At 56.5% G+C, this 115,025-nt stretch carries 111 protein-coding genes and 1 pseudogene (2 of these 112 running past the window's edge); 65 read left to right on the top strand and 47 right to left on the bottom strand.

The genetic code is table 11. The annotated features are described in order from the left end of the window. The 4 genes from recF to dnaA all read right to left on the bottom strand — a co-directional run. Positions 1-159: the 5' portion of a DNA replication/repair protein RecF gene (gene recF, locus ABD735_RS10545; RefSeq protein WP_344806094.1), read on the bottom strand. It extends 1,077 nt beyond the left edge of the window; only the first 159 of its 1,236 coding nucleotides appear in the window; it begins with the start codon at positions 157-159; its stop codon lies off the left edge, out of view. A 62-nt stretch (positions 160-221) separates the two neighbouring features. Beyond that, positions 222-1,508 (bottom strand): ABC1 kinase family protein, encoded by a 1,287-nt coding sequence (locus ABD735_RS10540; protein WP_344806092.1) that lies wholly within the window; start codon positions 1,506-1,508, stop codon positions 222-224. A 36-nt stretch (positions 1,509-1,544) separates the two neighbouring features. Then, complete coding sequence (gene dnaN, locus ABD735_RS10535; RefSeq protein ID WP_344806090.1) at positions 1,545-2,672, bottom strand: DNA polymerase III subunit beta; 1,128 nt, start codon at positions 2,670-2,672, stop codon at positions 1,545-1,547. An 87-nt stretch (positions 2,673-2,759) separates the two neighbouring features. Next, positions 2,760-4,271 carry a chromosomal replication initiator protein DnaA gene (gene dnaA, locus ABD735_RS10530; protein ID WP_344806088.1) on the bottom strand — a complete coding sequence of 504 codons (1,512 nt, stop codon included), beginning with the start codon at positions 4,269-4,271 and terminating at the stop codon, positions 2,760-2,762. Positions 4,272-5,033: 762 nt separating this feature from the next. Between dnaA and rpmH the strand changes: the two genes are divergently transcribed. From rpmH to mnmE, 5 genes are all read left to right on the top strand, one after another. Then, entirely contained in the window at positions 5,034-5,168 is a 135-nt protein-coding gene (gene rpmH / locus ABD735_RS10525) for a 50S ribosomal protein L34 (protein WP_344806085.1), read from the top strand. Positions 5,169-5,248: 80 nt separating this feature from the next. Beyond that, on the top strand, positions 5,249-5,656 hold the full coding sequence (gene rnpA, locus ABD735_RS10520; RefSeq protein WP_344806083.1) for a ribonuclease P protein component: 408 nt from the start codon (positions 5,249-5,251) through the stop codon (positions 5,654-5,656). Next, the gene (gene yidD, locus ABD735_RS10515) at positions 5,653-5,958 is read left to right on the top strand and encodes a membrane protein insertion efficiency factor YidD (protein WP_344806081.1); all 306 of its coding nucleotides are present in this window, start codon (positions 5,653-5,655) and stop codon (positions 5,956-5,958) included. The genes rnpA and yidD overlap by 4 nt, the downstream gene beginning before the upstream one ends. A 12-nt stretch (positions 5,959-5,970) precedes the next feature. Further along, positions 5,971-7,701, top strand: coding sequence for a membrane protein insertase YidC (gene yidC, locus ABD735_RS10510; RefSeq protein ID WP_344806079.1), 1,731 nt, complete (start codon positions 5,971-5,973; stop codon positions 7,699-7,701). A 13-nt stretch (positions 7,702-7,714) separates the two neighbouring features. After that, positions 7,715-9,133: a tRNA uridine-5-carboxymethylaminomethyl(34) synthesis GTPase MnmE gene (gene mnmE, locus ABD735_RS10505; protein WP_344806357.1), complete on the top strand. Its 1,419-nt coding sequence runs from the start codon at positions 7,715-7,717 to the stop codon at positions 9,131-9,133. 24 nt (positions 9,134-9,157) lie between these two features. Here the strand turns inward: mnmE and ABD735_RS10500 are convergent, their stop codons facing one another. Next, positions 9,158-10,291 carry a tRNA-queuosine alpha-mannosyltransferase domain-containing protein gene (locus ABD735_RS10500; RefSeq protein WP_344806077.1) on the bottom strand — a complete coding sequence of 378 codons (1,134 nt, stop codon included), beginning with the start codon at positions 10,289-10,291 and terminating at the stop codon, positions 9,158-9,160. A gap of 191 nt (positions 10,292-10,482) precedes the next feature. On the opposite strand from ABD735_RS10500, the gene ABD735_RS10495 reads away from it, so the two are divergent. The 21 genes from ABD735_RS10495 (at position 10,483) to ABD735_RS10395 (ending at position 31,085) form a co-directional block, all read left to right on the top strand. After that, a complete protein-coding gene (locus tag ABD735_RS10495; protein ID WP_344806075.1) occupies positions 10,483-11,766 on the top strand; it encodes a replication-associated recombination protein A in 1,284 nt (427 codons plus the stop codon). Positions 11,767-12,162: 396 nt separating this feature from the next. After that, positions 12,163-14,097: a tRNA uridine-5-carboxymethylaminomethyl(34) synthesis enzyme MnmG gene (gene mnmG / locus ABD735_RS10490; RefSeq protein WP_344806073.1), complete on the top strand. Its 1,935-nt coding sequence runs from the start codon at positions 12,163-12,165 to the stop codon at positions 14,095-14,097. After that, positions 14,097-14,756 (top strand): 16S rRNA (guanine(527)-N(7))-methyltransferase RsmG, encoded by a 660-nt coding sequence (gene rsmG / locus ABD735_RS10485; RefSeq protein ID WP_344806071.1) that lies wholly within the window; start codon positions 14,097-14,099, stop codon positions 14,754-14,756. Before mnmG ends, rsmG begins: the two co-directional genes overlap by 1 nt. Positions 14,757-14,827: 71 nt before the next feature. Then, the gene (locus ABD735_RS10480; protein WP_344806069.1) at positions 14,828-15,625 is read left to right on the top strand and encodes a ParA family protein; all 798 of its coding nucleotides are present in this window, start codon (positions 14,828-14,830) and stop codon (positions 15,623-15,625) included. A 47-nt stretch (positions 15,626-15,672) separates the two neighbouring features. Next, positions 15,673-16,581, top strand: coding sequence for a ParB/RepB/Spo0J family partition protein (locus tag ABD735_RS10475; protein WP_344806067.1), 909 nt, complete (start codon positions 15,673-15,675; stop codon positions 16,579-16,581). A 117-nt stretch (positions 16,582-16,698) separates the two neighbouring features. Further along, positions 16,699-17,076: an ATP synthase subunit I gene (locus tag ABD735_RS20180; RefSeq protein WP_425548603.1), complete on the top strand. Its 378-nt coding sequence runs from the start codon at positions 16,699-16,701 to the stop codon at positions 17,074-17,076. 54 nt (positions 17,077-17,130) lie between these two features. Beyond that, positions 17,131-17,970 carry a F0F1 ATP synthase subunit A gene (gene atpB / locus ABD735_RS10465; RefSeq protein WP_344806063.1) on the top strand — a complete coding sequence of 280 codons (840 nt, stop codon included), beginning with the start codon at positions 17,131-17,133 and terminating at the stop codon, positions 17,968-17,970. A gap of 74 nt (positions 17,971-18,044) precedes the next feature. Beyond that, positions 18,045-18,302: a F0F1 ATP synthase subunit C gene (atpE, locus tag ABD735_RS10460; RefSeq protein WP_344806061.1), complete on the top strand. Its 258-nt coding sequence runs from the start codon at positions 18,045-18,047 to the stop codon at positions 18,300-18,302. A 45-nt stretch (positions 18,303-18,347) separates the two neighbouring features. Beyond that, a complete protein-coding gene (locus ABD735_RS10455) occupies positions 18,348-18,821 on the top strand; it encodes a F0F1 ATP synthase subunit B (protein WP_344806059.1) in 474 nt (157 codons plus the stop codon). Between the two features lie 11 nt (positions 18,822-18,832). Then, positions 18,833-19,372: a F0F1 ATP synthase subunit delta gene (locus ABD735_RS10450; protein WP_344806057.1), complete on the top strand. Its 540-nt coding sequence runs from the start codon at positions 18,833-18,835 to the stop codon at positions 19,370-19,372. Between the two features lie 29 nt (positions 19,373-19,401). Further along, positions 19,402-20,946 (top strand): F0F1 ATP synthase subunit alpha, encoded by a 1,545-nt coding sequence (atpA, locus tag ABD735_RS10445; protein ID WP_344806055.1) that lies wholly within the window; start codon positions 19,402-19,404, stop codon positions 20,944-20,946. An 85-nt stretch (positions 20,947-21,031) separates the two neighbouring features. Continuing rightward, positions 21,032-21,895: a F0F1 ATP synthase subunit gamma gene (atpG, locus tag ABD735_RS10440; protein ID WP_344806053.1), complete on the top strand. Its 864-nt coding sequence runs from the start codon at positions 21,032-21,034 to the stop codon at positions 21,893-21,895. A 33-nt stretch (positions 21,896-21,928) separates the two neighbouring features. After that, positions 21,929-23,311 carry a F0F1 ATP synthase subunit beta gene (atpD, locus tag ABD735_RS10435; RefSeq protein WP_344806051.1) on the top strand — a complete coding sequence of 461 codons (1,383 nt, stop codon included), beginning with the start codon at positions 21,929-21,931 and terminating at the stop codon, positions 23,309-23,311. Between the two features lie 91 nt (positions 23,312-23,402). After that, the gene (locus tag ABD735_RS10430; RefSeq protein ID WP_344806049.1) at positions 23,403-23,828 is read left to right on the top strand and encodes a F0F1 ATP synthase subunit epsilon; all 426 of its coding nucleotides are present in this window, start codon (positions 23,403-23,405) and stop codon (positions 23,826-23,828) included. 131 nt (positions 23,829-23,959) lie between these two features. Continuing rightward, positions 23,960-25,354: a bifunctional UDP-N-acetylglucosamine diphosphorylase/glucosamine-1-phosphate N-acetyltransferase GlmU gene (gene glmU / locus ABD735_RS10425; protein WP_344806047.1), complete on the top strand. Its 1,395-nt coding sequence runs from the start codon at positions 23,960-23,962 to the stop codon at positions 25,352-25,354. 105 nt (positions 25,355-25,459) lie between these two features. Further along, positions 25,460-27,289, top strand: a complete 1,830-nt coding sequence (gene glmS, locus ABD735_RS10420; protein WP_344806045.1) for a glutamine--fructose-6-phosphate transaminase (isomerizing) — start codon at positions 25,460-25,462, stop codon at positions 27,287-27,289. A 403-nt stretch (positions 27,290-27,692) separates the two neighbouring features. Then, positions 27,693-28,067 carry a hypothetical protein gene (locus ABD735_RS10415; protein WP_344806044.1) on the top strand — a complete coding sequence of 125 codons (375 nt, stop codon included), beginning with the start codon at positions 27,693-27,695 and terminating at the stop codon, positions 28,065-28,067. 281 nt (positions 28,068-28,348) lie between these two features. Continuing rightward, positions 28,349-29,233, top strand: a complete 885-nt coding sequence (locus ABD735_RS10410; protein WP_344806042.1) for a MotA/TolQ/ExbB proton channel family protein — start codon at positions 28,349-28,351, stop codon at positions 29,231-29,233. Beyond that, positions 29,217-29,675, top strand: a complete 459-nt coding sequence (locus tag ABD735_RS10405) for an ExbD/TolR family protein (RefSeq protein ID WP_344806040.1) — start codon at positions 29,217-29,219, stop codon at positions 29,673-29,675. The genes ABD735_RS10410 and ABD735_RS10405 overlap by 17 nt, the downstream gene beginning before the upstream one ends. Beyond that, complete coding sequence (locus ABD735_RS10400; RefSeq protein WP_344806038.1) at positions 29,662-30,063, top strand: ExbD/TolR family protein; 402 nt, start codon at positions 29,662-29,664, stop codon at positions 30,061-30,063. Before ABD735_RS10405 ends, ABD735_RS10400 begins: the two co-directional genes overlap by 14 nt. Continuing rightward, positions 30,060-31,085 carry an energy transducer TonB gene (locus tag ABD735_RS10395; RefSeq protein WP_344806036.1) on the top strand — a complete coding sequence of 342 codons (1,026 nt, stop codon included), beginning with the start codon at positions 30,060-30,062 and terminating at the stop codon, positions 31,083-31,085. Before ABD735_RS10400 ends, ABD735_RS10395 begins: the two co-directional genes overlap by 4 nt. Here the strand turns inward: ABD735_RS10395 and ABD735_RS10390 are convergent. Next, positions 31,077-31,337 (bottom strand): YkoF family thiamine/hydroxymethylpyrimidine-binding protein, encoded by a 261-nt coding sequence (locus ABD735_RS10390; protein ID WP_344806034.1) that lies wholly within the window; start codon positions 31,335-31,337, stop codon positions 31,077-31,079. The genes ABD735_RS10395 and ABD735_RS10390 overlap by 9 nt on opposite strands. A gap of 194 nt (positions 31,338-31,531) precedes the next feature. On the opposite strand from ABD735_RS10390, the pseudogene chrA reads away from it, so the two are divergent. Beyond that, positions 31,532-32,729: pseudogene (gene chrA / locus ABD735_RS10385) on the top strand (chromate efflux transporter). Between the two features lie 99 nt (positions 32,730-32,828). On the opposite strand, the gene ABD735_RS10380 reads toward chrA, so the two are convergent. Continuing rightward, on the bottom strand, positions 32,829-33,443 hold the full coding sequence (locus ABD735_RS10380) for a hypothetical protein (RefSeq protein WP_344806033.1): 615 nt from the start codon (positions 33,441-33,443) through the stop codon (positions 32,829-32,831). Here ABD735_RS10380 and ABD735_RS10375 point away from each other — a divergent pair. Continuing rightward, entirely contained in the window at positions 33,383-35,233 is a 1,851-nt protein-coding gene (locus ABD735_RS10375) for an RICIN domain-containing protein (RefSeq protein ID WP_344806031.1), read from the top strand. The two genes, ABD735_RS10380 and ABD735_RS10375, sit on opposite strands and share 61 nt — an antisense overlap. A 6-nt stretch (positions 35,234-35,239) precedes the next feature. On the opposite strand, the gene ABD735_RS10370 is transcribed toward ABD735_RS10375, so the two are convergent. Genes ABD735_RS10370 through ABD735_RS10355 form a run of 4 tightly spaced genes read right to left on the bottom strand, consistent with a single transcriptional unit; the run spans position 35,240 to position 36,606 of the window. Beyond that, positions 35,240-35,785 (bottom strand): ZIP family metal transporter, encoded by a 546-nt coding sequence (locus tag ABD735_RS10370; RefSeq protein ID WP_344806029.1) that lies wholly within the window; start codon positions 35,783-35,785, stop codon positions 35,240-35,242. Then, complete coding sequence (locus ABD735_RS10365; protein ID WP_344806027.1) at positions 35,786-35,965, bottom strand: ZIP family metal transporter; 180 nt, start codon at positions 35,963-35,965, stop codon at positions 35,786-35,788. A 56-nt stretch (positions 35,966-36,021) separates the two neighbouring features. Then, on the bottom strand, positions 36,022-36,180 hold the full coding sequence (locus ABD735_RS10360; RefSeq protein WP_344806025.1) for a hypothetical protein: 159 nt from the start codon (positions 36,178-36,180) through the stop codon (positions 36,022-36,024). Further along, entirely contained in the window at positions 36,181-36,606 is a 426-nt protein-coding gene (locus ABD735_RS10355) for a Cd(II)/Pb(II)-responsive transcriptional regulator (RefSeq protein ID WP_344806023.1), read from the bottom strand. Positions 36,607-36,702: 96 nt separating this feature from the next. Between ABD735_RS10355 and ABD735_RS10350 the strand changes: the two genes are divergently transcribed. Then, positions 36,703-37,350: a cation efflux transmembrane domain-containing protein gene (locus ABD735_RS10350; protein ID WP_344806021.1), complete on the top strand. Its 648-nt coding sequence runs from the start codon at positions 36,703-36,705 to the stop codon at positions 37,348-37,350. A 40-nt stretch (positions 37,351-37,390) separates the two neighbouring features. Here ABD735_RS10350 and aguB read toward each other — a convergent pair whose 3' ends face one another. After that, the gene (aguB, locus tag ABD735_RS10345; protein WP_344806019.1) at positions 37,391-38,269 is read right to left on the bottom strand and encodes an N-carbamoylputrescine amidase; all 879 of its coding nucleotides are present in this window, start codon (positions 38,267-38,269) and stop codon (positions 37,391-37,393) included. Between the two features lie 129 nt (positions 38,270-38,398). Here aguB and ABD735_RS10340 point away from each other — a divergent pair, with 129 nt between their 5' ends. Further along, positions 38,399-38,941 (top strand): Mpo1 family 2-hydroxy fatty acid dioxygenase, encoded by a 543-nt coding sequence (locus tag ABD735_RS10340; RefSeq protein ID WP_344806017.1) that lies wholly within the window; start codon positions 38,399-38,401, stop codon positions 38,939-38,941. A gap of 29 nt (positions 38,942-38,970) precedes the next feature. Then, positions 38,971-39,678 carry a Crp/Fnr family transcriptional regulator gene (locus ABD735_RS10335; protein ID WP_344806015.1) on the top strand — a complete coding sequence of 236 codons (708 nt, stop codon included), beginning with the start codon at positions 38,971-38,973 and terminating at the stop codon, positions 39,676-39,678. On the opposite strand, the gene glpK is transcribed toward ABD735_RS10335, so the two are convergent. From glpK to ABD735_RS10320, 3 genes are all read right to left on the bottom strand, one after another. After that, positions 39,641-41,182, bottom strand: coding sequence for a glycerol kinase GlpK (glpK, locus tag ABD735_RS10330; RefSeq protein ID WP_344806013.1), 1,542 nt, complete (start codon positions 41,180-41,182; stop codon positions 39,641-39,643). The genes ABD735_RS10335 and glpK overlap by 38 nt on opposite strands. Further along, entirely contained in the window at positions 41,157-42,875 is a 1,719-nt protein-coding gene (gene glpD / locus ABD735_RS10325; RefSeq protein WP_344806011.1) for a glycerol-3-phosphate dehydrogenase, read from the bottom strand. Before glpD ends, glpK begins: the two co-directional genes overlap by 26 nt. A 132-nt stretch (positions 42,876-43,007) precedes the next feature. Then, complete coding sequence (locus ABD735_RS10320; protein ID WP_425548602.1) at positions 43,008-43,787, bottom strand: DeoR/GlpR family transcriptional regulator; 780 nt, start codon at positions 43,785-43,787, stop codon at positions 43,008-43,010. A 169-nt stretch (positions 43,788-43,956) separates the two neighbouring features. On the opposite strand from ABD735_RS10320, the gene ABD735_RS10315 reads away from it, so the two are divergent. After that, a complete protein-coding gene (locus ABD735_RS10315) occupies positions 43,957-45,303 on the top strand; it encodes a phosphohexomutase domain-containing protein (protein ID WP_344806009.1) in 1,347 nt (448 codons plus the stop codon). An 11-nt stretch (positions 45,304-45,314) separates the two neighbouring features. On the opposite strand, the gene ABD735_RS10310 is transcribed toward ABD735_RS10315, so the two are convergent. After that, positions 45,315-46,382, bottom strand: a complete 1,068-nt coding sequence (locus tag ABD735_RS10310) for a M48 family metallopeptidase (protein WP_344806007.1) — start codon at positions 46,380-46,382, stop codon at positions 45,315-45,317. Beyond that, on the bottom strand, positions 46,379-47,509 hold the full coding sequence (locus ABD735_RS10305; RefSeq protein ID WP_344806005.1) for a YjgN family protein: 1,131 nt from the start codon (positions 47,507-47,509) through the stop codon (positions 46,379-46,381). The genes ABD735_RS10310 and ABD735_RS10305 overlap by 4 nt, the downstream gene beginning before the upstream one ends. A 549-nt stretch (positions 47,510-48,058) precedes the next feature. Here ABD735_RS10305 and ABD735_RS10300 point away from each other — a divergent pair. From ABD735_RS10300 to ABD735_RS10285, 4 genes are all read left to right on the top strand, one after another. Then, the gene (locus ABD735_RS10300) at positions 48,059-48,271 is read left to right on the top strand and encodes a hypothetical protein (protein ID WP_344806003.1); all 213 of its coding nucleotides are present in this window, start codon (positions 48,059-48,061) and stop codon (positions 48,269-48,271) included. A 117-nt stretch (positions 48,272-48,388) separates the two neighbouring features. Further along, on the top strand, positions 48,389-48,697 hold the full coding sequence (locus tag ABD735_RS10295) for a glutathione S-transferase N-terminal domain-containing protein (RefSeq protein WP_344806001.1): 309 nt from the start codon (positions 48,389-48,391) through the stop codon (positions 48,695-48,697). 8 nt (positions 48,698-48,705) lie between these two features. After that, complete coding sequence (locus tag ABD735_RS10290; protein WP_344805999.1) at positions 48,706-48,999, top strand: glutathione binding-like protein; 294 nt, start codon at positions 48,706-48,708, stop codon at positions 48,997-48,999. Next, a complete protein-coding gene (locus ABD735_RS10285; RefSeq protein WP_344805997.1) occupies positions 48,996-49,655 on the top strand; it encodes a glutathione S-transferase family protein in 660 nt (219 codons plus the stop codon). The genes ABD735_RS10290 and ABD735_RS10285 overlap by 4 nt, the downstream gene beginning before the upstream one ends. Before the next feature lie 19 nt (positions 49,656-49,674). Here ABD735_RS10285 and ABD735_RS10280 read toward each other — a convergent pair whose 3' ends face one another. The 3 genes from ABD735_RS10280 to ABD735_RS10270 form a co-directional block, all read right to left on the bottom strand. Continuing rightward, positions 49,675-50,688: a WD40 repeat domain-containing protein gene (locus ABD735_RS10280; RefSeq protein WP_344805995.1), complete on the bottom strand. Its 1,014-nt coding sequence runs from the start codon at positions 50,686-50,688 to the stop codon at positions 49,675-49,677. Next, positions 50,669-51,142 carry a sigma D regulator gene (gene rsd / locus ABD735_RS10275; protein ID WP_344805993.1) on the bottom strand — a complete coding sequence of 158 codons (474 nt, stop codon included), beginning with the start codon at positions 51,140-51,142 and terminating at the stop codon, positions 50,669-50,671. Before rsd ends, ABD735_RS10280 begins: the two co-directional genes overlap by 20 nt. Positions 51,143-51,350: 208 nt before the next feature. Then, positions 51,351-52,010 (bottom strand): disulfide bond formation protein B, encoded by a 660-nt coding sequence (locus ABD735_RS10270; protein ID WP_344805991.1) that lies wholly within the window; start codon positions 52,008-52,010, stop codon positions 51,351-51,353. A gap of 148 nt (positions 52,011-52,158) precedes the next feature. Between ABD735_RS10270 and ABD735_RS10265 the strand changes: the two genes are divergently transcribed. Further along, complete coding sequence (locus tag ABD735_RS10265) at positions 52,159-52,539, top strand: flagellar basal body-associated FliL family protein (protein ID WP_344805989.1); 381 nt, start codon at positions 52,159-52,161, stop codon at positions 52,537-52,539. Between the two features lie 16 nt (positions 52,540-52,555). Here the strand turns inward: ABD735_RS10265 and rmf are convergent, their stop codons facing one another. From rmf to ABD735_RS10250, 3 genes are all read right to left on the bottom strand, one after another. Next, positions 52,556-52,768 carry a ribosome modulation factor gene (gene rmf / locus ABD735_RS20175; RefSeq protein ID WP_425548605.1) on the bottom strand — a complete coding sequence of 71 codons (213 nt, stop codon included), beginning with the start codon at positions 52,766-52,768 and terminating at the stop codon, positions 52,556-52,558. A gap of 107 nt (positions 52,769-52,875) precedes the next feature. Continuing rightward, positions 52,876-54,525, bottom strand: a complete 1,650-nt coding sequence (gshA, locus tag ABD735_RS10255) for a glutamate--cysteine ligase (protein ID WP_344805985.1) — start codon at positions 54,523-54,525, stop codon at positions 52,876-52,878. A 77-nt stretch (positions 54,526-54,602) separates the two neighbouring features. Further along, positions 54,603-56,453: a putative bifunctional diguanylate cyclase/phosphodiesterase gene (locus tag ABD735_RS10250; protein WP_344805983.1), complete on the bottom strand. Its 1,851-nt coding sequence runs from the start codon at positions 56,451-56,453 to the stop codon at positions 54,603-54,605. Between the two features lie 185 nt (positions 56,454-56,638). On the opposite strand from ABD735_RS10250, the gene ABD735_RS10245 reads away from it, so the two are divergent. Then, positions 56,639-58,723, top strand: coding sequence for a UvrD-helicase domain-containing protein (locus ABD735_RS10245; RefSeq protein ID WP_344805981.1), 2,085 nt, complete (start codon positions 56,639-56,641; stop codon positions 58,721-58,723). A 3-nt stretch (positions 58,724-58,726) separates the two neighbouring features. Here ABD735_RS10245 and ABD735_RS10240 read toward each other — a convergent pair whose 3' ends face one another. After that, entirely contained in the window at positions 58,727-59,317 is a 591-nt protein-coding gene (locus ABD735_RS10240) for a c-type cytochrome (RefSeq protein WP_344805979.1), read from the bottom strand. A 62-nt stretch (positions 59,318-59,379) separates the two neighbouring features. Between ABD735_RS10240 and ABD735_RS10235 the strand changes: the two genes are divergently transcribed. The 8 genes from ABD735_RS10235 (at position 59,380) to ABD735_RS10200 (ending at position 69,009) form a co-directional block, all read left to right on the top strand. Further along, positions 59,380-61,206 (top strand): EAL domain-containing protein, encoded by a 1,827-nt coding sequence (locus ABD735_RS10235; RefSeq protein ID WP_344805978.1) that lies wholly within the window; start codon positions 59,380-59,382, stop codon positions 61,204-61,206. Positions 61,207-61,452: 246 nt separating this feature from the next. Then, positions 61,453-63,879: a DUF1588 domain-containing protein gene (locus tag ABD735_RS10230; protein ID WP_344805976.1), complete on the top strand. Its 2,427-nt coding sequence runs from the start codon at positions 61,453-61,455 to the stop codon at positions 63,877-63,879. Between the two features lie 20 nt (positions 63,880-63,899). Then, positions 63,900-65,183 (top strand): DUF1501 domain-containing protein, encoded by a 1,284-nt coding sequence (locus ABD735_RS10225; RefSeq protein ID WP_344805974.1) that lies wholly within the window; start codon positions 63,900-63,902, stop codon positions 65,181-65,183. Positions 65,184-65,196: 13 nt separating this feature from the next. Continuing rightward, a complete protein-coding gene (locus ABD735_RS10220) occupies positions 65,197-65,778 on the top strand; it encodes a TlpA family protein disulfide reductase (protein WP_344805972.1) in 582 nt (193 codons plus the stop codon). Continuing rightward, positions 65,775-66,017, top strand: a complete 243-nt coding sequence (locus ABD735_RS10215) for a DUF4266 domain-containing protein (protein ID WP_344805971.1) — start codon at positions 65,775-65,777, stop codon at positions 66,015-66,017. The genes ABD735_RS10220 and ABD735_RS10215 overlap by 4 nt, the downstream gene beginning before the upstream one ends. A 56-nt stretch (positions 66,018-66,073) precedes the next feature. Then, positions 66,074-67,243 carry a DUF3570 domain-containing protein gene (locus ABD735_RS10210; RefSeq protein WP_344805969.1) on the top strand — a complete coding sequence of 390 codons (1,170 nt, stop codon included), beginning with the start codon at positions 66,074-66,076 and terminating at the stop codon, positions 67,241-67,243. Positions 67,244-67,276: 33 nt separating this feature from the next. Next, positions 67,277-68,257 carry an FAD:protein FMN transferase gene (locus ABD735_RS10205; RefSeq protein WP_344805967.1) on the top strand — a complete coding sequence of 327 codons (981 nt, stop codon included), beginning with the start codon at positions 67,277-67,279 and terminating at the stop codon, positions 68,255-68,257. Positions 68,258-68,280: 23 nt separating this feature from the next. Beyond that, positions 68,281-69,009 (top strand): glutathione S-transferase family protein, encoded by a 729-nt coding sequence (locus ABD735_RS10200; protein WP_344805965.1) that lies wholly within the window; start codon positions 68,281-68,283, stop codon positions 69,007-69,009. A gap of 35 nt (positions 69,010-69,044) precedes the next feature. Here the strand turns inward: ABD735_RS10200 and speA are convergent, their stop codons facing one another. Beyond that, positions 69,045-71,048, bottom strand: coding sequence for a biosynthetic arginine decarboxylase (gene speA / locus ABD735_RS10195; RefSeq protein ID WP_344805963.1), 2,004 nt, complete (start codon positions 71,046-71,048; stop codon positions 69,045-69,047). A gap of 199 nt (positions 71,049-71,247) precedes the next feature. On the opposite strand from speA, the gene speE reads away from it, so the two are divergent. The 4 genes from speE to ABD735_RS10175 all read left to right on the top strand — a co-directional run bounded on the left by speE (position 71,248) and on the right by ABD735_RS10175 (position 74,807). After that, a complete protein-coding gene (speE, locus tag ABD735_RS10190) occupies positions 71,248-72,105 on the top strand; it encodes a polyamine aminopropyltransferase (protein ID WP_344805961.1) in 858 nt (285 codons plus the stop codon). A gap of 240 nt (positions 72,106-72,345) precedes the next feature. Further along, the gene (gene fabA, locus ABD735_RS10185; RefSeq protein WP_344805959.1) at positions 72,346-72,870 is read left to right on the top strand and encodes a bifunctional 3-hydroxydecanoyl-ACP dehydratase/trans-2-decenoyl-ACP isomerase; all 525 of its coding nucleotides are present in this window, start codon (positions 72,346-72,348) and stop codon (positions 72,868-72,870) included. 70 nt (positions 72,871-72,940) lie between these two features. Continuing rightward, a complete protein-coding gene (gene fabB / locus ABD735_RS10180; protein WP_344806353.1) occupies positions 72,941-74,176 on the top strand; it encodes a beta-ketoacyl-ACP synthase I in 1,236 nt (411 codons plus the stop codon). 79 nt (positions 74,177-74,255) lie between these two features. After that, positions 74,256-74,807 carry a L,D-transpeptidase family protein gene (locus ABD735_RS10175; RefSeq protein WP_344806351.1) on the top strand — a complete coding sequence of 184 codons (552 nt, stop codon included), beginning with the start codon at positions 74,256-74,258 and terminating at the stop codon, positions 74,805-74,807. 4 nt (positions 74,808-74,811) lie between these two features. Here the strand turns inward: ABD735_RS10175 and ABD735_RS10170 are convergent, their stop codons facing one another. From ABD735_RS10170 to glnK, 3 genes are all read right to left on the bottom strand, one after another. Beyond that, positions 74,812-79,065 carry a response regulator gene (locus ABD735_RS10170; protein ID WP_344805957.1) on the bottom strand — a complete coding sequence of 1,418 codons (4,254 nt, stop codon included), beginning with the start codon at positions 79,063-79,065 and terminating at the stop codon, positions 74,812-74,814. A 716-nt stretch (positions 79,066-79,781) separates the two neighbouring features. Next, positions 79,782-81,053, bottom strand: coding sequence for an ammonium transporter (locus ABD735_RS10165; RefSeq protein ID WP_344805955.1), 1,272 nt, complete (start codon positions 81,051-81,053; stop codon positions 79,782-79,784). Between the two features lie 41 nt (positions 81,054-81,094). Then, positions 81,095-81,433 carry a P-II family nitrogen regulator gene (glnK, locus tag ABD735_RS10160; protein WP_344805953.1) on the bottom strand — a complete coding sequence of 113 codons (339 nt, stop codon included), beginning with the start codon at positions 81,431-81,433 and terminating at the stop codon, positions 81,095-81,097. A 486-nt stretch (positions 81,434-81,919) separates the two neighbouring features. Here glnK and ABD735_RS10155 point away from each other — a divergent pair, with 486 nt between their 5' ends. Next, complete coding sequence (locus tag ABD735_RS10155) at positions 81,920-82,174, top strand: accessory factor UbiK family protein (protein WP_344805951.1); 255 nt, start codon at positions 81,920-81,922, stop codon at positions 82,172-82,174. A gap of 133 nt (positions 82,175-82,307) precedes the next feature. After that, positions 82,308-83,870, top strand: coding sequence for a YifB family Mg chelatase-like AAA ATPase (locus ABD735_RS10150; protein WP_344805949.1), 1,563 nt, complete (start codon positions 82,308-82,310; stop codon positions 83,868-83,870). A 7-nt stretch (positions 83,871-83,877) separates the two neighbouring features. Here ABD735_RS10150 and ABD735_RS10145 read toward each other — a convergent pair whose 3' ends face one another. Beyond that, positions 83,878-84,894 (bottom strand): hypothetical protein, encoded by a 1,017-nt coding sequence (locus ABD735_RS10145; RefSeq protein ID WP_344805947.1) that lies wholly within the window; start codon positions 84,892-84,894, stop codon positions 83,878-83,880. A gap of 391 nt (positions 84,895-85,285) precedes the next feature. On the opposite strand from ABD735_RS10145, the gene trmB reads away from it, so the two are divergent. Next, a complete protein-coding gene (trmB, locus tag ABD735_RS10140) occupies positions 85,286-86,035 on the top strand; it encodes a tRNA (guanosine(46)-N7)-methyltransferase TrmB (RefSeq protein ID WP_344805945.1) in 750 nt (249 codons plus the stop codon). 3 nt (positions 86,036-86,038) lie between these two features. Here the strand turns inward: trmB and hemW are convergent, their stop codons facing one another. The 9 genes from hemW to ABD735_RS10095 all read right to left on the bottom strand — a co-directional run bounded on the left by hemW (position 86,039) and on the right by ABD735_RS10095 (position 94,601). Further along, the gene (hemW, locus tag ABD735_RS10135; protein ID WP_344805943.1) at positions 86,039-87,226 is read right to left on the bottom strand and encodes a radical SAM family heme chaperone HemW; all 1,188 of its coding nucleotides are present in this window, start codon (positions 87,224-87,226) and stop codon (positions 86,039-86,041) included. Positions 87,227-87,229: 3 nt separating this feature from the next. Continuing rightward, positions 87,230-87,877: an RdgB/HAM1 family non-canonical purine NTP pyrophosphatase gene (gene rdgB, locus ABD735_RS10130; protein WP_344805941.1), complete on the bottom strand. Its 648-nt coding sequence runs from the start codon at positions 87,875-87,877 to the stop codon at positions 87,230-87,232. 11 nt (positions 87,878-87,888) lie between these two features. After that, a complete protein-coding gene (locus ABD735_RS10125; RefSeq protein ID WP_344805939.1) occupies positions 87,889-88,350 on the bottom strand; it encodes a DUF4426 domain-containing protein in 462 nt (153 codons plus the stop codon). 3 nt (positions 88,351-88,353) lie between these two features. Then, positions 88,354-88,992 (bottom strand): methionine biosynthesis protein MetW, encoded by a 639-nt coding sequence (metW, locus tag ABD735_RS10120; RefSeq protein ID WP_344805938.1) that lies wholly within the window; start codon positions 88,990-88,992, stop codon positions 88,354-88,356. Beyond that, positions 88,989-90,143 carry a homoserine O-succinyltransferase MetX gene (gene metX, locus ABD735_RS10115; protein WP_344805936.1) on the bottom strand — a complete coding sequence of 385 codons (1,155 nt, stop codon included), beginning with the start codon at positions 90,141-90,143 and terminating at the stop codon, positions 88,989-88,991. The genes metW and metX overlap by 4 nt, the downstream gene beginning before the upstream one ends. A gap of 45 nt (positions 90,144-90,188) precedes the next feature. Then, positions 90,189-92,186, bottom strand: coding sequence for a dynamin family protein (locus ABD735_RS10110; protein WP_344805934.1), 1,998 nt, complete (start codon positions 92,184-92,186; stop codon positions 90,189-90,191). 143 nt (positions 92,187-92,329) lie between these two features. Next, the gene (locus tag ABD735_RS10105; protein ID WP_344805932.1) at positions 92,330-92,896 is read right to left on the bottom strand and encodes a YggT family protein; all 567 of its coding nucleotides are present in this window, start codon (positions 92,894-92,896) and stop codon (positions 92,330-92,332) included. Between the two features lie 81 nt (positions 92,897-92,977). Continuing rightward, positions 92,978-93,844, bottom strand: coding sequence for a pyrroline-5-carboxylate reductase (gene proC / locus ABD735_RS10100; RefSeq protein WP_344805930.1), 867 nt, complete (start codon positions 93,842-93,844; stop codon positions 92,978-92,980). Between the two features lie 10 nt (positions 93,845-93,854). Beyond that, positions 93,855-94,601, bottom strand: coding sequence for a YggS family pyridoxal phosphate-dependent enzyme (locus ABD735_RS10095; RefSeq protein ID WP_344805928.1), 747 nt, complete (start codon positions 94,599-94,601; stop codon positions 93,855-93,857). Positions 94,602-94,691: 90 nt separating this feature from the next. Between ABD735_RS10095 and ABD735_RS10090 the strand changes: the two genes are divergently transcribed. Beyond that, positions 94,692-95,726 (top strand): type IV pilus twitching motility protein PilT, encoded by a 1,035-nt coding sequence (locus ABD735_RS10090; protein WP_344805926.1) that lies wholly within the window; start codon positions 94,692-94,694, stop codon positions 95,724-95,726. Positions 95,727-95,765: 39 nt separating this feature from the next. After that, a complete protein-coding gene (locus tag ABD735_RS10085; protein ID WP_344805924.1) occupies positions 95,766-96,902 on the top strand; it encodes a PilT/PilU family type 4a pilus ATPase in 1,137 nt (378 codons plus the stop codon). 63 nt (positions 96,903-96,965) lie between these two features. Here the strand turns inward: ABD735_RS10085 and ABD735_RS10080 are convergent, their stop codons facing one another. Together ABD735_RS10080 and polA are read right to left on the bottom strand one after the other, a co-directional pair. After that, complete coding sequence (locus ABD735_RS10080) at positions 96,966-98,594, bottom strand: methyl-accepting chemotaxis protein (RefSeq protein ID WP_344805922.1); 1,629 nt, start codon at positions 98,592-98,594, stop codon at positions 96,966-96,968. Positions 98,595-98,693: 99 nt separating this feature from the next. After that, the gene (polA, locus tag ABD735_RS10075) at positions 98,694-101,495 is read right to left on the bottom strand and encodes a DNA polymerase I (RefSeq protein ID WP_344805921.1); all 2,802 of its coding nucleotides are present in this window, start codon (positions 101,493-101,495) and stop codon (positions 98,694-98,696) included. 106 nt (positions 101,496-101,601) lie between these two features. Between polA and ABD735_RS10070 the strand changes: the two genes are divergently transcribed. The 3 genes from ABD735_RS10070 to ABD735_RS10060 all read left to right on the top strand — a co-directional run bounded on the left by ABD735_RS10070 (position 101,602) and on the right by ABD735_RS10060 (position 103,760). Beyond that, positions 101,602-102,024, top strand: coding sequence for a DUF2782 domain-containing protein (locus ABD735_RS10070; protein ID WP_344805920.1), 423 nt, complete (start codon positions 101,602-101,604; stop codon positions 102,022-102,024). A gap of 29 nt (positions 102,025-102,053) precedes the next feature. Beyond that, positions 102,054-103,118 (top strand): homoserine kinase, encoded by a 1,065-nt coding sequence (locus ABD735_RS10065; RefSeq protein ID WP_344805918.1) that lies wholly within the window; start codon positions 102,054-102,056, stop codon positions 103,116-103,118. 264 nt (positions 103,119-103,382) lie between these two features. Further along, positions 103,383-103,760, top strand: a complete 378-nt coding sequence (locus ABD735_RS10060) for a hypothetical protein (RefSeq protein ID WP_344805916.1) — start codon at positions 103,383-103,385, stop codon at positions 103,758-103,760. An 84-nt stretch (positions 103,761-103,844) separates the two neighbouring features. Here the strand turns inward: ABD735_RS10060 and ABD735_RS10055 are convergent, their stop codons facing one another. Both ABD735_RS10055 and pyrE read right to left on the bottom strand, forming a co-directional pair. Next, entirely contained in the window at positions 103,845-104,504 is a 660-nt protein-coding gene (locus ABD735_RS10055; protein ID WP_344805914.1) for an ABC transporter ATPase, read from the bottom strand. A 103-nt stretch (positions 104,505-104,607) separates the two neighbouring features. Beyond that, the gene (gene pyrE / locus ABD735_RS10050; RefSeq protein WP_344805912.1) at positions 104,608-105,261 is read right to left on the bottom strand and encodes an orotate phosphoribosyltransferase; all 654 of its coding nucleotides are present in this window, start codon (positions 105,259-105,261) and stop codon (positions 104,608-104,610) included. A 90-nt stretch (positions 105,262-105,351) separates the two neighbouring features. On the opposite strand from pyrE, the gene ABD735_RS10045 reads away from it, so the two are divergent. After that, positions 105,352-106,125 (top strand): exodeoxyribonuclease III, encoded by a 774-nt coding sequence (locus ABD735_RS10045; protein WP_344805910.1) that lies wholly within the window; start codon positions 105,352-105,354, stop codon positions 106,123-106,125. Between the two features lie 8 nt (positions 106,126-106,133). Here ABD735_RS10045 and rph read toward each other — a convergent pair whose 3' ends face one another. Then, positions 106,134-106,850, bottom strand: a complete 717-nt coding sequence (rph, locus tag ABD735_RS10040) for a ribonuclease PH (protein ID WP_344805908.1) — start codon at positions 106,848-106,850, stop codon at positions 106,134-106,136. Positions 106,851-107,052: 202 nt separating this feature from the next. On the opposite strand from rph, the gene ABD735_RS10035 reads away from it, so the two are divergent. Continuing rightward, positions 107,053-107,919: a YicC/YloC family endoribonuclease gene (locus tag ABD735_RS10035; RefSeq protein WP_344805906.1), complete on the top strand. Its 867-nt coding sequence runs from the start codon at positions 107,053-107,055 to the stop codon at positions 107,917-107,919. A gap of 57 nt (positions 107,920-107,976) precedes the next feature. Here ABD735_RS10035 and ABD735_RS10030 read toward each other — a convergent pair whose 3' ends face one another. From ABD735_RS10030 to ABD735_RS10020, 3 genes are all read right to left on the bottom strand, one after another. Then, the gene (locus tag ABD735_RS10030) at positions 107,977-108,492 is read right to left on the bottom strand and encodes a hypothetical protein (RefSeq protein WP_344805904.1); all 516 of its coding nucleotides are present in this window, start codon (positions 108,490-108,492) and stop codon (positions 107,977-107,979) included. Between the two features lie 206 nt (positions 108,493-108,698). Then, entirely contained in the window at positions 108,699-109,490 is a 792-nt protein-coding gene (locus tag ABD735_RS10025; RefSeq protein ID WP_344805902.1) for an esterase/lipase family protein, read from the bottom strand. A 62-nt stretch (positions 109,491-109,552) separates the two neighbouring features. Next, positions 109,553-109,858 (bottom strand): SlyX family protein, encoded by a 306-nt coding sequence (locus ABD735_RS10020; protein ID WP_344805901.1) that lies wholly within the window; start codon positions 109,856-109,858, stop codon positions 109,553-109,555. A 163-nt stretch (positions 109,859-110,021) separates the two neighbouring features. On the opposite strand from ABD735_RS10020, the gene gmk reads away from it, so the two are divergent. From gmk to ABD735_RS10000, 4 genes are all read left to right on the top strand, one after another. Beyond that, positions 110,022-110,720, top strand: a complete 699-nt coding sequence (gene gmk, locus ABD735_RS10015) for a guanylate kinase (protein ID WP_344805899.1) — start codon at positions 110,022-110,024, stop codon at positions 110,718-110,720. Between the two features lie 60 nt (positions 110,721-110,780). Then, positions 110,781-110,990 (top strand): DNA-directed RNA polymerase subunit omega, encoded by a 210-nt coding sequence (gene rpoZ / locus ABD735_RS10010; RefSeq protein WP_344805898.1) that lies wholly within the window; start codon positions 110,781-110,783, stop codon positions 110,988-110,990. An 86-nt stretch (positions 110,991-111,076) separates the two neighbouring features. After that, on the top strand, positions 111,077-113,200 hold the full coding sequence (locus tag ABD735_RS10005; protein ID WP_344805896.1) for a RelA/SpoT family protein: 2,124 nt from the start codon (positions 111,077-111,079) through the stop codon (positions 113,198-113,200). A gap of 65 nt (positions 113,201-113,265) precedes the next feature. Then, entirely contained in the window at positions 113,266-113,649 is a 384-nt protein-coding gene (locus ABD735_RS10000) for a RidA family protein (RefSeq protein WP_344805894.1), read from the top strand. On the opposite strand, the gene ABD735_RS09995 is transcribed toward ABD735_RS10000, so the two are convergent. Beyond that, positions 113,646-114,668: a hypothetical protein gene (locus ABD735_RS09995; RefSeq protein WP_344805892.1), complete on the bottom strand. Its 1,023-nt coding sequence runs from the start codon at positions 114,666-114,668 to the stop codon at positions 113,646-113,648. The genes ABD735_RS10000 and ABD735_RS09995 overlap by 4 nt on opposite strands. A gap of 198 nt (positions 114,669-114,866) precedes the next feature. Between ABD735_RS09995 and ABD735_RS09990 the strand changes: the two genes are divergently transcribed. Beyond that, on the top strand, positions 114,867-115,025 hold the 5' end (the start) of the coding sequence (locus tag ABD735_RS09990) for a glycosyl hydrolase family 18 protein (protein ID WP_344805890.1). It continues 1,179 nt past the right edge of the window; the window shows 159 of its 1,338 coding nt (coding positions 1-159); it begins with the start codon at positions 114,867-114,869; its stop codon lies beyond the right edge, outside the window.

Raw genomic sequence — 115,025 nt, 5'->3', positions numbered from 1 at the left:
TTCGAGAATTGAAGTCTTTCCCTGGGCGTTTGCGCCGTAGAAGAGTATGCGTGACGATGTTGAGATATCCGAATTTGCAGCATCGGTAGCGGCCGATTGGAAGCTAAGATCCAGGGCAGATATCGCACGAAAATTCTGTAGTTGAAGCGAAGAAATCATGATGGGCTATGGAAGCCCATCAAGGCACGAGGCGTGAATACTAGACGAGGAATGAGGACACCCTACTGAACAAGACTGAGTCGCTCGTCCATGAACATATCGAGGTCAGGCGCCAGCAAGTGAATATACCGATCGAAGTAGAGGAACTGCTTTATAAGCAGGGCAAATTCTCGGGGAAAATGTAAACCATGAGATTCACCGGTTTTTACAAGATCCATCAGGATCGTATTAATCTCTTCAGCTTCGTTCAAAGTGTCGGTGTACATCTGCTGAGAATCCGCATTCGGCACCATTCTATCCATCTTCTTGTACAAGCGCTGAATGTCGGCCGCCAGATCAGCTATGTCGACTTCAGTATGAGTCACGCCAATGCGGATCATGGCACTCGCCATGTCATGGAAGTTCATCATCATGATTGCCGTGATGAAATCAGATATTGCCTTCCAGGCGCCTTTAGGGATCCGACCCACGATTCCAAAGTCTATGAACCCGATACGACCGTCTCGCAACACCATGAGATTGCCGGCATGAACATCAGCGTGGAAAAAATCGCACTGGGTCAAACTTGAAAACCAGGCATTCATCGCAGTAATCAAAGTGCGCTCAGGGTCACTACAATATGTTCGAATAGTCTCGAGATCGGTCAATGGCACGCCATAAAAACGCTCCATCGTCAGCACTTTCATTGTCGAGGCGTGTTCATAGTGCTTCGGGACTACCACATCTGTATTTCCCGTGGCGTTCAGAAAAGCTCGGAACTCATCGAGGTTTTGACCTTCCTTATAGAAGTCACATTCCTCAACCATTGTCTTCTGAATTTCTTCGACGATGCCTGATAGTGAAGTCCAGGACAGCTTCGGCGCGAGCAACTCGAGTATTCGGGCGCCGGCGTAGAGGAAATTGAGGTCGGTCACCAGAATATTACGTACACCTGGTTTCTGAACCTTGATAACGACGTCATCACCATTGACCAGCTTAGCCGCATGGACCTGGGCAATCGATGCCGAAGCCAATGGCACATGATCAACATGGGAAAACACTTCCGACAAGCGATCACCAAACTCTTCATCCAGAATTCTCTGAATTACAGTGAACGGCAGAGGCTTCGTCTGATCGAGGCAATACTGAAACTCTTCGACGTAAGATGGCGGGAAGAACGTTGGAGACGATGCGATGAACTGCCCGAGCTTAATGTAGGTAGAACCAAGGCGCTCAAAGGTCTGTCGCAGCAAGCGTGGCGGTGGCGGTCTGTCACCTGCCACCCAGCTGATGCCAGTCGAGGCCAGAACACTGACCGTCTGACCAATCCGCAAGAAACCTTTGACTGTATTCTGCACTGTGTCGTTCATTAGCAATCCCTTTGATGAAACGAATGTTGGGTAACCCTATAGCCTCATCGGCATGACGACGTACAGGGCGTCCTTGGTGTCCACACCTTCTACGAGTGCACTGCTGGCTGGGTTCGATAGCGCCACTTCTACCCGCTCATCCTTGATGACATTTAACACATCAAGCAGGTAGGCGACATTGAACCCCATCTGCAGATCTTCATACGCGTATTCAACCTCCAAGCGATCCTCAGCTTCTTCCTGCTCGGGATTGTTGGCAAAAACCTCAACGGTGTTTTCACTGAATTGCAGCCGTACACCGCGATAGCTTTCATGGCTGAGAATCGCCGCCCTGCTCAACATACTTTTGAGTAGTAGGCGATCGGCCAACATTTTCTTGTCACTATTGCGGGGTATGACCCGCTGATAGTCAGGAAACTTGCCTTCGATGAGTTTCGAACTGAACGCATAATCCTTCATCAATACCCGGATGTGATTATGACCAATCAGAACTTCGCAATCTGCTTCTTCGTCATCGGCTAGCAGTTTGGCAAGCTCTAGCACACCTTTTCGCGGTACGATCTTTTGAACGGTCGTATCTTCGGCGCCTTCATCGAAGAGTTCATGCTTGTGCTCAAATCCAGCCATGGCCAGACGATGCCCATCGGTCGCGACAGCGCGCAGGCCTGAGGGGTTCAGTTCCAGCAGAAGTCCGTTGAGATAGTAACGGACATCCTGCTGAGCCATTGCAAAAGCCGTGGCGTCGATAATTCGCTTGAGCTTGGCCTGTTGAAGTCGTAAGGAGATATCACTGCTCTCATTTTCCACTTTTGGAAAATGATCTGCCGGCAAAGTCGCCAAGGAAAAATGGCTGGTAGCACAACGAAGGTCCAGCTTCGAGTTGGCGTATTCCAGAGTCAGCATCTGTCCCTCAGGCAGACTACGACAGATATCGCTCAGCTTACGAGCTGGTACCGTAATCGCCCCGGCCTGGTGAACCTGGATCTCTCGAATATAAGCCACCAGTTCCACTTCGTTGTTGGTTGCAGTAATGCTTACACCATCTTCCGGCGATGCCTGAATCAGCACGTTCGCCAGCACAGGCATAGTGTGTCTCTTTTCGACTACACCACCTACCATGAGCAACGGTGTCAGGAAGCGTTCTCTCTGACATGTAAATTTCATAGAAACAACTCTGTTTTCAGGAAGTTCTGATTGTAGTTCAGCCGATGCAGTGCTTACCAGCCGCAAAGGAAGACCAGACCAAGTTTGTCAGCCCGTGAGCGAACGCATGAAATACTGATAGTCTTCCCGCGTGGCCACATCGGTCTGCTGCAACGCTTTCATCACCTTGCAGGCATGTAGCACCGTGGTGTGATCCCGGCCGCCGAAAGCGTCACCGATTTCCGGCAAGCTATGCTGCGTCAGTTCTTTCGCCAGACACATCGCCAACTGCCGTGGTCGCGTGATGGACCTGGTTCGGCGCTTTGACAGCAGGTCGGACACACGAATCTTGTAATATTCTGCTACGGTTCGCTGAATGTTATCGATGCTGACCTGCTTCTCGTGAAGGGCCAACAAGTCTTTCAGGCATTCGCGGATGAACTCGGGCGTTATCGGATTGCCGGTAAAATGGGCGTTAGCTATAACGAGGCGAAGTGCACCTTCCAGCTCACGAACATTCGAGCGGATTTTCTGAGCGATAAAAAACGCGCATTCACTATTGAGCTCCACGCCGGATTGTTCCGCTTTCTTCATGAGGATCGCTACGCGAGTCTCGAGCTCGGGTGGTTCCACCATGACAGTCAGACCCCAGCCAAATCTGGACTTGAGCCGCTCCTCCATGTTTTCGATTTCCTTGGGGTAGCGGTCAGAAGTCAGAATCATCTGCTGCCCACCTTCGAGCAAGGCATTGAAGGTATGGAAGAACTCTTCTTGTGAACGCTCCTTCTTGGCGAAGAACTGGATGTCATCGATCAACAGCGCATCCACGCTGCGATAATATTTCTTGAACTCATTGATCGCGTTCATTCGAAGCGCCTTGACCATATCCTGGACAAAACGTTCAGAGTGAAGATACACCACTCGCGCGTTCGGTTTTCGCGCCACAATCTCATGACCGACGGCGTGCATAAGGTGCGTTTTACCCAGTCCAACACCACCGTATAAAAACAGCGGATTAAAGGCCTTGCCTGGATTATCAGCCACCTGAATTGCAGCAGCTCGAGCCAACTGGTTCGACTTGCCCTCAACAAACGAGGAAAACGTAAAGTCGCGGTTCAGAGCGCTCTCGTGCTTGACCAGCGAGGCCGGCTCCTGAGAGTTATTAGTGGTAGACCAGGCTTCAGGCGCAGGCGTACGAATACGGCGCCGGGCCGGCGGCGTACGCGTGCCGTTTTCCGGAACCACGCCAGTCTGGTGGCCGCGAACTTCATTCTGGGCTGGAGGCTGGGCCGACGACGCTGCCGGAGCCTGTATCTCCGCTGAATTGGCAGAGGCACTGACTTTCGGTGCAGAGCCTATCTGCAGACAGACTTGTATGGAACTACCCACCTCTTCGGAGCCTGCAACCTTCTGGCCCGAAGCATAAGCGCAGAGCAGATCATCAATCTTTGGGAGATATTTGTCTTTCACCCAGTTCATGACGAATCGGTTGGGGGCGTAGAGATGCAGTTGTCCGTTTTCAAAATGCGCCTGAAGCGGTCGTACCCAGGTATTGAATTGGTCCGGAGGTAAATCTGTCTGAAGGGCGTTCAGGCACTGTCGCCACATCACATTAGGCATTGACCATCATCTTCTATCGAAAGTAGTGAATTTTGAGGCTCGACTTCGGTACGGCTATCAACAGATCGCGATCGCGATGGCGAGGGCAATCTACTGCATAGGCGAGGTCTTCTATGGTGGCTTTGCACCGAGCTCTGCTGTTTTCACCGAATTTTGCATTTGCGCACGATACAGCTCCGTCTGCGTCGTCGGTACGCGCTACTGAATAGATCCATCAAGAAGGAGAATACTACCTTTCGGCTGGCTCTCTTGCCAGTACCAGCAAGAGTTATTCAAAGCATGTGGATATCTTTTATCTTTATATTCATATGCTTGAATACTTACTCACAGAGATAAGAACAACTTTCTGCTCACGAACAAGTGCTTGGTATAAACAGTGCACCGTCGATCATGGCCAGATGCAGCCGAACAAGTTGTTGATTGCCCTGTGTGTGGAGGGGGGAACAAGCTGTGCATAGTTTTCTGGAATATCGCCCTGTGGATAAACACCCGCTTTATGCACAGCCTGCGCACATGTCATACAGAAACTACACGCAGGTTAGGAATACGAATAAAGAGTATAAACCAATGTTTTATATGGATTTATAGGAGTTGTTCCGCTAAACCTGGCTACGTAGTAACTACAATCACAAAGTTTTATACATGAAAACCTGTAATGATTAGAGCGAGCTTGTCGAGCTGAATTTTCGCGCAGCTTGTATAAGCCAATCGAATTGAATATAATCCGCGACCCTGAATATGAACCAGCTATGAGTACCAACCATGAAACGTACCTTTCAGCCAAGCAACATCAAGCGTAAGCGCTCGCACGGCTTCCGGGCACGCATGGCCACCAAGGGTGGACGTGCTGTCATCAATGCGCGTCGTGCCAAAGGTCGGAAAGTTCTTTCCGCCTGACCTGCCTGACCCGAAAGGGTTTGTTCTGACATCATGTTGACATCGGCACTATCTGGCGCCGATGTAACCAAGGGACGGGAATGAACGAGTCTTTTCCTCGAATTGCCCGTCTGTTAGCGAAACGTGATTTCAGCACTGTGTTCGAAGACAATCATTTCAAACGAAATGCGCCGCAGGTGCTCATGCTGTGTCATCGGCCAGCTGAGCCTGGTCAAGCCGCTGGTAGTCGTCTAGGCGTGATCGTTGCCAAAAAACAGGTCAAGCGTGCGCACGAACGCAACCGGCTCAAACGTCTGGCCAGGGAGCAATTCCGTCGCTTACGTAGCGAATTGCCGGAGGCTGATATCGTGTTGCTCTTTCGACACCCTGCCCAGTTCTGTTCGAATGCAGAGCTGTCTGACATTCTCCGCAAGCACCTGCTAGGTCTTCAGCGAAAATATCAGGCTGTAGAACCCGTCAGTTCTGCTCAGCAACTGGAACAACAGTGAAGCGGTCCCCTCATAGTCGGGGCCGAAGTGTGATTCAATGGCTTCGTCAATGGCCCAGGAGTCTGGTCCTGGCGCTCATTCGTCTGTACAAGCTCACACTCAGCCCGTTCATCGGGCAGCATTGTCGATACACACCCACGTGCTCCAGCTACACCTCGGAAGCGATCAAAGTCCATGGTTTGCGTAAAGGAGCTTATTTTGGCGTTCGCCGTCTGCTAAGATGCCACCCCTGGTGTCACGGTGGCTATGATCCCGTCCCAGCCCCATGCGAAAAACACGCTTCATCTCAGAGACTTTCCTGAAGACTAGATATTATGGATTCAATTCGTACAGCTATCATCATCGCTCTCCTGGCGGTCAGCTATCTCATTATTCTTCAATGGAATGAGGACTATCCCGACCCCAGTCAACGCGCGGCTTCTGCACCCAGCCAGCAGAGTTCCCCAGGCGGTGATACTGCGCTTGAATCCACCGGCCTCGATAACGGTGCTGACAGCGATGATCTGATAGTCCCCTCCGAACAGGGTGAAAGTGACCTCGTCGTTCCCGGTGCTTCCGAGGCCAGTGGCCCCGTTGCTTCAACCGGGACTGGACAGCTGATATCTGTAACGACTGATGTGCTTGATCTGCAAATCGATCCGGTCGGTGGTCGCATCATCAAGGCGGCTCTGCTCGAATATCCAATTTCGGTCAACAACGAGACCCCGCTCAAGCTTCTGCAGCATGGCGAAGGCGTCACCTTCCTCGCGGAGAGCGGTCTCATCGGCAAAGATGGCTTCGATACTGCGAAAAATGGTGGAAAACCGAACTACGCTGCGGAGCAGACTGATTATGAGCTGAAAGAAGGTGAAGACCAGCTGACAGTCGAACTCAAGACCGAGCGTAATGGTATTAGCGTAATCAAGCGCTATGAATTTGCTCGCAACAGCTATGAAATCAATGTCAGTTTTATCGTCGACAATCAGGGTACCGAACCCTTCACAGCCAATTATTTTGCCAAGCTGCTACGTGACCGGTCTGCAGATCCGACCTCAAGTGGTGGTTTCGGCGCCGTGTCATATCTTGGCGGCGTCATCTCAGCGCCAGAGCTGGATATGCCGTACGAAAAACTTGACTTCGATGATGTTGACGACGGCGTTGAAAGCCTGACTTCCGACAATGGCTGGATAGCCATCCTCCAGCATTATTTCGTCACTGCGCTTATTCCGCAGTCTGAGCAGGCCAGTGTGTTCCAGGCACGAAAGCGAAACGGCCTGTACATGTACGGTTATGTCGACCCCGCATTTACTGTCCAGCCCGGTTCCACTGAGACCAGATCTGGAAAGATGTATGTCGGCCCGAAAGTTCTCGACCGGCTTGATGAAGTTGCGCCAAATCTCGAGCTGACTGTGGATTTTGGCTGGCTCTGGTTGATAGCCAAGCCACTGTTTGTCGTGCTCAAGTTCCTGCATGACCATATTTTCGCTAACTGGGGTGTTGCGATCATCCTGTTGACTATTGGTATCAAGGCTCTGTTCTTCAAGCTGTCAGCGACAAGCTATCGTTCAATGGCCAACATGCGTCGCGTCACGCCTGAGCTCCAGCGCTTGCGCGAACAGCACGGCGACGACAGGCAGCGCATGTCACAGGCCATGATGGACCTTTACAAGCGAGAGAAAATCAATCCGCTTGGGGGTTGCCTGCCAATTCTTGTACAGATGCCAGTATTCATTGCCCTTTACTGGGTGCTACTGGAGAGCGTTGAACTGCGCCAGGCGCCATTCTTTGGTTGGATTCAGGATCTTTCACTGAAAGACCCTTACTTCATTCTGCCATTGCTCATGGGTGCCACCATGTTCCTGCAGACGAAACTGAATCCGACGCCGCCGGACCCAATGCAGGCGAAGGTAATGCAGCTGATGCCAATTATCTTCACGGTATTCTTCCTCTGGTTCCCGGCCGGTCTCGTACTCTACTGGTTCGTCAACAACCTGTTGTCGATCACCCAGCAGTGGATCATTACCCGTAGCATCGAGAAATCGTCGACCACGCCTGCCAAGAGCTGATCGGCCTGCAGTGATGGAAAGTGGAGGCGAGGCGCCAGATACGATTGCTGCCATAGCGACGCCTCCGGGCCAGGGCGGCATCGGCATCATTCGTCTATCGGGGCCGTCAGCCCGGAAGATTGGTGAGACGATCATTACTCGCTCACTGGCCCCACGGGTAGCGACGCTGACCCGTTTCCATGATGTTGGCGGCAGCCAGCTCGATGAGGGTATAGCACTTTTTTTCCCTCAACCAAACAGCTTCACCGGGGAAGATGTATTCGAGTTGCAGGGTCACGGTGGACCCGTTGTCCTGGACCTTCTTCTGGCGTCCGTCTGCAAGCTTGGTGCGAGAATAGCCAGACCGGGCGAATTCAGTGAGCGCGCATACCTCAATGACAAACTTGACCTGGTGCAGGCTGAGGCCATTGCTGACCTCATCAGTGCGTCTTCAGAGCAGGCTGCCAGAAGTGCTCTGGCTTCTCTCAGCGGAGATTTTTCGGCCACAATCAATAATTTCCTGGCAGAGCTGACCCGAGTCCGCGTTTATATTGAAGCGGCTATCGATTTCCCGGAAGAGGACGTCGATTTCCTCGCTGAAAGCGAAGTGGTCAGTGAGCTGACAACGCTGAGTACCTCATTAGCGAATGTGAGAAGTCGTGCTGCCCAGGGGCGCGTATTGCGTGACGGGATTTCGGTAGTCCTCGCTGGTAAGCCCAATGCCGGAAAATCGAGTTTGCTGAATGCCCTGGCCGGTGAAGAACGCGCCATCGTTACCCACGTTGCGGGCACTACCCGGGACATTGTGCGCGAGCATGTCATCATTGATGGTTTGCCTTTGCATCTGCTGGATACTGCAGGCATGCGTGAGACTGAAGATTTTGTGGAACGCATCGGCGTGGAACGAGCGCAGGCTGCCAGTGTCGAGGCCGATGCTTTGCTGTGGATATATGATGCGGCGGAGCAGCCAGCCGCCGCTAGTACCCCAGAAGACCTTCTGCCGCCGATACTGCTTCAGCATGTCCTCGCTCATCCTGCACTGCCACTGTTGATCGTAGCCAACAAAGCTGATCTGTTGGCTTCACATCTGATCGAGGTGAGGCAAGCGCAGCCACTCCAATCGCCCAGTGGAATTCGTTACCATCGTCTGGCTGTCTCTGCAGTATCTGGTACGGGCCTTCCAGACCTCAAAGCCAGACTGAAAGCGGTAGCTGGTTTCCAGAATACGGGGGAACAACTCATTCTGGCCCGCCGCAGACATATCGATGCCCTGGAACGATGTCAGCAACATGTCGACGCCGCTTTGAATGCACTGCAGTCCGGTCAATTAGCTGGAGAGCTTGCCGCTGAAGATCTTCGCTACGCTCAGCGCGCACTCTCAGAAATCACTGGCGCGTTTTCTTCGGACGATCTGTTGGGTGAAATATTTTCCAGCTTCTGTATCGGAAAATGATACAGCACCTAGCGAGGGATCAGGCTAATCGACTACTGGCCGCTCAGATAACAGTTGCTCGAAAAGAGACTGGTATTGCCTGGCTAACACTGACATTCGCCAGGCTTCCGGAACACGATGAACTGGTTGTATCGTCATGAGATTGATCAAACAGGCTGCGGCGGCTTCAGCTTCCTTGTCGATATCGTGTTCAAAACTTTCATAGCGGCTGACGTCAGGGACGTATTCTCGATAGGCTAGCCGGTCTGGTGCGAGGGGGAGACACCCTGAGGCCATCGCTTCGAGCATCGACAGGCCCTGGAAATCGTGGATGGCTGTCGAAATGACGATGTCAGCGCTGCCTAGCAGGCGGTCGTATTCTTCTCGACTCGCCAGAAATCCCCAATACACTACCCGCGATGAGAATTCTCGGTAAATCTCATCAAAGACCTTGGGCTGTGAACGAAAGCGTTCGCCTACCACACTCAGGCTGAATGGCACGGAGAGCGCATCCAGCCTTTGCAGGAATCTGAGCAGGCGTTCAGGCCCCTTGTCGTATTCCCATCGGTGGTTCCAGAGCAGATGTGGACAGTTCCAGTTCGCCTGCCGAGGGATATCCAGAAACAGGTCATCTTCGATAGGCACTGGAATCACGCAAGATTTATCCCGCAGACGGGTCACCAAGCCGGTGGGCACGCCGTCCGGCATTCTATCAAGGAAGGTTTGCACACCGTTTAGAAAGCTGTCGAGATTCCAGGCGCTGTTGAACACTACGCGAGTGGCTGAAATGGCACTGTAGAGATTGACCATCTGGGGTTCCAGTCTCGGCATCTGATGACTGGACGATGGAAAGGCGAACTGATTTTCATGCATGTACAAGAGCCAGGGTGTGCGAGCGAGGCCTGGATGGAAACTCCGAATAGACGCCAGATCTACCATCGAGGTGGCAATGACAAGGTCCCAGGGTTCACTCAGACAGGGTTCATTGAGCCAGCTCAGAGGATTGCCTCGTATACGCCAGGCAAAGAACCGTGCCGGCAAGGACAGTGACTGCCAGGTGTATTCAGCGAACATGGCCGCGAGTTGATGCCGCCAGCGTTTGTGACTGGCAGCATCATAGGCAGATAATACTAGGATGCGTGGAAGAGCCTTCCGGGAGATTCGAATGTCGTTGGTCATCACTGCTGTTGATCCGTCTTTTATGCCGCTCATACATGCTATGGTAGTGAAAAGAGCATGAAGTTATCAGTCGCCGGTGACCGCCAGCGCTGCCTGAAGACGGTTATGGATGACTATCTGGCTAAGCCGTATTCCATAGAGTCACTAAAGGCCTTGCTTCACCGTCACCTGCCTGCGCGATTGGAGTCGTGATGAACCAGCCGCTGCCAGAACGACTGCGTCCGTCTACGCTCGACGATGTATTGGGGCAGGACCATCTGCTGGCGCCTGGTCGGCCTCTGCACAGCGCCGTTCAGGTAGGCCGCCCTCACTCCATGATCCTCTGGGGGCCACCCGGCGTTGGTAAAACCAGCATTGCCCGACTGTTGGCAAATGCGTTCGATTGCGAGTTTCAGGCTATCTCGGCGGTGTTTGCCGGTGTAAAGGACATCAGAGCCGCCGTCGCGCTCGCGAAGACTCTTCGCGACGAGTCCGATCGACAAACCATTTTATTCATCGATGAAATCCACCGTTTCAATAAGTCGCAACAGGATGGGCTGCTGCCACATGTCGAAAGTGGCCTGCTCACATTTATCGGTGCGACTACTGAAAATCCCTCCTTCGAGGTGAACTCCGCGCTGTTGTCGCGGGCCCAGGTGTACGTACTGAAAGCCCTGGACGGGGATACGCAGGCATCGCTGCTGAAACGAGCGCTGGACGCAGATTACCCTGGCTTGCAGATTGAACCAGATGCTGCAGCTGCGCTCAGTGATCTGGCGGATGGCGACGGACGTCGGCTACTGAATTCACTCGAGCAGACAGCCGAAGCCGCTGTACAGCAGGATAAAACTATCATCGACCTTGATCTGGTCAAGGCTTTGGCTGGCGGCTCGGCCCGTCGCTTTGACAAAGGCGGAGATGCCTTTTATGACCAGATTTCCGCACTTCACAAAAGCGTTCGAGGCTCAGACCCCGATGCAGCGCTATATTGGTTCTGTCGCATGCTGGACGGCGGCACCGATCCCCGTTATCTCGCGCGACGCATCATCAGAATGGCCTGGGAAGATATCGGACTCGCCGACCCACGGGCGATGCAACTGTGTAACGATGCCGCCGCTACCTACGAACGACTTGGATCGCCCGAAGGTGAACTCGCACTCGCGCAGGCGGTCATTTACCTGGCCATAGCAGCCAAGAGCAACGCTGGTTATGCGGCGTTCAACGCCGCGCGAAAATATGTGAGCCAGGACCAATCGAAGCCGGTGCCTATGCATCTGCGTAACGCCCCCACGAAGCTGATGAAAAATCTGGGTCACGGGAAAGGGTACCGCTACGCGCATGCTGAAGCGGAGGCCTATGCAGCGGGGGAGCAATATCTACCGGATGGCATGTCACCGCCGGCCTGGTATCAACCCGTTGACCGGGGCCTCGAAATCAAGATTCGAGAGAAGCTCGAGCGTTTGAAACGGCTGGATTCGTCGAAGAAGCGAAGCTAGTGCCTGTCATTGTGGCACGCTCCGCCACATCTTCAGACGAAGAGCTCATTTCCCGCTTGTCAATAATGTGGATAACTTTTTTGCTTTTTCGCTCACAACTTCCTCTACTATGAATATACCTTTCTATTTCAATAAGATAAGCGATGAGTAGCTGAGTTGGCTTAATATATGCCTGTGGATAAGTCTATTAATAACTTCTTGAGAAGATGTTTGTAACTTAATGATTCCCCTAATGTTTCAAAGTGTTAATGTGTTTGAGGTATAGGGGAGCCGAGATTAAGTACTGATGAGTGAACATTTGTGAAATAGAGTGTTCATACTTTGTACAATACTCGCGAAGGTCCTACAGCCGTAGTAGACTACTGCCCCATTTTATGAGTTACCGGGTCTCAATTTATGATCTATTCCAAGCATTATGATGTCATCGTGATCGGCGGTGGTCACGCTGGTACTGAAGCAGCGCTGGCCGCTGCGCGCGCTGGTGCCAGCACATTGTTGCTGACTCATAATATCGAGACCCTTGGCCAGATGTCATGCAACCCAGCCATTGGGGGAATCGGTAAAAGTCATCTCGTTCGTGAAATCGATGCGCTGGGCGGCGCCATGGCACTGGCTGCCGATGCGGCTGGTATACAGTTCCGTGTGTTGAATAGTCGCAAGGGTCCTGCCGTGCGAGCTACGCGTGCCCAGGCTGACCGTGTGCTGTATCGCGCCGCTATTCGCACCATGCTTGAGAACCAGCCGGGTCTGGATATCTTTCAGCAGGCGGCCGACGATGTGATTGTCGAGGGCGAGGCTATCAAGGGTGTGGTCACCCAGTCGGGTATTCGTTTCCTCGGTCGCAGTGTCGTGTTGACTACCGGCACCTTCCTTGGCGGAACCATTCATATCGGGCTGGAAAATCACCGGGGTGGCCGAGCAGGCGATCCACCGTCGATCCGGCTCGCAGACCGGCTTCGCGAACTACCGCTCAGAGTCGGCCGACTCAAGACCGGTACACCGCCGCGCATTGATGCCCGCAGTGTCGATTTCAGCAAGATGATCGAGCAGCCCGGGGATACCCCGCTGCCCAGTATGTCGTTCATGTACGGCATTGGCGACATGCCAAAGCATCCGCGGCAAATCAGCTGCTTTACCACCAAGACGACTGCCGAGACTCACGACATCATTCGCGCCGGTCTGGATCGTTCGCCCATGTACACGGGCAAGATCGAAGGCGTTGGGCCGCGTTATTGCCCGTCCATCGAAGACAAGGTCCAGCGTTTCGCAGACAAGGATTCACACCAGATCTTCATCGAGCCCGAAGGCCTGACGACGCACGAACTCTATCCGAATGGCATCTCCACCAGTCTGCCCTTCGATGTTCAGCTGGCGCTGGTCCACTCGATGCCGGGGCTTGAAAATGCGCACATCACCCGGCCGGGCTATGCCATCGAATATGACTTCTTCAATCCGCAGGACCTCAAGCCAACGCTGGAAACCAAGGTCATAGCCGGCCTGTTCTTCGCCGGTCAGATCAACGGCACGACTGGTTATGAAGAAGCCGGAGCCCAGGGTCTGCTCGCCGGTGTGAATGCCGCCCTGCTCAGTCTCGACAAGGCACAGATCACATTCGGCCGGTCGGAGGCCTACCTCGGCGTGCTCGTGGACGATCTCATCACCATGGGCACGGTCGAGCCCTACCGCATGTTTACCAGTCGTGCGGAGTATCGACTGCTCCTGCGTGAAGACAACGCCGATCAACGCCTGACGGAGATTGGCCGTCGGCTGGGACTCGTCAGTGACGAACGCTGGGCGGTGTTCAGCGAAAAACAGAATGCAATCGCCCGGGAACATGAATGGCTGCGGCAAACCTGGGTCCAGCCCGGCACTCGTCTCGCTGAGGACATGAATGGGCGCTTCGGTTTCAGCATCGCCAGGGAGTATTCGCTACATGATCTGGTCAAGCGTCCGGAAGTGAATCTTGCAGCGTTGAAACAACTCTGGCTGGCTGGCGAACCAGCGCCAGAAGAGATGGATGGCATCGCAGAGACGACCGCCACGCTGGCGATTGCTGGTCAGGTGTCTGAGCAGGTCGAGACCGGCATCAAGTACGCGGGCTATATTACTCGACAGAGTGAGGAAATCGAAAAGCTGCGACGGAACGAGCATCTCGTGTTGCCGTCCGACTTCGACTATGCAGGTATAGATGGCCTGTCTTCAGAAATTCGCCAGAAGCTCTGCAATATTCGACCAGCTTCGATCGGTCAGGCTGGGCGAATACCTGGAGTTACACCGGCCGCCGTGTCTTTACTGCTGGTTCATCTCAAGAAACGCAGAACCGCAGCCTGATGCAGCAACAGACTGCCGAGACCCTTTTACGTACAGGCGTCGACCAACTCGGGTTGTCTCTCAGTGAGGCCCAGATTCAGCAATTGCTGCAATATCTTGCGCTGCTGGATCGATGGAATACGGCCTACAATCTGACCGCTGTTCGCCAGCCCCGTGATCAGGTCGTCCGCCACCTGCTGGACAGCCTGAGCGTCCTGCCAGCCTTGAGTGATTTCGAAAAAAACTCGCCGAAGGGGCTGAGCTGTGTCGACGTCGGGACAGGTGCCGGAATACCAGGTCTCATTCTGGCACTCGTCATGCCCGGGACCCGTTGGATTCTGCTGGATAGTAATGGCAAAAAGACCCGTTTTCTGGTGCAATGCTGCCATACGCTTGGCTTGAACAATGTTCAGGTGATTCACGGCAGGCTCGAAAATTTTTCGCCGACAGTCCCGATTGACATCGTGATCTCGAGGGCTTTCACCCAGTTGAGGCAAATGACGGCCTGGCTCGTGCATCCTGATTTACAGGCCGCAAAGCTGCTGGCAATGAAGGGTCAATTACCGCAGGCTGAGATCGACGAACTGCCCTTGCCCTGGGTAGTCGAGCGGGTCGATCAATTGCAGGTGCCATTTCTGGAAGAAGCGCGTCACCTGCTTGTTCTGGGTAAGACAGACTGAAAACCAGGCTGAACAAAAAAGGATTGCATGCGCACCATAGACAAGCAGAAACAACACCGGAGCGAGCCATCGTGAGTACACGAGTTCTGGCGGTTGCCAATCAGAAAGGTGGCGTTGGCAAGACCACCACCTGCGTGAACCTCGCCGCGTCGCTGGCAGCCATGAAGCGCCGTGTGTTGCTGATCGATCTTGACGCACAGGGAAATGCGACCACTGCCAGTGGCATCAACAAGAATGAACTGAGCGCGACCGCCTATGAGGTGCTCACGCAGCGTCAGCCTATAGATGCCGTGGTAAAGCGCTCTTCAGCGGGCTACACCGTCCTGCCAGCCAATGGCGACCTGACCGCAGCTGAAATCGAGCTTATCGGCGAAATAGGCCGCGAGTACAGGCTCAAGAAGGCACTGGCCGAATACAAGAAACAATTCGATTTCGTGCTCATAGACTGCCCGCCTTCCTTGAACATGCTGACACTGAACGGACTGGCCGCTGCCGATGGGCTGATCATACCGATGCAGTGTGAGTTCTTCGCGCTCGAAGGCCTGGCGGCCCTCATTAATACCATCGAGCAGATTCAGGAAACCGTCAATCCAAATCTCAAGGTCGAGGGTGTCCTGCGAACGATGTTCGACCCCAGGAACAGTCTTGCCCGTGATGTGAGCCGACAGCTCATCCAGTATTTCGGCAATAGTGTCTATCGAGCCATCATCCCGCGGAATGTGCGCCTGGCCGAAGCGCCTTCTCATGGCTTGCCGGTACTCAAGTACGATCGTCAGTCGAAAGGCACGATCGCCTACCTGGCGCTGGCTGGCGAAATGATTCGTCGTGCCAAGGATCGCTCCAGAGCGGCCACCGCCGAAGTCGGCTAGACCGTATTGACTGAAAGTTTTCGAAGACCCTGCAGAGAGACAATCCATTGAGCAATAAGAAGAGAGGGCTTGGCGACCGCGGCCTGAATGCGCTGCTTGCTGGAGCAAAATCCAGACAGCCCATGCAGGACACCGAGGAAAACGAAGCTCCTCCTGCCGAACAGGCCAGAGCTTTCGAAGATGAGCAACTGGTACAGCTGCCGATCGAGCACTTGCAACGAGGTCGATATCAGCCTCGCAAGGACATGGATGCTGAAGCGCTTGAGGAGCTTGCCCAGAGTATTCGCCAGCAGGGCGTGATGCAGCCGATTCTGGTGCGACCCGTGAGCGATGGCCGCTTCGAAATCGTCGCGGGTGAGCGGCGCTGGCGAGCGAGCCAGCTGGCAGGGCTGAAGACAGTGCCGGTACTGGTCAGAATAGTGCCTGACGAAGCCGCGATCGCCATGTCCCTGATTGAAAACATCCAGCGCGAAGATCTCAACGCGATGGAAGAAGCCGTTGCGCTGAAACGTCTGCAGGACGAATTCAGTCTGACACAGCTGGAAGTGGCAGAAGCGGTTGGCAAGAGTCGCTCGACGGTGACTAATCTCATGCGTCTGCTGGCGCTGTCTCCTGAAGTCGGCACCCTCCTGGAGCGCGGTGACCTCGAAATGGGCCATGCCAGGGCCTTGTTGTCACTGTCAGCGGACGACCAGTATCGCGCCGCGCGGCAAATCATCGATAAGGCTTATTCAGTCCGCCAGGCGGAAGAATATGTTAGAAAGATGCAGGCCGCACCGAAGGAGAAAGCCGCCGAAGTCGCAGCCGATCCGGACGTAATGAGGCTCGAGCAGAATCTGTCTGAAAAGCTCGGAGCGGCCGTGTCCATACGGCAGAGCGCTAAAGGCAAAGGGCAGTTGACCATCGCCTACCACTCGCTTGATGAACTCGAAGGCATACTCGCCCACATACGGTAAAAATGCAGTAAATTCAGGTCTCAAGTTCTGGCCTTGCGATTGCAGGCACCAGACCCTATAATGCCCCCGCTTTAATCTCCCGGTCACAGCCGGCGAAGATGAGCAAACGCAGGAAAGATGCGGATGAGAAAACCACCGGTCTGGCGCATGCCAGCGATGCAAGGCTTGATGATTTTGGCCTGTGTGGGAATCTCAGGTGCCCTGAGTGGCGCGGTCGCCGCGTTCTCTGCCCTGCTAGGTGGCCTGATTTGCATGATACCGGGCCTGTATTTTTCCCTGGCGATGTTCAGATACCAGGGTGCTCGGTCAGCACGGCTCATTTTACAGACAACGTATAAAGCGGAAACCATCAAGATGGTCATGACTGCTGCGGGATTCGCCGCTGCTTTCATACTCGTCAAACCGCTCAGCGCGGGCCATCTATTTGCCGCTTTTATAGCCGTACAGGCCGTCCACTGGTCCGCTCCATGGATTTTACAGCCGCGGTCACAATGATTACGCAACTTGAAGCCGGCATGTCTCTGGGCTGCCGTACACTGAGGATCGATAATGGCGAGTGAAACGCTGACCCCTACCTCCTATATCATTCACCACCTGCAAAACCTGGTGTATGGTAAGCACCCCGTCAATGGCTGGGGCTTTGCTGAAACAAGCGAACAGGCCGCTGAAATGGGTTTCTGGGCAGTTCATGTCGATTCCCTCGGCTGGTCCATAGGCCTCGGCATTCTGTTTCTTTGGCTGTTCCGAAAAGCTGCAATGAATGCAACCAGTGGTGTTCCTGGTAAATGGCAGAACTTTGTCGAAGTCATGGTGAATTTCGTTGATACCAGTGTTAAGGAAAGCTTTCACGGCAAGAATGAGGTCGTCGGTCCGCTGGCACTGACCATCTTCTGCTGGATCTTCCTCATGAACTTCATGGACCTGATCCCAGTCGATTTCATCCCTGCTCTGTTCGCTGTTGCCGGCGTTGAGTACATGAAAGTGGTACCGACCACCGACGTCAACATCACGTTCGCCCTTGCGCTCGGGGTGTTTGCACTCGTCATCTATTACAGTATCAAGGTCAAAGGTCTCGGCGGATTTATTGGCGAGCTGACGCTGCAGCCTTTTGGCAAGTGGCTGATCCCTTTTAACTTCCTCCTTGAATTCGTTGGTCTCATTTCGAAGCCTATTTCGCTCGCATTGCGACTGTTCGGCAACCTCTATGCCGGCGAGCTGATTTTCATGTTGATAGCTGTCATGTACATGGCTGGTATCTGGGTAGGAGCGCTTGGCGTAGGTCTGCATCTGGTGTGGGCAATCTTCCACATCCTGATCATCACCTTGCAGGCATTCATATTCATGATGCTGACCATTGTGTATCTCAGCATGGCGCATGAAGACCATTGATCATAAGTTAGGCAATACCTGTTTTATCTGTTTTCAAACGTTGTTAATCACTCAGTAAATATCTAGGAGATCTCATGGAACATGTAGTTGGAATGACCGCGATTGCAGTAGCAATTCTGATCGGTTTTAGCGCACTGGGCACAGCCATCGGTTTCGCACTGCTTGGTGGCCGCTTCCTCGAAGGCGCTGCACGTCAGCCAGAAATGGTCCCAATGCTTCAGACCAAAATGTTCATCGTTGCAGGTCTGCTCGATGCCGTACCAATGATCGGTGTTGGTATCGCACTGTTCCTGATGTTCGCAAACCCGTTCCTCGGTCAGGTGGCTGGTTAATACAAACCAAACTAACCCATTGACCAATGCAGGAGCGGTGTTGACGTGAACTTCAACCTAACCTTGATAGGCCAGGCAATTGCTTTCTTCTTCTTTGTGCTGTTTTGCATGAAGTACGTCTGGCCGCCGATTATTCAGGCGCTCAGAGAGCGGGAAAAAGTGATCGCCGACGGTCTGCAGGCAGCTGAACGTGCTTCGAAGGATCTTGAACTGGCTCAGCACAAAGTTGCTGACGAGCTCAAGGACGCCAAAGCCCAGTCGGCAAAAATCATCGAGCAGGCGCACAAGCGTTCCACGCAGATGATCGAAGAAGCCAAAGAACAGGCTCGAGCTGAAGGCGAGCGGCAGATCGCTGCAGCCCGTTCAGAGATCGAACAGGAACTGAACCGTGCCAGGAAAGCACTCCGCGAAGAAGTGGCTACGCTGGCCGTGGCTGGCGCAGAGCGCATTCTGGAGCGATCTGTGGACCAGTCCGCGCATAGCGACATGCTGAGTAAGCTTGCCGCGCAACTGAACTAAGGAGCGCGCTGATGGCACAATCCATGACGCTGGCCAGGCCTTACGCCCGGGCAGCATTTGAGAAGGCAAAGCAGGACGGTAGCATCGACCAGTGGTCGACCGCCCTTCTGTCTCTTGCCTCTTATGTGGAACAGGACCAGGTCCGTGATTTCATCGTTCATCCGGGCCTTTCACAGGACGCGCAGGCGGAAACGCTGTTGCAGTTGTCCGGTGATGATGTTCGTGGCGATGAGATTACCAACTTCCTGAGTATGCTCGCCCAGAACGATCGGCTCGTGGTACTGCCTGAAATTTCGGCATTGTTCGAGCAGCACAAGGCAGAGCAGGAACAGTCTCTCGATGTCAGCGTCACCAGTGCATTCGAACTGTCTGATCAGGAAAAGGAAACACTGGCCAGCGCACTGAAGACCAAGCTGAACAAGAACATTCAGCTGACAACCACTGTCGATAAGGCACTCATCGGCGGGGTGGTCATTCATGCAGGTGACATGACAATCGACGGATCAGTTCGCGGCCGCCTTCAGAAGCTGTCCGAGACAATGGGTTCCTGAACGAATTTGAAATTTTTGAGGATATTGGCATGCAGCAACTGAATCCGTCAGAGATCAGTGAAATTATTAAGAAGAGAATCGAGAAGCTCGATATCTCCGCCGATGCCCGGACCGAAGGAACTATTGTTGGCGTTGCCGACGGTATCGTTCTGATTCACGGTCTGGCCGACGTCATGTACGGTGAGATGATTGAGTTTGAAGGTGGTATCTTCGGTCTGGCACTCAACCTTGAGCGTGATTCGGTTGGTGCAGTCGTACTGGGTGACTACAAGGATCTACAGGAAGGCCAGAAGGTCAAGGTTACCGGTAAAATCCTTGAAGTGCCTATCGGTACAGGCCTGCTGGGTCGCGTTGTTGACGCACTCGGTAACCCTATCGACGGCAAGGGCGAAGTCAGCTTTACCGAAACAGCACCGATCGAGAAGGTAGCGCCTGGCGTTATCGCCCGTCAGTCGGTCGCCGAGCCAATGCAGACCGGTTACAAGTCTATCGACACCATGGTGCCGATCGGTCGAGGCCAGCGAGAGCTGATTATCGGTGACCGTCAGACTGGTAAGTCTGCGATCGCCATCGATGCCATCATCAATCAGAAAAATACCGGTGTAAAATGCGTCTATGTCGCGATCGGACAAAAGCAGTCCACAATCGCCAACATCGTTCGTAAGCTCGAGCAGCACGATGCCATGGGTCACACCATCGTTGTAGCGGCTGGTGCAGCTGATCCGGTATCGATGCAGTTCCTTGCACCATACTCCGGTTGCACAATGGGCGAGTACTTCCGTGACCGTGGCGAAGACGCACTGATCGTTTTTGACGATCTCTCCAAGCAGGCTGTAGCCTATCGTCAGATCTCTCTGCTGCTGCGTCGTCCGCCAGGTCGTGAAGCTTATCCTGGTGACGTGTTCTATCTCCACTCCCGTCTGCTTGAGCGTGCATCGCGCGTGAATGCGGAATACGTTGAGCAGATGACCAACGGTGAAGTCAAGGGTAAGACTGGTTCGCTGACGGCACTGCCGATCATCGAAACCCAGGGCGGTGACGTCTCAGCCTTCGTACCGACAAACGTTATCTCCATTACCGACGGTCAGATCTTCCTCGAGACCAACCTGTTTAATTCCGGTATTCGTCCGGCCATGAACGCTGGTGTATCTGTATCGCGAGTTGGTGGTGCGGCCCAGACCAAGATCGTCAAGAAACTTGGCGGTGGTATTCGTCTGGCGCTTGCTCAGTATCGTGAACTGGCAGCCTTCGCGCAGTTTGCTTCTGACCTTGATGAAGCGACGCGTAAGCAGCTCGAGCATGGTCAGCGCGTTACCGAACTGATGAAGCAGAAGCAGTACAGCCCAATGAGTGTAGCCGAAATCGGTCTGGTGCTCTTCGCTGCAAACGAAGGCTATCTGGAAGATGTCGCCGCACCTAAAGTCGTCGATTTTGAAGCAGCCCTTCTCTCTTATGCTCACAGCGAGCATTCGGAGCTGCTGGCCAAGATCAACGAAAAAGGTGACTACAACGACGACATCGCCGCTGGTCTGAAGAACTGTATTGAACAGTTCAAGGCTACCCAGACCTGGTAAGCACGTCGCTGCCGGCTTTTCGACGGGAAGTATCCCAGTTGAGGAGCCGGCGCACTCAATACGAATGTAGACAGAGCAGCTAGCTATGGCAGTCGGAAAAGACATCAAAACCCAGATTGCGAGCATCAAAAGCACTCAAAAGATCACGAGTGCCATGGAGCTCGTCGCTGCGAGTAAAATGCGCAAGGCGCAGCAGCGGATGGCGCAGGGCAAGCCCTATTCTGAGCGCATCCGTAGTGTGGTAAGTCACATTGCGCACTCGAACCCTGAATATCAGCACATTTACATCAAGGACAGACCAGTCTCGCGGGTCGGTTACATTGTCGTGACGACTGACCGAGGACTCTGTGGTGGCCTGAACGTGAATGCCTTCAGGGAAACCATGCGTTCAATGACGCATTGGAAAAATGAAGGTGCAGACCTCAGATTTTGTGCCATCGGTCAGAAGGGCGTCAGCTTCTTCAAGAGCTACGGTGGAAACGTCGTGGCCGCGGTCACCCATCTTGGCGACACCCCGTCTCTTGGCAAGCTGATTGGCTCGGTGAAGGTCATGCTGGATGCCTATGCCAGTGGCGAGATAGATCGTCTCTATATCGTCTACAACAAATTCATCAACACCATGACCCAGCAACCAACAGTAGACCAGTTGCTGCCGCTGCCACCTTCAGAGGACGAACATCTGAAAGAGCGGACATGGGACTATCTCTACGAGCCGGAGGCCCAGGTCATCCTGGACGGCCTGCTCGATCGTTACATCGAGTCCCAGGTCTATCAGGCTGTTGTCGAAAACAACGCCTGTGAGCAGGCCGCTCGGATGATTGCGATGAAGAGTGCGACGGATAATGCGGGCGACCTCATTGATGATCTGTCTATGGCCTACAACCGGGCCCGTCAGGCGGCAATTACACAGGAAATTTCAGAGATCGTCGGCGGCGCCGCAGCGGTCTAGGCTGAACAGAATCTATTTTGAGAGGAATGAACAATGAGTAGCGGACGCATAGTTCAGATCATTGGTGCCGTCATCGACGTGGAATTTCCACGCGAGAACGTGCCGAAGATCTATGACGCTCTTCTGGTCGACGGAAAAGACACGACACTTGAAGTGCAGCAGCAGTTGGGTGACGGCGTCGTACGGACCATCGCCATGGGCAGTACTGAAGGCCTTCGAAGAGGCCTGACAGCATCGAACACGAATGCACCGATCACCGTGCCAGTTGGCAAGGCGACCCTCGGCCGGATCATGGACGTCCTCGGCCGTCCAATCGACGAACAGGGCCCTATCGGCGCTGATGAGTCCATGCCTATTCACCGTGCTGCCCCTGGCTACGCGGATCAGGCAGCTTCGACCGAACTGCTCGAAACCGGCATCAAGGTTGTCGATCTGGTGTGTCCATTTGCGAAAGGTGGCAAGATCGGTCTGTTCGGTGGTGCTGGTGTTGGTAAGACCGTCAACATGATGGAACTGATCAATAACATCGCGAAGGAGCACTCAGGTCTTTCAGTCTTCGCTGGTGTTGGTGAGCGTACTCGTGAAGGTAACGACTTCTATTATGAAATGAAGGAGTCCAACGTTCTCGACAAGGTGGCCATGGTGTACGGCCAGATGAACGAGCCTCCAGGAAACCGTCTGCGCGTTGCCCTGACCGGCCTGACCATGGCCGAGAAGTTCCGTGACGAAGGCATGGACGTTCTGCTGTTTATCGATAACATCTACCGTTACACACTGGCAGGTACCGAGGTATCGGCACTGTTGGGTCGTATGCCTTCAGCGGTTGGCTATCAGCCAACATTGGCTGAGGAAATGGGTGTACTGCAGGAGCGAATCACATCGACTCGCGCTGGTTCGATCACTTCAGTCCAGGCCGTTTACGTACCTGCGGATGACTTGACGGATCCATCACCAGCCACCACGTTTGCTCACCTTGATGCGACCGTCGTACTGAGCCGTGATATCGCATCCAAAGGTATTTATCCTGCGATCGATCCACTTGACTCCACCAGCCGTCAGCTTGATCCGCTGGTTATCGGTCAGGAGCATTATGATGTGGCTCGTGGCGTTCAGACGGTACTTCAGCGTTACAAGGAACTGAAAGACATCATCGCCATTCTTGGTATGGATGAGCTGTCAGAAGAAGACAAGACGACTGTATCCCGGGCTCGTAAGATCGAGCGCTTCCTGTCTCAGCCCTTCCACGTTGCGGAAGTCTTCACTGGTTCACCAGGCAAATACGTTTCGCTGAAGGAAACCATTGCAGGTTTCAATGGCATCCTCAACGGTGACTATGATGATCTGCCAGAGCAGGCGTTCTACATGGTTGGCGGAATCGAAGAAGCTGTCGAAAAAGCCAGAACCAGCAAGAAGTAAGGCGGCAAGTGGCCGTGATTCAGCGGCACTATATTGCTACTGACGGCATCCCCGTGATGCTGTTGGTAGTGCCAGAGCGAGGAATTATTCAATGGGTATCAGCGTGCATTGCGATATCGTAAGCGCCGAGCGAGCGATCTTCTCCGGACTCGTGGAGATGGTCATTGCTGCCGGTAGCGAAGGCGACCTGGGAATTTACCCTGGACACGCCCCATTATTGACAGCACTGAAGGCAGGCCCGATTCGGGTGATCACTCAGGGTGGCGGTGAAGAAGTCTTCTTCGTGACGGGTGGTTATCTCGAGGTGCAGCCCGACATCGTCACGATTCTGTCAGATACCGCTGAGCGGGCTGGCGACGTGGATGAAGCGGCCGCTATCGAAGCCAAGCGTCAGGCAGAAGAAGCGTTGGCTAACCGTACTGGAGACTTCGAGTACTCCAAGGCAGCGGGTCAGCTTGCCGAAGCCGCGGCAAGACTGCGTACGATTCAGCAATTCCGTCGAAAGACCGGACGCTGATCAGCCGCAGCTAGGTAGTAGTCCAAAGCAGACAAATCAGCTCAACAAGCTATTATAAAAGGGAAGCCGCAGCTTCCCTTTTTCATTTGTGCCGGATGCGCCGGCAACCCAAGTTATCAGGAACTGACAAGATGCCATTGGAAGTCGTCATACTCGCCGCAGGACAAGGCTCCCGTATGAAGTCTGACCAGCCTAAAGTTCTGCATCAAATTGCAGGCAAGCCGCTGGTTCAGCATGTTATCGATGCCGCGCTTCAGGTCGAGCCGGGTCATATTCACATCGTCTATGGTCACCAGGGAGAGCGGGTTCGTCAGACGCTGTCCTCGCTGCCAGAGGCACATCGGCTGACCTATAGCGAGCAGGCTGAACAGCTTGGTACCGGGCATGCTGTCGCCCAGGCCCTACCCAGCCTGAACGAAGCCGCCGATGACACAAGCCAGGTTCTGATTCTTTATGGTGACGTACCGCTCATAGGCGCAGAAACTCTGCGAGCGTTTGTCGCTGCTTCAGAGGGCAAGCTCGGGATATTGACCGTCACCCTGGAAGACTCTCGCGGTTATGGCAGAATTCTGAGAAACGATAGCGACGATATTATCGGTATCGTAGAAGAAAAGGACGCCAGCGACGAACAGAAAGCTATCAAGGAAGTGAACACTGGGATCATGTGCTGCAGTCTAAACCGGCTGAACCAGTGGCTGCCCCGCTTGTCTTCCAACAATGCGCAGGGCGAATATTATCTCACCGATATCGTTGCCCTGGCCGTAGCGGATGGGGTCCCGGTTGGCAGTGGCGAAGCGGCAAGTGCTATGGAAGTCGAGGGCGTGAACAATCGCCTTCAGCTGGCTGCGCTCGAGCGCCAATTTCAGAGAAGAGAAGCCGATCGGCTGATGACAGAAGGCTGCACCTTGGCCGATCCTGCAAGGATCGATGTGCGTGGATCAGTCAGAACCGGCCGCGATTGTTTTGCCGATATCAATGTCGTCTTTGAAGGCGAGGTCGTGCTGGGCGATCGTGTGAGTGTCGGGCCCAATTGCGTGCTTCGCAATTGCACAATTGGCGACGACACAGAGGTCCTGGCGTTCAGCACAATAGATGGCAGCAAGGTAGGATCGCACGCAGTGATTGGCCCCTATGCCAGGCTGCGACCGGGCTGTGAGCTCGCTGACAATACCAAGATCGGCAATTTCGTCGAAGTGAAGAAGTCCGTGATTGGTGAGGGTAGCAAGGTCAACCACCTGTCTTATGTCGGTGATAGTGATATCGGCAAAGGCGTAAACATCGGCGCTGGCACCATCACCTGTAACTATGATGGGGTCAACAAGTTCAAGACGGTACTCGGCGATGGCGTATTTATCGGGTCCAATACTGCGCTGGTTGCTCCTGTCAATGTCGGTGCGAATGCTACAGTTGGCGCGGGGTCGGTGATTACCCATGATGTTGAAGCTGACTCACTGGCTGTCGCACGTGGCAAACAGAAAAAAATTGATGGCTGGAAACGCCCGGTCAGGAATAAGCCGAATACATAAGCTGTCAGAGGTGGCGCCGGACGCGTTTACCGGCACCATTCGCCCCTGTAGTCAGGTAAGCAGCTCCATCACTCTCTTGAATATCAGCTCGAACAGGTACAGTTTATGTGCGGTATAGTTGGCGCGATTGCGCAGCGGGACGTCTCTGCGATTCTTCTCGAAGGTTTGAAACGTCTTGAATACAGGGGCTATGATTCTGCCGGCATGGCGGTCATGAATGCTGAGGGGGCGCTCAGGCGCGAACGTGAGGTGGGTAAGGTCGCCAAGCTCGAGGAGGCCATCACGACCAGTCCGTTACCAGGTCATATCGGCATCGCCCACACACGCTGGGCCACTCACGGCAAGCCATCACAGTTGAATGCCCATCCCCATCAGTCAGGTGAAAGGCTGGCGATCGTCCACAACGGCATCATCGAAAACTACGAAGCCCTCCGTCGCGGCCTGAAGGCCGACGGTTACGAATTTACTTCGGAAACCGATACTGAAGTGGTCGTGCACTCGCTGAACAAGCAGCTGAAGAACGGCCCGACGCTTGAATCGCTCCACACCGTTATCCAGGATTTTCACGGCGCCTATGCGCTGGCTGTGCTCAATGCCGACGACCCTGACCACCTCGTGGTATGCCGCGAGGGCTCGCCACTCGTTATCGGTGTTGGTATCGGTGAAAACTTCATTGCCTCCGACCCACTTGCGTTGCTGCAGGTGACCGATCGCTTCATTTACCTTGAAGAAGGTGACACAGCGGAAGTCGGTATCGAGAGTATCAGGATCTGGGATCGCGAGAACAAGCTGGTCGAGCGTCCGGTCCAGCGCTACGAGTACGGTATTGAAAGCTCAGACAAGGGCAGTTTCCGTCACTACATGCTCAAGGAAATCTATGAGCAGCCCAAGGTCATCAAGGCAACGCTGGAAGGCCGTCTGGGTGCTGACTATGTACTCGATCAGGTGCTGGGCACTGCAGCTGCAGAAGTATTCGAAGGCGTCGGCTCGGTACAGATCGTCGCTTGTGGGACCAGTTTTCATGCTGGTCTCGTGGCCCGCTACTGGATTGAGGATCTCGTCGGTATTCCATGTTCGGTCGAAGTCGCCAGTGAGTATCGCTACAGAAATCATGTAGTCAAGAATGACATGCTGTTCCTGACGATCTCCCAGTCGGGTGAAACAGCTGACACGCTGGCTGCGCTGCGACAGGCGAAGGCTGCTGGTTTCAAGGCCGCGCTTACTGTCTGCAACGTCCCCGGCAGTTCGCTCACTCGTGAGTCGGATCTGTCGGTCATGACGCTGGCGGGCCCTGAAATTGGTGTTGCTTCGACCAAGGCCTTCACGACTCAGCTGACGGCTCTGCTCATGCTGACACTGGCCCTGGGCCGCCGGCATGGGCTATCGCGTGAACGTGAAGCCGAGATCGTTGCAGGTCTACGAGCCCTGCCATCACAGATCCAGGCGGTACTCGACCTCGACGGTTCAATCGAGCGCCTGTCCCAGGCTTTCGCCGAAAAGCACCATGCTCTCTTCCTCGGCCGCGGCACGATGTATCCCGTGGCCATGGAAGGTGCGCTCAAGCTGAAAGAGATTTCCTATATTCATGCTGAAGCCTATCCTGCTGGTGAGCTGAAGCACGGCCCGCTCGCGCTGGTCGACAAGGACATGCCGGTCATTACCGTCGCGCCGAACAACGAATTGCTGGAGAAGCTGAAGTCGAATCTGCAGGAAGTGAAGGCGAGAGGGGGTGAACTCTTTGTGTTTGCCGACCAGGACACGGACTTCACGCCAGAAGAGGGCGTGACGCTGCTACACATCCCGAAGGTTCACGATATTCTCGCGCCTATCGTCTACACGGTACCGTTGCAGCTGCTGTCCTACCATGTAGCTGTGCTGAAAGGTACCGATGTGGATCAGCCGCGAAATCTCGCCAAATCGGTAACGGTCGAGTAGGTACGACACGAAGCATACGGTAATTCAGGCGCTCACATATAAGCGCCTGAATTTCGTTGGGCCGATGTGAAAAACTTTGAACTGCTTTGCAGGAACCAGCACCGTTTGGCCGCTGGCCGATCTTTGAAGAATCCGACCCAGGAAGATGCTATCGATTTGGAAGCTATGCAACGCGTCTGGCCTATTTGGCTAAACAGCCTGCGGGTTCCCCACGTACTTTCACTTCGCCCCCGATCCGCCTAAGTGCTTGCCTTCAGAAGTCCAGGAGGCCTACTTGGACACCCGTCTGACGTGTTTGCGATCAGCCTGCTCCGTTAAATGTCATGATGTAACCTCGTGTGAATGTATGGGTGGACAAGGCTTCGCCAAGCCCGAGGTCTCGCCTGCCTGGAATAGGATGCAAATGATGGTGTCGATTAGACGTAAACTGAAGCAGATGGAAAATCAGCTGATTGCAAGCTTGACTGAAGCCTGCGAAACCGCCGAGTCGGAAATACCAGGTTTTAGCTGGCTGACCCATGACAATGGCAATGAAGAATTCCCGACAGGACTCCGTGTAACCTGGATCTTCGATACCGAGGCTGCCCGTGAGCGGGCGCTAACAAATGGCGATGACGAGCGCATGCGGACCCTGACCAGGGCAGCCCTTGATGGCATTGGTGTCGATGCACGGTTGGTCACGAGCTGCTTACAGTTCGACAGTGAGGAAGCCTGCCGGAAGGCGCAGGATGGAGACTGGGTGGCGCGACTGGCGCAGCTGAGACGGACCCACCATTGATATGGCAAAGCTAGTTCAAAATCCATGTAACTCGGTTTGCAAGCTTAGCGGCTGCGGAGGCACCGGTGCAGAGATCAAGACCCGGGAAAGCCTGAAGAGGCCTGGGAGGCAGGCTGTTGTGAGGGATGCCGCTTTACGCCCCACGAAGCTCAGGAAACATCGCGTTGGGCTGCAGAGCCTGGAGCGCACATTGCCAAAGCAAGTAAGAATGAATATCATTTGCATCATTCAGTCCTCGGACGCCCCTAGTCGCCAGGCTACAAAATTTTTGAGCGAACTATATGAATGATGAAACAGGGAATGATATCAGCACCCAGTCAGCCCCACCGGTGGCTGATGACGCGCTTGCCGATAGCAGCATTTCGGCCATTGAATCCCTGCCAGCTTCGGATCAGATTGCTGCGCAGGGCACCGACTGGATGACTAGTGCATTGGAAATGATCGAGGTCGGCGGACCTGTAGTCGTGGTGCTGCTGGCCATGTCCGTCATTGCGCTGACGGTCGTTCTGGTCAAGCTGGCGCAGTTTCAGCGTGCTCGCATGTGGCAGCGGCAGCCTGCGCGCCAGGCGCTTGCCCTGTGGAATGATGGTCAGGTCGACAAGGCCCTCAGCATTGCCGACGCTAACGCCAATCCAACGGCCCAGGCCCTGGCGCGTGCCATTCGGGGACAGCGCCGGCAGTTGCCGGAAGCCAGCGTTCGTGAGGAAGTGCTGCGCTACGGCGCCGATGCCCTGTTTCATCTGCGGCGCGGGCTACGCCCACTCGAAGTCATTGGCTCGCTGGCACCCTTGCTGGGTCTGCTGGGCACGGTCATGGGTATGATCTCGGCATTTCAGCAACTGGAGGACGCAGGTAACAAGGTGAACCCTGCGATTCTCTCTGGCGGCATCTGGGAAGCGTTGTTGACCACAGCTGTTGGCCTGTGCGTGGCCATTCCCGTGGTGGCGCTGTTGAACTGGCTCGAACGTCGGGTGGATCATCTCGCTCATGAGATGGATAACCTGGTCACCCAGGTGTTTACCGAAGATTTGTCGGCTGCGTCCGAAAAGCACCAGCCCCGAGAGCAAAATCCAGCTGACACGGCGCAGAGGACAGACGCGACTCAACCGAGAGCCCCTAGGCCAGCCAGCGTTTCCCCACAGCACGCCCATGCTGGCACCGTTTAGTGCCCCCGCCAAGCTGGCGGCGAAACAGGCGCGACGCAAGACCGTAATCAGCCTGACACCACTCATCGACGTGGTGTTCATTCTGCTGGTGTTCTTCATGCTCGCATCGAGCTTTCTCGACTGGCGGGTGTTGTCGATGGATACCAGTGCTGCCGGCCCGGCCGCGCCAACCGACCTTGAGGATTTCGTCGTTCGGGTCCAGGGCGATGACGTGCTGGTGGATGGCGCGGCTGTCTCGCTGGACCAGCTGACACTTCAGCTGACGGCACGGCAACCGGCCGATCAGCCGGTCAGCCTGCTGGCGCTGGGCGATACCACCGTGCAACAGGTGGTGCGGGTGCTCGATAGGCTCGATGCGGCTGGTATCCAGCCTCTGAAGGTGGTGGATGACCCATCCTGGTCAGCAAGCGGTAGCGGAGCGCCAGCCGATGCACTTCCCTGATCGCCGCCCCGACCAGACTGAAGAACGAATTCTGCCGCTGATCAACGTGGTGTTCCTGCTGCTGATCTTCTTCATGATCGCCGGCAGCCTTACGGTGACGGAGCCTTTCGAGGTCACACCGCCAGTGTCACAAACCCAGGCGCCCCACGAGCCGGATACGGTGATGATCCTGATGGCGGCCGAGGGCCAGTTTGCCCTGGACAACGTCTCCATCCCGGAAGCTGAGTTGGTGGCCAGAATCTCTGAACTCGTCAAGGCAGCGCCCGATACCAGGATCACCCTCAAGGCTGATGGCGAGCTGCCCGCAAACAGTATGGTCCGCTTTACTCAGGTCCTGTACGAGGCCGGCGTGAAGACATTGCGGCTGCTGGCCGAGGCTGAGGCATGAGAGAGGCCCCACTGTCGCCTGGAAAAGGCGGCTGGATTCTTGCCCTGCTGGTAGCGGCTCTGTTGCATATGGCGGCGGCCGTCTTCGCCTTCTGGGAACCGACAGTACCGCCAAAGGGTCAGGCGGTCGCGTTGGGGAGTGGTGGTGTTGAAATTTCACTTGGCCCAGCTGGTCGGGCTGCCGGGGCGCAGGAACACGAGACGGTGGAAGAGGTCGAGGAAGAGGAAGAGGCGAAAGCTGAGCCTGCCCCGGCNCCAGCTGGTCGGGCTGCCGGGGCGCAGGAACACGAGACGGTGGAAGAGGTCGAGGAAGAGGAAGAGGCGAAAGCTGAGCCTGCCCCGGCGCCAGAACCAGAACCAAAGCCCGAGCCCAAACCGGAGCCGAAACCCGAATCTAAGCCGGAGCCAGAACCAGAACCAAAGCCCGAGCCCAAACCGGAGCCGAAACCCGAACCTAAGCCGGAGCCAAAACCTGAACCAAAACCTGAACCAAAGCCCGAGCCTAAACCGGAGCCGAAACCTGAACCAAATCCTGAACCTAAACCGGAACCAGCGCCAGACCCTGTCCCGCAGCCAGAGGTCGAGGCGGCGGAGACCGAGGGCCAGTCTGAGCCGGTTGCCGAATCACCTGCACCACCCCCGCCAACTATGGCTGGCGCTGCTGGAAAAAGCGGGAGCAAGGATCAGAACAACACTGGCAGTGGTGACAACAGCGCCGGTGGTGGTCTGCCGGGCAAGACGCGCGACTACACCACGACGCTGCTAGCCTGGCTGGAAAAACACAAGGAATACCCGCGTCGGGCTCGTATGCGCCGACAACAGGGCACGGTGCTGCTCTACTTCGTCATGGAGCGCTCCGGCAAGGTGCTGAGCTACCGCATTCAACAGAGTTCTGGATCGGACACCCTGGACGAGGCGGTACTGGACATGATCGAGCGCGCCCAGCCATTACCGGCAATACCGGATTCTATGGGAAAAGACAGGCTGGAGCTGGTGGTGCCGGTTGAGTTCTTCCTACGATGACGACTTCTCAGGTCGTCGGTCGCCTTCAATGAAATTGGCTGTAAATACGGCCTTGCCATAGGTGTCGAAGGACCAGCGCAGGGCGTCCGAGAATACCTGCATCACCTTGTCGAACTCGCCGAAAATCTGGGTGCTCATCTGGTTCGAATAAACTTCCAGCCCAGATTGCTCCAGCCTTTCGATAAGCGCCTTGATACGTGGCTTGTAGTCTTCGGACAGCGGGTAGTAACTGAGTTGGACGGATAAATACATGACAGCGCCTCCATTGGTTGAACAATTAAGCAGTCTTTCGCTCTGCTACGCGCTGGAACGCCTTATGGCCTTTCATGGCAGTCCTGATCCTGTGTCGAGCGGGCGATACAGTTTTTCCGTCATACTTGTCGATCATGCCTTAAAACTGTCATCTTCATGCCACATCATCAGCTGTTTGCGAGTGAAGTCGGTCAATGAGCTGTCCACCATACCCTCCCGGGCGTATCGCTGAGGTCTTCAAGGCCTTCCTACTGCTGGGCCTGAGCGCCTTTGGTGGGCCGATAGCGCACCTCGGCTACTTTCGAAGCGAATTTGTTGAGCGCCGCCGCTGGCTGAGTGAAGAGGCTTACGCCGACCTGGTGGCACTGTGTCAGTTCCTGCCCGGCCCTGCCAGTAGTCAGGTGGGCTTCGCATTGGGTCTCATGCGCGCCGGTCCCTGGGGCGCGGCGGCGGCATGGACGGCATTCACCTTCGGCCATCATCATGGTGCTCTTTGGGCTGGGGGCCACGCTGCTTGATGGTCCGGTTAGCGAGGGCATCATTCACGGCCTCAAGGTGACTGCCGTTGCCATTGTCGCGCATGCCGTGTGGGGCATGGCGCGCAGTCTCTGCCCCGATCGGCAGCGTGCTGGCATTGCTCTGGCTGCGGTCTTCATCGTGATACTGGCCAGTGGCCCCCTGGGACAGGTGGTAGCCATCGTGGTTGGCGGCCTTGGAGGCATGGCGCTCTGCCAAACACATCATGAAGTCATCGTCCATGATCTGCCGATGCCTGTTTCAGCTCGCGTTGGCCATATGGCCAGCTTAGTTTTCTGTGCCCTGCTCATAGGCCTGCCCCTCTTGGTCTGGCTCACGCCCTCGGACATTGTGCTGGTGATGGATGCCTTCTATCGCGCTGGTGCACTGGTGTTCGGCGGCGGACATGTGGTGCTGCCTTTACTTGACGCGGAGGTGGTTGAATCCGGATGGGTGAGTGCCGATGAATTCCTGACAGGCTACGGCGGCGCACAGGCCGTGCCGGGCCCGCTCTTTACCTTTGCGGCCTACCTCGGTGCCGTGATGGCCCCACTCGGTGGTGGGCTGATTGGAGCGGCATTGGCCCTGCTGATGATCTTCCTGCCAGGCATGTTACTCCTCTTGGCCATTCTGCCCCACTGGAACCGCTTCCGTCGCTGGGACAATGTTCAGGCGCTGATGCGTGGCGCCAATGCGGCGGTTGTCGGCATTCTGGGCGCTGCGCTCTATCATCCGGTCTGGACCAGCGCCGTTCTCGGTGCTGACGAATTTGTACTGGCACTGACAGGCTTCCTTCTACTCAGCGTATGGAAGATGCCGGCTTGGATAGTCGTGATCGTTCTGGCCATTGGTGGCGTGCTTATCACCCTGGTCTAGCTCATATCTTCACCAGCCAGAATTGACGCGCACAAAAAAGGCGGCTCCAATAAAGATGCCGCCATCAAGATTTACACTACAGTCAGAAGATAGGTCTACTTACCAGTTTTCAACATCCGCCTGGTCGAAGCCGTACGCGTCCTGCATCACGGCACGGGCTGCTAGCAACGCATCGCGATAGGCTGCGAAATCAGCCGCACCTGGCAAGGCAGGTCGCTCACCCAACAGGTCGTTGACAGTCTTGAACCTGTCGCCATCGTTCAGTGGAGAGCGTGGATTGAACTGCAATCCCAGCGCGAAGCATTTCATGTCCGCCCAGTGCTTGTAGTGGCCCAGATAGCTGTAGCTGCCGTCGTTGGCATCGGCCTCGTCCATATCAGCATTCAGGTCAATGGCATTATCTCCATTGGTGTCGTGATAACCAACCCAGTCCTCGCGGCCAGGCTTACCGCCAATTTCCTCATCGGAGTACGCCCGGTAATCGCGAGCTGCACCGAAGTAGCCGAAACCTTCGTCGTACTGGTGCTCCCGGCCGCTACTACCCCCCCCAAGTCTTCGCAGCCTTTCTTGAACGAGGTCGTCGTTCCCGACGATGTGGCTGCTGGTGATGCAGGCTAGTATCCCGTCACTTCCACAATAAACAGGATGAAGACATGAATCTATCCAGATGGCGCGGTCTGCCGCTCGCCATGCTCTGCCTGATGGCAAGCGCATTGGTACAGGCTGGCCCCTTCAAGTCTCTCGACTATCTCTACAGCATTTCCGGCAAACAGACAGTGGCGGGTCATCACAATCGTGAACCAAATGCGGACCCGGCGCGCTGGACCGACACCATCTATGTGAAAACCGGAAAGTTTCCTGCCATGTGGAGTGGTGACTTCCTCTTCCAGCAAGACAACATCGCCAATCGCTGGACCATGATCAACGAAGCCAAGCGGCAGTGGCAAAATGGCGCCCTCATCAACATCATGTGGCACGCCTGTAACCCCGCAAAATCCCAGCCATGTGGCTGGGACAGCAATGGCCTGCTCAGCCGGATGTCTGATTGGGAGTGGAGCCAGTTGCTCACCAATGGCACTCCAATCAATAGCCGCTGGAAGCAGATGATGGACGACATCAGCGTATATCTGCAGGATCTGGAAAATAACGGCGTAGAAGTCATGTTCCGCCCCCTTCATGAAATGAATCAGGGCATGTTCTGGTGGGGCGGTCGCCCCGGGGCGAACGGTACTCGCAAGCTCTACCAGCTCACGCATGACTATCTCACGCGTAACAAGGGCCTGAGCAACCTGATTTGGGTGTGGGACATGCAGGACTTCGGCACACTGGTCAACGACCTCAATACCTATAACCCCGGTAGTGCGTATTGGGATGTCGCAGCACTGGATATCTATGAAGGTTTTGCGACCTGGAAATACAATGCCATGGTGAACATTTCCGGTGGCAAGCCGATTGCGATTGGCGAGACCGACAAGCTGCCATCGCCGGAGCGCCTGGCTGCTGAGCCCCGATGGACTTTTTTCATGGCTTGGGCTGAACTGCCGTTCCAGGTTCAGAACGACGCCACGATCCAGCGAACCTATTATGCAGGCAACGTTGTGACGCTGGACGAAATGCCGGGCTGGGACGGCCCGGAGAACCCAATGGACCCCAACATTGCGTATCGCCGCCCGGTAACGACCTCTTCCACCGAGACCGGTTACGCCCCGGCCAACGCCACTGATGCCGATGGCAACACGCGTTGGGCCAGCGCTTATACCAATTCGGAATGGATTTACGTCGACCTCGGCGCCACCTATGACCTCACGCGCGTGAAACTTGCCTGGGAGGCGGCCTACGCCAGCACCTATTACGTGCAGGTATCAGACGACGCCAGCACCTGGCGAACCATCTGGGGCACGTCCGGTGGCGATGGTGGCATCGATGAGATCAGTCTCGAGGGTCGTGGCCGCTTTGTGCGTGTTCACGGCACCCAGCGGGCCACAAGCTATGGCTACTCGCTGTATGAATTCGAAGTGTATGGTACTGCAAGCGACACCCGAAGCCTCGGCCTTTATCCTGGCACGACTTATCGCATCAGCGCGCGTCACTCGGGCAAACTGCTGGACGTGGCGGGTGGCACGGGCGCCACGTCAAACGGCTCCAACGTTCAGCAATGGGTCGGCAACGGACAGACCAACCAGCAGTGGATCCTTGTGGATGCCGGGGATGGCTACTCCACGCTGGTCTCGGTCAACAGCGGCAAGGCCCTGGATGTGGCCGACTCGTCAACGACCGATGGCGGTAACACGCAGATCTGGTCGTCCGCAGGTGCTGCGAATCAGCAGTGGCGCATCGAGAATCTTGGGGATGGCTATTATCGTCTGATCAATCGTCACTCCGGCAAGGCGCTGGACGTGGAAGGCGGTGCTGGCATGATCGATGACGGCGCCAATGTTCAGCAATGGACGCCGAATGGGCAGACCAACCAGCACTGGCGCTTCGAGCGGGTTGTCGCGCCGTGAGCTGAGTCAGCTCCCGAGTCCGGCCGACACCAGCGTGAACAATACGAATCCGCCGGTGAAGGCCAGGACGGAGTAGCGGGTATCATCGGCACTGTCGTGGGCTTCGGAGAGCATATCTTCGACGGCTGCGACGGTGAGTATACCCGCCGCAAAGGTCAGCATGCCCATTTGCAGGGTCTGGCTTTGACCACGCAGCAGGTAGAACGATAGGGCCGCCGCGACGGTGACCGGAAGGACGAATGAAGCCGACAGCATCAGCCGCTTCGCTCGCGGAATGCCATTGTCTTTCATGTTCGCGATCGTGGCGTAGCCTTCGGGGCCATCTGCAAGCACCTGACCCAGTGTCAGCACGACCGCCATCGAAAGCGAGATCGTCGAGCCCGTCCCGATCAGCAGACCATCGCTGAACAGGTCGACTGAAACTGCAACATAGATCATCCACATGCCGAGTTTCGACTCACTCTGCTTGCCGCGGCTGGCCTGCAGCTTGCGCACGCCGCCTTCAACAAGTACGTAAGCGATTCCGCCCAGCCCGAACCCCAGGGCGATCACTCATGCCGATATTTGCTGCAAGGCTTCCGGCATGATCTCGATCGCTACCACAGCGATGACGATACCCGACGCGGCGTGCAGCGCGTTATTGAGTCGATTCTTCGGTGTCGAGGTAAATTCGGCCAGCAAGCCACCGGCGAAGTTTCCGAACGCTGGTAGCAGGGCAAGTCCGAGTACCATCCAGATATCCATCATCCCTCCCAATTTTTCAGCAGGTACGACGAAGAGCGGTTTGATTAGTCAAAGTTCGAGTCGTGCGTCTCGACTGGCTGTCGACCCGAGCCATCGGGCACGAGTAGCGTGTTGAAGATGACCCACTTGGCAGTCGCAGAAAACATGACCATCAGCACGATGATCAGGCTGACGCGTAATAGCAGGGCAGGTTTCTTGCGCATCTAGGCTGGATGGCAGGCGCAGGACCTGCCCTTGGACGCAGACTCGAGCTCCTGCACGATGCCGCATTGTTCTCCGCGGCCTGGCTGTCCGCACTGATCACGCAGCGAACACAGCTGTACTTCGAGCGCTTGCAGGCTCTGCAGTCGCGATCGAACGTTTTCAAGATGGGCTTCGATAAGGCGGTCGATGTCGCCGCAGTCTGCAGTCGGTTGCGTCATGAACTGCAGCATTCGCTTCACATCCTGAAGCGGCATGTCCAGGGCGCGACAGTGGCGAATAAAGGCCAGACGCTGGAGATGGTCCTGCTGGTACCGGCGGTAGCCATTCGCTTCACGTTCGGCGCGCTGAAGCAGGCCTTCTCGTTCGTAGAAACGGATGGTTTCCACTTCCACGCCTGACAGTTGACTCAACTGACCGATTCGCATTATTCGTCCTCCCATACCTTGCCAGCTAAAGCCAGGTATTGACTCTGTAGTGGCTACAGGGTTTTTAATAAGACATCAATCGTAACGGGAGGTCTCATGGCTGGCAACTGCTGCAATGTGGAAACAGGCTGCTCGAAGGATACACCTGGCGGACCGCGTTTCCGTCGTGCCTTGTGGGCTGCACTCATTATCAACGCCATCATGTTCGTGGTGGAATTCGCAGCCAGCCTTCAGTCGGGGTCAGTCTCTCTGCTGGCAGACGCCATCGACTTCCTCGGCGACGCAGCCAACTACATCATCTCGCTGACCGTGCTCTCGATGGGCATGCTCTGGCGTGCCAGGGCCGCCTGGCTCAAAGGGCTCACCATGTTCATATTTGGCATAGCCGTATTGGCGCGGGCTGGTTGGGTGGTGGCAAGTGACATCACGCCGGAACCACTAACGATGGGTGTTATCGGCGGGCTCGCATTGGTGGCGAACGTTACAGTGGCCGTCATGCTCTACGCCTTCCGCAGTGGGGACGCCGACATGCGCTCGGTCTGGCTCTGCAGTCGCAACGATGCGATAGGCAACGTCGCGGTCATGGTGGCTGCTGCTGGCGTCTTCGGCACTGGTCAGGCCTGGCCAGATCTTGTGGTGGCGGGGATCATGGGCACACTCGCGCTGACGTCCGGCGCATCAGTCATGCGGCATGCGCGAAGCGATCTCAGATCAGTGGCGCCCGAGCCGGCGGTGAACGGCTGAAGATCTATACCGCTGCTTGCATGGTCTTCCGGTGCGAAGCCTAGCGCTGACTGCCGCTCACATGCCAGTACCGCTCAGGCCGCCGATCCCGGAAGAGACCCCACTCCCTGCGCTGCGATTCCAGCGCCGCCAGATCGAATTGCTGAAGAATGATTTCCCGTTTGTCACGGCTGGCTTCCTTCAACAATGCGCCGGTATGGTCAGTGATGAAGCTGCTACCGTAGAAAGTCAGCTCGGTGCTCTGGTGCGGCGTCTGCAGGTGCTCGGTGCCGATACGGTTCGAAGACACTACCGGCATCAGGTTCGCCGCCGCGTGACCCTGCATGGTTCGCTGCCAGTGGCCTTTGGAGTCGACCGTTGAATCTTCCGGTTCGCTGCCGATGGCCGTAGGATAGAAGAGGACTTCTGCGCCCTGCAGCGCCATCGACCGCGCAGCTTCAGGGAACCACTGGTCCCAGCAGATCGCCACCCCAAGCCGGCCGAAGGCCGTATCCCACACCTTGAAGCCGGTATCGCCCGGCGTGAAGTAATACTTCTCCTGATACCCGGGTCCGCAGGGGATATGGGTCTTCCGGTAGTTCTCTCCTACTCGGCCATCGGCATCGATCACGACCAACGAGTTGTAGTAATTATTCACATCGCGCTCGAAATAGCTTACCGGCAGCACGACGCCAAGCTCTTTTGCCAGCGCGCTGAAATGCTTCACCACCTGGCTGGTGGCCAGCGGCTCGGCCATCGCGAGATGCTCACTCGATTCGACACTGCAGAAATACAGCGAGGCGAACAACTCCTGCAATAGAATGATCTGCGCGCCCTGCTGGGCAGCATCTCGCACCAGCTGCTCGGCATTACGGATGTTTTCCGAGTTGTCCGCTGAACAGGCCATCTGTGTGGCGGCTATCGTGACAGGGCGGCTCATCAGGGTAATCTCCGTTGCAATATCACGCAGGAAAGCGCGATTGATTGTCGTCTGCACGACTGTTGTCAGGTACGATTTGAGCTAGGATACGAGAACACGTCGATATCTGGACAAAGCGAGGCTCATACAATGAAAACATTGGTCGATCAGCTCAGTCAATACGCGCTGTACCACAGGGACAAGCGCAATATCGCCACGCATTTCTTTGGTATCCCGATGATCGTGTTGGGTGTGGCCGTTCTGCTCGGTCGCCCGCAGTTCGAAGTGGGGACCATGGCCCTCTCGCCGGCAGCCATCGTGGCCGCAGTCGGGTGTCTGTATTACCTTATTCTGAGTCTGCCGCTCGGGCTCATCATGAGCGTACTGTTCGGCGCCGCCGTCTACTGCTCGCATGTGCTGGCGGCTGGTTCGACTGGCGTCTGGCTAAGCGCCGGCATCGGTCTTTTCGTGGTTGGCTGGGTCATTCAGTTCGTCGGACATTACTACGAAGGCAAGAAGCCGGCATTCGTCGATGACATCATGGGGCTGGCGATCGGGCCGCTATTTGTGGTGGCAGAAGCGTGCTTCATGCTCGGCATGTTCAAAAAGCTCGAGGCGGACATCGTCGCGCGTTCGGGCGAAACCTACATCAGGGATATGAACAGCGGCGCCACACCCACGGTGAAGCATTGATCATTCGGCCAGTTTGACCGATCCCGGAGATGCCTGCATCCAGTAGAGCAGCCGCGCAACTCATGCAGGGTCGTTGGTTCAAGACCCTGCCAGAAGCCTTGCGCCAGTACCTGTTGACGGAAGCCAGCGAGATCAGTCTTGCGCCCGGCGCCCGACTGTTTGCCCGCGACGATGCAGCCGATGGCCTCTATGCTGTCGTTCAGGGCTCAATCCGCATCAGCAGTGGCGATGATCAGGCTCGCGAAGCCATCCTCGCCTTTGTCTCGCCACCTGAATGGTTCGGCGAAATCGCGCTCTTCGATGGCAAGACGCGAACTCATGATGCCTTTGCGGCAGGTGAAACGCAGCTGGTGCATGTCGATCAGGATCGCCTGCTTGGCTTTCTCCGCGAATACCCGCGTTATTGGCAGGATCTCGGCCTGCTCCTGACCACCAAGCTTCGACAAACCTTCAGTTTCATGGAAGATGCCACCCTGCTGCCGTCAAGCGTTCGTATGGCGCGCCGGCTGGCCTCCATGGTGGAGAACTTTGGCGAGCAGGCTGGGCGCAGCCGACGCGTCGTCGAGCTGCAACAGGATCAGCTCGCCAAGCTGATCGGGGTGTCCCGACAGACCTGCAACCAGATCCTCAAGGAACTTGAAAGCCAAGGTTGCATCAGTATTGCCTACGGCCGGATCGAAATCCTCGATTCTGCAGCCCTCAGGCAGTTTGTTCCGCAAAAAGGATCGTCGCGTTGACGGCAGCGGCCCAACGCTTCAGATAACGGTTGCGCTGCTTTGGCGCCATCTTGCTCTGGAAGCAGGCGTTTCGACTCCACTTCTCGGAAATCTCCTCCAGCGATGCATAGAGTCCTGACTGCAATCCTGCGAGATAGGCCGCGCCCAATGCTGTGGTTTCCGTGATCTCTGGGCGTTCGATATCGGCATCGAGCATGTCTGCCAGGAACTGCAGAAACCAGTCGTTGGCGGACATGCCACCGTCTACTCGAAGAATGGCGTTGCGCAGGTCTGGCGCGTTCTCTTCGCTACCGATGGCCTCCCACAGATCGCAGGTCTGATACACCACTGACCGAAGGCCCGCGGCCACCATCTCAGCTGCACCGGTATTACGGGTGATCCCGTAGACCGCGCCACGGGTACGCGCGTTCCAGTAGGGGGCGCCCATGCCAGTGAAGGCCGGCACCATCACCACATCGTTCTTCTCGCCGACCTGCTCAGCCAGGGTCTTGCTTTCGGCTGAGCTACCAAGCAGCTGCATTCGATCGCGTAACCATTGCACGGCAGCGCCAGCAATGAATATGCTGCCCTCCAGGGCGTAGCAGGTTTCGCCGTTGATGCGATAGCCGATAGTGGTGAGGAGATTCTGGCTACTGCGAACAGGCGTGCTGCCAGTGTTCAGGACCATGAAGCAGCCAGTGCCGTACGTGCTCTTGACCATGCCTGGTTTGAAGCAGGCCTGCCCAATGAGCGCAGCCTGCTGGTCCCCGGCGACACCGCAGATAGGCAGGCTTTTCCGGGCATCATCGCCAGCACTGGCCATTACTTCTTCGAAAAGATGGCAGGTGCCGAAATCACTTGCGCAGTCCTGCACTTGCGGCAATACCTTTGCTGGTACCTGAAAAAGGTCGAGCAGCTCGTCATCCCAGATATTATCGTGGATGTTGAAAATGTTCGTACGCGAGGCATTGGTCGCGTCGGTCACGTGGTTTCGGCCTTCGGTCAGCCGCCAGATGAGGAAGCTGTCGACGGTACCGGCCAGCAGTTCGCCACGCTCGGCACGCTGGCGCGAGCCCTCTACACGATCGAGTATCCAGGCGATCTTCGTTGCCGAAAAATATGGATCGATAAGCAGGCCAGTCTTGGCTGAAACAATGGCTTCTATGCCCGGCCGGGCATCCTTGAGCTCACGACAGATGGCGTCGGTGCGACGATCCTGCCACACGATGGCGTTGTAAATGGCCTTGCCGGTATCGCGCTCCCAGACGATGGTAGTTTCGCGCTGGTTGGTGATGCCGATGCAGGAGGGCAGGTAGCCCTTGCGGATAGCGTCGCAGATCGCAGCCTTGCAGACGCTGACCACGCCGGACCAGATGGTTTCCGGATCGTGCTCTACCCAGCCGTCCTCAGGAAACATCTGCGCAAACTCCTGCTGCGCAGTCGAGATAATGGCACCGGACTTGTCGAAGACTATTGCCCGGCTACTCGTCGTTCCCTGATCAATCGCAAGAATGGCTGCCTGCACGCTCGAGCTCCTCAATATTGTTGTTGACGTCCTTTTCCGGACGAGCTCCCGCCAGTGTATGCGCGGTGTTCGCCGAATCCAAGCGGTGGCGGAAGGCCTCGTCATCCAGTGCCTTGCCTCCCCACTGCCTCATGAAGCTTTCCAGTTGCACGACCGTTTCGGCGGAGGTCCTGAGTCCGAGCTTGGTGCGCCGCCAGAGTACGTCATCGGCACAGCGGGCAAACTCCTTGATCATGAGATAGTTGACTTCAGCCGCTGTGAGTTCATCGCCGAAATGCTCGCCCAGTTCACTGGCCTGCCGGGCAGTACCGAGCCAGTCATAGGCCCGTTGTCCGTAGGTGCGGGCGATTCGCTGTCTTTCCCGTTCTGAGAGAAATCCATAGCGATCGGCCAGTGCCGCATCGAGCGTCTTCAGGAACACACTCGGGTTTTCAACGAGGCCCGCTCGCTCAGTACCATGGTGCGCGAGCGTCTCACCACCAGGAAGGGCTTCATCGGCGGTCTGGCTCGGCCTGGCCTTGCGTTGCCCGGAGGCCTCCAACAGCTTGTCGACTGCCGAGGCGGCCAGCGTGCGGTAGGTCGTCAACTTGCCACCGTAGATCGATAACAGCAAAGGTTTGCGTGATTCGATTTCGACACTGTAATCACGCGTTACCGCCTGCGCAGCATCGGGCCCGGCTGAAGGATCGGACTCGTCGGCCAACGGTCGAACGCCTGACCAGGTATACACGATGTCGTCCACCTTGATCTGCGACTGGAAGTACTCGTTGGCAATGCTGCAGAGATAACTTTGTTCTTCTGCAGTGGCCTCGGCACGATGAGCGCCCAGCTGATGATCCACATCAGTAGTGCCGACGATGCTGTAGTCATCCAGGTAGGGAATGACGAATACGATGCGGCCATCGGCATTCTGGAGGATATAGGCCTGTTCGCCAGGATAGATACGTGGCACCACGATATGGCTTCCACGAACCAGCCGCAGCCGCATCTTTGGCTTCCTGCCGACAGATTGGGTCATGAAGTCAGCGGCCCAGGGGCCCGCGGCATTGATAACCGACGCACTGCGAATCTCGAAGCGCTCCCCAGTGGCCGTATCTTCCAGGTCGAGAATCCATCCGGGCTTCTGTTCGCCGGCCTCTTCCTGAGTGTCCACGCGCGCGCCGACACAGCGAGTCCGGGTATGCACCTCACCGCCCTTCTCAGCGAACTGCACCGCATTGAGCACGACCAGGCGAGCATCATCCACCCAGCAGTCCGAGTATTCAAAAGCGGTACGGATACTCGATTTCAGCGGGCCCCTGCTGTCTCTAAGGTCCACCTTGCGGCATCCAGGCAGCAGCTTGCGCTTGCCAAGCAAGTCATACAGATACAGCCCACATCGAATCATCCACGCTGGTCGCAGGTGCGACTGGTGCGGCAGCATGAAGCGCATCGGTTTGATGAGGTGGGGCGCCTTGCGAAGCAGGGTCTCGCGCTCATTCAATGCCTCCCGTACCAGCTTGAATTCATAATGTTCGAGGTAACGGAGGCCACCATGAATCAGCTTGCTGCTCGCGGACGAGGTCGCCCAGGCAAGGTCGTGCATTTCTATGAGAACAGTTTTGAGGCCGCGACCCTGGGCGTCATTGGCAATACCGGCGCCGTTGATGCCGCCACCGATAACAGCGAGATCGAAGCGAGTTTGTGCGGACATGATGACGCACCCTCCATATGTGAGCGTTTGCGAAAATAATACGCACACACGAATGGCTAATCAACCATATTAAGTCAAAAACGACATTAAAACGAACATAAACGCATATTTACACTCAAAATGGAAAACGCTTCACGCAATATGAAGTTCGATGGCCTCCGCTTTGAGGGCAGCCGCAAGGGCCGGTGGAGGCGCTTCATCGGTGAACAAGGCATCCACGGCGCTGATGGGTGCCAGCTGCACCATGGCATTGCGTCCGAATTTCGAATGGTCAGCGACCAGATACACACAGCGGCTCTGATCCAGTATCGCCTGGGCGACGCGCACTTCGCGATAGTCGTAGTCCAGCAGCATGCCGTCGTCATCGATACCACTGATGCCGACGATGCCGAAATCCAGTCGGAACTGGCGAACGAAATCTATGGTTGCTTCGCCAATGATGCCGCCATCCCTCGCTCTCACCTCCCCGGAGGCCACGATTACCCGAAAATCTTCTTTCTGGCTCATGACGGTCGCCACGTGCAGGCTGTTGGTAATGATCTGCAGGCCCTGATGCTGCATGAGCGCAGCGGCGACAGTTTCGTTGGTCGTACCTATATTGATGAAGAGACTGCAGTGATCGGGAATCCTTGCAGCCACCGCCTCGGCTATGCGTTGCTTGCCTTCGAGATTCTGAATCTTGCGCTCGGTATACGGCGTATTCCTGTTATTACTCATGGAGGTCGCGCCGCCATGAAAGCGCAGGATCTGATTGGTCTCGGCAAGAAAATTGAGATCCCGACGCAGGGTCTGGGGTGTCACATCGAAATGCTGTTCGAGCTGTTCGATGGTGACCGACCCTGAGGTCCGGATGAGCTCGACAATAGCCTGCTGACGACCGTTCATGGCTTTCTTATCTGTGTCCGAACTCATCGGGATCGTGTCCTCGCTGTGTGGCGCCTGTAGGGAGACCAATAGTAACACCTGCCTGTCGTCGCTTCCTTCCGCAACGGATTAGCAGGCATAATGAACAGACATTGATCAAAACATTCATACCGCCTCAAAGGCAATCCATAGCCACGACGAACAGGGAGTATTACAAATGGATCTGAGTTGTTTCAAAGCTTACGACATTCGCGGCCGCGTGCCGGACCAGTTGAATATAGATGTGGCCGAACGGATCGGTCGCGCCTTCGTTCAGGTGACTGGCGCGAAAAAAGTGGTCGTTGGCTACGACATCAGGCTGTCCAGCCCTGAGATCACCCAGGCGCTCACCAAGGGGCTGCTGCTCGCCGGCGCAGACGTGCATGACATTGGCCTGTGCGGTACCGAGCAGATTTACTTCGCGACCGACCACTTCGATATGGACGGCGGCATCATGGTTACCGCCAGCCATAACCCCGAAGACTATAATGGCATGAAGCTGGTCCGCGAAGGTTCACGTCCAATCAGCTCGGACACCGGCCTGCTGGACATCAAGGAACTCGTGCCAGGTACTTTCCAGGATGCACCCACTGCTGGCGAGTATCACACCCTGCACACGATGACCCCCTATATCGAGCATCTGCTCAGCTACCTGGACCGTGACAACCTCAAGCCGCTGAAGATCGTCTGCAATGCCGGCAACGGTGGTGCGGGCCTCGTCATCAACGAGCTCGAGCCGCATCTGCCCTTCAGTTTCGTCAAGGTTCATCACGATCCTGATGGTTCATTTCCAAATGGTGTGCCAAACCCGCTGCTCGAAGAAAACCGTGCCAGTACGGTCGATGCCCTGCACAAGCACGGTGCCGATATCGGTATCGCCTGGGACGGCGACTACGATCGCTGTTTCTTCTTCGATGAAACTGGTCGTTTCGTGGAAGGGTATTACATCGTTGGCCTGCTGGCCGAATACTTCCTCGATCGCGAGAAAGGCGGCAGCATCATCCATGACCCACGGCTGATATGGAACACCATGGATGTGGCGAAGCAGTTCGGTGGCAAGGCGATTGAAAGCAAGACCGGTCATGCCTTCATCAAGGAGCGCATGCGCAAGGAAGACGCCGTGTATGGCGGCGAGATGAGTGCTCACCACTATTTCCGTGATTTCGCCTACTGCGACTCTGGCATGATTCCCTGGCTGGTCGTGGCCAATCTGATGTCGCGTGAAAACAAGTCACTGGCACAACTCATCGACGAGCGTGCAGCGCGGTTCCCGGCTTCAGGTGAAATCAATCGCACACTACGTGATGCCGATGCCGTGCTTGAAGCCATCGAGGCAGACTATGCTCCGGGGGCTGTTTCAGTCGGTCGCACCGATGGGCTGAGCGTCGAATATCCGGAATGGCGCTTCAACCTGCGCAAGTCCAACACCGAGCCACTGGTCCGCTTGAACGTGGAATCACGTGGTGATGAAGCGCTGATGCGGGCGAAGACCAAAGAACTGTTGGCTAAAATCGACGCGGTATAAGCCGCGCCGGTTTACTTCTGGCGTTCACGCGCCTCGAAGCGGGCGATCCGCTCGCTGGTAGCCGGGTGACTGGAGAAATAGTCTTTCCTCTCACCCGACTCTTTTTCAGTTTCTGTTTCTACCTCGTTGTAGTGAGCCGCCGTCAGGCGCTCGAGCATACTGCTGAAGTGGTGTGGTGCAAGGCCTTCCGAGGTCATGACCTCATAGGCGTAGTCATCGGCTTCGAGTTCGAGATCCCGCGAATAAGCCATGTCGGCCAGCCAGACCGGCGCCGCTGCGAGTATTGATGCCCCCGCGGTCGCATCACCGAAATAGACTGCAGCTGCGATTGAAATGATCGATCCCTGAATGATTTGCCGTAACGAGTGCCTGTGCACCACATGCCCCAGTTCGTGCGCGAATACACCAGCCAGCTCATTGTCGTTTTCGGCCAGCGCCACGAGTTCATCAGTGAAGATAATGGTGCCATCTGGCAGCGCTAGCGCATTGGCACCCAGCAGGCCGCCATCGCGAAATTCGACCTGTACAGGCAATCCTGGTGCGTGGGTGTCTGCAGACTCGAGGAAGCGGGCGCGAAGCTCGTCCTGACGCTCAGCATCCAGTGCTGAGTCACCACCCAGTATCTGCTCGACAGCGTCGAGGGAAAGTCTGGAGACAGCCGCCGTGGTGTCGTGCGGCAGGGCCATTGCGGCCACTTTCGCCACTGCCGGAATGCCCCAGACAAAGGCGGCCGATGCACCGAGGATGAGACCGAAGATGCTCAGCAGCACGGTATGCCAGTGCGATTCCAGGCGGTGGATCCAGCCCTTGTTTTCACCCATGACGACACCGCTCGTCACCAGACCATCGAGCTGATCATGGTCTCTGGTGACGAAGCGGCCACTACCGTTCAGGCGAATGACACGAGGTGTGTTACCAATTCTGGATTCTGCCGCAAGGTCTTCCAGTGCAAAGATGATCTGACGTTCGCCAGTGTCCAGGCGAGCGCCAGTTGCATCCACCAACAGCACCGCTGACAGGCTCTGCGAACTCTGACCATCCGAGTAAGCGCCGGTCAGTCTTGCGGCAGACTGTCTCACAGCGCGATATCGACTTCGAAAATATCGCTGACACCTTCACCGACCGAGCTGATCTCCGACTGCTGTGCAGCCACGAAATCATCGATGCTACCATCGGCTACCAGGGTGGTGGTCTCGGCGTGATAGCGAGCCATTCTCACTTTGGCCCACGGCGCAGCCAGACCAAGCGTGAGCACGACAAGGAACAGATTGCTGACGTATAGCCAGGCCAGGGCGGGTGTCGTAATCGTGCTGTCGAAGCCATGCTTCTCAATGGTCAGGCCATTAATGACAGCGCGAGCGGAGGCTGCACTGACGTAAGTGAACAAACCGGACATGAGCACATAGGAGATACCGAGTATCCAGCCCATGTTGTCAGCACTCCAGGCTGCGGCTGCTTCTTCTCCAACGCCCGCAATGTTAGATGCCACCATATAGCCCAGGCCACCACCGACCAGCAGGAATATGAGTGTGGCGATACCGTAGATCTTGTAGAACACGCCAGCGCCGATATTCAATTTGAAGCAGCTGCGGCCGAACCACAGATTGTTGAAGACGAACTGATTCTGACGCAGGGCCAGGTAAGGCAATATCAACAGCAGTGTAAAAGGAATCAGCAGCGGTAGCAGGAGGAAAGTGAGGTAGGCACTGCCGACCGAGCCACGGTGGCTGAAGCGAATGCCACGCCAGGCCGTCATTTTCATGGCGAAACGCAGTGACGCCACCACGATGAGCGGCAGTGCCAGGTAGAACCCGACCAGCAGCAGGAGGTAGAGCTCTGGCATAAGCTCGGCGGCCACACCGAACAGCGCAAATAGTGCCACAGCGACCAGCCGACCCTTGAGGATCTGCATGGGCTCAGCCAGGTATTCAAAGTGGCTGCCGGCCACTTCAGTATTGCCATAGAAATATCGATTGGTGCGAACTTTGGCCCAGGCCGAATAGATGCCGAGCGTTAGAATGCTCAGTACCAGATTGACAATCCAGATGCGAAAGAATTCACCGCCGTTACCATGAAACTGAACCTGATGCCGGTTGCCTGACATTGATCGCTGCACGGATTGTGCAGCCGGGATGGTGGCAGAAGGCTGAGCCTCTGTACCTGCTAGTATTGCGCCGCCTGCGGCAGACGCTGCTGGGTAATTCAAAGGAAGCCTCCTTAACCGTCGTTAAACATGAAGATAAGTTAAGGTTTGCACAATAGTGCTGCCATCGCTCATGCACAATTCGATTTCGTTACCAGCAGTTACCGTCTGTGGCCGAATTGCAAAACGTGATTTTGCAATCGGGCCCGAGCCTTTCTGGTGCTTGACAGGAGGGGGTTTATTCCACATTCGACGTATATTCGTTGAGCTGCGAACCAGTGCCTCGCATCACTGATGTATACGATTTTTGACAAACAAGAAGATTCCAGACCAGAGAAGGCGGAATTCGAACATCTTTGCTAAAGGTATACGGTCTTATCCAGTTTATATAATGGTTTAATAGGCTCGGGCAGTATGGCTTGCGCCAAATACATGAAGTTAACGAAACCAATTCGGACCGAGGTGGGTGGGGTCAAGGAGGTCATTACCGGTGGGCGGAAGCGATCAGACGGTAACGCGGCAGCGTCTGACGCTTAAACGCGCAAAGCTGATTGGGATATTTCCTCGGCTAGCCACGTATCTTCAAATAGACGCGAATCAGTGGAGAACCCTATGATCAGCCCAAGCGATTTTTTGAAGAAACACGGCTTCGAGGAAGAGGAGGAAAAAGAACACACGCTCGAGGAGAACTCCAAGGAGCGAGCCCGCAAGATACAGCGGCCCAATGCCGGTACACCTCACGACTGGGAAGATTGGGAGCGGTACAAGGCCACCCACGAGGAGGCCGACAACGCCGATGACGCCAAGCGGCAGGACGATCAGTAAAAGCGCCTGCTATCAGCCCAGCCAGGCGTTGCGAGCGCGGTCCAACTTTGCCATATTGCAACTGACCGCCGGTCATCTGTGACGGGCCAGGGCAATCTGCATCAGGAAACAACAATAATGCTCATCTATGAAATGAAGATCGCGCCGAGTCCCCGGCGAGTAAGAATTTTTCTGGCCGAAAAAGGCATCACGAACATCGAGTACAAGGAGATCAACCTCCAGGCTGGCGAAAATCGTACGCCGGAATTCAGGGCCATCAGCCCCTTCGGACTGGTACCTGTGCTGGAACTGGATGATGGCAGTCATATCGCCGAAACCCTTGCGATCTGCCGCTACTTCGAAGAGCTGCAGCCTGAACCACCACTGTATGGTCGCAGTCCAAAGGAAAGGCGCTGGTCGAGCAGTGGAACCGCTTCGTCGAGCTGAACTTCTTCATGCCGACCGGCATGTGCTTCCAGCACACCAGCTCATATTTCGCCAGGTTCAAGACCCAGGTGCCCGAATGGGGCGAGCTCTGCCGCAAGGGCGTGTACGACTTCATCGAGCGCATGGAGAAGCACTTTGCCGACAACGAATTCCTGGTCGGTGACTACTACAGCATCGCCGATATCAGCGCCTACTGTGCCCTCGACTTCTCCAAGGTGAACGATATCCGCCTCGGCGAACAGCACGTCCACACCAGGCGCTGGCATGAGGCGATGAAATCCAGAGCGAGCGCGAAAGCATGATCGAGCTTTATACCGCACCCACGCCAAACGGTCACAAGGTCAGCATCGCACTCGAAGAAATGAAGATGGACTACAGCGTAGTTCCGGTCGATCTGCGCAAGGGCGTACAGAAGGAGCCTGACTATCTGAGGCTGAATCCAAACGGCCGTATTCCGACTATCGTGGACAAGGCAAATAATGACTTCGTGGTCTTCGAGTCCGGCGCCATACTCATATATCTTGCCGAGCAGACTGGCCAGTTCATGCCGAAAGACGTGAATGGCCGCTCCAGGGTCATACAGTGGCTCATGTTCCAGATGAGTGGCGTAGGTCCGATGATGGGCCAGGCCAATGTCTTCCATCGTTACTTTCCGGAGAAGATCCAGCCGGCGATTGATCGTTACCAGAACGAAGTTCGGCGTCTCTTCGGCGTGCTCGACGGCCAGCTCGCCAACAACGAATATCTTGCCGGTAACTACAGCATTGCCGATATGGCGAACTGGGCCTGGGTGAGAACACACAGTTGGTCCGGCGTGGAGATCGAGAACATGCCCTCGCTTCAGCGCTGGGTCGATGCCATTTACCAGCGCCCGGCAGCAAAAAAGGGTATTGAGATTCCACAGCGGCCGGATGCCGAAGAGATCGTCAGGAGTGGGCAGAAGATGATACAGCGCTGAACCGTGCGCTGGCGGCTGCTCAGGGTGCTGTTAGCTGGAAGTGCTGCAGCGTTCCGTTGGACACGGCGGCCACGATAGTCTGGCCGTCGCTCCCGTCAAGATAGGCTAGGGAGAGGACGGCCCGGCTGGCATTGCGCTCGAAGAGTGATGGTTGGCCGGCTACCCAGTGCTGCAGAATCTGCCCGCTGGCGACCTCGATACGGTAGACATCGCCCTTAAAACTCCCCAGCAGAAGTGTGTTCCTGTCATCGGAGAATCGAGCGCTGGTGATGCGCTCATAGCCAAGCTGGATGAGCGATACCGTGTCGCCACTGGCAGCGTCCCAGATGACCGAGCCCTCTCTCTGGGCCGAGGAAAAGGCCAGACTGCCATCAGCGCTCAGGGCAACGGCGGTCACCTGATTACCATGCTGGAATTCGCTCAACATCCTGCCATCGGCTAGCGACCAGACTCGGGCGCGCTGATCTTCTGAACCTGTAATCGCACGCTGGCTGGCCTGATCCATGCCTACTGTATTGACGATGGCCCCATGAACGAATTCATGACGACTCGCGCCGCTGGCAAGGTCTATATGCAAGGCCCTTGAATCACGCAGACCGGCAAGGGCCCAGCGGCCATCGCTCGAGACGTCGAATGACTCGACCACAGCCGGCAGGCCGTAAAACGCTTTGGATTGGCCGGTATTGAGATCCCAGACCGAAATCGCCTTGTCTTCAGCGGTCACCGCAGTTGGTGTAGCGGCGTCAGGAGGCGAAAGACCAACTGCCCTCAGCGTACTCAAGCTGCCAGAGGCATGATTCCAGTCGTAGAGGCGTTCAGCGGGAGAGGTGGACCAGAGGCTACCGCCATGATGAACGGAGCCAAGCAACAATAATTTTCCGTCCGCGCTGAGCGCGCCGGACAGCAGGCCCTGTTCAGCTACAACATCAAGCCGCTCGGGTCCTGGTGTGCAGGCAGAGATACCAGCTGTCAGCAGGCTGATGACAGCGAATCGATGCCAGGGAGAGATGGTCTTAAGCGACCTGACCAGCATGCGCCGTATGCAGCTTCTCGATGAGCAGATCTTCCATCTCAAAACGATCTTCGAGCTGCTGACCGAGCTCGGAGAGGCGTGGTTTGAGTTCTTCGATAGCCTCCATCTCTTCGGGCATCTTGTCGAAGGTATCGTTGAAGTCGAGCGCTGCTTCCGTAGTGAGCTGAATTTTTGGATAGAGCTCAGTCGCGAGCGCTTCGCTGCCGTCCTTGAACGACTCGGCTTCTTCTACGAGGCGGTCGTAAATCTCGAAATGCCCTGCGGAGACGTAGTCGAGCAATACCTGACAGAACGAACGGTATTTGTTCACCGCGACTTCGCACGACTCGAAGGATTTGGTGTCGATGAGGTCGCAATATCTCACAATGAGATTCTTGCGTTCTGACAGCCAGCGATCGATCGAGGTATCGATACCTCCCCACTTCTGCTTGGCTGAATCAGCTTTGTTTAACATGTTCGTTCCCCTGGTATTCGCGTCAAGGCAGCACTGGTCTTCCAGCAGCACATTTTTTTTGTAAGTGTACTCAGCAAGCTTCTGAATAGTTGTAACTTTTTGTATGCCTTACTACGGTCTTCCGTAAGAACAGAATAACACAGGCACATCAACATTCCCGCTCTGTAACTGCACTATAGAGGACTGCTGATAAACCTTACAAGTGCGATCAGTGACGATTCCGCAGCGATGACGATGGCTGCCCTGTAGTGACCTGCGCCTGCAGGCGGCCGAGCGAATTTTTCAGCAGTACCAGTGCAATGAAGCGAGCCAGGAAAGCGATGGCGAACAGGCTGAAGGCAATGAAGGTCCAGCCAGGTATTGAAAGACCGAGGAATTGCCACTGCACTTCTGCACATTCACCCGACCCATGGAGCATCATGCTGATGACTTCAGACATCGGGAACACTTCAAGCATGTAGTCGAAGCCTGGCCCACAAGCGGGCACTAGCTCAGGCGGCAGGCTTTGCAACCAGAGTTGCCGTGCCGCCAGCGCTGCGCCAGCGACGGCGAATAGAAAGGCCAGGACCGTGGCGAAGACCTGTAACCAGGACAGGTTGCTGTGACTGCGATGAATCTCGCCATTTATCCCGACCATCGATGGCAATAGCAGGCCGAGAATGGCGGCCACAGCCATGGCTATCATGGCCACACGCTGGGCCATGCAGAGTGGGCAGGGCTCGAGATCCCTGGCGTACTGAAGGTAAAGCGCGAAAGCGTAGAGACCAGCGACGGCAAGTAGCAGCAATACATAGAACAGACGGCCGGTGAGTAAACGCTGCAGTGGGCCCGGTGTAAAAACTGGCGTCTCGGGGCTGGCAATAGGCATAGCAGATCCTTTGTTTTGAACTAGAATCATGGTAACCGATACAGATCATTTACCAATATTTTCTTGCGTGACAACAATGTTAGGTTCAATGACCATGGTAACAAGGCTGCGGCAATTTGCGGGAATAACGGCAATTATAGTGGCAGTTATGGCGTCTGTCGGCCATGTCGCTGCCGAAGAGGATGAGGTCGAAGCCATCAAGCAGACCGCGTATATCGATATGAAGCCATCCTTTGTGCTGAATTACGGCAAGGAGCCCAGCGAACGGGTACGCTATCTGAAGGTCGATGTTGCGCTACGTACCGATACCGATCAGGCAGCCGCCCTGGTCAACCAGCATATGCCGCTGTTGCGCAATGAGCTGATACTACTGTTTAGTAAACAGAGCGACGATGCGATGGGGTCTTCGGCTGCCAAGGATGCACTCAGGCTCGAGGCATTGGCGCGGCTGAACACGGAGCTTGAAAAGGAAACGAAAAAGCAGCCGATCTCAGACCTGCTGTTCAATAATTTTATCGTTCAGCGATAACTCGAGATCGTCTGACTCAGATATCGAGAAACTTCGGCTTCGGGGTGCGCCGCTTTACGGGGGCGGTCAGCTGGCCATCTTCAAAGCCGGCTTCCCAGGCTGCAGAGGCGACTTCACTCACATACGGGCATTTTTTTGATGTCATGCCAAGGCTTCCTGCCATAAGGCCCTGATCATAGGCCTTCTCCAATGTTTCGATCTGCCAACCGGCTGAATCCGACCGTCCCATTGCATACCTCGAGATGAAAGAAGATTGTTGACTACATTCTGAAACGTATTGTTTCAGAGGCTCACCTTTCATTCTGTGGATCAGGTCTCTTTCTGTACGGATTTTAATCAATCCTGTTCACCGATCGGACTATCGGCCATATAACGCTCAAGGAAGGTGTCGAAGTCGACTTCATCCGCCGCCGCAATGGCAGCCGCATCTTCGAGCGATTGTCGAGCCGCGTCCGCAAATCGTTGACGGTCTTCAGCATCACAGCGCTGCGAATGCAGCTCAGCCTGATGTTCTGCTGCCAGACGCAAACCCCAGTCAATGAAGCGCTGGTCCTGCAGCTGATCGAGTACCATCGCGCTCGGTGTCAGCGCAGCATCCTCGAGGCGCGCACGTGCCATCGAAATAGCCTTTGCATAGTCTTCTGGTCGCCTGCCAGCCACATCGCCAGCAATCAGATCAGCCGTTACCTGCATGGCATCGAGAATCGTATGACCCCAGCTCGTGAGCGCGATACTTTCATAGCCCTCTTCTCCGGGTACTGACAATTCAAGGCCTGGCTGGCGGCCGGCATTGACCACACTGGCGAAGTTCGAATCGATATGATGGCAATCTTCGATACTGATGTAGGGGCTTTTGGCAAACAGACAGGTCACCAGGAAGAGCTCCATGAAGCTGACCTGGTCGGCATCGGCTCCGAGTGGGAGAAAGGGATTGATGTCGAGACAACGCACTTCGATGTATTCGACACCGCCCCGCCTGAGTGCGGCTGTTGGTTTTTCGCCACTCCGGGCCACCCGCTTGGGTCGCACGGAACTGTAGTATTCATTCTCGATCTGCAGGATATGGGTGTTCAGCTGAAGGTAGGCGCCATCCTTCTTCATGCCAATGGCCTGATATCGCGGATATGGTGTATGCGTCGCGTTATACAGCGTCTGGGTGTAGGAATCGAGATGGTTGAAGCAGATATTCAGCGAGTCCTGAGCGTTATTCTTGTAGCCGATGTCGCCCATACGAAGCGAAGTCGCCCAGGGCAAACCGAAATTTTCGTTGCCAAAATCAGTCAGCTTGTGCGGCTGCTGCTGCAGAAAGCTCTTGTCGACCACCGGCGAGGCGCCGAACAGGTACATGAGCAGCCAGGACCAGCGTCTGAAATTGCGGATGAGCCCAAAATAGGCTTCGGAGCGGAGCATATCGTCGTTGCTCTGGCAGCCATTCTCAGCAGTGACCCTCGGCGGTGGCGCGAGCGTTGCACCGGCCAGCGCCAGATAGCTCGACCAGAATGTCTCACTCAATGAAAAGTTGAAATGCAGGCCGGCGATGCTTTGCATGGTGCGGCCATAGCGGGTTTCAAGACCGCGGCGGTAGATATGCTTCATCTGCCCGATGTTCGACGGACCATATTCGGCGATTCGAATACTATCGGGGCCGTCGAGCCTGCACGGCATGCTTGCCGGCCAGAGCGTTTCGCCCTCTGCCAGATTCTGGCTAACATATCGGTGGATTCGCTCCAGGGAGTCCAGCAGTTCATCTGCCGTGTCCAGCGGGGGCGTGATGAGCTCGAGCAGCGCTTCAGAATAATCTGTGGTAATGAGCGGATGGGTGAGCGTTGCCCCGAGCGTAGTCGGATGATCGGTTTGCGCAATCATGCCGCTCTGATCGCAGCGCAGGCACTCGCGCTCCACGCCAAAGCGAATGGCGCCTGACTGTTTCAAGGCTGGTGCCACATCGGTGACGAACGCAGAGAACTGAATAGGACGAATTTTCACTAACCTGACCCCTGATCTACAGGCGTACAGGATGCATCAGTCGGCGTGCTTTTTCCATCTGCAAAACAGCGTGATCCCTATCCTCTTCGACCAAAGACGAGGGCATCGCTCGAGGCAGACGCCGCAGCATCCAGAAAACTGCACAAGGCCTCGAAAGGTAGTGCCGGTGCGATAATGAAACCCTGCGCCTCATCGCAACCAATACGATGCAGGAACTCGAGTTGGCTTCTGGTCTCGACGCCTTCAGCGACGACATTCAGGCCAAGGCCGTGAGACAGATTGATCATGCCTTCGACCAGGGTGGCATCCTCGGCTACCTCGCTGACCGAGCGGATGAAAGACTGGTCGATCTTGACCGTCGAAATCGGCAGCCGCCGGAGATTGTTGAAGGACGCATAGCCGGTACCGAAGTCGTCGAGTGCAAATCTCAGTCCCAGCTTTCTCAGCTCTATAAGACTGCGGATGGTGAACTCGGTATCCAGCATCATGGCTGTTTCAGTCAGCTCGAACTCGAAATTGTCTGTGGCGATATCGGCATTGTAGATGATGCGAAACACCGTTTCCGCCAGCTTGCGATCGTGAAATTGGCGGAATGACAGGTTCACCGCGCAGGTGAGGTTGCCATGTCCCATACGCTTCAGAATTGCGAGATCCTTGCACACCTGTTCGATAACCCAATATCCCATGGGAACGATCATGCCACTGCTTTCTGCCATAGGTATAAAGTCGTTCGGCAGCAGCATGCCGCGTTTCGGACTTGGCCAGCGGACCAGGGCCTCTACACTCCGGACCCGGCCGGTGGCCAGCTCGAGCTTGGGTTGGTAATACACTTCCAGCTCGTCAGTTCTAAGGGCGGATCTGAATTCAGCTTCGAGAGAGATCTGTTGCCGCACCGCCTCCTTGAAGTCCCGGCTGTAACGCAGCCAGCTGTTACCCGGCATGGCCTTGGCCCGAGTCATGGCAATACTGGCGTTGCCTATGAGCTCTTCCGCACCTATGTCGGCACCGGTAGGCACTGCGCTGCCCACTGCAAGACTGACATTCAGGTGTTGCTCCCTGAAGTCGACACCGGGCTCCAGGGTATGAAAAATCTGCTGCACGATTTCGGAGAGCGTGGCGTCATCGCCATTCGCGCAAAGCAGAATGCCGATTTCGTCGCCGCCAAGCAGTGCCATGACATGGCTGACGGTCACGGCTGGCCGTATATCTTCAGCCAGTGACCTGACAAACGCGCGGGCCTGGGGTTTGCCCAGAAGCTGCGAGATTCGCCTGAAGTTATTGATGTTCAGATAAAGCACACAGCAACTATTGTCTGGCGAATCGTTTTCCTGCTGCAAAACGAGGTCCACGCGCATCTGAAACTGGTCGTAGTTGAGAAAACTGTCGGTTTCCGAAGCGGCGTCTGCAGGCGCGCCTTCGATCTTGCTCATCACTTCCGAATGGGATGCCTGCTGGAAGACGGCTGTCTGCGCCGGTTTAGGCGTCACCAGTGGTTGTGATCTGCTGGCCACGGAGGTGGCTCGACGCGCCATGCCCTGCAGTAGTCGCTGGAACAGCGCAGGGCTGAACTCGCTTCGGGACATCACTTCGTCTGCGCCGGCTGCAATAAACTTTTCGGTGATCTCCCTATCGCTCTGATCGTTCAGAATTAATAGCAAACGCGAGGGATCATCACGCACGGCCTCGAAAATACGCGAGCGCTGGTCCAGGGTCTCGGCGGTGCCATGTAGGGCGACAGCATTGATTTGCGGACTGGGGTCCCAGATAATAATGCAAGGCTGGTTGGATCGGGGCGCGGAGAGCTTTTGCAGGAGCGACGGTTCTTTTGGACACCAGGTCATCTGCAGCATCTCTGCAAGTGGTTTGCTGTGATGTCGTAGCTTCAGAAATTCCTTGTGCGCCTCAGTGCAAACGAACGCAGTCAGCATGGTGATCCAGCTCCATTGATTGATTTTGTGACTGCTGATCCCGGAACCAGTCCCCGCTGGCAGGCATTCGGACCAAAAATGCAGAACACATCTCCACGCACTAACTAATAGTTCACCGTGTTCGGTTTCGTCCAGTTCAGCACTGGTAAAACCGCCCACCAATTCAGGTCTTTCGGAGTAGCCTCATGTTTACTGGTCTCAATCCGCAGCAGAAAGCGGCGGTTCGCTATTGTGACGGGCCAGTCCTGGTGCTCGCTGGTGCAGGCAGTGGCAAGACTAGCGTCATCACCAGAAAGATTGGCTACCTGATTGGCGAGTGCGGCATCCAGGCTCGACATATTGCGGCGGTGACCTTTACCAACAAGGCCGCCAGGGAAATGCGTGAACGAGTGCAGAAATTATTGCCTTCCTCAGCCAGCCGGGGACTGCAGATATCGACCTTCCACAATCTCGGTCTGAGCATCCTGCGCAAGGAGGCGCAGTATCTGGGCCGCACACCGGCGCTGAGCATCTTCGATGACCAGGACAGCAAAACGCTGCTCAAGGATCTCACTCATCGTGACTTCGGGCTTGAAACCGAAGCGCTCAAGCGTTTGCAGAGCCTGATATCCGACTGGAAGAATCGTCTGGTGACGCCGGAGCGGGCCCTGGTCGAAGCCATTGCGCTGCAGAATAGAAGCGACGGACCGCCAGATCAGCTCCTGGTGATCGCTGCGCGCGCCTTCGAACTCTATGAGCAGCACCTGGCTGCCTACAACGCGGTAGACTTTGACGATCTCATCACTGGCCCGGTCCGCCTGTTTCAGCAGCATCCAGAGCGGCTGCAGTATTGGCGCTCGCGCATCCATTACCTGCTTGTGGATGAATATCAGGATACCAACGACAGCCAGTACGAACTGGTTCGACAGTTGGTCGGTGCCCGCCAGGCACTCACTGTAGTCGGCGACGACGATCAGTCGATCTATTCCTGGCGAGGCGCGAAGCCGCAGAATCTGGTCAGGCTTCAGGATGATTTCCCGACGCTGAAGTTGATCAAACTTGAACAGAACTATCGCTCGAGTGGGCGTATCCTCAAGGCGGCCAACGCCGTCATTGCCAACAATCCGCACGTCTTCGAAAAAACCTTGTGGAGCGAGCTTGGCGTCGGTGACGAGATCCGTATCGTCAAGACGCTAAATGAAGAAGCTGAGGTGGGCCTCGTCGCCATGGAGATCATCGACCGGCGCCTGCAGTCGCGCAGCACCTATGGCGATTTTGCCGTGCTCTACCGCAGCAACCACCAGTCCCGTCTGCTGGAACTCAAACTGCAGAGTCTGCAGATCCCCTACCGCATGAGCGGCGGCACCTCTTTTTTCAGCCGCAGTGAGGTCAAGGACGCCATGGCTTACCTCAGAGTGCTCACCAACCCGCGGGACGACGGTGCCTTGCTGCGCATCATCAACACACCCAAGCGCGAGATCGGTGCGTCTTCGGTTCAGCGTCTGCGCGACTACGCCGCCCGCCACAGTTGCTCTTTGCTGGAAGCTGCAGAAGTACTGGCAGACCCTGAGCAGGCTGCGCGGAGTGCCAGCGAAGATGTGCAGCTGCCGGCACGCGCTGCAGCATCGCTACAGACCTTCCTGCATCAGCTGCACGGCATCAGGCGCGGCACATCAGATGGCGGTGCAACGGATGCAGGTAAACAGCTGAAAGAGTGGTTTATCGCGCTGGACTTTCCACAGTGGCTGCAACAGACCAGTAGCTCGGCCAGCCAGGCCGAGCGCCGCTTCGATAACATGAATGCCCTGTGTCAGCAGATCCAGCGCATGCTGGACGCTGATCCTGAACTCGATATCAATGGCAGCGTGTCCAAACTGGTCCTGCAGGATATTCTTGATGGACAGGAGGAAGAAGGCGCAGATGACGATGCCGTGAACCTGCTGACCCTGCATGCCGCAAAGGGCCTGGAGTTCCCCCATGTCTATATTCTGGGAATGGAGGAAGAGATACTGCCGCACAGAAACAGTACCGAGCCGGAGCAGATCGAGGAGGAGCGCCGCCTGTTTTATGTTGGCATCACCAGGGCCAAGCAGACACTGACGATGACCTATGCTGGCGTTCGAAAGCAGTATGGCGAGAAATTGACCACGACCATCAGCCGCTTTGCCGAAGAGCTACCGCAGGAGGACGTGATTCACGAGGGATTGACGCGGCCCAGCAAGGAAGCGAGCCGGGCCAGGGGACGGGCGACCCTTGACGCGTTGTTCAAGGATCTTGCCAACGACCTGTAGGACTTACTGGCTGGCTTCTACCATGTGCTTCACGGCGTTACCGATGTCTTCTTCATCGCAGGTTGCACAGGTACCCATGGGCGGCATTGCACCAATGCCATTGATTGCGTTGCTGATCAATGTCTCGACGCCCTTCTCAATGCGTGGAGCCCAATCGCCAGCATTACCGACCTTCGGCGCGCCCGCGACACCGACAGAGTGACAGGTTGAGCAGAAACCGGTGTAGATTTCTTCACCAGTCTTTGGCTGATCACCACCACCACCGGCGGCGACAGCGGGTGCCGCACTGGCACAGGGCTGACCTTCAAGACAAACAGTGCCGACTGGTGCAATACGGTTGGCGATCTTTTCCTCGGGCGTGGTGTAAGCCAGGGCAGCCGTCGCTGTTGCGGCAGTGACGACCATCAGGAACGAAGTGAGCAGTGAACGAAGTTTGAGACGTGCAGCCAGAGTGCTGACGTTCGCTCGAATCATGGCACTACAGTCTTTCAACAGATATTTCACACTACTGACCCTCAAAAAGTTTCGCCGAGTATACCGTCCGTGGACGACACCGCCAAGTGAATCTGGGGTAAGACCTGTATGCGTAAACATCAGTGACACCTGAAGGCTGCCGGGTGTAGGCTGAAGTGAGGAAGGTCATGCCCTGGAGAGTCATGAAGGACGATGCTCAGAGAGACAGTCTCGTACCGCCTCTTCTCAATGTACTGTACGTTCACCATGCCGCAACGACTGTTGCGGGGACTGCTGGCGCGCCGGGTCCTCACGAGGCAGGCAAATTCCTTAACAGCGTCTTCGAGCTCTCCATCGACGTCACTTTCGCCACCTGCCCCGCAGACTCGTTGTCTACGCTCGACGAAGCCCCCCAACTACTCATTCTTGGACTTGGACCAGCTGACAGCGCTGATTGTGTATTGCTCAGCAGTGCAGCGACCCGCTTTCCCCAGGCTGCACTCATTGCGCTGCTGGATGCCGGAGAGACAGATAGTGAAACGAGTGTTGCCCGGCTCCTCAGCCTCGGTGCTACCGATGTGATTCGCTACACCGAACTGCAGGTCGATCTGTTCCGCCACGCGGTCACGCAGGTGCTGCGGCTCAGGCAGCGTGAGCTTGAACTGGCTACGCGCTCCGCCTATCACGAGACCACTGGGCTGTTTTCCGGGGGCCTGTTTCTCGACCTGCTCTCGCGGGAGATTGCTGCAGCGCTTCGGTGCAACACCCGCCTCGCTGTCTTCTGTATAGAACCTGCAGACATGGACGAAAACTCGACGGCTCATGACATGGTGATCGCGCTGGCCCGGAAACTGCGGGATCTCGTCCGAGCAGAGGATTTGCTGGCGCAGGCAGATGCCTCCACTGTGCTTCTGCTGCAGGCCGGTGTGCGTGACATTAGCCAATGCGTGGCCTTTGCCGATCGGATCCATGCTGCACTCTCATCCGACCTGGCCGTGCGAATCGGCATTGCCTGCGCACCGGATGCCGGAGTCAAGGCGCTTGCACTCACCGGCGCTGCCAAAAAGGCTGCCGCCGATTTGCGCGGCAGCCATCAGGGAGGGACGCGGGTATACCAGGCGGCTCACCAGACCCAGCTTTACCCTCACCCTCGCGTGTTGTCGGATAAGGTAGACCTTCAGAACATCTGGCAGCGCGGCGAACTGGAGGTCTATTTCCAGCCGGTGGTGAATAGGAGCCGGCTGACGGTGACCGGCTTCGAATGTCTGTTGCGCTGGAACCATCCTACGCGTGGACTGTTGCCAGCTGCCGAATTCCTGGATCCTGACACGGCGGCCATGGTGCCGGTCGGGAACTGGCTTGTTCGCGAGGCCTGTGAAGCGCTCAAAGCCTGGCAGACCATGGGATGGCAGCACCTGAGCATTGCCGTCAACACCAGCGTGACCGAGCTGCGCCACCCCCGTTTTACGGCGGTACTGGAAGAGGCCATTAACAGCCATGGTCTCAGTTTTCAGCAGCTCGTTCTCGAAATCAGGGCAGCTGATCTGTCGCGGGCGATACACGAGGATAGTCGACACCCTGGCGAACGAGTTGCAGTCGGCAGCGCCACGACCGCCAACATTATTGAGGTCATTGAGCAACTGGATCTGCGGGGAATTCAGATTGCCCTGGACAACGTCGGTGCTGGCGGCTCGACAACCGAGCTGCTGAGAAGGTGTCCAGCGTCCATGCTCAAACTCGATCCAGATGTGATCAGCCAGCTGGGACAGGATGCCGTAGCCGCTGCGGTGGTTCACGGCACAGCCGGGATTGCCGAGAGCCTGGCGTTGTCGCTCGTAGCCGAAGGTATCGAAAACAGTGGACAGCTGAAGTACCTGCTGAATGCCGGTGTAAGCCTGTTGCAAGGCAACTTTCTGCATGCTCCCCTATCGAGACAGGGCGTGAGTGACTGGCTATCGGCGCAGCCAATTCCCCGAACCCGCAGCAGCCTGTCTGACCAGCCCTTCGGTATTGCCTGGCCAGTACTGTGATCTTGGGATTGGTTTGTGCGACCGCATGCATCTATAGGTCACGCTTTGTGAGTTTGACGATGTGAAGGGTAAACCGTTTTTTGTGAGCTGATGCGCTATCTGGCGCAGAGTTGGCAGCAATTGTGGACAAACCGTCATTTCCGAAAAACAGCCTCTTTCCTCCGCCCTAAACAGCGTCTCTACTGAAGCCTGAAGGACGTCAGCTCACCCTGTCGTCGGTGCACAGGCTGTTTTCAGGAGACACACATGGCATCGGATCCAAGACGTACCGATCACGCAATTTCAAACCAGCGGATATTTTGCCATCTCCGAAATGTGAGAGCCTTCTTGCTGTCGGTGGCTTTGCCGCTGCTGATGGTCGCCTGTGGTGGCGACTACAGTGGCAACAGTGCCCAGGCTGAACTGAGTGCGCTCAGCTGCGCAGGCAATGCCTCGCTGCTGCCAGCGGCCTCCACCAACGTTGTTGGACAGGGGCACTACGTCAAGCAGTGCCAGAGCTGCCATGGCGCCTCAGGTGACGGCTCCCCGAGTGGACCATCACTCGTTGGCTGTACCTCTTGCGGCGACATCGACACGCTGACGAACCGCATCGCGACCACCATGCCTACGGCTGACGTGACCCAGTGCGATGTCGATTGTGCGCGTGAAACCGCCGACTACATTCTGACCGCCTTCAAACAGAATGCGACCTTTGCTGACGCTTCCTGTGCCATCGAAGGCATCGAGGTCATGTCGCCGGAGCGCACACTGTACAAAGCGTCGCTGAATCTGGCTGGCGAAGCGCTCGAGCGTGATGATGCAGAATTCTTCGCGCGAAGCGGCGATGGCGGCATCGACGACGTCCTCGATGTCGTCATGGAGTCGCCTGCATTCTACGAGCGTTTAAAAGAGATTTATAACGATCGACTGCACCAGGACAAGTATCTTCCAAACGAAGATGCGCTCAACCTGCTCGACAGCAATGAGTTTCCGAACCGAAAATGGTATTCGTCGGTCGCCAGCAGCAGCGTGGCTGGCCCCGAGCGAGACCTCTACTACTTCCTGAGAAACGAAACCAACCAGGCGATAGCCCAGGAAGCGCTCGAGCTGGTGGCCTACGTCGTTCGAAAGGAGCGACCCTTCACAGAGATACTGACTGCTGACTTCACGGTCGTGAATGCCTATTCAGCTCGAGTATACGGTTATGATCCGGATGCCCTGGGCTTCGCTACGATCGACACCGTAGCGAACAAGCCCTTCAAGACTTTCGATCAGCTGCCAGCTGGCCTGCAACAGTTTGCCCGCTACGATCCCACCGATTTCAGGGAAGTTCGTGTCAGCATTCAGGGCGGATCGAAGGCAGGCACCGTCATTCCTCATGCCGGCGTCCTCACCATGCCCATGTTTCTCAACCGATTTCCAACGACCAACACCAACCTGAACAGGCACCGTTCGAGAATGGTGTTCGAGATCTTCCTGGATACTGACATTCTGCAGATTCCTGGCAGTCGTGAAGCGGCTGCGGTTGATGAGAGCAGTGCATCGCCGACCTTGACCAATCCAGACTGCGTGGTCTGCCACAAGGTGATGGATCCAGTCGCGTCACTGTTCCAGAATTGGGACGATCGTGGGCGCTACAGTCTGCGCCGCTTGAGCAGAACGCCTTGGCCGGCCGATATGTACTACCGCGGTATCAATGGCAAGATCATGCCCCTTGAAAGCCATGTCGATAACTCGGTGCAGTGGCTTGGCGCCGAGCTGGTGAAAGATGCCAGGTTCGCCCGATCCACTGTGAAAACACTTTACGAAGGATTGACTGGACAGAAGGCGCTGTTCCCCCCAAGCGACCTGTTTGGTGCCGACTCGGTTGAGCGCGCCGCCTACACTGCCCAGCGTGCCTTCCTCGGTGCCGTCGAGCGTGAGTTGATCAATAGCCAATGGAATATCAAGACGGCCATCAAGGAAATCGTCAAGGGACCATATTTCCGCGCCGAATCGATCAGTGCCAATGAAGCCATTCATGCCACTGCCGGCACAGCCAGGCTGCTGACACCCGAGATGCTCGACCGAAAGATCGTCGCAGTCACCGGCAAGGCCTGGAAATACAGCTGGCAGAGCCGTTCCAAACTGCACAAACTCGAAAGCGGTGGTTATAACGCGCTCTATGGTGGCATGGATTCGAATGACGTCACCACTCGCATTACTCAGCCCAACGGTCTCATGGCTGCCGTGCAGGAGCGTATGGCCAGTGAAGTCGCCTGCCAGTCGATCGGTCGTGATTTCTATCGGCCACAACAGGATCGTCTTCTCTTTCCACTAGTCACCAAAGACCAGGCCCCGGTCGATGAAGATGGCAATAGTGATCCTGCTGGTGAAGCGGCCATACGTGCCAACCTCGTGCACCTGCACTGGAAGCTGTTCGGCGATACAGTGACCAGCAACAGTCCTGAGGTGAATGAAACCTATGCTGTATTCATGAGGGCCTTTGAGTCGGGCAATGAGCTGCGCGCATCGGACCCCAACAACTGGTCTCTGAAGCGGCTGTACTCAGGCTGTGCCATTCAGAAGGATCCAGTGACCGATGAAACCCTGGCAGAAGCCGACAAGATTTACCTTGATGAGCGCTATGTGATGCGTTCCTGGCAGACAGTGCTGAACTACATGTTCTCTGACTACCAGTTTCTGTACGAATAAGCGCGATCGGGAGAATGATGATGGACAGACGTAACTTCTTGAGAATGGCGGCGGCCTCCGGTATGACCCTGGGCCTGCCAATGACGGCCAGCCTGGCCAATGCAGCGCCTAACCGGTTCTGGGTGAGCGTTCATGCCAGCGGCGGCTGGGACCCAACGATTCTCTGCGATCCCAAGGGCGATGCGGCACGCAGTGATGGACGCGGGGCGGTGAACAACTTCGCCACAGCAGACATCAGAAACGCTGGAAGCATAGCTTATGCCCCAGCCTCAGCCAGCATCACCGACGCGGTAGTCAGAGCTGAAATCGATGCGATGTACGACACCTTTTTCCAGACTCATGCCGGGCGGCTACTGGTCATCAACGGTGTCGATACTCGAACGAACAGCCACAGTACCGGCACCCGAACGACCTGGAGTGGCAGTGCTGATCTCGGCATGCCAGCGTTTGCCGCACTGGCAGCGGCGGCATCGGCCCCGAACGAGCCGATGTCCTTCCTGACCAATGGAGGCTACGACTACACCGATGGCATCGTGGCCGCTGCAAGGGTCTCAGGGTCTGGTCAATTCTCGGACCTGGCAAATCCGAATCATCCATCTGCCGGCAGCAATAATCGCTATTTGCCCGACACCACCTTCGAGGCACTGGCCGCCAGCAAGCGGCAGCGACTCGAGCAGCTGATGAGCACGGAGCAACTGCCGCAGCGTAAGAAGATGATGAGCGATCTTTTCGGCGTTCGCAGTTCAGGCCGAAATAACCTGGACGCCATTTCGCAGAAGTTGGAAGGCCGCACGACCAGTGGCCTGAAAGGCCAGGCGGAGATGGCGGTGGCTGCCTTTTCGACAGGACTTGGCGTGAGTGCAAATCTGGTCACTGGCGGGTTCGACACTCACGGCAACCATGACACCAGTCATTACCCCCGCATGCGCACGCTGCTCGACGGCGTCCACCACCTCTGGACGCGACTCGAAGAAGAAGGCCTGGCAGACAGAACCACCGTCGTCATCAGTTCCGATTTTGGTCGCACCCCCTATTACAACAGTGGCAACGGCAAGGACCACTGGAACGTCACCAGCGTCATGGCGATGGGCGCAGGTATCAGGGGCGGTCGTACCATAGGAGCCACCGATCCCGAGTTCAGAGCGCTACGCGTGAATCCGCAGACCTTCCTGCCGGACAGCTCTGGTATCGTGTTGACACCGGGGCATGTGCATCGGGCACTGCGTCGACTGGCTGGTATTGAAAGCGCCGATCTGGATCGTCGCTATCCAATCCAGGCTGACACACTCAACCTATTCTCATGAAGGCAGATTTCACATGATTCTGAATCGTTCAAGAACGCTGGTCTCAAACCGTCGACTTGCCGATGAGCTGGCCGATGCGTCTCGCATGTGGCGCTTTACCGGCTCACTGCTCGTCGCCTGCCTGCTGGCCTCGGTGCCCTTTACGGCGCCTGATGCGTACGCCGCGAAGCCGGCCCCGGATTTCCAGCTGCCGGTGCTGAACTCGGACAAGACGCAGTCGCTGAGTCAGTACCGCGGCATGATCGTGTACGTCGATTTCTGGGCGTCGTGGTGCGGGCCCTGCCGCAAGTCACTGCCGCAGCTGTCGAAGTTACGCGATGAGCTGGTCGAAGCGGGCGACTTTGAAGTGCTCGCCATTAACGTCGACGCCAAGACTGAAGACGCCACTCGCTTCCTTAACCAGTTCCCCGTCAGCTATCCGGTACTGCTCGATCCAAAAGGCAAGACACCTGAAGCCTATGGTCTGGTCGGCATGCCGACGTCTTATCTCATCGATCACAAGGGCAACATCGTGAGCGTGCATGAAGGCTTCAGGGACGGCGACATCGAAAAACTCAGGCAGGAAATCGAAGCTTTGCGGAAGGCCAAAAAATGAAAATTAAACTGATGACCGCAGTTCGTGCGCCGGTAGCGGCGCTACTCGTGATCAGCCTGGTAGTGGGCCTCCAGGCCTGCGCACAGGTCAAGCCCTGGGAGCGGGGAGATCTGGCACGAAGTGAGATGGCCTGGGATCCAGACCCACTGGCTTCGACGCTCGATGCCCATATCTATTTTGCCAAGGAGGCATCGAGCGGTGGCTCGGCAGCAGAGGGTGGCGGTTGCGGCTGTAACTGACACACACGCACATTCAACATAGTCATTTCATTGATCAGCAAAGTGGTAGATCACTCATGAAAGAAAATTCGTCTTCCAAGGCCCTGCTGGCCCTGTCTGCCGCTGCGCTTGGCATCCCTGGACTGGCCACGCTGGCACCGGCTGTTTCTGCTGAAAGTCCGCCTGAGCGCACTACGATCAGCTACGCCTATACCCAGTATGAGGAAGACGATCTGGACGCGAGCAAGCTCGCCGTTGGTTCGCGCGAACGCTACGATATCGACGTGCATCAGCTCGGCCTCACTACAGCGTTGTCTGATCGCTATGGCTTTGCGGTGAATCTGGCACGGGAGACCATGTCTGGTGCCTCGCCGCAGGCTATTTCTGCCGATGTGCAGGGAGATCCACAGGTCGTGATGAGCGGTGCGAGTATCGAAGACGAGCGCCTCGATGTCAGTAGCAGCTTACGTCGCTATAACGAAGACACCACCGTCGGCGTCAACCTGGGCTATTCCGGTGAAGACGACTACACGGCATTCAGCGGTGGCCTGGACGGCAGTCTCACGTTCAATGACAGACTGGATACCATTTCCGGCGGTTTCGCGGTGTCCATAGACACGGTCGAGCCCACTCAGCAGATCGGTTTCGACAGGCCTAAAAGCGAAGACAAGGACAGCCTCACCGTCTTTGCCGGCTACAGCAGAATCATCACCAGCGTTTCGCAGATTCAGGGTAGCCTGAGCGCGACGCGCAAGAGCGGTTATCTGTCGGATCCATACAAGCTCAATGACGTCAGGCCGGATGAGCGGCTGCAACTCGCAGCCAGTGCGCGGTATCGCCACTTCATCGAAGCCGCCGATGCTGCGGCCCATGTCGATTACCGGATCTATGGCGACGATTGGGGCATCATGTCTCACACACTCGACCTGGCCTGGTATCAGAACATCAACGCCAATCTGCAGCTCGTGCCAAGCTTCCGGTACTACACCCAGGGGCAGGCGGACTTCTACGAGCCCCTCACCGGACTCAACACCAGTGGTGAACGATCTTCGGATTTCCGATTGTCACCTTATGGTGCTGTTACTGCCGGCTTGAAGGCGATCGCCTACGGCTATGACTGGAAGATGAGTATTGGCGCCGAGCGCTACATCAGCGACGCTGATTTTGCCGTTGAATCGGTTGACCGACCCAACCCTGCGCTCGTCGAGTTCACCAGGATCTCCATCGGTTTCGAATACTCGATCTAGCGCATTGTCCCGACTCGGCCGATACTCAGTCTCATGACTGACTTCGGCCTGCATCACTACCGTTTCAAAGCCCTCGGCGGACCCTGCGAGCTCAGGCTCGGCGGCGAGCGTGCCAATGCTGACCGTTGGTCTGCGCTGGCCGTAGATCTTTTGCAGACTTTCGAGCAGCGCTATTCGCGGTATCGTGCAGACAGCATCGTCTCGAAGATCAATGCCCGAGCGGGCACAGGCGAGTGGACTCACACCGACACCATGACGGGCGCGCTGCTGGATTACGCCGCGCAGGCCTTCGCGATGAGCGATGGCCTGTTCGATATCACTTCCGGCATCCTCCGCCAGGCCTGGGATTTCAGGTCACAGCAATTGCCACCACAGGCTGAGCTCATAGCATTGCGCGCGAAAATCGGCTGGGAACTCGTTGAACGCCGGGCCGATGCCATCCGTCTGCCTATTGAGGGCATGGCGCTGGATTTCGGGGGCTTTGGTAAGGAATACGCCTGCGATGCAGTCGCTACGCTCTTGCGTCAGCAGGGCTGTCAAAGTGGCTTCGTCGATCTTGCCGGCGACATCGCGGTAGTCGGTCCGGATCCGGCGGGACAGCCCTGGCTTGTCGGCGTTCGACACGCGCGCGCGCCTGACAGAGCCATTACGTTTACCGGCCTTTCAAGCGGCGGCTTCGCCACCAGCGGTGACTACGAACGTTTCATGATCATCGATGGACGCCGCTACTGCCATCTCCTGAACCCCATGACAGCGACTCCGGCGCGGACGCCTGCGAGTGTTTCAGTGGCCGCAGAAGCCTGTCTGCTTGCCGGTACCGTATGCACTATCGCCATGCTCAGGGAGGACGGCGCAGCTGCCTGGCTGGATAGTCTCGGGCTCGGCTATTGCCTGTTGCATGACAAGCTTGCGGCGGAGCATGACATGAGGACCGCTTTACGGCTGGGACTGGCTGTGAGTACACTGCCTGACGTGGATCAGGCTCGTCTGAGAAACGCATTCAACAGCACCTGAGCAGGTGCAGACAGGGCCATTTGATGATAACGCTTTACCAGTTTCCCGCACTCTTCGGCGTTCGAAATCCCAGCGTATTCTGCCTGAAGGTGGAGACCTACCTGAACATGATCGATCTGCCCTTTCAGATCGAAACCGTGCTTGATCCCCGCAAGGCGCCGTTGGGGAAGTTGCCGTATATCCAGGATGAGTCTGAGGATAAGGTTCGCGTCATCCATGACTCCAATCTGATTATTGCTTACCTGCACGAACGCTATAACATCAGCCTCGATACCTGGCTGAGCCAAGAGGACAGGGCTCAGGGTCAGCTGCTGTCACGCGCACTGGAGAATCACTACTACTGGGCCATCGTCTACAGCCGTTTTGCAGGCGATAACTGGCCTCTGGTCAGGCAGGAGCTCAGTGGCCTGTTTTCCCATGTGGTGCGTTACGTCGTGCCCACCCTCATGCAGGTGCAGGCCAAATCTGCACTAAAGGCGCATGGCCTGGGTCGACACACCCCTCGGGATATTTACGATATGGCGAATGCGGATATGACTTCGGTAGCCATGGCCCTCGGCGACAAGGACTATCTGTTCGGCGACAAGCCCAGCAGTCACGACGCCACGCTCTATGCGATGATCCACAACGTACTGCGCTCGCGCTTCGACAGCCCGCTGAAGAACCTGGTGGAGGAGTCGTCCTTGCTGACCAATTACGAGCGCCGCATTCGCGAGCTCTATTTCGAGCCCCAGGACGACCATAGCCGCTAGGGTCCCGTCCGAATCAAGCGGACGGGACAGCGGACCTACTTGGAAAAGTAGGTATAGGCTTGGAGGCCAGCTTCGAGTTCGGCCAGCAGGATGCCACGCAGCTCGTCGGTCAACTCTGCTTGCCGAACCTTCTCGGTGCAGGCCGCCAGCAAGTCATTCCAGTCATAATTGACGTAAGAGAGCACCCGCTTCACCGTATCGCCATGCTGCAGATGGTCCAGTCTGAAGCGACCATCTTCGCTGATGCGCACATCAACCGAATCGGTATCTCCAAAGAGATTGTGCAGGTCGCCCAGAATCTCCTGGTAGGCGCCGGTGAGGAAGAAGCCGAGCAGCGGCCCGTGTGAACCATTGGCCGCCTTGAGATCTTCACGTTGAAAGTCGGGTACTGGCAAGGTGGTTTCAATACCGCCACTGTCGACATAACTGTCGATCCGGCCATCAGAATCGCAAGTGATATCCTGCACCACAGCCCGGCGGAGCGGGGGTTTATCGAGTCCGGCCAGCGGCAATATCGGGAAGATCTGATCGATGCCCCAGACGTCGGGCAGCGATTGGAACAATGAAAAGTTCACAAACAGCTTGTCGGCCAGCTTGTCGTTTATCTCGTCGATGATATCGCGATGAGTACGCTTCGAGCGGTCCAGCGTCTGCTGCAGGCGCAGACAGATCTGCTTGTAAAGCTTTTCTGCAGCTGCACGCTGAGCCAGCGACATGGTGCCGTGAATGAACTGGGACTGGGCCTCCTGCAAAGCCTGCGAGGCATCGTGGTAGAGCTCGGCGGCGGTACGGTTGCGATTGCGATCCAGCACGGCCAGATAATCCTGCTGCAGCTCGGAGAGCGGTGCTGGCAGGTCTGGCGCCAGATCGCCCCCTGTTTCCTGCATCGCGGTCGCCTGCTGTTCATCGACCTCGCTACGCTCTTCATCGATGATGTTGGTCACCAGAATGGCATGATGCGCCGTGAGCGAGCGGCCAGATTCGGTGATGACATCCGGCTCAGGCAGGTCGTTACGACGCGCCTCTTCCTGAAGCGTCCGTAACACCTGGAAGGCGTACTCTTCCATGCTGTAGTTGATCGAGTAGGCACTGCGTGAGCGCGTGCCTTCATAATCGATGCCGAGACCACCACCGACGTCGACTGTGGCGATGGCAGCGCCGAGTTGCATGAGTTCGACATAGAAGCGAGCGCACTCGCGCATGCCGGTCTGGATATCACGGATGTTCGCAATTTGCGAGCCGAGGTGGAAATGCAGCAGGGTCAGCGTGTCCAGTGATCCTGCCTCGCGCAGCTGTTCGACCACGCTGAGAATCTGCCCGGCCGACAGTCCAAACTTGGACTTTTCGCCGCCCGTGTTCTGCCAGTTGCCCTTGCCAATGCTCGATAGTCGGGCTCTCACGCCCAGCAGCGGTCGAATGCCCAGTTTCTCGCTCTCCTCCAGCACCAGCTTGAGTTCATCGAGCATCTCGATAACGATGAAAACACGCATGCCGAGGGTTTGCCCAAGCAGGGCCAGCCTGATGAAGGCACGATCCTTGTAGCCGTTGCAAACAATGGTATCGCCGGGACGACTCAGCGAAAGAACGGTCATCAGTTCGGGCTTGCTGCCTGCTTCGAGGCCGATCTGCTGGCGTGAACGGGCCGGTTCGGCACGGATGATCTGCTCGACCACATGACGCTGCTGATTCACCTTGATCGGATAAACGGCGGTGTAGCCGCCCTGATAGTTCAGTCGCTCACGCGCACTGTTGAAGGCGCCACAGAGGGCGTTCACGCGGTCGTGAAGAATGTCGGAAAAGCGCAGCAGGATGGGCAGCGACAGGCCAGCGTCAATACAGGCCCGTGTCAGCTCGCTCAGCACCAAACCATCATCGGGGTCGATTGCAGCCGATGATCCGCCACGATGGGCATGCGGCCGAACGCGCACCATCCCCTTGCTGTCGATCGTGACGTAGCCTTCGCTCCACTGTGCGACATTATAAGCAGCCATCGCCGCATCGGGTGTCCACTGCCCGCCGTCCATCGTCATTTTAGCCATACCTGTTGCGCATGAGATTCAAGCCGGAACACTACAACATGCGGCCTCGCCACGCCACATCGTCCCGCGCGTCTACGGGTTGATCATCTGGTCCCCTCCCTACGTATCGTACGCTATGACTGCAGACGCCAGTGACTTATAGTGTCTGCCTTTCCACCGATCACACCTTTCATACCGAACTTTCGCGGAGGCGACTACCATGGCTGAGCACATGCCCGGCTGGTTTACCGAAATCTTTCAGGACCAGGGCACCGGATTCTCGTTGGCTATAGATGCCAAGGTCCACGAAGAAAACAGTCAGTACCAGCATATCGAGATCTATCAGACCAAGACCTTCGGCAAGCTGATGGTGCTGGACGGCTGTGTCATGCTGACCGATCGAGACAACTTTCTTTATCACGAGATGATGACGCATCCTGCGCTGTTCACCCACAAGGCCCCTCGCGACGTGGCCATCATTGGTGGCGGCGATTGCGGAACCCTGAAGGAAGTGCTGAAGCATCCAGACATTCGCAAGGTGACACAGATCGAACTCGACGAACGGGTCACCCGGGTCGCCGAAGAGCACTTTCCTGATCTCTGCAGTTCGAACGACGATTCACGGGCCGAGCTGCTGTTTGCAGACGGCATCAAGTGGATCAGCGATGCGAGCCCCAATTCGCTGGACCTGATCATCGTCGACTCCACCGATCCGGTGGGTCCAGCTGAGGGTCTGTTTGCGGTCGACTTCTATCGCAACTGCCATCTGGCATTGAGGGAAGGCGGACTGCTTGTTCAGCAGACTGAATCACCGCTCTTGCATGCCGATACCATCATCAAGAATGTGCATGCCGACATGCGCAAGGCTGGCTTCAAGACCAGTCGGACGCTGCCGTTTCCGCAGCCGGTGTATCCCACGGGCTGGTGGAGCTGCACCATGGCGAGCAAGAACGACAACGTCACTTTTTTCCGCGAAGCCGATGCGGCAGAGCGGAGCTTTCGAACCCGCTATTATAATGAAGACATACACAGGGCAGCGCTCGCCGTGCCCGAGTTCATGAAAGCCGCGCTGAAATGAGAGTTGGCCCCGTTGCTTCGGCCACCGGCGTCGCCGGGGCCAGGGGGCTGTTTATGCCCTCAGGTTTCCAATCATTCAAGTAGCAGCTGAAATTAAAATGTAATATGTTAGCGATATCGTGCTAACACACTATCGTTGTCTGTCAACCACTTTTAACGCTCATTTAAGCGGCAATTGTGCCGTGGTACGAGCAGGCTCGACGCGGTGACAGCGACAACAAGAGGAACCGCTTTGGCTGCCATGGCAGGTACAGACGTCACATCAGAAAGAAAGAAAGCTTACGATAAGGAAGAATTGATTGCCTGCGGTCAGGGTGAACTCTTCGGCAAGGACACGGCCAGACTCCCCGTGCGTGAGATGCTCATGCTCGACAGAGTCACTCATATCGACGCCGATGGTGGCGAATTTGGCAAGGGTTCCCTCATTGCCGAACTTGATATCAGACCCGATCTCTGGTTCTTCGACGTACACTTTGTCGATGATCCGGTGATGCCAGGCTGTCTCGGACTCGATGCCATGTGGCAGCTTGTCGGCTTCCATCTCGCCTGGTCGGGTTACAAGGGTCGAGGCCGGGCGATAGGTGTTGGCGAAGTGAAGTTCACTGGTCAGGTCATGCCGGATGCCCGCCTCGTGACGTATGAGATTCATATGAAACGGCTGATCTCACGCAAACTGACCATGGGTGTGGCTGATGGCCTGATGAAAGTGGATGGTGAAACCATTTATGTTGCGAAGGATCTGAAAGTCGGTCTATTCGAACAGTAAGCAGCACCCGCCTGAATCGAACGAGTGGCCGGGCTTCGTAAATGCAATGAATGAATCAAAAGGTTCTATGATGAAACGTGCAGTGATTACCGGGATGGGCATTGTCTCCTGTCTGGGCAATGACATTAAGACTGTCACCGAAGCTTTGCGAACAGGCCGCTCAGGTATCCGCTTCAACGAAAAGTACCGCGACGCTGGTCTCAAGAGCCAGGTCAGTGGCACCGTCGATATCGATCTCGAAGCGAATATTGATCGAAAACTGCTGCGTTTCATGGGTGACGGTGCTGCCTACGCCTACCTGTCCATGCAGCAGGCGATTGCAGATTCTGGCATCGATGAGGCCCTGCTCAACAGTGAGCGGACTGGCCTTATCATGGGCAGTGGCGGCGCGTCGACCAGCAATGTCGTCGAGTCCGGCGATATTGCCCGCTCGCGCGGCGTGAAGAAGATCGGGCCTTACCGGGTCACTCGCACCATGAACAGTTCGGTCAATGCCTGCCTGTCCACCGCGTTCAAGATTCGCGGCGTCAATTACTCAATCACTTCTGCCTGTGCTACCAGTTCGCACTGTATTGGTCATGCCTGGGAGCAGATCCAGCTTGGCAAGCAGGACCTGATTTTTGCCGGTGGCGGTGAAGAAGAGGATTGGACGCTGGCCATGCTGTTCGACGCCATGGGCGCGATGTCCACGAAATACAACGATGTCGCGTCGACGGCTTCAAGGCCGTATTGCAGTACCCGAGACGGCTTCGTCATCGCCGGCGGTGGTGCTACAGTCGTTGTCGAGGAACTCGAGCATGCACTCAAGCGAGGCGCACCGATTTATGGTGAGCTCGTGGGTTACGCCGCAACCTCGGACGGTGCCGATATGGTAGCCCCCTCTGGGGAAGGTGCCGTTCGCGCCATGAGGCAGGCCAGTGAACAGGCCTTCGCTTCAGGCAAGAGCAAGCGTATCGCCTACATCAATACCCACGGCACCAGCACCCCCGCTGGCGACATAGTTGAGCTAAACTCGATCAGGGAAGTCTTTGGCAACGATCTGCCGAAGATCAGTTCGACAAAATCGCTGACCGGACATTCGCTGGGCTGTGCGGGCGCGCATGAGGCCATCTACTGTCTGATCATGCAGAAGGAGGGTTTCATTGCGCCATCTGCTCACATCCAGAGTATCGATGAAAAAGCCGCGGATTTTCCAATTGTCCAGAAGCCGGAAAACGATGACGCGCTCGATCTTGTCATGTCGAACAGCTTTGGCTTCGGTGGCACTAACGCCAGTCTCGTCTTCGCCAAATATCCACAGTCCTGATCTGATAGAGCTTATTCGGCATCCGTCGCTTGTCCGCCCATGGCTGCGGTCCCTGAAGGGCTTACTGGCCATACTCGTGATGGCTGGCGCACCGCTGGCCTGGAGTCTTGCCCCCAGTGACAGCACAGACCCTGTTTCGCTGGATGACGCGGAAGAGGTGGAGGTGGTGGAGGATCCTGAATCCGATGCCAATGTCGCCGCAGTGCCTGTCGACAGGGTCATCGTCCGAAAAGGCCAGCGTCTGCTGCTGCTCATGAAAGACGACAGTCCACTCAGGGTTTATCCGGTCAGTCTCGGTGACGAGCCCAAAGGCCACAAACAGTTCGAAGGTGATGAGCGCACTCCCGAAGGGGTCTACCTGCTGGACTGGCGCAATCCCAATAGCCAGTTTACCAAGTCCATTCATATTTCCTATCCGAACGAAACGGACCGCGAATTCGCCAAGGCGCTTGGCCGCGATCCTGGCGGCATGATCATGATTCATGGACGTCCGAACAGCTTCGAGCGCAAGAAGCTGGATCGATACATCCATGATGACTGGACCGACGGCTGTATCGCCGTCAGCAACGCCGCCATGGAAGAGATCTGGGAACTGGTGCCACTGAACACCCCAATTGAAATAGTGCCCTGAGTGTCTATCCGGCAGCGGCAGACTGAATGACGGCAGCGAGCGCCTGCTGCAATTCCAGCGAATTGTAAGGCTTCTGAAGCAGGGCCATTCCCGGGGTCTCGGCAGAGATGGCAAGATCATGTCCGCTCGCAATCAGGATCGGCAATTCAGGAAAATGTTGTCGCGCCTTTTCAGCAAGCTGTAAGTCTGTCAGATCTGGCAGGCCATGATCTGCCATGAGGACATCGACGGTATTGTCTTTGAGCACTGCGAGTGCTTCGCTGGCTGAAGCGGCCGGAAATACCGTGAAGCCGAGCAGACGAAGCAGGTCCGTCGTCGTACTTCTGAGCAGATCATCGTCTTCCACGAACAGCACCCGTTTCATGGCACGACCGGAGCTCTCTGACACTGGAGGCTTGCGAAGTACATGACGCATCTTCCTGGCGAGCTGCTCACGCGTATATGGCTTGCTCAGCAGCTCGATATCCTCATCCAGGCGTCCGCCATGGACGATGGCATTGTCTGTATAGCCGGATGTAAATAGAACTGCGAGATTGGGGAGTCGATCCTGGGCCTTGCGAGCCAGTTCAGGGCTGCGCAGCTTCCCAGGCATCACCACGTCAGTGAACAGCACATCAATGTGCGCGCCGCTCTCCACAATCACCAGAGCGCTTGCCGCATCACTGGCCTTCAATACCCGATAGCCAAGGTCGCTGAGCAGCGCGACGACAGTCGACCTCACGGTCTCATCATCCTCCACCACGAGAACGGTTTCTGTTCCAGAGACCACCGGTGAGGATTCGACGATTGTGGCGAGATCCTCCTCCTGGCGCGTACGCGGCAGATAGAGCCTGACCGTCGTACCCTGCTCTGCTTCGCTATAGATTTTGGTATGACCACCCGACTGTTTGACGAAACCGTAGACCATGCTGAGGCCAAGGCCCGTCCCCTGGCCCTCAGGCTTGGTCGTAAAAAAGGGTTCAAATACCCGGTCAATGACGTCGGCCGGAATGCCGCAGCCCGTATCGGAGACGGCCAGCATGACGTATTGGCCAGCCCGTACTTCCAGATGATTCGTCGCGTACTCGGCGTCGAGCACGGCGTTTCCTGCTTCGATCGTCAGCTTGCCATGGCCACCCATGGCATCACGCGCATTGATGGCCAGATTCAGCAGCGCATTTTCGAGCTGGCTGGCATCAATCAGCGTGTTCCAGAGCCCACCCCCGACGACGGTTTCAATCTCGACGCCTTCGCCCAGTGCGCGACGAAGCAGATGATCTATGCTGCGCAGGTGTCGGCCGATATTGACCGACTTGGGCGCAAGCGGCTGCCGCCGACCAAAGGCCAGCAGCTGTGAGGCGAGCTTGGCGCCCCGGGCCGCACCTTCGAGGGCATGACTGATGCGCTGCTCTGCGCGATCATTTCCTGTGACGTCCCGCGCCAGCAGCTCCAGGTTGCCTGATATGATCTGCAGCAGATTATTGAAGTCGTGTGCTACCCCACCGGTCAACTTACCAATGGCCTCCATCTTCTGCGCCTGACGCAACTGGTTTTCGGTCTGCTCTCTGGCGCTGATGGCCTCTGCGACACGCTGCTCCAGCATCAGATTGATCTGCCGCTGGGCTTCTTCGACCTCCCTGCGTTCACTGATATCGATGACCGAGCCAATATAGCCAAGAAACTGGCCCTGCGCGTCAAACCATGGTGCGGCGGCATCGATAGCATAGCGATAGGTGCCGTCGTGGCGTCTCAGCCGATATTCGAGGGAAAAGGCCGAATGATCTGCATTGGCCCTGACGAATGTGGCCTCCGCGGCGGGCTTGTCATCAGGGTGAGTGGCATCGAGCCAGCCGAAGCCGAGCCCTGTCTCGGGTGTCTGACCAGTGAATTGATACCAGGACCGGCTCAGATACGTGCACACGCCGCTTGGGTCAGTCGTCCAGATCATGACCGGTGCATTATCCGCCATATATCGGAAGCGAGCCTCACTTTCCCGAAGCGCTTCGTGCATCTGCCGCCTCACTTCGGCAATCGTGAGGGCAGCTTCGACCCTGGCGATGAGCTCCTTGGCCGAAAAGGGCTTCACAAGATAGTCGTCTGCCCCGCCAGAAAGACCCTCTATGCGAGCTTCTTCGCCAGCGCGTGCGGAGAGGGCAATGATAGGCAGGTCGCGCAGCTCGGTGTCGTTTCTGATTTCGCGAATGAGGGCGAAGCCATCCATTCGAGGCATCATGATGTCGGTAATTAACAGATCAGGTCTTCGCTGCTGAATCAGTTCGAGGGCCTCTTGCCCATCTGCGGCCACTGCACATTCATGAGTCGCTCCCAACAGCCGCTGCAGATAAGCACGCATGTCGGCATTATCATCGGCTAGCAGAATGAAGCCGCTGGGTCGATCGACCCCGCTAGGCGTCTCGAGGCCGGCTGGCCTGACACGCTCATGCTCATCCAGTGCGATGAGCGCCTTCTCAGAATGATCCTGCAGCCAGCTAAGGGCCTCTTCGACATACCCGGCGCTCCTGGCATGATTGACCTCGCGATGTGGCGCCGCATGAATCTGCTCGTCCGGGAGATGTGAGGAGCCAAACGGCAGACTGACTGTAAAGGTGGTTCCGGAGCCCTCAGTGCTCGCTACACTGATGTCGCCCCCATGCAAATGAACGAGCTCCTGCACCAGGGCAAGGCCTATGCCACTGCCTTCGAAGCTGCGTCCGCGAGCACCCGCGATTCGATGAAAGCGCTCGAACATACGCGGTAATTCACGCGCTGGTATGCCTGTGCCGGTATCACTGATAGTGAGCCTGGCTGCCCCCTCAAGCTCGTCGACCCGCACGCAGATCTGGCCTTCAAAGGTGAATTTCAAGGCATTCGAGAGCAGATTGAGGACAACCTTTTCCCACATGTCACGATCCATGTAGATCGGCTCCCGAAGCGGTTTGCAATCGGCGATCAACTCGAGTTGCGCCCTTTCCGTGGCCGAGCGGAAATTGCTCGCCAGGTCGGAGGTGATGGCCGCGATATCGGTCGGAACATAGTAGGCCTGGACCCGCCCAGCCTCGATACGCGAAAAGTCCAGCAGGGAATTGACCAGCTTCAGCAGACGGCTGGCATTCCTGTGTGCCAGCTTCAGGCCCTCCAGGTCAGCCTGGGGAAGGGCCGTATTGGCGAGGGATTCCTCGAGTGGACCCAGCATCAGGGTCAGCGGCGTGCGAAATTCGTGGCTCACATTGGAAAAGAAAGCAGTTTTGGCCCGGTCGATCTCGGCCAGCGCTTCCGCCCGCTGACGCGCATGCTCATAGGCTCTGGCATTGGCGAGCGCAGCTGCGAGCTGATTGGCGGCCAGTTCCAGAAAGGCCTCATAGTCCTGATCGACCGGGCGATATGGATTGAGCGCGGCGATGAATACACCAGCAGGCTGCTGCTGGCCTTGCATGTGTAGCGGCAGTATCAGCGCTTCCCGAGGTGGAAGATCCCAGGCACCTGTTGGGCGCTGAGCAGTCCGGGCAGAGGCCTGCCTCACTGGTCCGGTCACATCGAAGATCGACGTCAAAGGCCAGTCCAGGTCTGCATCGCGAGTGACGGTAGGTGGTGCGAGGGGGCTATCGGACGGTAGACCGGAGGAGCATGCCAGAGTCGCCTCCCCGTCTGCATCGAACAGATAGGTCATCGTAAATGGCAAATCCTTCTGGTTCGCCTCCAGTTGCCGGGCGCTGGCCTGTAGGACATCGTCCTGCCTAATGAGCGTATTGAACGCTGCCGCCAGATCTCGCAAGGTAGCCATGCGCCGCTCACCGATGACCCGAAGTGTTTCCTCTGTGACCACACACAACATACCGACCACAGCGCTATCATCGTCTGCTAGCGGACTGTACGAAAACGTATGATAGGTTTCCTCCGGTACACCACTACGTTCGAGGAACAACAGCATGTCCTCGTTCCAGCTGGCAACGCCGGTCTCCATGACCGTGGAGATCAACGGGCCGATAGCCGGCCAGATTTCAGCCCAGACCTTGGCGGCCGGGGCGCCCAGCGCCCATTCCTGCTTGACGCCGAGGGTTGGCTTATAAGCGTCATTACAGAAGAAGATGTTGTCCGGACCCCAGCTCATCCACATGGCGTACCGAGAGGTCAGCATGATACGGACAGCGGCTTTCAGACTCTGCGGCCAGTCCTCTGGCGCGCCCAGCGGCGTTGTCGACCAGTCCAATGCCCGCATCCGCGCGGCCATTTCACTATCGCCGGCGATGAAAGCAACGGCCGGTGATGAGGGTGCGGGCATAAGCTGGTCCTGTTCTGGAAAAGGTCGCCTCGGATGATACCGACAACCATTGGGTTGAATATAGTGCAACTTCCTTACAGATTGTTACCGGGGCCATCGGGCAGTGGTGTTCCAGTATTCAGGACTCGCCGTGAATACTACGGGAGGGGCAGTGGTGTTCCAGTATTCAGGACTCGCCGTGAATACTACGGGAGGGGCAGTGGTGTTCCAGTATTCAGGACTCGCCGTGAATACATCCGTGTAGGCTCCTCGGCCATCCATGGCCGAGGATGTCCTGAATACTGGAACACCACTGCCCCTGCGGACTGTCAGACCAGATAGGGCGAGTGCTGAGACTGTGCGAGATAATTACTCTAGGCTCGGTGGCCATCCGGCAGGCTCTCCAGGCGAGGGGAGCGTCCATCGGGCGCCGAATTTTCTGGCCGTTTCACTGAATCTCAGGAAGGCGGTGGGGGACAATGGCTGCAGAACATCCTCGGCCATGGATGGCCGAGGTAGCCTACAGGGATGTGCTCGCGAACGCGATATTCACGGCGGGTTCTGCAGCCATTGTCCCCCACTGCCTAACCATGAACCGCTCGATTGAGGGCAAAAAAAATGCCCGTATCTTTCGATACAGGCATCCAAGGGGTTGTTTCTCATGTCAGGTTTCTTAACCTGGAAGTGCTGATCTTACTCTTGTAAAACTGGCGCGTCCCTGCGCCCACAGCGCGTGTTCAGTCGCGCTGAAACTCAGGGTAAGCTTCCATTCCGCACTCAGACAGATCCGTACCTTCGTACTCCTCTTCTTCCGAGACCCGGATGCCGATGACGGCCTTCAGGATGCCCCAGACGATCAGGCTACAGACGAATACCCAGACGAAGATGGTCGCTGCACCGATCAGCTGACCAGAGAAGCTTGAGTTGTCGTTCGTGAGTGGCACGAGCAGCAGACCCAGCAGACCGCAGACGCCATGCACCGAAATGGCGCCGACCGGGTCGTCGATTTTCAGCTTGTCGAGGGTGATGATCGAGAACACGACCAGTACGCCACCGATGGCACCGAAAATAGTCGCCTGAAGCGCGCTTGGCGTGGAAGGCTCAGCTGTGATCGCTACCAGACCAGCCAGTGCGCCGTTCAGCAGCATGGTGAGGTCGGCCTTGCCAAACAGGAGTCGTGCCGTGATCAGGGCCGCAATACCGCCACCGGCAGCTGCCGCGTTGGTGTTGAGGAAGACCATGGCCACAGCGTTGGCATTAGCGATATCACCAAGCTTCAGTACTGAACCACCGTTGAAACCGAACCAGCCCATCCAGAGGATGAAGGTACCGAGTGTCGCCAGTGGCAGGTTCGCGCCAGGGAAGGCGTTGACCTGGCCATTCGGGCCGTACTTGCCTTTACGGGCACCCAGCAGGATCACACCAGCGAGGGCAGCAGCTGCACCAGCCATGTGAACGATGCCTGAGCCTGCGAAGTCAGAGAAGCCGAGGTCACCAAGGGTGTACATGCCGAAGACAGCATTGCCGCCCCAGGTCCAGCTACCTTCCATCGGGTAGATGAAGCCGGTCATGACCACTGCGAACATCAGGAAAGCCCACAGCTTCATACGCTCGGCGACAGCACCCGATACGATGGACATGGCGGTGGCCACGAACACGACCTGGAAGAAGAAGTCGGAAGCCGATGAGTAGACCGAACCGCCTTCGAAGCCGTCTTCACGCTCGGCAAAGCTCTTCAGCGTGTCGTCGACCAGCGTGTCTCCGCCCGCAATGCCCGAGAGGAAAATGTCGCCGCCATACATGATGGCGTAACCGCAAATCATGTACATGACACAGGAGATCGCGTAGAGCGCGACGTTTTTGGTAAGGATTTCGGTGGTGTTCTTGGCGCGGACGAGACCGGCCTCGAGCATTGCGAAACCGGCAGCCATCCACATGACCAATGCGCCGCAGACCAGGAAGTAAAACGTGTCCATGGCGTACTGCAGGTGAAATAGATTATTTTCCATGAAGCCCTCCGTATGAGGCCAGATAGTAAGTTTGGTGAGAGTTAGATCGCGTCCGTTCCGGTTTCGCCGGTTCGAATCCTGATGATCTGCTGGAGGTCAACCACGAAAATCTTGCCATCACCGATCTTGCCGGTATTGGCCGCCTTGCTGATTGATTCGAGCACCTGGTCAAGCATGTCAGTCGCGATGGCGACCTCGATCTTCACCTTCGGCAGGAAGTCCACGACGTACTCGGCGCCACGATACAGTTCCGTGTGGCCCTTCTGACGTCCGAAGCCCTTGACCTCAGTAACTGTCACACCCTGCACGCCGATTTCCGACAGTGCCTCTCGAACATCGTCGAGCTTGAAAGGTTTGATGATGGCAGTAACAAGTTTCATATCTGTCTCCTAATGCCGTCTGAACGCTGGTAATTAAGCTGGTTGCTAGCCTGCCGTTGAAAAGATGACCCACTTGTAACGAGCGAGATGCAGTTGCTAACCACGAAGCATGCCAGCCATTACAAATCGTTCAGATACAGTCATTTAGACGATGCTAAGTTGGAAGTATGCGGTAAAACCTCAATATTATTCGTTAGCCTGCACCGCAATGGCGCGGAATGGTGCACCAATTAGGCTCTAGGCAGGAGGCGTGCACCAAAAATGGGCGCATGTCGCGTTGCTGACCAGCCGATGACTCGACGGTGACCTGATACTTGGGAAAAATATTTCAGGTAAAAGATCAAGAAATGAGCACTATTTAACGGAAATCGCCTACCGCTAGTGAGTGTGGGTGGTGTTACTATGGCGTCGGGAAAACAGGACGGTCTTCGTTACACACAAAACACCAAGATTGATCCTTACTTGTAATGGAAGAGGTACAGCTCTATGAAGAGTCCAGTGGATTTGCTTCAGGGTTTTCACGAAAATTTCGGCCAATATGTTCCGGGCCTTGCGAAAAGTGCGCAGCAGGATGCTCAGATGCAACTCAAGGCTGCTGTCAGTAGCATTCTGGATAAGCTGGACGTCGTATCGCGGGAAGAGTTTGAAGCTCAAAAAGCCGTGCTCATTCGCACTCGGGAGCGTCTTGCTACCCTCGAGAAGCGTCTGGATCAGGTAGAGGGCAAGCTGGTCAGCCAGTAAGTCACTCGGTCCGGTCTGAATTCAGCAGACGGTATGAGCGGAAAACGTAGTGTTTTGATTTGATGACCAGGATGGTCGTCTTTTGCGGAGAGCCCTCATGCTCTCCATTTATCAAGTCACCAGGGACGGTGCAATGTCATTATCTGTTGTCTGCAGCAGGGCGCTTATTGGCGTCACTGCGCCTCTTGTTTATATTGAAACCCACATTTCCAATGGCCTGCCGGCACTGTCTATAGTCGGACTGCCAGAGGCTGCCGTACGTGAAAGCAAGGACCGGGTGCGTAGTGCGCTCATCAATTCCGGCTTCGACTTTCCTGCCCGGCGAATCACTATCAATATGGCGCCAGCCGACTTGCCAAAATGTGGTGGTCGCTTCGATCTTGCGATTGCGCTCAGTATCCTGGCCGCGTCAAAGCAGTTGACGGAGGCGGCGAAACGCAGGCTGGCGGGCTGTGAAATCTTCGGAGAGTTGTCACTGTCCGGTCAGATCAAACCGGTCAGCGGTCTGCTGCCAGCAGCGCTGGCCAGTCACCAGGCTGGCCACCCCTTGCTTACGGCCGCCGCCAAGATTGATCTTCTCGCGAACCTCGACGGCATCGAAGCCTTTGGCTTTTCTACCTTGCGTGAGGTGACCGCCTACCTGAACGACAGCGCTTCGACCCAGCCCGCAGTACCTTCGCGAGATCGACTCCCCCCGTCCGATCACGTCGCAGACACTGACGACATGGCTGATGTTCGTGGTCAGTTTCAGGCCCGCCGCGCGCTTGAAATCGCCGCTGCTGGGCATCACCACTTGCTGATGAGTGGACCCCCCGGGTCAGGCAAGACCATGTTGGCGCGGCGAATCCTCTCATTGTTGCCGAATCTCAGTCGGCAGCAAGCCTTTGAAACGGCCTCAATCTACTCCGTCAGCCATAGTGATATCGGCCAGCCAGAGGACACGCTGACAATAGGCGAACAGATTCTCACAAGGCGCAAACCGCCATTTCGAAGCCCGCACCACAGCGCCTCGGTGTCTGCCATCGTTGGTGGCGGTCGATCACCCCAGCCAGGAGAGATTTCCCTGGCCAATCACGGTGTACTTTTTCTCGACGAATTACCCGAGTTTTCCGGGCGAACGCTCGAGGCACTGCGACAGCCACTCGAGCAACACACCATCAATGTCACTCGCTCGCAACGACAGGTGGCCTTCCCGGCCAGATTCCTGCTGATAGGTGCGATGAATCCCTGCCCCTGCGGGTATGACGGCCATATGGACAAGGCCTGCGTCTGCAGTGCCTTGCAGATCAGAAAATACCGAGACCGTATTTCAGGTCCGATACATGATCGATTTGACCTGCAGATGACGCTGTCGCCGGTGAAGTTTGAAGAATTATCAGGAGCCCGTGGCGAGTCCAGCGCTGTTATCGCCGAGCGGGTGGGCGGGGCGCAACAGCGACAGTATGGCAGGCAGGGCAGCCTCAATGGGTTGATGAGCCCGGCTGAGACCCAGCGGACGATCAGCCTCGGCGGGCCTCAACAAAGCCTGCTGGAGCGTGCGGCGCAGAAACTACACCTGTCGGCCCGCGCCTGGTACAAGATTCTCAGGGTTGCGCAAACGATCAGTGATCTGGCCGAAAGCAGGCACATTCAGACACCCCATCTCATGGAGGCCATTGCCTACGCCGGCCGGGGCGAATCCGCCAGCCGGTCGTGACGCTATTTCAGTGACGCAGAAGACCGCGGGGTCCGCGGCTCTGCGCCGGCGGCGCGATGTCAATCCACTCGGCCAGTGAGGGCTCTGTCATGCGTGGTATAGCGGCAAGACCGAGCTTGATCAGGCGCTGGATGGAAAAGACCAGTTCGCTGATTTCGTTGAAGAAGAGCTGCACATGTTCGTCCGGTAGCAGCGCTTCCGAACCGTTTGCCGCAGCACTTGCTGCAGGGGTGTCCTTAGCGGTACTGCGGCCGACAGCACGCCGCCGCCTCACAGGGTAGCGGCTGGGGCGAGGCTGCAGTCCGAACAGCTTTAGCGAGGGCTGTATCTGCTGCCAGTACACATTCAATTCCTGCCAGTGTCTGGCCAGTCGCTCCTGCTCCAGGGAGGTCGGCTCCTGCAGATCCGGTGACTGCTGTTCCAGTCTCTGCAGGCTTTCGTCGAAATACTTGTGCAGATATTGCAGCTTGAGCGCCAGCGGCGCATGGTTAGCTGCACTGCTGGCGCCTTTGTCCATGGATTGCCTGGCGAGCAAAAAGGTGGCTATGCCGCGAATTTCTGCCGCCGTCTCCATCAATTCCGGTAACTGATTCAGCGTCAGATAAGCCAGTCTGCGATCGGACTCCGAAATCTGGTCGAACACCCCGGCGTTATTATAGGTGCGCAGCAGCAGGAGCATCTGCTGTATCACGTGGGTGTGCAGATCAAAGCTTTCCGACGCGCTGTCCTGGCGCCAGTGGTGCGACAGCGTATACCACTCGTCGCATAGCCGCTGCCATTCCGCCTCAGGAAACAGTTCGGAGACAAACTGCTTCAGCACCCGCAATTGATCAATGACCTGGGGGCGGATAGTCTCCACACGGGTCTCGAAAAAGACGTCACCACCAAGTACGGCGAGTACCATGCCGCGGTGTTGCTGTAACAATGAGATCAGCTCAAGGGCGTGCAGGCTGAGCTGCGCGCAATGCTGTCGGTCTTTCTGACGGCTAAAAGCCCGACGCAGATTCTGTTCTTCTAGGTTCATTGCAAAGCCTGTAGACATTTTGCCAACTGGCGGTGCCTGCAGCAAAAGGCGCTGCAGGATCGAATGGACATTACAAGGCAATTTCGGGGCCAGATATGAGAGAGGGGCTGAAGGGCGTTGAGCCGGGCAGTGCAGTAAGTCCCCAAGCCGCGCAGGGCGCCACTCGAAGCGCAGTGGTCGTCAATACACGTGCTTGGCAGGTGAATATTAGCCAATTATATCGTCGTTAGTTATGACTGCTTATGGTGCAGTGGATAATCAGCCAGCGGCGGGCGCACTTAATCGGTGCAGCAGGCCTGAAGAGCGACATGGCACTTTATGCATCCACTGTTTCCGCCACTTTTGCTATCATTCGCGCCAGTTGCCCAGACCAGAGATGTATGAGAAATCGATGTCAGACCGCCAGAACCTAGAGGATGACCAGCCCGCCGAGCTGGAACCACGCACTACGAAGTCCTCGGAGGCTGCCGCCCATCCCCGCCGCCTCAAGAGCTTTGTCATTCGAAGCGGACGCAAGACGGCCGGTCAGCAGGCAGCCTACGATTCGCTCTGGCCCACGCTGGGTCTCGATCCTGGATCACCGCTGCGAAATAGTAGAAGCGCTGAGCGCGCCGCCGCGCCACTCGTCATCGAGGTTGGCTTCGGTATGGGGCAGTCGTTGGCAGATATGGCGCAGGCTGCACCAGAAACGGATTTCGTCGGTATCGAGGTTCATCCGCCCGGCGTCGGTTCACTCTGTCTGCAAATTCAGACCCGCGATATCAATAATATCAGGATCTATCAGCATGATGCTGTGGAGGTGTTCGAAGGCTGTGTCGATGACGCCTCCGTCGACCGCATCCAGGTCTACTTTCCCGACCCCTGGCATAAGAAGCGCCATCACAAGCGCCGGCTGATCCAACCCGAGTTCACTGCGATGTTGGCGAGCAAGCTCAAGCCAGGCGGTCTTCTGCATTTGGCCACTGACTGGGAGCACTATGCTCACCACATGTACGAAGTGCTCGAGGCGGAACCGAGGCTTGAAAATCTGGGCGAAGGCCAGTTTGTGGAGCGACCCGAGTGGCGACCGGAAACCAAGTTCGAGCGTCGTGGACAGAAGCTGGGTCACGGCGTCTACGATCTGCTGTTCCGAAAGATCTGACGTTTACCAGCCGCTGAATTTGCCGACGACATCATTGAGAAAGCGGGCGCCAAGCGGCGTTGTCTGCAAATAGTCTTCGCTAGCCTGCATCAGCCCGGCCTGCTTCAGTTGCGATAAGGTCGGCTCCAGCTGGGCGGCGGCCAACCCGGTCCGCTCGGTGAATAAAGATACCGGTACCCCGTCAGTCAGGCGTAGCGCATTGAGCATGAACTCGAAGCTCAGGCTGTCCTGTGTAATAGCCTCTTCTGCTGCGAGAAATCCGGCTGCCGATGTCGCAATGAGCTGACCATGTCCCTGGGCTCGCTTCAGATAAGCGTCGGGCTGTCGGGTCTTGCGATATCGAATGAACTCACTGGCTTCGGGTGAACTGAGCTTGCCATGCGCCCCGGCACCAATGGCGAGATAGTCGCCAAATTCCCAATAGTTGCGATTGTGCCGGGCCGCCTGCCCGCGGCGTGCGTAGGCAGACACTTCGTACTGCTGCAATCCGGCTTCAGCAAGCAGGACCTGTCCTGCCAGTTGAATATCAGCGATGTCATCGTCTTCCGGAAGCGGTGGCGGGTGGCTGAAGAAGTGCGTATTGGGTTCCAGCGTCAATTGATACCAGGATAGATGCGTGGCACCGCACTGTAGGGCCTGCCGGAGGTCGGCCTCGGCGCCTTCGGCGGTTTGTTGCGGCAGGCCGAACATGAGGTCGATATTGAAGCGCTCGAAACCAGCTGAGGCTACGGCTTCGATAGCCTCCAGCGCCTGTCTGCCGGAATGAACCCGACCGAGCGCGGCCAGTTGTTCGGTCGCAAAGCTCTGAACACCGACCGAAATCCGGTTGATGCCCGCTCGCCGGTAGCCCTTGAAGTGCGCGGTGTCGACCGCTCCTGGATTGGCTTCCAGGGTGATCTCGGTAGCCTCCATCAGGGGCATGGTGTCGTTGATGCGCTCGAGTAACCTGGCGTAAACATCTGGCGGCAGCAAACTGGGCGTGCCCCCGCCAATGAAAATCGACTGCAGTGGCCGCCGTCCCCCGAAGCGCTCTAGTCGCTCGAGCTCCTCGGACCAATCGAGTAGCAGCGCGTCAAGATAGGGCTCAATCTGAGACTGAAGATTATTCGTCTCATGAGAATTGAAGTCGCAGTAGGGGCACTTTCTGATGCACCAGGGGACGTGAACGTAGAGCGACAGCGGTGGGTGCAAGACCTACAGACCCGGAAGCTGCAAGGCAAGCAGACGCAGTGCCTGGCCACGGTGGCTCGCGGCATTCTTCTGGTCCGACGAAAGTTCGGCTGCCGTCTTGCCGAGGTCCGGAACATGGAAGACAGGATCATAGCCGAAGCCGGCTTCGCCACTGGGTGACGTGAGAATGCGGCCGTGCCAGCGTCCGCAGGCTACCAGCGGCGCAGGGTCTTCAGCATGGCGCAGCAGCGCGAGTGCGCAATAGAACGAAGCGCTGCGGCGCTCGGCATCGACATCCTGCATCTGTCGCAACAACTCTTCGATATTGGCTGTATCGGTCGACTGGCCTCCAACGGGCGTCCGTCCATGCATGCCGGCGAAGCGCGCAGAATAGATGCCTGGCGCACCATTGAGTGCCTCCACGCAGAGCCCGGAGTCATCCGCCAGCGCAGCACCCTCATGACCTCGTGCGCGCGCTTCTGTACAGGCATGACGTGCCTTCAGAATCGCGTTTTCGATGAAGGTCGATGCGGGCTCTTCGCATGACTCGATACCGAGCTCGCTCTGCGCAATGATCTTGAACTGCCTGCTTGGCATGGTTGGCACACTGGCGAACAGCGTCGCGAATTCCTTGAGCTTTCCCTTGTTGCCACTAGCAATGATGATATTCAAAAGACCGATTCTCAGTTGGCGAAGAGGGTTTGCTTGAAGGCGAATTCTTCCGGAGGCTGGTTGGGATCGCCGATAAACTCTATGGCGAAGCTCAGCTCCTTGCCAGGGCTGTACCAGAAATTGGCAATGCTTGAGGTCACGCCACCCTCAGTGACCTGCTGAAACGGCAATGGTCGTGCTTCACCCTGCTCGGTTCTGACCGTGCCACGAACGAAAGACCGGCGCGACACGAGCTGCTCGTCCCCCTGCTTTTCCAGTACAGTCACGTTGATGAACCCAGAGCCAACCGACCGGCTGATCTGATACATTCTCGCGCTCTGCTCCGACAGCACGCTGCCAGGCAGCGCAGCATAATGTACCTGGAAATTGTCGAGCTCGATCTGCTGCTCGGCAGCTACCGGCCATGCCGCCAGGCAGGCCAGGCCCAAGAGCGCGCAGCGGAAGATACTCAGATGACTCATCGAAAATTTCATGGTCTAAGCGTCCTGACGTGTAATGTGATACAGCGCGATTTGCCCGAAGGCATTCGGCCACAGCCGACTCAGCCACTGCGCATTATGACGGTCATCCACCACTGAGCGACGCAGAATCCTGATACCCATTTGCTCGCACAGGGCTTCAAAATCCTTGAAGGTGCAAAGGTGAATGTTGGGTGTGTCATACCAGTGATACGGAAGCGTTCGCGATTCGGGCATGCGTCCCTTGGTCCAGAGGTACCAGCGCAGGCGCCAGTAACCGAAATTCGGAAAGGTAACGATACCTTCGCGCCCGATGCGCAACATCTGCTCCAGGGTGATGTCAGGGCGCTTGACCGCCTGCAGGGCCTGCGTCATGACCACGACATCGAAGCTCTTGTCCTCGAACACGCTCAGGTCATCATAATCCAGATCCTGTTCGATCACATTGACGCCACGCCGAATGCATCGACTGATGTTGGCAGGGTCGATTTCCAGGCCGTAGCCAAAACAGCCACGATGTTCAGCCAGGTACGCCAGCAGCGTACCGTCACCGCAGCCCAGGTCGAGCACCGACGACCCATCGGCAAACCAGTCGACGATCAGATCCAGGTCTTCTCTCAGCTCGCTGCGGGCGGCCCTGTCGCTTGCGGTCGTCATGACAGCCCCAACTGAGTAGCAATTCGATTCATATAGCCAGTAAACACATCGAAATAACGCTCATCGGGTATCAGGAAGGCATCGTGGCCGTGGGGTGCATCAATTCGCGCATAGCTGACTGCCTTACGGGCGTCTACCAGCGCCTTTACCAGCTCCTCAGAGCGATCCGGTGCAAAGCGCCAGTCGGTCGAAAACGACACTACCAGAAATTTTGCCTCTACCGGCCTGAGCGCAGCGGCCAGATCATCATTGCAGGCTTGGGCAGGGTCGAAGTAATCCAGAGCCCGGGTCATCAACAGATAGGTGTTGGCATCGAAATTCTCGGCGAAACGCTCGCCCTGGTACTGCAGGTAGCTCTCGATCTCGAACTCTATATCCAGTGGCACATATTTGAGTTCGTCACTGCGTAGTGCGCGACCGAACTTGCTGCCGAGCGAGGCATTCGACAGGTAGGTGATGTGGCCCAGCATTCTGGCCAGCATCAGACCCTTGCGGGGAATGGTATCGAATTCCGCATAGTGTCCGGCATGGAAATCGGGATCGCTGCTGATGGCTTTGCGGGCCACTTCATTGAAGGCAATGTTCTGCGCGCTGAGTTTGGGTGCAGATGCGATGATGACAGCATACTGCACGCGTGTCGGAAAACTGATGGTCCACTGCAGGGCCTGCATGCCACCCAGACTGCCACCCACGACGGCTGCCCATGTGTCGATGCCGAGTTTGTCGGCCAGTCTTGCCTGCGCCGCCACCCAGTCAGCCACCGTAATGGCTGGAAAGTCGGCGCCGTAGGTCTTGCCAGTAGCGGGATTGAGAGACGTGGGCCCAGTCGAACCAGCACAGCCGCCAAGATTGTTCAGGCAGACGACGAAGAATTTCGTGGTATCGATGCACTTGCCAGGGCCAATGCAGTTGTCCCACCAGCCCGGCTTTCGATCGGCACTCGAATGATAGCCGGCGGCATGGTGGTCCCCACTCAGGGCGTGGCAGATGAGCACAGCGTTGGAGGCAGACGCATCGAGCTCGCCATAGGTCTCATAGACCAGTTCAAAACGGTCGAGCGTGCGGCCGCACTCCAGATTCAGAGGCGTTTCGAAGTGGGCAGTCTGTGGCGTGACCATGCCCACCGAATCGGCGGGCAGGGAGCTTGTCATAGGGTAATCCAGGGGCCGGACGGTCAGCCCCGCAGTCTAACTGCGCTATCTGGACGACGCAACCGGCACCACTGAAGGCAGACGGGTCACCACCGAGCGCAGGGCCTGGGGCGCTGGTCGCCGCAGCTTCTTCTCGATACGCTCGAGTGCCTTTTGCTGATGCAGCAGATCGGTCGACATGGCTTCGATGCGTTCGATCTGGTTGCGACCCACGGTGGCGCTTTGAGCCAGCTCTTTCAGGCGTCCGATCTGCGTCTCCAGCATCTGCTTCTGATCGGTGGTGTGCTGGAAGATCGGCATCAGGGCCTCTTGCGGCCAAAGCGCGACTTCATGGCGAATCTCGTCATACAGGCGCCGCGCTTCAGCGACCAGCGTCTGCAGGAAGCGCTTGATGAAGATGGTCTGCTCGGTCATCAGGCTCGAGGGACTGCGCTTGAAGGACTTTGCCTGCTGCCGCAGGGACTCGAGTGCCTTGATCTGCCGGTCCACCTTCAGGTATGTCGGCTTCAGGTGCCTGTTCCTGGCTTCAGTGGTATAGCGCTTGTAGATTGAATCGATCATGCGCTGCGCCAGGATCGCCTCGTATTTCAGGTTCTTCAGATCATCTTCGATCGACGTATAGAAATCGTCGATCGCCGTGCCCATGCCGAAGGTCGTCCAGGCATTCATCAACCGGATCTTCGTTTCGGTCACATAGCTGTCGAAACGCTGTGGTTCGATCATCGAGTTGAGGATGGCCGCCTGACTCTTCATCAGCCTACGGCTGGAGCGCAGGGTAAACAATTGCTTGTAATAGTAATCATAATCTTCCTGGGTCTTGGCAGACAGATCGCCCAGGAAGTCCTTGCTGACAGTAGACGCGCGGAACTTTTCGAGGCGATCTTCCAACATGTCGCGTCGGTCCCTGAGCACGGCCTGACTGTTATGGATCATGCCAAGCACATCCTGCATCACGCTGTCCTGAATCAGCTGCTCGCGACGGTCCAGTATCTGATCGGCCAGCAAGGCCTCCAGTTCATCGATTCGGCTCTTCGCGACCCGCTCGGCATCATGCTGGGTGCGGCCGATGAGGGCCTGCTTGGCCGACATGGCGATAATTTGCGAGGGCTCGAGCTTGAGTTGAAGAGCTGTCTTCTCGCGCACGTTGTCGATGAAGCGCCAGGCGTGTTCGTCGCCTTCGATGTCTTCGAGCAGTACGTCGATCTTGTTCAGAATGGCGTAGCGACCCGCCTTGTGCTCGCTCTTGTTGATGTGCTCACTCCACAAGGTCATATCGCTTGCGGTCACACCAGTATCGGCGGCCAGAATGAAGAGGATGGCATCGGCTTTCGGCAGCATGCTTACGGTCAGCTCAGGTTCGGAGCCGAGGGCATTGAGACCGGGGGTGTCGAGGATACGCAGGCCCTGCCTGAGCAGCGGGTTGTCGAGACTGATCAGGGCATGGCGCCACGCCGGAATCAATGCGTGACCACTCTTCTCAGGGTCACGATCCAGACCATCGAGGCTGAAGCCCAGCAGAACCGCCTGAGCGATGGGTACGGACTTCGTCTGTTTGAGTGGTTCGAGCCCGGCCTTGAGTGCATCCGGCGTCAGGCCATCAAGCGGTATGCAATGCCAGTGTTTGGACTGCAGCTTGAGTTCGGCGATGCCGACCTGCGACTCCCTGGTCTCGATCGGCAGCAGCCGAAGATAGGAGCCTGCCTCGTCGAAGAAGATTTCGGTGGGGCACATGGTTGTGCGGCCCGCATGAGACGGCAGCATTCGCTGACCGAAAGACGCGAAGAACAACGCGTTGATCAGTTCGGTTTTGCCACGGGAAAATTCGCCGGCCAACGCAACGGTGACCTTGTCCTCTCGCAGCACATCGCTGCAATGCTCTAGCCGGCCCACGATGTCGGCTGATGCGAGGTCGTTACTTTCGAGCCAGCTGCGATAATGATGGATCTCGCGGATCATTGCAGCTTTCCAGGCGTGATACGCCTCGATCTGCTGACTCAAACCCTTATTGCTTCGGCCACCTGGAACCACTGTAGATACTGCCATGGACGATGCTTCTCCTGCAACGAGCCTGTCGATGCATGAATTATAAGCAATATACTGGTCAAGAAATGTCCACAGTTGTAAACAATTGTCAAATGTCGACGCGGTTCTCAGGAACCTACGCCGATATTGACGGAAGAAGGCGCCTAACGAAGCATGAGTGTGGCACTGTGCTCGAGCATGATCGTGAGCGCATTGATGATGAGGAAGACAACGATGGGAGACAGGTCGAGACCACCAAGGCTGGGCAGTATGCGACGAATCGGTGCCAGCACCGGCTCAGTCAGCTGAACGAGCAGCATCGCCCCGGGATGTCGGCTGCCAGGCGCGACCCAGCTCAGAATGATCACGGCAATGATGGCAATGAAATAAATCTGCAGGGTCAACTGCAGGACCTTGATGACCGCGACACCCAGCAAGGGCAGAATGGGCGGAAAACCAGCACCTGCAGGTGATGCGACGGTCAATATGATCAGCAGCAGCACGATCTGAAGGATGAGCGCCAGTACGATTGCTGCGAGATCCACACCACCCAGACCCGGTATGACACGGCGCAGTGGCAATATCAGCGGATTGGTGGCCTTGACGATAAACTGGGTAATCGGGTTGTAGAAGTCTGCCTGCGACAACTGAAGCAGGAAACGCAGAATCACCAGGGTGATGTAGAAGGAGCCGAGTATTTCCAGCGTCGATATCAGTATCTGACTAAACATGATGAGCTACAAATCTCCTGGGGAATGTCCTGGAACGGAACGGCAATCATACGGATTCTAAAGCCAAAGCGATTGGCGGTGCTAGTTTTTCGCCGGGCCAGGTCCCTCGCCAGCCAGGTACAGCGATTGATCGCGCGCTGCTTCCATGGCTCGACTAACCGTGGCAGTGAGCTGCTCGGACTGCAGCACACGCACGCCCTGTTCGGTGGTCCCACCCGGTGACATGACCTTGCGTTGCAGTGTGGAAATCTCTTCGTCAGAAGACGCTGCACACAGTTTCGCGGCTCCGGCGACCGTCGCTTCCGCGAGCTGGCGGCTGACTTCAGGCGAGAGACCGAGGGAGACGCCAGCATCGGCCATGCCCTTGATGAATTCGAACACGTAGGCTGGCCCGGAGCCTGACAGCGCTGTCACGGCATGCAGCTGCGACTCATCCTCGACCCAGACGGCAATGCCGAACGCTTCGAATATCTGTTGGACTAGCGATTTCTGGTCTGCCTTTACGGCGGGTGTCGCAAACAGGCCCGAAGCGCCCATCCCCACCTGTGCTGGCGTATTCGGCATGCTTCGCACCAATGGCAGCAGGTCAGGATCCTGCTTTAGCCACTCGGCAATGGACTGCGTCGTCGTGCCCGCGGCGATTGAAATGACCAACGGTTGGCGATTAGTCGAGGCCAGAAAAGGTGCGAGCTCTTCACAGACCGCCTTGAGGATCTGTGGCTTGACGCCCAACACGATGGCATCGCAATGCGTCAGTAGTTCAAGATTGTCAGCAGCGGCCCTTATTCCGAGCTCATCGACGAGCCGCTGCGTTTCTGTTTCGGCGGGAGCGCTGCACGACAGCAATGCGGGGCTGAAACCACTGCTGACCAGGCCGCGCAGCATGGCAGATGCCATGTTACCTGCACCGATGAAATGGATCCGCTTGCCTTGCTGTGTCGACATCATGCTTTCTCAATCAGGAATGGGTGGGTGTTCGTGCGCCGAATATGGCCTGGCCAATTCTGACAATGGTCGCGCCCTGCGCGATGGCAATGGACATATCGGCCGACATGCCCATCGACAGCGTATCAAGTTTTTCAGCCTGCTCCGGATGAGCATGGCCAAGATGCTCGCGAAGTTCGGCGAGCATGTCACGCAGCCGCCTGAAGGCATCCGCCAGCCCTGCCTCGTCGAGATCGGCTGCAGGAATGCACATCAGTCCCCGGAGCGTCAGGCCGGGCAAGCCCACCACGGCGGTCGCCAGTTCATTGAGTGCGTGCTGGTCCGGGAGCAGGCCTGCCTTGCTGTCTTCATGGCTGATATTGACCTGAATGCAACAGTTCAAGGCCGGCAGATCGTCCGGGCGCTGCTCCGATAATCGGCGCGCAATCTTGAGGCGGTCAAGGGTATGAAACCAGTCGAAATGCGCCGCGACCTCACTGGTCTTGTTCGATTGGAGCGGCCCGATGAAATGCCAGACTGGTCTCGCCCACTCGGGGTCGCTTGCCAGCAGCCGGTCGACCTCTGCTTTCTTGGCGACGGCCTCCTGCACATAGTTTTCACCGAAGTCCCGCTGCCCATGGCGCACGGCCGCCGCCACGTCTTCGGCGGGCATGGTCTTGCTGACAGCCAGCAGCGTGACGGCCTGTTCAGGGCGCCTCGCCGCGACTGTTGAATTTCGTATCTGCGCCCTAACGGTCTGTAGCTTGTCTGCTATGCTCATTAGTGCATCGTAAGGGCGGCCAGTGCCGTCTGCAATGATTGAATTCCCAACTGTTTGTTCAACATAGACTGCACCGTAACGAGGGTTGTCATGGATATTACTGAATTGCTCGCGTTCTCCGCCAAACAGGGGGCTTCCGACCTCCACCTGTCTGCCGGACTGCCGCCGATGATTCGTGTCGATGGCGACGTCAGGCGCATCAACCTGCCAGCCCTCGAGCACAAGGAAGTTCACGCGCTCATCTACGACATCATGAACGACAAGCAGCGCAAGGACTTCGAAGAATTTCTCGAGACCGACTTTTCCTTCGAAGTCCCTGGCGTGGCCCGTTTCCGTGTCAACGCCTTTAACCAGAACCGTGGTGCCGGTGCTGTTTTCCGGACCATCCCGTCCAAGGTTCTGAGCATGGACGACCTTGGTCTGGGCCAGGTCTTCAAGGACATCGCCAGCAAGCCACGGGGCTTGTGTCTGGTCACTGGTCCGACCGGTTCGGGCAAGAGTACAACGCTCGCTGCGATGATCGACTACGTCAACGACAATCGCTACGACCACATCCTCACCATCGAGGACCCCATCGAATTCGTTCACGAGAGCAAGAAGTGCCTGGTCAACCAGCGCGAAGTGCACCGTGACACCCTGGGCTTCAGCGAGGCACTACGTTCAGCACTGCGGGAAGACCCTGACATCATCCTCGTCGGCGAGATGCGTGACCTCGAGACCATTCGACTGGCACTGACAGCCGCCGAAACCGGTCACCTTGTTTTCGGCACCCTGCACACCACCTCGGCGGCCAAGACCATCGACCGTGTGGTTGACGTGTTCCCGGCTGCGGAAAAATCCATGGTGCGATCGATGCTGTCTGAATCACTGCAGGCAGTCATCTCGCAAACGCTGATGAAGAAAGTCGGCGGCGGCAGAATCGCGGCACATGAAATCATGATCGGCACGCCAGCCATCCGAAACCTGATCCGTGAGGATAAGGTCGCGCAGATGTACTCCTCCATCCAGACCGGCGGCAATATCGGCATGCAGACGCTGGATCAATGCATGCAGGCCATGCTGGCCAAGGGGCTGATCACTCGTGATCAGGCTCGTGAGAAAGCCAAGATTCCCGAGAATTTCTGATCTACCCCATGAGCCACTTTCTGAGTCACCGGTACTGTTATGGACTTTAACAAGCTTCTGAAGGTCATGGTTGAGAAGGGCGCTTCCGACCTGTTTATCACAGCGGGTGTACCGCCAAGCATGAAGGTCAATGGCCGCATGCTGCCGATCACCAAGACTTCGCTCTCGCCGGAGGAAACCCGCGAGATCGTGTTCTCCATCATGTCGGACAAACAGCAGACTGATTTCGAAGCGCACCACGAGTGCAACTTCGCGATCAGTGCGCGAGGCATCGGCCGCTTTCGTGTGAGCGCGTTCTATCAGCGCAACCTCTGCGGTATGGTGCTGCGTCGAATTGAAACCAATATTCCCTCGGTCGATGACTTGCGCCTGCCAGAAACCATCAAGGATCTGGCCATGTCCAAACGCGGACTCATCATCTTCGTTGGCGCGACCGGTACCGGTAAATCGACCTCGCTGGCAGCCATGATTGGGCACCGAAACGCGAACAGCAAAGGTCACATCATTTCCATCGAAGACCCCATCGAATTCATCCACCAGCACAAGGGCTGCATCGTCACCCAGCGTGAGGTTGGCCTGGATACCGAGAGCTTCGAGATGGCGCTGAAGAACACCCTGCGTCAGGCGCCCGACGTCATCATGATCGGTGAGGTGCGCAGTCCTGACACGATGGAGCATGCGGTCGTGTTCGCTGAGACAGGTCACCTCTGTCTGGCGACCCTGCACGCGAACAACGCCAACCAGGCGCTGGACCGCATCATCAACTTCTTCCCGTCCGAACAGCACAATCAGGTGTGGATGGATCTGTCGCTCAACCTGAAGGCCATCATTGCCCAGCAACTGGTACCGACGCCGGACGGCAAGGGTCGACGCGCCATCATCGAAATCCTGATCAATACCCCGCTGGTGTCCGACCTCATCCGCAAGGCAGAAGTACACAAGCTGAAGGAGCTGATGACGAAGTCGGGTGACGTCGGCATGCAGACCTTCGATCAGGCCCTGTATCAGGCGTATAGTGCTGGCGAGATTACTTACGAAGATGCGTTGGCGCACGCTGACTCTGCCAACGACTTGCGTCTGATGATCAAGCTTGGTGCCAATAACAGCGCTGCCAATATACAGGGCGCCGCTGGCAAGCTCTCACTCAGCGAAGAACAGGACTACCCACCGCGCTGAGTCAGCAGCAGAACGAAAAAAGGCGGCCCATTCGGAGCCGCCTTTTTCATACCAGAAGAAATGTCAGATCTTGAACTGTCGGGCAATTTCATCCAGCTGACTGGCCAGCATACCCAGGTCGGCAGCCACTCGGCCAAGCTGAAGTGAACGCTGCGAGGTTTCCTCGGTGCGGTCGTGGATATCTGCCACGTTGCTGACGATGGAGCGGCTGATGTCCTGCTGATGGTTCGTCGCTTCAGCGATCTCCCCGTTCATACTGTTGATCTTCGAGATGATCTCGGTAATCGCCAGCAGGCTCTGGCCGGCAGATTCAGCAGTCGAAACGCTCTCTGCGGCTTGCTCGCTACCTTTGCGCATCACCGTCACAGCGTTCTGAGAAGCCGTCTGCAGCTGTTCGATGGTGCGATTGATCTCCTCGGTCGACTCCTGGGTCTTGGAGGCGAGGCTGCGGACCTCATCAGCCACAACGGCAAACCCACGACCCTGCTCACCAGCGCGGGCCGCTTCGATGGCCGCGTTGAGTGCCAGCAGGTTGGTCTGGTCCGCAATGCCACGAATGACGTCGACGACGATACTGACTTTCTCGGCATCCTTTTCCAGCTTGCGAATCACTTCAGAGGCATCGGCCACATCGCCTGAAAGCCGTTCGATGCTGCTGACGGTCTTCTTCACGACACCATGACCATATTGTGCAGCCTTGTCGGCTTCTTCGGCGGCTGATGCAGCACCACTGGCGTTGGTCACTACCGCCGAGACATTCACGTTCATGTCCTCGACCGCCATCTTGGCCCGGTTCGAACTCGCCGACTGTGACTCGACCGTCTTGTTCAGCTCGATCATCAGGTTGTTAAGGTTGCCAGCAAGCTCATTCAGCGGCAGTGCGGAGTCCACCACACGCCTGATAACCCCCTGCAGCTTGTCCATGAAATTGTTGAACCAGAACACCAGGTCACCGATCTCATCTTTGGAGGGTGTCTTGAGTCGAACGGTAAGATCCCCATTGTCCTGCGCGATTGATTTCAGCGAGGCGACCACACCGACGATGTTGCGACGGATGCCGCTAGCGATGGGGATGGAGATGGCGAAGAGAATGGTGATCATCACCAGGCCAATAATGATACCGAGCTGAACAGCTGATTGGGCGGCTTCATCAGCCTGCTGAAGAGAGCCGGTGAACTGGGCAAACTGTTTTTCGCGGAAAGCGGCAAGATCGGTGTCCAGCGTCTGCAGCTGACGCGTCATGGCCTCGCTGCGGTCGCCCAGCGTAGCGAAATCGATGTCGCCGGACACCAGGCCTGCAGTGATATCGCGCGCGCTTTTATAGTATTCCTGGAACTGGGTCGTGAGTGCGTTCACCGTATTGACATCAGTCTCGGCCTGAGAGGCCAGTTGTCTGGCTTCCTTGAAGTCGGCTTCCATGTCCTGGCGCATGCGGTCTGCCGCCAGTAGTGAATCGGTATCGCCCGTCGAGACAGCAGAAGCGAAGGTCTCCTTGATCCGGTCAACCCGGACGATGGCGCGCTCGGAGAGCTGCAGCAGCGGAAACTGGACCTGCTGGACTGCTGCCAGTCGGCTGGCATTGCCGCTGGCTGTGTCGAGGTTGAGCAGCAGATAGACAATAAAGCCCAGGGAGCCGATAACCGGAACCGTGAGAATCTTATAGGCGATCGGTAGTTTGTGGTACCAGTTCATAGGTGGTGCACTGCCAGATGAGTTCAGAAATCAAACGTGAGGTCTTTCTCAAATCTAGCAGAAAATCATTAATTCACCACAAATTTGCCTACCGTTTGATCAATGCGCAGCTTCCCAATTATCTGCGATCCCCGCTTCGACCAGGAGCGGTACCTTGAGTGAGGCTGCGCCCGACATCAGACCTTTCACGGCTTCACTCACAGCTTCTGCAGCCGCTTCTTCCACCTCCAGAATGAGTTCATCGTGAACCTGCATGACCATACGCGCCTTGTATGGCTGCGACTTGAGCCAGGGATAGACCGCGAGCATGGCGCGTTTGATGATATCTGCAGCCGTGCCCTGCATCGGCGCGTTAATGGCCGTTCGCTGAGCGCCCTCTCGAATATTCCGATTGGTGGCATGGATATCGGGCAGATACAGGCGCCGTCCAAACAGCGTTTCCACGTAGCCATCGCGGGCAGCCTGTTCTCGAATGGTATCCATGAACTGCCGCACACCAGGGTAACGCTTGAAGTACATATCGATATAGGCCGCCGCTTCAGATCGGTCGACCTGGATCTGGCGCGCAAGCCCATGGGCGGACATACCGTAGATCAAGCCGAAGTTGATCGCTTTGGCCTTGCGCCGGTGCTCAGATTCAACCGCGGTCAGCTCGATGCCAAAAATCTCCGCCGCCGTCGCTGTGTGAATGTCCTTGCCTTCGTTGAACGCAGCAATCAGCGTCTCATCCTCTGACAAATGCGCCATGATCCGCAGCTCGATCTGGGAATAGTCGGCAGAAATCAGTTTCATACCCTTTTCAGCGATGAAGGCCTTGCGGATCTCCCGACCGAGCACGGATTTGATCGGGATATTCTGCAGATTGGGATCGCTTGATGACAATCGCCCCGTTGCCGCCACCGCTTGCTGATAGCAGGTATGAATGCGGCCAGACCGATGATTCACCAGCAGTGGCAGCTTGTCCGTATAAGTGGACTTCAATTTCGCCAGGCCACGGTGCTCTAGAATCAGTGCTGGCAATTCGTGATTTTCTGCAAGCTCCTGCAACACAGCTTCAGCCGTCGACGGCTGGCCCTTCGGTGTCTTCTTCAGCACCGGCAGTTTCATCTGATCGTACAGGATGGTCTGCAGCTGCTTGGGTGAGCCAAGATTGAATGTCTCACCAGCGAGTTCACAGGTCTGCTTCTCGATCTCGGCGATACGTTCTGCGAGTTTCTGACTCTGGATCCGCAGCTCGTGGCTGTTGATGAGACAGCCCGTATGCTCGATGTCGACCAAGATGGGCTCGAGCGGCAGTTCGATGTCACGATAGACCGAATCCAGAGACGGCGTCTGTGCCAGCAACTGGCTCAGCAGGCGGTAGAGCCTAAGCGTGATGTCTGCATCTTCAGCCGCATAAGGCGCTGCCTGTTCGAGGGCCACCTGATTGAAGGTCAACTGCTTGGCGCCCTTGCCCGCCACGTCCTCGAACTTGATCGTCTTGAGCTGAAGATAATGTAGCGCTAGGGCATCCATGTTGTGTCGGCTGGCTACCGAGTTCAGCACGTAGGAGGCGAGAATGGTGTCTTCCGCCACACCGCGAAGGGTGATGCCACAATTGAGCAGCACGTGGGCGTCGTATTTCAGATTGTGGCCCAGCTTGCGCTGCTCTGGATCTTCCAGAATGGGTCGCATCAGCTCGAGCACTTCATCCCGGTCGAGCTGCTCCGGCGCATCCATATAGTCATGGGTCAGCGGCACATAGCAGGCGATGCCGGGTTCAACGCACAAGGAGAAACCGACGATCTCGGCTTCCATGTAGTTGAGGCTGTTAGTTTCGGTATCGAAGGCGAACAGTTCTGAATCCTTGATCAGCTTCAGCCAGCGATCGAGTGCCTCGCGCGTCAGCACGGTTTCATACTGCGGCTCGATAGTCCTGAGCGGAGCTGCCAGTGCTGCGATGGCTTCGCTATTGATGCCCAGCTGCAGATCAGCCGGTGTGACTGTGGTGATAGAGCCCGGGCGGACAGGTGTCGCGGCTACCGACTCAGAAGCGGTGCCGGGCTCTATCAGCTCGGTGAGCCAGGCCTTGAAATTGAACTGCTGATACAGCGCTTTGAGTGCTTCGACATCGGGCTCATCAGCCGCAATCGCGTGCAGGGGATGAGACAGCTCGACATCGGTCTTTATCGTGGTCAGCTGCTTTGCCATTGGCAGTTGCTCGAGCGAGTCCCGCAGATACTCACCAACCTTTCCGCTGATCTTGTCGGCATTGGCAACGACCCCATCGAGTGTGTCGTATAGCTCCAGCCATTTTGCAGCGGTCTTTGGGCCACATTTCGGCACCCCTGGAATGTTGTCCGAAGTGTCGCCTACCAGCGCAAGGTAATCGATGATCTGCTCGGGCCAGACGCCGAACTTCTCCTTGACGCCGGCCCTGTCCAGGCAGAGTTCGGTCATCGTATTACGGAGCGTCACATGCTCGGACACCAGCTGCGCAAGATCCTTGTCGCCGGTCGATATGATGCATTCGTGCTGCGATTCAGTGGCCTGACGCGCCAGGGTACCGATCACATCGTCAGCCTCCACACCGCTTTCAATGATGAGCGGGAGTCCCATGGCACGAATGATGTCGTGTATCGGTTTGATCTGAACACCGAGGTCTTCCGCCATTGGAGGCCGGTTTGCCTTATACTCTGCATAGAGCTCGTTGCGAAAGGTATCGCCCTTGGCATCGAAGACTACGATAATGCAGCTTCCGGGATACTCCTTCTGCAGCTTCTTCGTCATGCCGATCACGCCCTTGATGGCGCCGGTTGGATGACCCTCGGCATTACTCAGATTGGGCAATGCGTGGAAGGCGCGGAACAGGTAGGAGGAGCCATCGACGAGAATGACGGGTGCCTGTGTTTGCTTGCTCATATCAGTCGGACCAGAAGCTGTTCGGGAATCAGGGCATCAACAGCGCGCCCGGGCCAGTCCGCGGACTGGCCCGGGCGCAGCGTATCGGTAGAGCGTGGAGAAACGTGTGAAGCATATTAACAGCAAGCAGCCCGAAGGCGCAGCATCCGGCAGCGGATATTTCCCTGGTGACCGCCTGGATCTGCTGAAACCTGTCGTAGCCAGATTGGCGCAGCGCATCCTGGCTACGGCGGTGCTGACAGCCCTGACGACTCACGCAGTTGCGGAAGCCGAGCCTGGTGCAGCTGCACAACAGCTCCAGGAAGATCCGCAGACCGGACAGGAGCTCACCGGCGAACCTGAAATTGAAATTCGTTATGGCGAGAACGAAACGCGTTATGAGTATCGCGTCAACGGCGAACTCGTTCAGGTCAAGGTTCAGCCGAAAGTAGGCCCGGCCTATTATCTCATTCCCGGACAGGATGGCGCGCTGGTGCAATCGGACGGGCCGAATCCTTCATATCCGACGTGGAAATTGTTCCAGTGGTAGTCAGCACCATGCCCCGGATGGGCTGAGCGGTGGCAGCGTTCACTGAGCTGGTCGTTGCGTCCCTGCAGCCGGTACTCGAACGTCTCTTCGTCGAGCCGGTCGTCCAGAGGCTGCAACAGATCAGCGATGGTATCGAAAACAGTAACTATCTGGTTGTCGTATCGGCCCAGGGATTGCGGGGGCGAATCATCAGCGGCCTGCCCGATCTCGCAGGCTTGCAGTGTTCCGCAGGCCCGGTCCCGCTTATCGTCACCATCGTCGAAATGCTCGACCGCAGTCAGCTTGATCCGATTGTGAAGCATGTGGCGCTCATGGCCAATGCAGGATTGCCGGTGCCAGGCATGTTCGCAGACGAACTCGGAGAGAGCGTATTCACTCATGCCGGTAAGCCGCTCATGGTGGTGCCGATGCTCGAAGGCCGGGTGCTGCAGGCTGATGAAGTGCAGCCTGGCCATTGCCGCGCGGCAGGAAGCTTTCTCGGTGCGCTGCACAGTCTCACTTTAGATCTGGGCGAACAGGATCGGGTCGAACGTGGTTTCAGCTGGACACTGCAAGCCCTCGATCGATGCCAGGCCTGGGTCGAGCCTGAACACGGTGTTGAGCTCAAACGGATTCATGCCCGGTTGTCCGCTGTTGTTTCAGACCTTGAAGCGCTTCCGATGAGCTGGACTCACGGAGACCTGTTTATCGATAATGCGCTGTTTCGAGGTGACGAACAGGCGACCTCGGCGCAGCCGCCTGTGCAGCTCAGCGGTATTATCGATTTCTATCGTTCTGGGCCTGACAGCGCAGCGCTGGATCTTGCCATTGCTGCCAATGACTGGTGCTGGGATGGTACGCAGCTTCTGCCCGACAGAATCGCTGCGCTTTTCGACGGTTATGAATCTCACCGAAGTCTAACGACTGAAGAAAAGGCGCTCTGGCCGGAACTTCTGGGCTTCGCTGCTGCGCGTTTTTACGCAGCCCGCATGTTGAGCCTGCATACGGCCAGTTACCAACGGCAGGCAGCGGATGCCGATCCCTCAGCCGCGTCGGTGCTGAAGGACCCGTCTGCGATGCTTCTGCGCATGACCACAGCGTTATTTCCCGACTAAAACACTGGTTTCCGGAAGGCTTGTAAGTTCTGGCACTCTATTAGTATGAATATTCTAATTGTTCTCCGTAGGATCACCTCAAGATCATTGAACACACCAGCCTGATGTAAACGGCCCAGTGATTTTCAGATCGCAAGTCAGGTCGAGACGATTGTCGTTTCGCCTGGCCTGAAACGGGACAGCAGCACTTTCCGGAATTTTTCCCACGCCCTGCGTGGTTACCGGGACGAACTGCACCTCAGACATTAGAAAAGGAGTTTTACAATGAGCAAGCTCAAGACATATCAGGAACAGGTTCAGGAAGCTGTCGAGAAAGCAGTCAAGACTATCGAAGAGCAGCATCGCGCAGTGATTGCCAAGCCTTTCGAATTCGCTGAGAAAATCGAAGCAGAAGCGCGAAGCTATTCAGTCAAGGATCTCCGTGCCAAGCACGACAAGGTTCTCGACAGCCTGTACTCATCAGTACTTGGCCTGAATACCAAGGTCAACACCTTTGCACAGGACCTGATCGCCAAGTTCGAAACTTCTGAAAAGGAAGTCAAGGCAGACGCGAAAAAGGTGACTGACAAGGCCAAGACCAGCGTCAAGCGCAACACCAAGACTGCGACCCGCAAGGTTGACGAAGCAGTAGACGCGCTCTAGTACCGAACATGCAGTCTGGCTGAATGCCAGCCTGTGTGGCTTGCTGTCAAAGTGAGTATGAAGAGCCGGGTCCTGCCCGGCTTTTTATTGATCCTGCAGAGTCTGCAGGTATTCAAGCCGTGAGATAATGGTGACGAATTCCGCCTCGACCGCGCTAGCCTGACGTTCTGCCTCGTTGATCTCAGTCTCAAGCGTTCCTATGCTCTTCTGAGTGCGATCAATATCAATCATTACGGCCTGTGGTATCTGGCGCCCAAGGCGTTCTATCTCGGCAGCCTTTGCTTCATACTGCATGAGGTCTTTGGTCAAAGAATTAAGGTGGTTCTTCTTGAACTGAATCAGCGCCTGCAACTCTTGCAGCCGTCGATCCCGTGCCCGCTCGGCGTCCGCCGGGGTTCGGTAGAGCTGCAACAGCGTACGATCCTGCTCGCGTCGCTCGATCTGCTTGCGCCTGGCCTCTGCGGCTTCGCGCTTCAGTCGCTCTTTTTCGGCGAGTTCGGCTTCGGTCAGCGCCGGCGCTATTTCACGAATGACCCGACCACGAATATTTACGACCTGATAGCCTTGACGCGCCAGCTCCGGTGGTACGGAGCTGCCAAGCACGGTCATGCCATTGGCATCTTTATAGCGATAGTAGACGACCTCGGCCTGAAGCGGCATAGCCAGCAAACAGGTCAAGATGACCAGGGTGAGCATCTGCCAGCGGCGCAAGGCAAGGCCAGCGGCGTACAACGGTGCTGTCATGGTGGTGTCGGAATCCTGGCCTGATTGAGAACTGTGTCAGATTCTCAGTGTAGTACAGGTCCGCGAAAGCGGCCACGCCAAGGGGTGGCGTTGAGCCAGTGGGTCAGGCGACGCCGTAGTTGGCCCTGTACTCGGCCATGGCGTCCCGATGCTCGCTCAGGTCAGGATGATCGTCCAGGTAATCCAGAATCTGGCCGAGGGAAATGATGGGGGTAACAGGGATGCCAAATTCTTCAGTCACCGCCGCAATCGCTGACAGGCGCTGTTGACTGTCCGGTCCCGTTTCCTGGCGATCGAGCGCAACGAGCACGCCGGCCGCTTCGGCGCCAGAGGCCCGAATGATAGCGATGGATTCGCGAATGGCGGTGCCGGCCGTGATGACATCGTCGACAATAAGAATTCGTCCTTTCAGGGGCGCACCGACGAGTATGCCGCCTTCACCATGCGCCTTGGCCTCTTTCCGGTTGAAGGTGACCGGCAGATCGAGATCGTGATCGCGATAGAGGGCGACACCCATGGCCGTCGCAAGGGGGATGCCCTTGTAGGCCGGGCCAAAGAGGCCGTCGAACTGCTGGCTGGAGAACTGCAGCGCCTGGGCGTAAAAACTCCCCAGCTGCGCCAGCGCGCCTGATGTGTTAAAAGCACCGGCGTTGAAGAAATACGGGCTGATTCGACCGGATTTCAAAGTGAAACGCCCAAAGCGCAAGGCCTGGCAATCAATGGCGAATTCGATGAAGTTTTTCTGAAAATTATGCATATACTTGTAATTGAAGACGAATCTGAATAGAAATGATGAATAAAAATGAAGTTTAGTATCATACACCGAATAATGGACAGGTGACATCGGATGAGGGTTGTGACGGTCAGTCTGAATGGTCTGCAACGAGCGATCGAAGCGGGTTTTTTCGACTGGATAAAGGGAGCTGATGCTGACGTCATCTGTATTCAGGATCACCGAATGCGGGTGTACGAGCTCGAAGATGGCCCGTATCGCCCGGATGGCTACGAAGGCTATTTCCTCGATGGTGAGAATTTGGAAGATGGGGGCGTAGGCATCTACACACGCCAGGTCCCCAAGGCCATCATGATGGGCTTCGCTTATCCACAGGCCGATATGCGCGGCGCCTTTCTACAGGCCGATTTCGATGCGGTCAGTGTCGCTTCGTTTCTATTGCCGGATGCTTTGACCAATCCGCCGCTGCAGGACATGAAGAACGATTTTCTCGAAGCCTTCACGGCGCATCTGAACAAGACACTTCGCAAGCGCAGGCAATTTCTGTTCTGCGGCAATTTGCAGACCGCGCATCTGGTGACCGATGCGGACGCGATCTTTCACAAGACAGAGCTGTCGGGCTTTCTTGGCCCGGAACGGGCGATGCTTGACAAGATCTTCGACGAAATGGCGTATATCGACAGCTTCAGGGCTGTGGAGAAAGGCTCGTCCGAATTTAGCTGGCAGCCAGAGGCCTGCGCCATGTCGAAGCGAAAGCCAGGCATTCGGGTGGATTATCAGATCGCGTCGCCAGGTCTGGCGGGCACGGTAGAAACAGCCTGGATCGACCGGACAGCGACCTTTTCAGATCACTTTCCGGTCATCGTGGATTACGATATTCCTTACTAAATGGGACGCTAGCTGTTCAGAGCGGCTTCCTGTACGTCGAAGATGTGTCGGCAACCGACCTCTGCCAGTTTCAGCATTTCCGCAAACTGGCTGCCAGTGAAGGGTTCTGCTTCAGCAGTGCCCTGCACTTCGACGAATCCGCCTGCGCTGGTCATGACGATGTTCATGTCGGTATCGGCTTTTGAATCCTCGATATAGTCAAGATCCAGAACCGGCACCCCGCCAACCATGCCCACAGAAATCGCAGCTACCTTGTGCATCAGTGGGTTCTTCTTGAGCAGGCCCTTGGCCATGCCAAACGCGATGGCATCTGCCAGCGCGACATAGGCGCCGCTGATCGAAGCCGTTCTCGTGCCACCGTCAGCCTGTATGACGTCGCAATCCAGTGTGATGGAGACATTTGGCATCTTCTTCATGTCGACGGCTGCCCGCAGTGCGCGGCCAATCAATCGCTGAATCTCTACGGTACGGCCACCCTGTTTGCCTCTTGCGGCTTCTCTCTGGTTACGCGTATTGGTTGAGCGCGGCAGCATGCTGTATTCAGCCGTCAGCCAGCCCTGATCTTCGCCGCGCAGAAATCGCGGCACGCCAGCTTCGATGGTGGCGGTGCAGATGACCTTGGTGTCGCCAAAAGAAACGAGAACCGAGCCCTCGGCATGCTTCGTGAACTGGCGCTGAATGGTGATTGCTCTGGTGTCGTCGTTCTGTCGTCCGCTTGGGCGCATAAGGTCTCGTATCTCTGTTCAATGATCAGTTCCAGAAGACGATCTGGGCGTCTCCCGTAATGGGCGGTCATCATACCACAGCCCTGAAAGCCGTTCCCCGGGTATGTCCGGCAGCGGATATCCGGGACTTTTCGGCTATGGCGGCGTATGCCGGGCGACTGTATGATCGCTGAAGCAGCCATAACAACAACTGGAGCAAACGATGCTGAACAGCATGACGGCGTATGCCAGAAAGGAATCACAGACTGAGACCGGCACACTGGTGTGGGAGCTCAGATCGGTGAACCATCGCTATCTGGAGCCTTCGATACGCTTGCCGGATGGCTTTCGCGAAATCGATGCAGAATTGCGCTCGGTCATGCGGAGCCACGTGCAGCGTGGCAAGGTGGAGTGCATGCTGCGCTACGAGGCGTCATCAGGACAGGTTCAGCCTATCGAGGTAAACCTGGAGCTGGTCACCGAGCTCCATTCCGCCATGGATCGCATTGCCCGCATACTCGACAACCCCGCCCACATCAGCGCGCTCGATATCCTGCAGTTTCCAGGGGTATGGCAACGCGGCGAAGACGATCTGGAGTCGATTCAGCAAGACGCGCTGACGCTCTTCGCCGAAGCGCTGGAAGAGCTGTGTGCCATGCGCGCCCGCGAAGGCGCCCGAATCCTGCCGATGATCGAAACCCGAATTGACGGTATTCGCGCTCAGGTGCGAGCCGTGCGCGATCAACTGCCGATCATCATGGATCGCCAGGCCGATGCCATTCGCGCACGTATTGCCGACTTGCAGGAGCAGATCGATGACCATCGTATCGAACAGGAGCTCGTGATCATGCTACAGAAGGCCGACGTGGCCGAAGAGCTCGACCGGCTGGAATCGCATCTGAAGGAAATTGGTAATAATCTGGTAAAAAACGAGCCAGTGGGCCGTCGTCTGGATTTCCTGATGCAGGAGCTGAATCGCGAAGCCAATACCCTGTCGTCCAAGTCCCTGGCCAGCTCAACCAGTCAGCAGGCCGTGGAAATCAAGGTGCTCATCGAACAAATGAGAGAGCAGATCCAGAATATTGAATAACAAAAAAGGCCGCGACTGATCATCAGTGGCGGCCTCGCGGATAGCTGTGGCGCTACCTTAGAACGTGATACCCATACCGAGGCTGTATACGAACGAGCCGTCGTCGAAGTTATCCTGCGCTTCATTGCTGGAATCGAAGAAGAACTGGTATTCAGCCTGCAGCTGAACGAAGGTGTCATCTTTGACGAAGTACTTCACACCGGCCTCAGGGCCCGCAAACCCGGTTTCCTCGACCCCATCACCGTATACCATACCAATGTTAGCGCCTACGAATGGACGCCACTCGGTATTACCAAAGTGATAGTCATAGAAGAGGCGGGTCGCGCCGTTCCAGTTGTTGTCGTCGCCCGTGTCGGCAATACCAACGCTCTGGCGAATACCAGCTACACCCTCAGGTGACAGGTATTTACCGTAGTCAAAACTCAGGTTGAAAACGTTCGCCTCAAAGTCCTTGTTGCTCGCACCCGAGCCAGCGAGCGTCAACAGCTGGTCTCCAGTCTGAGGTTCGGCGTAGGCGCCAACGGAAAGGCCGCTGCACAGTGCTGCGATTGCTAATGTCCTTGTGGTTTTCATAGTAACTCCGATTCGTTAATCACTGTTAGGGTTGAACTTCCGTAATTCACTTTGAGTGCTACGGGCCCGGATCGACGGAGTGATTAACGAACTGCGGGAATTACTTACGCTGTAATGTATTTGTAATGTCCCGTTCATGCTTTATATATTAATGGTTTAGGAAGAGGTCCTCAAAATATGACGATAGGTGCCGTTTTACAGGGCCGTTAGGGTTCGCCGGTCGACATGGCGGTGAGCGGTGCTGGTGTGGCTGAGGTGACCTCCATCTCGCTGACCTTGAGCAAACGGCTCACGATACGCTGTACCGAGGGAGAAAACCCGAGTCCCAGATGAGCCTGTGGCACTTCGATGTGCTCGATATCCGGCGTCCAGTGGTCGATGCAGGCCTCCCACGACACGACGCCATCCCGTCGCGAATATATGGCCTTGACGGGCACCTGAATCGGGTTGTCGTAGCGCGCCTTGATGTCCGCTTCAATCTGATCGAGATCATGGCCCTGCCGTTCATAGAATTTGGCTACGATGGTATAGCGAGGTCCACCGATCACCGGCGTGCCCAGGGTGATCACTTGACGAACGTGCTGCGGCATATCGCGGGCCACTTCTCTGGATATATAGCCGCCGAGGCTCCAGCCAATCAGGGTGACTGGTTCGCCGCTGGACTCTGCGAGCTCGCGAACCCGCCGTTGAACCAGGGGCAGGAAGTGGCGCACGTCGCCAGTATTGAAGCCCTGGCCCCAGTCCACTGTTCTGTATCCTGCGTCCTCGGCGGTCTGTCTGAGCACGAACAGCGAGCGTGGACCGCCGCCGAAGCCGGGTACCAGCATGGCTGTGCGCTTGCTCGCCGGGCGGCGGAAGGCCTTGTAGGCGCGACGGCCAATGAAGCGATCACTGAAGGGAGAGGCTGAGTCGGCTACATAGTGCATGATATCCAGCCCCATGCTGCACTCCCTCAGCTGCAGTAGGCGGCTAGGCGGCAAAATGCCTGTCTTGTACATGGTAAAGCCCTCTTTATCAGTCGCGTCGTCCGGCAGGCCGTGGTGCTTGCAGGCTGAAACCTTCAATAATGCGGTGGCTTTTCGTGCTCAGGTGATCCGCCCTGGCGGTCATGCAGTTGCTGATCCACCTTGTCGGCGAAATCGGCCAGCAGCTTCTCGAGTCGGTCTATGGTGTTCTGCTGGGTGACCAGCGCATCATCGAGCTGCAGCAAGGTGTCTTCCTGGAAGAGAAATCGGCTCTGCAGATCTTCCAGAGCGGATTCGAGTTGCTGCAAGCGGGTGGCCGTCGCGTGTCCAGCCATCGCTGAAGAATCGCCGGCAAGTTCATGATCGTGGTCACTATGACCGCTGGGGTGAGCTTTGTTCATGGTCGAAACATGTATCCCTGTATGCTATTTCACTGACAGTTTGGGCGCATCAGACTGGCCGGAAGCTGCCAAGAACAGCTATTCTTGTCCATTAGCATAGCAGCCGATCCTCTCGAAGGAGGCGGTCGCTCATCAGCCACATTCTGTTATACGGCCAAAAATCATGACCGCAGCACCAGCTCCAGTATCTCACGACAAGGCTTCCTCAGCATTCGGCGGCGAGACAGGACATCGTGTTCGCGGCCAGCTGTTCGTGGTGTCCGCGCCGTCCGGGGCTGGCAAGACCAGTCTGGTGACGGCGCTACTCAAGCGGGAGCAGCGGCTCAAGGTGTCTATTTCGCACACCACACGCAAGCCGCGCCAGGGCGAAGTAGACGGTGTGCATTATCATTTCGTGAGTCGGGAAGATTTTATCGAACGTCAGGCAGACGGCGCCTTTCTCGAATCTGCAGACGTATTTGGCAATCTTTACGGCACTTGCTCAGATTGGGTTGATGAGCAACTACAGGCCGGCATCGACGTGATCCTGGAAATCGATTGGCAGGGGGCAGCACAGGTGAGGCGGCTCAGGCCCGAAACGCGTTCGATCTTCATCCTGCCCCCTTCGCTGGCCGCTCTCGAGTCCCGCCTGCGAAATCGAAAGCTGGATGCCGATGACGTCATTGCCAAGCGGCTCGGCAAGGCCTCCTCAGAGATGGCTCACTATCCCGAATACGACTATCTCATCGTCAACGACGATTTCGATACGGCGCTCGATGCCTTGAGCGCAGTGTTTCTGGCTGAGCGGCACAGTCTGGCGCGGCAGGCGCCTGCCCTGGCCGATATCCTCAATGATCTGTGCGGAGCAGACGGCGACCATTGATAGAGGTGGTCTGAATGTTGTACACTTCGTGCCCGTTTAATTTCCCCAAAGGCCCTGTTCATGGCTCGAGTCACTGTCGAAGATTGTCTTGATCACGTTGAAAACCGCTTCGAGCTCGTATTGCTTGCGACCAAGCGTTCACGTCAGCTCGCCCATGGCATACGCGATGCCAAGGTCGAGTGGGAGAATGACAAGGTGACCGTGGTCGCCTTGCGCGAGATTGCCAAGGGCCTCATCACCAAGAAAACCATAGAAGATCTCGACGACTGAGATTGCCAGAACTTCATGTAGGACGTCATGTCCTAGCCTGTAGGCAAGTCTATGCCTGACAGGCTGTCTGCGCTATATTCATACGCATGACCATTGAAATTCTCGCAGATCGACTGGGCAGCTATCTCGATCCACAGGAAGTGGACCGGGTCAGGCGTGCCTACTACTATGCCGAGCAGGCCCATGATGGGCAGTATCGGCAGAGTGGTGAGGAATATATTACCCATCCCCTTGCCGTAGCCAACGTACTGGCCGACCTGCAACTCGACAGCGAGTGCCTGGCAGCCGCCCTGCTGCATGACGTTATTGAAGACACTGGTATTCCCAAAGAGGCCATCGACGGTCAATTTGGCCGTGAAGTCGCTGAGCTCGTCGATGGGGTCAGCAAGCTCACCCAGATCGAATTCAAATCCCGCGCTGAGGCTCAGGCCGAGAACTTTCAGAAGATGGCGCTGGCCATGTCGAGAGACATCCGCGTTATTCTCGTCAAGCTCGCCGACCGTCTCCACAACATGCGTACACTCGGCCCCCTGAAGCCTGAAAAGCGTCGGCGCATTGCGACCGAAACGCTAGACATTTACGCGCCCATCGCTCATCGCCTCGGCATTCATTCCGTCAGCACGGAGCTGGAGGATCTCGGCTTCGGTGCCATGTATCCGATGCGGGCGAAGTACATCCGGGAAGCGGTGCGCAAGCTACGCGGCAACCACATCGGCATCATCGAGGACATTCAGCGCTCGTTCGAGTCGAGTCTGCGCGAAAAAGGTATTCAGGCCCGAGTGGAAGGTCGCGAAAAGCACCTCCACAGTATCTATCAGAAGATGAAGCTGAAGCGCAGTTCCTTCCAGGACATCATGGATGTCTATGCGTTGCGAGTAGTGACGAATAGTGCTGACGACTGCTATCGCATTCTCGGCATGGTGCACAGCCTGTTCAAGCCACTGCCCGGTCGCTTCAAGGATTATATCGCGCTGCCGAAGGCCAACGGCTACCAGTCTCTGCACACCACCCTGTTCAATTCGCAGGTCAACATCGAGGTGCAGATCCGCACCGAGGAGATGGATCGCGTCGCCAAGTCCGGCATTGCCGCGCACTGGCTCTATAAGCGCTCTGACCTTGCCGACAACCAGCAGAAGCGCGCGCAGAAGTGGGTCAATGAAATGCTCGAGCTCAGGGAGAAGACTTCAGATTCCCTCGACTTTATTGAGCACGTCAAGATCGACCTGTTCCCGGATGAGATCTATGTATTCACGCCAAAGGGGAGGATTCTCGAGCTGCCAGCTGGGGCAACGCCGATCGACTTCGCCTACGCCATCCACACCGACGTGGGTAATTCAGCCGTTGCCTGCCGCATCAACAAGCATCTTGCGCCATTGAGCGTCAGTCTGAAGAGTGGTCAGACCGTGGAAATCATCACCACGCCGGGCGCCATGCCTAAAGATGCCTGGATGGACTTCGCAGTTACTGGCAAGGCCAGAAGCTCTGTTCGCCACCACCTTCGAAAGATTCAGCTGGAAGAGGCGCGGGATCTTGGCTATCGCCTGCTCAACAAGGCGCTGGAGGATCTTGGCTACAAGCTCGAGTCAATCAGCGATGCCCAGATTGCCCTTGTGCTGAAGCATAATTCGCTCACCGGGCTCGACAAGATGCTCGAGGAAATCGGTCTCGGTAACCGCATGCCCTTCATTGTGGCGCGGCAGTTACTGAGCATCCCGGAAAATATCGATGAGGTCCTGCCCAAGGGCCCGGCACAGGAAGCGCACTCGGCACTGCTCATCGAAGGGACCGCCGAAAGCGTCCTCACCTTCGCTCGTTGCTGCAAGCCCATTCCGGGCGACCCGATTGTGGGCTACCTCAAGGAAGGCAAGGGCATGGTCATCCATGCTGCCGACTGCGAGCGCCTGCGTGAGCTTCTGGTGGATCCCGATAACTTCATACCGCTGCACTGGGGCAAGAACATCACTGACGAGTTCGTCGTGGAGTTGCGCATCGAAGCCGAAAAGCAGCGCGGCGTCATCGCCGAGGTGGCCAGTACGATCACGCTGGCTGAAAGCAGTATCGAGCACATTCAGGTCATGGAGCAGAACGCCCGTCACGTTGTCATCAAGGTCCTGCTCAATGTGCAGGGGCGCAGCCATCTGGCACGGGTCATGCGAAAGCTCAGGCACCTGAAGGTCGTTACCAGCCTGGCGCGCTACAAGCGGCACTGACCACACAAGACCGTAATTCAATTTTGTTCAACCTTATCAAGCATCTGCATGAGGAATTCGTAGTCATGACAAACAAGTCCATTATTCATACCGATGATGCACCGAGTGCCATCGGCACCTATTCGCAGGCTGTAAAAGCTGGCAATACCATGTATCTCTCAGGTCAGATCCCGCTGGATCCCAAGACCATGGAAGTCGTCAGTGGCGACTTCAAGGCCATGACGACACAGGTATTCGAGAACCTGCAGGCGGTCTGTCGCGCTGCGGGCGGTGAGCTGTCGGATATCGTCAAACTCAATATCTACCTCACAGACTTGAGCAATTTTGCCCAGCTCAATGAAGTCATGGCCACCTACTTTCGTGACCCCTATCCGGCCAGGGCAGCCATCGGCGTTTCCCAGCTACCGAAAGGTGTGCCTGTGGAAATGGATGCGGTCATGGTGATCTAAGATTTTTCGGGCGCCTGGACCAGATCCTCGATGATGCGGCTGTAGCCGCTCATGAAGTCGGGATAACGGAATTCATAGCCCGTCTGCAGCAGGCGCTCAGGGAGACAGCGCTTGCTGCCAGCCCTGCCGGAACCCTCTGGCAGTCCGCCCTTCTTCAGGCTTTCACCGAAATGTGCCTTCAGCAGCTCGCGCTGCTGTGTCGGCAATGTCCGAATATATTCCCCGAGCCGCCTGGCCACCTCAGCGCGCCTGGTCGGGGTGGGATCGCTCGCCAGGTACAACGCTTCGAGCGGCTGGCCATCGAGCAGCCTCTGAAGCAGATATTTCAGCACACCCACGCAGTCAGCGTCATGAATCCGGTTGGTGAAGGGTGAAGAGTCCGCGGTCTCGCTGTCGGGGAGCGATTCAGACAGCAGGGCTGTGGCGACTACGCCGCGCAGCATACCGAGTCGCGTTGGACCATAGATGCCGCTAAATCGCACGGCTGTGCCGGGCAGAGGGCTCGCCCGCAACCGGTCTTCAGCTTCGAGCATGATTTGCCCGCTGAATCGCGACGGTGCTGTGGGCGACGCTTCATTGACTGCAACATCATCATCCTGGCCGTAAACCCCAGTACTGGAGATGAAGAATACATGCGGCAACGGTGCTTTATTTCCCTCGCGCGACTGCGCAGCCTCGTAGTGTGACAGTATGGCCCGGAGCGGCTCGACATAAGCCTTGCGATAACCCTCAGGACTCATCTCCGAAGGCGTCAGACAGTAGATGATCGCGAGCGGATGCTCTGGCAGTCTGCTGAAATCCGGACTGAGCAGGTCCATCGCCTCGTGACTGAGGCTCACCCTTGCATCGGCCGATGCGGCTGCGTCTCGTGGAGAGCGTGATACAGCACAAATGCTCAGTCTGTCGGCCGCCGCGCCCAGCCGCAGTGGCGACGCCATGAGGGACTGTGCGAGCGCAGTATTGAGCTGGCCATAGCCCAGCAGAAGCAGTTCGGCGGCGTGAGTAGCGTTGGTCGTCATGGCAGGCTATATCCTTTCGAGGCACTTGAGCGGCCTTGCAGAATGGCGCATCAGCCGTTTTCTCTCAAGACCTGTCAGCGGCCTGCCTCATCCAAACGGTTGAGCGATAACCAACCTTCTGAACGATTCGCACAGCCCGCAGAGAGCCTACCCTAGAGCGTTCTTAAATCCCCTCAACCAAAAAAGGAACGCAGGGATATGACATCAAGGAGCGTCAGACGCGGCATGCTGACTCTGGCATTGGCGGCACTATTTGCAGCCGGGCCAGCCGCCGCCTTCAAGGTGGTCGGCTATTTCCCGACCTGGCAGGGTGATGTGAACAGCATCCCTTACGAGCGGTTGACCCACATCAACTAT

It is taken from the genome of Allohahella marinimesophila (assembly GCF_039538005.1).
GTDB lineage: Bacteria > Pseudomonadota > Gammaproteobacteria > Pseudomonadales > Oleiphilaceae > Allohahella > Allohahella marinimesophila.
The sequence above is the reverse complement of the archived record's forward strand: the minus strand, read 5'-3'. Positions and strand labels throughout refer to the sequence as shown.

Coding starts and splice junctions, on each gene's coding strand:
- atpD (WP_344806051.1), top strand. CDS start 21,929: ATGAGTAGCGGACGCATAGTTCAGATCATTGGTGCCGTCATCGACGTG.
- ABD735_RS10035 (WP_344805906.1), top strand. CDS start 107,053: ATGCTGAACAGCATGACGGCGTATGCCAGAAAGGAATCACAGACTGAG.
- ABD735_RS10200 (WP_344805965.1), top strand. CDS start 68,281: ATGATAACGCTTTACCAGTTTCCCGCACTCTTCGGCGTTCGAAATCCC.
- speA (WP_344805963.1), bottom strand. CDS start 71,048: ATGGCTAAAATGACGATGGACGGCGGGCAGTGGACACCCGATGCGGCG.
- metX (WP_344805936.1), bottom strand. CDS start 90,143: ATGACAAGCTCCCTGCCCGCCGATTCGGTGGGCATGGTCACGCCACAG.
- ABD735_RS10125 (WP_344805939.1), bottom strand. CDS start 88,350: ATGAAATTTTCGATGAGTCATCTGAGTATCTTCCGCTGCGCGCTCTTG.
- ABD735_RS10205 (WP_344805967.1), top strand. CDS start 67,277: ATGACTGACTTCGGCCTGCATCACTACCGTTTCAAAGCCCTCGGCGGA.
- ABD735_RS10175 (WP_344806351.1), top strand. CDS start 74,256: ATGGCTGGCGCACCGCTGGCCTGGAGTCTTGCCCCCAGTGACAGCACA.
- ABD735_RS10165 (WP_344805955.1), bottom strand. CDS start 81,053: ATGGAAAATAATCTATTTCACCTGCAGTACGCCATGGACACGTTTTAC.
- metW (WP_344805938.1), bottom strand. CDS start 88,992: ATGACGACCGCAAGCGACAGGGCCGCCCGCAGCGAGCTGAGAGAAGAC.
- ABD735_RS10085 (WP_344805924.1), top strand. CDS start 95,766: ATGGACTTTAACAAGCTTCTGAAGGTCATGGTTGAGAAGGGCGCTTCC.
- glmU (WP_344806047.1), top strand. CDS start 23,960: ATGCCATTGGAAGTCGTCATACTCGCCGCAGGACAAGGCTCCCGTATG.
- ABD735_RS10285 (WP_344805997.1), top strand. CDS start 48,996: ATGATCGAGCTTTATACCGCACCCACGCCAAACGGTCACAAGGTCAGC.
- ABD735_RS10220 (WP_344805972.1), top strand. CDS start 65,197: ATGATTCTGAATCGTTCAAGAACGCTGGTCTCAAACCGTCGACTTGCC.
- aguB (WP_344806019.1), bottom strand. CDS start 38,269: ATGAGCCGCCCTGTCACGATAGCCGCCACACAGATGGCCTGTTCAGCG.
- ABD735_RS10290 (WP_344805999.1), top strand. CDS start 48,706: ATGCCGACCGGCATGTGCTTCCAGCACACCAGCTCATATTTCGCCAGG.
- ABD735_RS10170 (WP_344805957.1), bottom strand. CDS start 79,065: ATGCCCGCACCCTCATCACCGGCCGTTGCTTTCATCGCCGGCGATAGT.
- ABD735_RS10280 (WP_344805995.1), bottom strand. CDS start 50,688: ATGCTGGTCAGGTCGCTTAAGACCATCTCTCCCTGGCATCGATTCGCT.
- ABD735_RS10365 (WP_344806027.1), bottom strand. CDS start 35,965: ATGGTACTCGGACTTGCCCTGCTACCAGCGTTCGGAAACTTCGCCGGT.
- ABD735_RS20180 (WP_425548603.1), top strand. CDS start 16,699: ATGCGGATGAGAAAACCACCGGTCTGGCGCATGCCAGCGATGCAAGGC.
- ABD735_RS10090 (WP_344805926.1), top strand. CDS start 94,692: ATGGATATTACTGAATTGCTCGCGTTCTCCGCCAAACAGGGGGCTTCC.
- glmS (WP_344806045.1), top strand. CDS start 25,460: ATGTGCGGTATAGTTGGCGCGATTGCGCAGCGGGACGTCTCTGCGATT.
- speE (WP_344805961.1), top strand. CDS start 71,248: ATGGCTGAGCACATGCCCGGCTGGTTTACCGAAATCTTTCAGGACCAG.
- ABD735_RS10045 (WP_344805910.1), top strand. CDS start 105,352: ATGAGGGTTGTGACGGTCAGTCTGAATGGTCTGCAACGAGCGATCGAA.
- ABD735_RS10250 (WP_344805983.1), bottom strand. CDS start 56,453: ATGCTGACTGCGTTCGTTTGCACTGAGGCGCACAAGGAATTTCTGAAG.
- ABD735_RS10375 (WP_344806031.1), top strand. CDS start 33,383: ATGAATCTATCCAGATGGCGCGGTCTGCCGCTCGCCATGCTCTGCCTG.
- ABD735_RS10495 (WP_344806075.1), top strand. CDS start 10,483: ATGAACCAGCCGCTGCCAGAACGACTGCGTCCGTCTACGCTCGACGAT.
- ABD735_RS10300 (WP_344806003.1), top strand. CDS start 48,059: ATGATCAGCCCAAGCGATTTTTTGAAGAAACACGGCTTCGAGGAAGAG.
- ABD735_RS09995 (WP_344805892.1), bottom strand. CDS start 114,668: ATGACGACCAACGCTACTCACGCCGCCGAACTGCTTCTGCTGGGCTAT.
- ABD735_RS10230 (WP_344805976.1), top strand. CDS start 61,453: ATGGCATCGGATCCAAGACGTACCGATCACGCAATTTCAAACCAGCGG.
- ABD735_RS10500 (WP_344806077.1), bottom strand. CDS start 10,291: ATGACCAACGACATTCGAATCTCCCGGAAGGCTCTTCCACGCATCCTA.
- ABD735_RS10240 (WP_344805979.1), bottom strand. CDS start 59,317: ATGTTTACGCATACAGGTCTTACCCCAGATTCACTTGGCGGTGTCGTC.
- ABD735_RS10390 (WP_344806034.1), bottom strand. CDS start 31,337: ATGTATTTATCCGTCCAACTCAGTTACTACCCGCTGTCCGAAGACTAC.
- ABD735_RS10055 (WP_344805914.1), bottom strand. CDS start 104,504: ATGACAGCACCGTTGTACGCCGCTGGCCTTGCCTTGCGCCGCTGGCAG.
- ABD735_RS10405 (WP_344806040.1), top strand. CDS start 29,217: ATGCTGGCACCGTTTAGTGCCCCCGCCAAGCTGGCGGCGAAACAGGCG.
- rsd (WP_344805993.1), bottom strand. CDS start 51,142: ATGTTAAACAAAGCTGATTCAGCCAAGCAGAAGTGGGGAGGTATCGAT.
- ABD735_RS10340 (WP_344806017.1), top strand. CDS start 38,399: ATGAAAACATTGGTCGATCAGCTCAGTCAATACGCGCTGTACCACAGG.
- ABD735_RS10295 (WP_344806001.1), top strand. CDS start 48,389: ATGCTCATCTATGAAATGAAGATCGCGCCGAGTCCCCGGCGAGTAAGA.
- glpD (WP_344806011.1), bottom strand. CDS start 42,875: ATGTCCGCACAAACTCGCTTCGATCTCGCTGTTATCGGTGGCGGCATC.
- trmB (WP_344805945.1), top strand. CDS start 85,286: ATGTCAGACCGCCAGAACCTAGAGGATGACCAGCCCGCCGAGCTGGAA.
- proC (WP_344805930.1), bottom strand. CDS start 93,844: ATGATGTCGACACAGCAAGGCAAGCGGATCCATTTCATCGGTGCAGGT.
- fabA (WP_344805959.1), top strand. CDS start 72,346: ATGGCAGGTACAGACGTCACATCAGAAAGAAAGAAAGCTTACGATAAG.
- yidC (WP_344806079.1), top strand. CDS start 5,971: ATGGATTCAATTCGTACAGCTATCATCATCGCTCTCCTGGCGGTCAGC.
- gmk (WP_344805899.1), top strand. CDS start 110,022: ATGACCGCAGCACCAGCTCCAGTATCTCACGACAAGGCTTCCTCAGCA.
- ABD735_RS10410 (WP_344806042.1), top strand. CDS start 28,349: ATGAATGATGAAACAGGGAATGATATCAGCACCCAGTCAGCCCCACCG.
- dnaA (WP_344806088.1), bottom strand. CDS start 4,271: ATGCCTAATGTGATGTGGCGACAGTGCCTGAACGCCCTTCAGACAGAT.
- rpmH (WP_344806085.1), top strand. CDS start 5,034: ATGAAACGTACCTTTCAGCCAAGCAACATCAAGCGTAAGCGCTCGCAC.
- ABD735_RS10080 (WP_344805922.1), bottom strand. CDS start 98,594: ATGAACTGGTACCACAAACTACCGATCGCCTATAAGATTCTCACGGTT.
- rsmG (WP_344806071.1), top strand. CDS start 14,097: ATGCAGCAACAGACTGCCGAGACCCTTTTACGTACAGGCGTCGACCAA.
- ABD735_RS10335 (WP_344806015.1), top strand. CDS start 38,971: ATGCCTGCATCCAGTAGAGCAGCCGCGCAACTCATGCAGGGTCGTTGG.
- ABD735_RS10265 (WP_344805989.1), top strand. CDS start 52,159: ATGGCGTCTGTCGGCCATGTCGCTGCCGAAGAGGATGAGGTCGAAGCC.
- ABD735_RS10155 (WP_344805951.1), top strand. CDS start 81,920: ATGAAGAGTCCAGTGGATTTGCTTCAGGGTTTTCACGAAAATTTCGGC.
- atpA (WP_344806055.1), top strand. CDS start 19,402: ATGCAGCAACTGAATCCGTCAGAGATCAGTGAAATTATTAAGAAGAGA.
- rph (WP_344805908.1), bottom strand. CDS start 106,850: ATGCGCCCAAGCGGACGACAGAACGACGACACCAGAGCAATCACCATT.
- ABD735_RS10430 (WP_344806049.1), top strand. CDS start 23,403: ATGGGTATCAGCGTGCATTGCGATATCGTAAGCGCCGAGCGAGCGATC.
- ABD735_RS10320 (WP_425548602.1), bottom strand. CDS start 43,787: ATGAGTTCGGACACAGATAAGAAAGCCATGAACGGTCGTCAGCAGGCT.
- ABD735_RS10210 (WP_344805969.1), top strand. CDS start 66,074: ATGAAAGAAAATTCGTCTTCCAAGGCCCTGCTGGCCCTGTCTGCCGCT.
- rmf (WP_425548605.1), bottom strand. CDS start 52,768: ATGGGACGGTCGGATTCAGCCGGTTGGCAGATCGAAACATTGGAGAAG.
- ABD735_RS10245 (WP_344805981.1), top strand. CDS start 56,639: ATGTTTACTGGTCTCAATCCGCAGCAGAAAGCGGCGGTTCGCTATTGT.
- rnpA (WP_344806083.1), top strand. CDS start 5,249: ATGAACGAGTCTTTTCCTCGAATTGCCCGTCTGTTAGCGAAACGTGAT.
- dnaN (WP_344806090.1), bottom strand. CDS start 2,672: ATGAAATTTACATGTCAGAGAGAACGCTTCCTGACACCGTTGCTCATG.
- ABD735_RS10415 (WP_344806044.1), top strand. CDS start 27,693: ATGATGGTGTCGATTAGACGTAAACTGAAGCAGATGGAAAATCAGCTG.
- ABD735_RS10350 (WP_344806021.1), top strand. CDS start 36,703: ATGGCTGGCAACTGCTGCAATGTGGAAACAGGCTGCTCGAAGGATACA.
- ABD735_RS10270 (WP_344805991.1), bottom strand. CDS start 52,010: ATGCCTATTGCCAGCCCCGAGACGCCAGTTTTTACACCGGGCCCACTG.
- ABD735_RS10020 (WP_344805901.1), bottom strand. CDS start 109,858: ATGAACAAAGCTCACCCCAGCGGTCATAGTGACCACGATCATGAACTT.
- ABD735_RS10000 (WP_344805894.1), top strand. CDS start 113,266: ATGACAAACAAGTCCATTATTCATACCGATGATGCACCGAGTGCCATC.
- ABD735_RS10315 (WP_344806009.1), top strand. CDS start 43,957: ATGGATCTGAGTTGTTTCAAAGCTTACGACATTCGCGGCCGCGTGCCG.
- polA (WP_344805921.1), bottom strand. CDS start 101,495: ATGAGCAAGCAAACACAGGCACCCGTCATTCTCGTCGATGGCTCCTCC.
- ABD735_RS10235 (WP_344805978.1), top strand. CDS start 59,380: ATGAAGGACGATGCTCAGAGAGACAGTCTCGTACCGCCTCTTCTCAAT.
- mnmG (WP_344806073.1), top strand. CDS start 12,163: ATGATCTATTCCAAGCATTATGATGTCATCGTGATCGGCGGTGGTCAC.
- ABD735_RS10005 (WP_344805896.1), top strand. CDS start 111,077: ATGACCATTGAAATTCTCGCAGATCGACTGGGCAGCTATCTCGATCCA.
- ABD735_RS10025 (WP_344805902.1), bottom strand. CDS start 109,490: ATGTACAAGACAGGCATTTTGCCGCCTAGCCGCCTACTGCAGCTGAGG.
- atpG (WP_344806053.1), top strand. CDS start 21,032: ATGGCAGTCGGAAAAGACATCAAAACCCAGATTGCGAGCATCAAAAGC.
- ABD735_RS10400 (WP_344806038.1), top strand. CDS start 29,662: ATGCACTTCCCTGATCGCCGCCCCGACCAGACTGAAGAACGAATTCTG.
- ABD735_RS10225 (WP_344805974.1), top strand. CDS start 63,900: ATGGACAGACGTAACTTCTTGAGAATGGCGGCGGCCTCCGGTATGACC.
- atpB (WP_344806063.1), top strand. CDS start 17,131: ATGGCGAGTGAAACGCTGACCCCTACCTCCTATATCATTCACCACCTG.
- pyrE (WP_344805912.1), bottom strand. CDS start 105,261: ATGCATAATTTTCAGAAAAACTTCATCGAATTCGCCATTGATTGCCAG.
- ABD735_RS10540 (WP_344806092.1), bottom strand. CDS start 1,508: ATGAACGACACAGTGCAGAATACAGTCAAAGGTTTCTTGCGGATTGGT.
- mnmE (WP_344806357.1), top strand. CDS start 7,715: ATGGAAAGTGGAGGCGAGGCGCCAGATACGATTGCTGCCATAGCGACG.
- ABD735_RS10215 (WP_344805971.1), top strand. CDS start 65,775: ATGAAAATTAAACTGATGACCGCAGTTCGTGCGCCGGTAGCGGCGCTA.
- ABD735_RS10110 (WP_344805934.1), bottom strand. CDS start 92,186: ATGGCAGTATCTACAGTGGTTCCAGGTGGCCGAAGCAATAAGGGTTTG.
- ABD735_RS10360 (WP_344806025.1), bottom strand. CDS start 36,180: ATGCGCAAGAAACCTGCCCTGCTATTACGCGTCAGCCTGATCATCGTG.
- ABD735_RS10145 (WP_344805947.1), bottom strand. CDS start 84,894: ATGAACCTAGAAGAACAGAATCTGCGTCGGGCTTTTAGCCGTCAGAAA.
- fabB (WP_344806353.1), top strand. CDS start 72,941: ATGAAACGTGCAGTGATTACCGGGATGGGCATTGTCTCCTGTCTGGGC.
- atpE (WP_344806061.1), top strand. CDS start 18,045: ATGGAACATGTAGTTGGAATGACCGCGATTGCAGTAGCAATTCTGATC.
- ABD735_RS10060 (WP_344805916.1), top strand. CDS start 103,383: ATGAGCAAGCTCAAGACATATCAGGAACAGGTTCAGGAAGCTGTCGAG.
- ABD735_RS10030 (WP_344805904.1), bottom strand. CDS start 108,492: ATGAAAACCACAAGGACATTAGCAATCGCAGCACTGTGCAGCGGCCTT.
- glnK (WP_344805953.1), bottom strand. CDS start 81,433: ATGAAACTTGTTACTGCCATCATCAAACCTTTCAAGCTCGACGATGTT.
- ABD735_RS10450 (WP_344806057.1), top strand. CDS start 18,833: ATGGCACAATCCATGACGCTGGCCAGGCCTTACGCCCGGGCAGCATTT.
- ABD735_RS10095 (WP_344805928.1), bottom strand. CDS start 94,601: ATGAGCATAGCAGACAAGCTACAGACCGTTAGGGCGCAGATACGAAAT.
- ABD735_RS10355 (WP_344806023.1), bottom strand. CDS start 36,606: ATGCGAATCGGTCAGTTGAGTCAACTGTCAGGCGTGGAAGTGGAAACC.
- ABD735_RS10380 (WP_344806033.1), bottom strand. CDS start 33,443: ATGCGCTTGCCATCAGGCAGAGCATGGCGAGCGGCAGACCGCGCCATC.
- rpoZ (WP_344805898.1), top strand. CDS start 110,781: ATGGCTCGAGTCACTGTCGAAGATTGTCTTGATCACGTTGAAAACCGC.
- ABD735_RS10150 (WP_344805949.1), top strand. CDS start 82,308: ATGTCATTATCTGTTGTCTGCAGCAGGGCGCTTATTGGCGTCACTGCG.
- ABD735_RS10105 (WP_344805932.1), bottom strand. CDS start 92,896: ATGTTTAGTCAGATACTGATATCGACGCTGGAAATACTCGGCTCCTTC.